Raw genomic sequence first — 115,343 nt, 5'->3', positions numbered from 1 at the left:
GACGGTTCCTTACGGGACGGAAGGCGGATTGTTCGATGAGGCAGGAATTGCGACGATGGTCTGTGGGCCAGGGTGTATGGACCAGGGGCACAAAGCCGATGAGTTCGTGGCGATTGAACAACTGGCACAATGCAGCGCGATGCTGAGTAAATTGTGCCAGTGGATGCGTATCGCCAGTTAAACTGCGCCAGCGCTGGCTCAGGGCTCCTGAGCCAGCATCTCTTTGCAAAAATCAACAAACAGCCGTGCCGGCTTGGTCAGTTGGGTTCGGGTCAGCCAGGCGGCGGATAACCCGGAACCTTCCACATCTTCCCGAATCTGTATTGTCACCAGGGGTTTACCATCGTAGCTAAAGGCACTGTGTGGTTTGGTCACCAACAAAGCAAAACCAAATCCCTGACCGACCATTCCCCGAACCATCTCAATCGAGGGTGAGCTGAACACAATATTGGGTGTAAGGTCGGCCTGGGTAAACAGATCGACAAAATAGTTACGACTCGGTTGCACATCCAGTAGAATCATTGGCTCTGAAACCAGATCTTTTAGCGAGACTGACTGTTGCTGCGAAAAACGGTGATCCGCCGGCAACAAGACATAGGGTCTGGATGGCGGCATGAGCGGCTCGGTAGTGATACTCTTATCCAGCTCATGTTTATACAGCAGTGCCAGATCGAAACTGCCTGCTGTTAGCCCCTGAACCAGCTCATGTTGTTCACCGTCACGCAGAATAAATTCGACACCGGGATAGCGTTGTTTAAAACCGGCAATCAGTTTTGGCAGGATCAGTGGAGCGACGGTTTCAAAGCAACCAATATCAATCTGTCCGGCCACCACATCATTATCCGCCAGCGCATTCTGCTCAAACTCATGGGCCATCCGCAGTAGCTTCTGAGCTTTGCGGTAAAAACGTGCCCCGGAAGGCGTCAGGGAAACCCCCTGAGCATGATGACGAATAAACAGCTGTACACCAAAACTGTCTTCCAGCCCTTTTATTGCCGTCGATATCGATGGCTGGGCGATATAGAGCTTCCGCGACGCTTCTGCCACACTGCCGCATTCAACTGTGGTAATGAAATACTTAAGTTGCCGCAGAGTATAGTTTGCCATACGTCCTCTTTTATCATCGCAATTTCCTATGATAAAGCAATTAGCATGCCACCAAGCCATTACAAAAATTGTGGTTATTATTTTCCTGAAGGTAACCGAAAAATAACACTGTGGTTTGCAGGGGCATTATGATTAAGAAATGCTCAGTTAGTTTTTTTAGTGTCATGCTCAATATATTTAATAATTTTCATATATCCCAAAAGCCATGAGGATGAATATCAAGGAGACCGTCTCCATTCATCAGTGTCAGCCACGGTAAATCCTGTCCGGCATTCTGCCCTTGTAGTCACGTATGTAGTCAAAAGACTACGGACTGATACTGGCGTCAAAGAAGATTAAAAGGTGTGTATATGACGTTTGACTGGAACTATTTATTCAGCCTGTTCAAAGACAAAGATTTTTGGTGGGCTACATGGACCGTTATCAGACTGAGTGTGATGTCCTGGGTAATCAGTATGGTGCTGGGTTTTGCGCTGGCACTGGCAAAACAGTCTTCTAAGCCGGTTTTGCGTTTTCTGGCTAACCTGTATATCTGGTTTTTTCGCAGCTTACCCTTGCTGGTATTACTGATTTTTGTCTACAACATGCCACAGGCCGTTCCCTCGACCTCCGTGGTGCTGAGTAATCCGTTCTATGCCGGGCTGATTGCCATGGTGTTGAGTGAAACCGCCTATATGGCGGAAATCCACCGCAGTGGCCTGTTATCAATTAACAAAGGTCAGTATGAAGCAGGCAGGGCATTAGGGCTGGCTTATGGCGGTATTCAGTGGAAAATCATTATTCCACAGGCGGTCAGGGTCGCTCTGCCGGGCCTGGCGAATGAATATATTTCAATCGTTAAACTGACCTCGCTGGTCTCGGTGGTTTCTCTGACCGAAATTCTGCTGGTCGGACAGCGCCTCTATTCAGAAAACTTCCTCGTTATGGAAACTATGACTGCGGTGGCGTTCTACTACATCCTGGTGGTCACGGTGTTCGATTTCCTGCTTAAGCAGCTGGAAAAATACCTGGATGTCACCCGTAAAAAGGGGCAGGCCGTTCCTCAGGAGTGGCTGGATCTGGCAGAGAAACCGGTGTCTGTCATGGCGCCGCCGGTGAATACCCCGGGGGTTCCGGCCCTGAATGCCCATCGGTTGCATAAAGCCTATAACAATGTGGAAGTGCTGGGAGCAGTCGACCTGCAGGTGAAACCGGGCGAAGTAGTGTCGGTGATCGGTCCCTCCGGTTCCGGCAAGACCACCCTGATTCGTCTGCTGAATGGTCTGGAACAGATTGACCATGGCGAAATTGAAATGAATGGCCAGCCATTTATTCAGCTGAAACAGCAGGGGGCGAACCCACCGGTGTTCAGTGAAAATAATGCGCTGCGGCTAAATATTGGTATGGTGTTCCAAAGCTTCAACCTGTTCCCGCACCGTACGGTGATGGAAAACCTGTTGCTTGCACCGAAATATCACAAAACCGGCGATACTTCGTCGCTAATGCACCAGGCTTGTGCACTGTTGCACAAAGTTGGGATGCTGGAACATGCCTGTAAATATCCGCATCAGTTATCCGGGGGGCAGCAGCAGCGCGTGGCGATTGCCAGAGCTTTAATGATGCGCCCACAAATTATGTTGTTTGATGAACCCACTTCCGCACTGGATCCTGAAAAAGTGAACGAAGTGCTGGGAGTGATCGAAAGTCTGGCACAGGAAGGCATTACTATGGTGATTGTGACCCATGAAATGAACTTTGCTTTTGGCGTATCAGACAGGATTGTGTTTATGGAGAAAGGCCGGGTGGTGGTCGATGAGGCACCGGCTTTACTTCGAAATGGCAGCAATGCAAGGGTTACCGATTTTCTTAAAGACGTCACACTGGCGGGTTAATTCAGGGGTTGATATGCGTAATAAAATGACAGCAGTTAAACTGGCAGTACTTTCTCTGGGCATGGCAGCGGCAGGAGCACATGCTGACTTCCTACAGGCGGGAAAAATTGTCGCCGGTTCAGATGTGACATTTGCTCCTTATGAGTATATGAAGAATGATAAGCCGGCAGGTTTTGATATTGAGATGCTGAACGGAGTGGCCAAAGCCATGGGCCGTCAGTTGGTCACCCTGGACACCCGGTTCCCGAATCTGATCCCAGGCCTGAAAGGCAAGAAGTTTGATGTGACTAACTCAGCCATGTACATCACCCCGGAGCGTCTGAAGGTGGTGGATATGATCCCTTACCTGAAAACCGGGCAGAGCATTGTGGTATTGGCGGGCAGCCAGTTTAAGCCAAAGTCTGCAGAAGACTTATGTGGTCATAAAGTATCCGTGATGGCCGGGACTTCTTTTCTGCAAAATCTGCATAAATTCTCGACCGATTATTGCGTTAAAAATAATCTGAAACCGATGACTATCAGTGAATTCGGGACTGACCCTCAGGCGACCCAGGCGCTTCTGTCACACGCGGCAGACGCTCAGATTACCGATGTTGCCGTTGCACTGTCGGCGGTGGATAAGTTGAAAGGCCGTCTGGTGATAAGCTCCGACAAACTGCTGTATCCGCAACTGCTGGGTCTGGGGGTGCGTAAAGATGATCCGCAGGTCAAACAGGCAGTCACCGAAGGATTACAGAAGTTCAGCCAGACTGCGGAATACCGTCAGTTGCTGGCAAAATATAAATTTTCTGCCCCTACCGCGGAAGATATTAAAACGCTGATGCCGGCAGCCGAATAAACGGCCTTACCATCATCCCTGCCGGCGGCCCGGAGCTGTCGGCCCCCCTGACACGCGGAGAATGAGATGTCGTTAAGTCACGAACAACAGTTACGTATTGATTTGGCAGCAGTATTTCGCATTTGCGCTCAGCTAAATATGCATGAAGCTGTGGCTAACCATTTTAGTGCGGCAGTCTCAGAAGACGGCAAAAAATTTCTGATAAACCCGAAGTGGGTACATTTCTCCCGAATTAAACCGGGGGATTTGCTGCTGCTGGACGCAGACAATCCGGAAGATGGTAAGCGCAGCGATGTTGACCCGACGGCCTGGGCCATTCACGGACAGATCCATCAGCGGCTTCCTCATGTCAAAGTCGTACTGCACCTGCATCCGATCTACACCACCGCTATTTCCTGTCTGGAAGATCCGGTGATCCCACCAATCGACCAGAACACCGCCCGATATTTTCGCCGGGTCGCTGTCGATACTATGTATGGTGGTATGGCTGATACGGAAGCGGAGGGTGAACGCCTGACCAGCCTGTTGCAGGGACACAGTCGTTTACTGATGGGTAACCACGGAGTGATGGTCACGGCGGCGAATGTTGGCGAAGCCTTTGATGATATCTACACCCTGGAGCGTGCCTGTCAGATCCTGATTACCGCACTGTCCACCGGCAAGCCGCTACGGGTACTGGCGGATGATGTGGCAGAAAAAACGGCTCAGGACTGGGAAAAGATTACTGACTTCTCCCGTGAACATTTTGAAGAAATGAAGCGGATGCTGATCAAAAACGATCCGTCGTTTCTGGAGTAGTTCAATGAGTGCAGCCTCAGAGGGTCGTGCGGTAAACAAGGCCGTATTTTTAGATTATGCGTCGCTGGATTTTGGCGATCTTGATCCGGCGTGTCTTTACAACGTACTGCCTGAACTGGAACTGTACCCGCATACCGCCTCCACGGAAATCGTTGCGCGGTTGCAGGATGCAGAGATAGCGATTATCAGCGACCTGCAGCTACCGGCAGAGATTTTTAGTCAGTTACCGCGGTTAAAACTGGTATTGCTATCGGCAACCGGAACCAATGCGGTGGATTTAGAGGCCGCCCGCCGGCATGGTGTCACCGTGTGCAATTGCCAGGGCTACGGTACCCATTCGGTGGCTCAGCACACCCTGGCACTGATCCTGTCACTGACCAATCATGTTGCCCGTTATGATGCACTGGTCAGGCAAGGCGCCTGGGCGGCATCTGACCGATTTTGTCTGACGGATTTCCCGCTGACAGAACTTAACGGTAAGTTGCTGGGAATTATCGGTCAGGGTGAACTGGGCAGTAAAGTAGCGCAGATGGCCGCAGCGTTTGGTATGCAGGTCCGTTTTGCGCAGTTACCCGACCGTGACAGCAGCCCGGATAAACTGCCACTCGATTCCCTGCTGGCCGTCGCCGACGTGGTGTCATTACATTGTCCGCTGACCCCGGAAACCACCGGGCTAATTAACCCTCACCGTCTGAGTTTAATGAAGCGTTCGGCCTTATTGATTAACAGCGCCCGGGGAGCGTTAATTAATGAACAGGCACTGGCGGAGGCATTGCGTCGTGGGATTATCGGAGGGGCGGCAGTTGATGTACTGAGTCAGGAACCGCCGTCACCGGATAATCCGTTACTGGCCAGTGATATTCCGAATCTGCTGATTACCCCACATATCGCCTGGGGCAGTACCGAAGCCCGACAGGGGGCGCTTTTTCAGTTAGCTGAAAATGTCAGTGGCTGGCTGTCAGGTGCTGCGGTGCGGGTAGTCAGTTAGTGCGGTATTTTTATCTGCAAAACAGGGTTCTGTCATGACAGAGCCCCTTTTTTTGGGGTTTATCCCCGCGAGAATACTGCTTATTCTTAAATGGAATTAGAATAGCTTTTTTTGGAATTTGCGATTAATTTGTGATTAAAAGACAATGATCTTGATCACAACCTTGTGAGTTTTTATCATCCGCACGAGGTTTATAACTCGTATTTATAACGCGGGGCCCACAGCCCGGCGTTTTTTCTTTATTCCCGTTCGGGAAATACTTTGCAGCCCAACCAGGAGAATGATTCCGGTGAACAGATTTTTAAAAGGAATAGCTGTCGTCGTGTCAGCACTCAGTGCGACTACTGCTCTGGCAGCCGATCTCTCAGTACCGACTCACAGTTCTATTCAGGTTAAGGAAGATCCTGCACTGAATAAGCTATTACCGGCCGATATTGCTCAACGTGGTTATATTGTGGCAGCAACCAATCCCAATACACCACCCACCACGTTCTTTGAGACTGACAATAAAACCCTGGCAGGGCGTGAAATTGATGTGATGAATGCTGTAGGCCAGCGCCTGGGGGTCCAGGTGCAGTGGCGCAACAGTGGTGGTTTTGACAATATCATCCCGGGCCTGAAAACCGGTCGTTATGATGTCGCGCTTTCCAATATTAATGCCACCAAAACCCGTCTGAAACTGATTGATTTCGTCAGTTATTACGATGCCAGTAAGCTGGGGGTTATTTCACTGAAGTCCTCTGATATCAAGCCGTTCACTTCATTTGATGCACTGTGTGGCAGTCAGGTCGGTGCCGGTTCCGGGACCACCCAGGTGACCCGTCTGGAAGATGCCAGCAAACAGTGTCAGGCCGAAGGTAAAAAACCTATCCAGGTGGCAGTGTTCCCGGATCGTCCGGCAGGCGTCCAGGCCGTGGTCAGCGGGCGGGTACCTATGTTCCTGGGGCCCTATGAAGGTCTGATCTGGCAGGTGAAACAGATTAAACCTGCCACCATCAGTGGTGTGTTAACGGTGAATGATGCACCGGTGTCGGTGGCTTTCCCGAAAGATTCTCCGTTAGAACCTGCAGTCCAGGCGGCGCTGAATTCTCTGATTAAAGATGGCTCCTACCAGAAGATTCTCGACCACTGGGGAATCGGCTTTGGTGCCGTGAAGCAGTCGCTTCGTAATGAAGAGATCTTTAAATGAAATCAGTAACTGAACCGGCAGAAGAACTGAAAATTGTCGGTAAACGTTATTACGGCCGTTGGATTAGTGCACTGATCGTTCTGCTATGTATCGCGGGAATGCTCCAGTCAATGGTGAATAACCCGCGATTTGAATGGCAGGTGATAGCTGATAACTTTACCGAAGCGTCGATCCTGCAGGGGGTATTAATGACCCTGCAACTGACCGTGATCTCGGTGGTGCTTGGTTTCCTGTTTGGTACCCTGTTAGCGTTAATGCGCCTGTCATCAAACCCGGTGCTTTCTACTGTCAGCTGGGCCTATACCTGGTTCTTCCGTGGTGTACCGATGCTGGTTCAGTTGTTCCTGTGGTACAACGTTGCTGCGTTGTACCCGACCCTGTCCGTTTCTTTGCCGGGGCTGGGTGAGTTATGGAGCGTAAAGTCTAATACGCTGATTAGTCCCTTCACCGCGGCAGTGATTGCCCTGGTGATGCACCAGTCTGCCTATGCCGCAGAAATTATTCGTGCCGGAATCCAGAGTGTGAGTAACGGCCAGATTGAAGCGGCCCGTGCTCTGGGCTACCGTCCGGCGCAGATCTTTCGCTATACCATTTTGCCCCAGGCGATGCGGGCTATCCTGCCTCCGGCGGGTAACGAAGTGATTGGTCAGTTGAAAACCACAGCGATAGTCTCGGTCATCTCCCTGCAGGATGTGCTGTACTCAGCTCAGATCATCTATCAGCGAACTTACGAGGTTATTCCGTTGCTGCTGGTAGCGACGCTCTGGTATCTGCTGATGACGTCCGTGCTTTCCGTGGGCCAGTATTATATTGAACGTTATTTTTCCCGTGGGGTGACACGCCGTGAACCTTCGGGGATTGCTAAACTGCTGAGCCGGATGGCCCGCAAGGAGGTATCCCGTGGCTGAGGCAATTTACTTACGTAAAGTGACTAAGCGCTTTTCCGGTAACACCATTCTTAAACAGGTCGATCTGGATATCCCTGCCGGGTCAGTCACGGTTATCCTGGGACCTTCCGGCTCAGGAAAATCAACACTGTTGCGTTGTATCAACCATCTTGAAAAACTGGATGGCGGTACAATCCGTGTCGGCGAAGAGCTGGTGGGGTATCACCAGAAAGGCCATACCCTGCATGAACGCAGCAACCGTGATATTGCCCGGCAACGCCGTGAAATCGGTATGGTGTTTCAGCAGTTCAATCTGTTTCCACACCGCACAGTGTTGCAGAACATCATTGATGCACCGATGCGGGTTAAAAAGCAGGGGCGTCAGCAGAGTATTGCTCAGGCACTGGAGTTGCTGAAGCAGGTAGGGTTGGCTGGCCGTGAAAACGAATGGCCACAAAACCTTTCCGGTGGACAGCAACAGCGGGTGGCGATAGCCAGGGCACTGGCGATGAATCCGGGGGTGATGTTGTTTGATGAACCGACCTCAGCGCTGGACCCGGAACTGGTGGGAGAAGTGTTGCAGGTGATTAAGCAACTGGCACATTCCGGAATCACCATGGTGATTGTGACCCACGAAATCGGTTTTGCTAAGGAAGTGGCTGACAATATCGTGTTTATGGAATCAGGCAGCATTATTGCCGCCGGCCCGACCCAACAGGTACTTGATGATCCGCAAAACGGACGAGTACGAGAATTTATTGCAACGGTGCTTTAGGGCACCGTTTTTTTTACTGGCAGACTCATGAACTCATCAAAGAAAATGCACAGCGCCCATTGGGGGGCGTTTCAGGCCGAAATGCAGGAGGGAGAAGTTAAGGTCACCCCTTTCCCGGGCGATCCGGACCCCAGTCCGTTACTGAATAACTTTTCCAATGCACTGAATCACCCTGCTCGCGTGACCCAACCGATGGTGCGCCGGGGCTGGCTTGAACAGGGACCCGGGCCGGACTCACGGCGGGGCAGTGATGAATATCTGCCACTCAGTTGGCCGGAAGCTATCGAACTGGTGAGTCACGAGCTGAAACGGGTGAGTTCAGCTTACGGTCCTGAAGGCATCTTTGGCGGGTCTTACGGCTGGTCAAGTGCCGGACGTTTCCATCATGCCCAGAGCCAGGTACACCGCTTCCTGAATACGGCGATCGGCGGTTATGTGCGGTCAGTGAACAGCTACAGTTCCGGTTCTGCAGCCGTACTGTTGCCACATATTGTCGGTTCGATGGATGAGATTGCCCGTAAGGGCGTGAGCTGGCAGGAAATTGCCACGGATACCGACATCGTGATGGCGTTTGGCGGTCTGGCACTCAAAAATTCCCAGGTAGCCAGTGGTGGGATCAGTGAGCATACCGAACGTGGCTTTATGCGTCAGGCCGCGGCACGCGGCGCCCGGTTTATTTCGGTCAGCCCACTGGCCAGTGATTTGCCTGGTGAAGCAGAAGGCGAATGGCTGTCGATTATTCCCGGGACCGATGCGGCACTGATTATTGGTATCCTTTCTGTTCTTATTGAACGGCAACTGACCGACGAAGCTTTTCTGGCGGAGTATTGTGTCGGCTGGCCAGCGATGGTGGCCTATATTCGTGGTGAAGAAGACGGCCAGCTACGGGACGCGCATTGGGCGGCGGAAATTTGTGGAATCAGCGCCACAGAGATCACCACCCTGGCGCAACGTTTACATGGGAAGCGGGTACTGATTACCGTCGCACATGCACTGCAGCGTTCTCAGCACGGAGAACAACCGGTATGGCTGGGACTGGTGCTGGCCGCCGCTCTTGGCCAGCCGGGTTTACCCGGCGGTGGTTTTACCTATGCACTGGGTGCGTTGGGGCACTATGGTAAGCTGTTTAATCTGGTGAGCTTTCCTTCGCTTCCTCAGGGACGTAATGGTATTGACCGTTTTATCCCGGTGGCAAAAATTTCGGATATGTTGCTGCGCCCGGGTGAGCATTTTCACTATAACGGTCGTCGCCTGACCTATCCGGATATCCGGCTGGTGTACTGGGCCGGCGGAAATCCTTTCCATCACCATCAGGATCTCGCCAGGTTGCGTCAGGCATTCTGCCGGCCAGATACCCTGATAGTGCATGAAACCGCCTGGACCGCCACTGCCAGACATGCTGATATTGTATTGCCGGCGACCATGACACTGGAACGTGAAGATATTGGTGGTGCACCGACCGACCGGCATCTGTTTGCCATGCATCCGGTGGCAGAACCGCGTGGCCTGGCCCGCGATGATTTTGATATCTTTACTGATCTGGCGCGTGCGCTGGGCCGCGAGCAGGAATTTACCGAAGGGCGAACTTCTCAGCAGTGGCTGGAAATGATGTATGGTCAACTCAGAGATAAACTGGCTGCGTTACAGTACAGTTTGCCGGATTACCAGACGTTTCAACAGTTGGGTATGGTCGAATTACCTCAGCACACCGAAAGTGGTCTGATGATGAAAGCTTTTCGTCGGGATCCACAGGGGGCGCCACTGACCACTCCCAGCGGGAAGATAGAGATCTATTCTGCGACGATTGCCGGATTTGGTTATGCTGACTGTCCGGGGCATCCGGTGTGGTTACCGCCACAAGAGCAGGCGGTGGCCGGAGAATCCTGCTGGCTGATAGCTAACCAGCCAGCCACCCGGTTACACAGCCAGCTGGATTTTGGCAATTACAGTCAAAGCAGCAAACGTCAGAATCGCGAAGTCTGTCGTCTGCATCCTGAAGATGCCAGGGCGGCAGGAATCAGTGACGGAGATATTGTTGAGTTATATAATTCGCGGGGGACGGCACTGGCCTCTGCCAGCCTGAGTGCTGAGATTCGTCGCGGGGTTATTCAGCTTCCAACCGGAGCCTGGTATGACCCGGTGGAACCCGGTGCAGTTAAACCGGTATGCCGGCACGGTAATCCCAATGTGTTAACCCGGGATGTGGGTACATCGTCTCTGGCGCAGGGCTGTACCGGGCAGATCACTGTCGTTAAGGTGCGGAAGTTCAACGGAGAATTACCGCCAATGCAGGCGTTTATTCCGCCTGCCGGGGCTGTCGGCCAGTTCGCCTGAGGCTGGCTCAGGCGGTAAGGTCGATTATGCCAGTAAGGCGTCAATCAAACGGCTAAGTTGCCGGCTGTCATTCAGCCGGCAATCGTCAACCACCTGCTGTCGGCGGTCTGCCGTTTCCTGCTGCAATGCCAGAGCGAGTTTTTCCCGCACTTTCACCGGTTCTGCCAGCGACTCCTGACGGGTTCGCCGGCAACTGAGCTGTCGTCCGTCGGTCAGAAACAGACTGACTTCATGAAAACGCAGTGCCGGATTAATGGCATCCGGTGGCGCGGTTTCGTCGGGTGTGCGACGCACTTTGCTGGCCAGGGCCATCACCCGCGGGTTGACCGGGCCTTCAGCAAAATCCGCCATGCGTAAATCATCGTACAGCAGCATCGCTGCGATAACATATTCCAGGCTGAACCGGGCTTCGATACCGTTATCAGGATGGCGGACCGATGCCGCGATATCACCGCCTGGCGGGAAGCTGACCGTGATGTCAGCGGTTAATGCCAGTAACTGGTCGATATTTCCCTGCTCACTCACCCACTGGCGGCGAAGAATCCGTGCAGCTTCTGCGGCACTGTGGGTACCACTGCAGGTGGCAAAAGGTTTAAATTCCAGCCCTGGCCTGGTGATACGCCAGGGCATTCCCCAGTCTGCCGTCAGTTTTTTGGGGAGTGCCTGATCATTGCTGGTGGCAGAAAGAAAAGACTCAATCACTCCCCGGGGTTGCCCGTCAAATCCGGCCAGTGCCAGTTGAGTCGCTCTGACTGCCCGTTCAGCAGCGAGTCCGGCATGCAGTGGTTTTACCGCTGAACCAAACTCAGCTCTTAATCCACTGGCTTGCGTGGCGGCTATCCCCAATAACACACGGGTCTGAGCCAGAGTCGCCCGGCTCAGACGGGCAAGTGCTGCCGCTGCGGCCAGGGTGCCGAGTGTCGCGGTATTATGATAGCCACGGGTATAATGTTGCTGGGTAGCGGCCAGCCCCAGTCTGCCTGCCATTTCCACACCGACGATATAGGCATCAAGAAACTCCTCAACGCTGTATGACGGCTGAAGACTGCACCAGGCAATCAGGGCCGGCAGAATCACCGTGGTGGGGTGGCCCCGAAAATCGGCATGAAAATCATCATAATCCAGGGCATGGCCCGCATAGCCGAGCAACAGAGCACGCTGTGCAATGGACTGCTCCGGATACACTTGTCTGAGTATCGGCAGACCGGAATCCGGAACCTGCTGATGCATCAGGGGCCAGCAGACGGCAATGAAATCACAGACCCCGTCCCGTGCATCCTGCCGTGCCTGTTCGTCAGGCTGGCTGCCGATAATTTTCTCTGCCAGCCGTTCAGTGATGTTCACTGTGCGGACTCCTGCGGCAGGTTCAGTGCGCGTTCTGCCAACTGTGCCAGATAGTGTGAGGTCGGCAACAGCACCTGATCATTGATACGAAATGCCGGATGGTGCAGGGCATATTGCTCCCCGGTGCCGACCATCACGAATGCTCCGGGAAGTTGCAACTGGTAGAAAGCGAAGTCTTCACCAATCGGGCTGGCTTCAACGACCCGGGCTTCAAAGCCACATTCAGCCGCCTGTTCCAGGGCAAAGTCAGCCCAACGGGCATCGTTAATCACCGAAGGAGGACCAGCCTGCCAGTCGAGACTGATATCGGCATCAAACGCGGCGGCGAAGCCATCCAGAATCGCGCGAAAGCGTTTTTCAATCAGTTGCCGGGTGTCCGGGGAGAAGGTCCGGACAGTGCCTTCCATCCAGGCACTGTCCGGAATCACATTCCAGGTGCTGCCACTGTGAATCTGGGTGATGGAAACCACCGCATTATCCGATGACGGTGCATTACGGCTAATTACCGTTTGCAGAGCACCGGTCAGTTGCCCGGCAATAATAATCGGATCATTACCTTCATGCGGACGGGCAGCATGGCTGCCGATGCCTTTTATTGTGATACTGAAACGGTCAACCGAAGCCGTCAGTGCACCTGCTTTACTGCCGATCACCCCGGCCGGAAGTGTCGGGTCATTGTGCAGCCCAAAGATGGCGAAGGCTTCTGACAGTGCTCCGGTGTTAATAATGTCGGGTGCACCCTGTCCGGTTTCTTCTGCGGCCTGAAACAGGATCCTGACGCGGCCTTGCAACGCAGATTCATTTTTTTTCAGCAGAATAGCGGCACCCAGCGCAGCTGTGCTGTGAAAATCATGGCCACAGGCATGCATTACACCAGGGTTTTCTGAACGATAGTCTACGCCCGATTGCTCTTCGATGGGCAGCGCATCGATGTCTGAACGCAGCACCACCAGAGGCCCGCTGACGGGACCCACTTCGGCAACCAGTCCCGTTTTCAGGGGGAGGTCCAGCACCCGGATATCATGTTGCTCCAGTTGCCGGCGGATTCGTGCCGTGGTCTCAAATTCCTGATTTGAGAGCTCAGGAAAACGGTGCAGTTCATGGCGAAAAGCAATCAGGCTTTCGGCGAACAGGTCTTCAGTGATATCAGTCATTATGTTCTCCGGTTATTTTATTCCGTCAACAGGCACCTGACGTGTCAGCCAGCGCTGATGGGCGGCTTCATCCAGGACTTTTTTCATATACAACGTAATGTGGCCTTTGCCCAGGTTAGCCTGGTGCATGGGCACGAAGCCTCGCTTCTGATACATCTCAATCAGCCACGGATGGTTGGTCGCAGTTCCCAGAGAAACCGCCGGAGCACGCAGCTGGCCTGTCAAAATTTCCTGCTCCAGCAGTTGCAGTATTTTACTGCCATAGTGCTTGCCGGGATGCTCCGGATGGGCAGCAAACCAGCCGATATGCGGCAAACCAAAGGGGCCGGGCAGCGGGCCCCATGGATAACGGATAGTGACGGAAGCGACCATCTGGTCATGCTGGTAAAGTCCGTAAACCCCATGATTTTGCAGGTGTAGCAGGGCTTTTTCACGATTCGTGGTGGCGGCATCGAAGTGGATTCCCATCGATATTGTTGGCGCATAGGCGGCCAGCACCAGTGCAAGATAGCTGTCTACCTCGTCGTCTTTGACCTGGCGGAAAGTAAGGCTCATGGGTTATTTCCGGGATTATGAAAAAGAAAGAGTATAACAAAGCGTGGGGGAGAGAGATTAACAGTAAAGTGAACCGCAGCTATATATAAAAAAGGTATAAGCTAATTCCATTTTGGAAAGTCAGTCAGGCCGCTTTTCATTGCGTAAATAGCCAGTTACCGTAGACTATACTGCATCTCCGGTGTACCCCTGCCAGGGGTACTTCAGCTCAGTTACCATCGTACGTCGGTGGTCTGCAATAGTGTGTTCAGGGTGACCCCGTGTTAGCAATCAAATCTCCAAGTGGTTATTTTCAGGAGCCCGGTCTGCGTACTCAAACCGGAAGCTATCTGAAGGCTTTTTCCTCCGAAGTTCGCATTATTAGTTCCCCGGCGGCCTGGAAGGCGGTCAATCCTGAACTGAGTCATAGCCTGGAAGAGCAGGGTATTCGCTGGCAACTGGAATATCTGAACGGAGAATGTACTCAGCAGGCGATTGATACTCTTCAACAAAATTTACTGGCGCAGGGCGCCGGAGTGTTGCTGGGTATTGGTGGTGGCCGTGTGATGGATGCGGCAAAAGCCGCGGGGGCTGCGGTTCCGGAAGTCAAAGTGGTAAACATGCCTACTCTGGCGGCGACCTGTGCCGCCTGGTCCCCGGTCAGTATCATTTATAATGATCAGGGCGGTCATTTGCGCAGTCAGTTATTGCCCGCCATGCCGGAACTGGTGCTGGTCGACAGCGAGGTCATTGCCCGCTCTGATGTTCGTTACCTGAAGGCGGGTATGGTGGATGCGTTGGCGAAATTGTTCGAGTTCCGTCCTTACCAACTCAATAATCCGGACAACCTGTCGCTGCAACTGAAAATACTGCCGGCACAGCAGGCGCTGGAAATATTTAAACAGTATGGTGATCAGGCCATTGTTGATAACCAGGCCGGGGTGGTCACTCCGGCACTGATTAAAGTGATTGAGGCCAACATCGTCTATGCCGGACTGTCAAACAGCGTACGCGATACTCTGGCGACTCCCGGATTTGCCCATGCTATCCATAACCGGCTGACTCATCAGCCGGAACTGCATCACTGGTTGCATGGTGAAAAAGTCGGTTTCTGCCTGCTGATTCAGTCACTGATTGAAAATAATGGTCAGGCTGATGCAGAGCTGGTGGAATTACTGCAACGTTACTCTGCACCATTGAAACTTCCGGCATTCACGGAGGACCGGAAAGCGGTCATCCGTACCCTGGCGGGCGCAGTACGCTTCCCGGAACGCAGCGCCGCTATGCTGCCGTTTGAGATTTCACCAGCCTCGCTGGAAAAGGCTTTTTTACTGGCCGATACCCTTTTTTAACCACCGCTGTGCGGTGATGAATGTGACAAACAGGAATGATAAATGGACAGTTCAACAACTCAGCGTCGTCTTCGTCTTGGCCTCTTTGTTCAGCCCGTGGGACATCATGTCAGTGGCTGGCGGTTAACCGAAAACCTTGGTTCACCGACCGATATCGACTGGCTGATTACTCTGGCGAAAAAGGCCGAAGCAGGGACCTTTGATCTGTTTTTTGTCGGTGACGCACTGGCAACCAGTATGTATCGTCTGCCTTCTACCATGGCACGCCTGGAACCGCTCACGCTGCTGTCTGCGCTGGCGGTAAATACCCGGCGGATTGGTCTGGCGGCAACCGCATCGACCACTTTCAGCGATCCCTTTACTCTGGCCCGCAGTTTTTCCTCGCTGGATCATATCAGCCGGGGACGTGCCGCCTGGAATGTCGTGACCTCGTTCTCTACCGATGTGGCGCGTAATTTCAGCCGTGAAGATATGCCTGACCACGCGCAGCGTTACGGACGTGCCCGCGAATTTCTTGAGGTGGCTGACAAGTTATGGGCTGGTTGGGAAGAGGGCGCGGTACAGCCGGATCCTGCCAGTGGCCGCTATTTTATAGATGAAAAAATTAAGCCGATCGATCATCAGGGAGAACACTTCCAGGTGCAGGGGCCGCTAAATATTACCCGTTCGCCTCAGGGACGTCCGGTGATTATTGAAGCGGGCTCCTCTGCAGACGGCCAGAAACTGGCCGCGGAAACGGCCGAAGTGGTGTTTACTGCCGCGGCCAGCCTGGAAGAAGCTCAGACATTCTATCGTTCACAAAAAGATCAGGTGATTGCTGCCGGCCGTAATCCTGATCATGTAGTCATTATGCCAGGGGTGATGCCGATTGTTGGCCGGACCCGTGAAGAAGCTAAAGCATTGTGGAAAGAGCTGAATACGCTGGTGGATATTGATAACGGATTGCGCCAGCTTTCATTACGGTTTGGTATGGATCTGTCGACTTATCCGCTGGACGGTCCGGTGCCAGAAGTTCCTCTGGGCGAAGGTAATCAGAGCCGGGTGAAACTGATGACCGATATGGCAAAACGCGAAAACCTGACCTTACGTGAACTGGCCGCCATTGCTGCCGGGTCCCGTGGCCACCGCGTGATTGTCGGGACGGCGGAAGATATTGCCGATGATTTCCAGTTGTGGCTGGAGCAGGGCGGAGCCGATGGCTTCAATGTGATGCCGGCGATTATGCCTGAGCAACTGGATCTGTTTATCGAACTGGTGATCCCGGAATTGCGTCGTCGTGGCCTGTTCCACGAAGATTATGAGTTTGCCACTCTGCGTGAAAACCTCGGATTGCCGGTGGTAGGTTAATTTTGTCTGACGGAGTCAGGCAGCCGGTGTGGACGTCAACCACACCGGCGTACTCTCAGGCCCCCAGATACATCTTTTTCACTTCCGGATTTTTCAGAATATCCTGCGCATCGCCGGACAACACAATTTTGCCGTTTTCCAGCACATAGGCTCGGTCAGCGATCCTTAGTGCTGCGGTGGCATTCTGTTCAACCAGCAAAATAGTGATATTGTCTTCCCGCAACTGGCGAATAGTGGCAAATAACTCGCCGACTATCTTAGGTGCCAGTCCGAGGCTGGGCTCATCCAGCATCAGTAACACTGGCTCGCTCATCAGTGCCCGGGCAATGGCCAGCATTTGCTGTTCGCCACCGCTCATGGTGCCCGCCATCTGAGTGCGGCGTTCCTTCAAACGCGGAAACAGTTCAAACATCCGGTCTCGTAGTACGGTAAAACTGGCCAGATTATTGTAGGCACCCATCTTCAGGTTTTCTTCAATCGTCAGATTGGTAAATACCTTTCGGCCTTCCGGTACCAGCGCCAGCCCTTTACGCACAATATTGTGGGTCTGGCTGCGGGAGATATCCTCATTAAGAAAACTGACCGAACCGGTCGATTTCACCATATTGATAATCCCGTTCAGGGCCGAGGTTTTACCTGCGCCATTACTGCCAATCAGGGTAACAATTTCCCGATCATTGACCTGTAAATCGATGCCTTTTAGTCCCTGAATCATGCCATAAAATACTTTTAGCTCGCGGGCATTAAGCATAACTGAGGTCTCCCAGATAAGCGGCAATCACTTCCGGATGGTTAATGGCCTCTGACATCAGCCCGCTGAATAAGGGTTTGCCATATTCAAGGACCATCACGCGTTCGCAGAGCGCATTAACAAAAGGCATATCATGTTCGATTAATAACACACTGAGCTGATAGTCTTTGCGCATCCGGAAAATTAATTGTGCCAGGTCTTCGGTTTCTTTGGGGTTCATCCCGGCGGCAGGTTCGTCAAGTAACAGCAGTTTTGGCGACGTTGCCAGGGCGCGGGCAATTTCCACTTTACGTTGGTTACCATAACTGAGGTTTGTCGCCTGCATATTGGCAAAATCAGCAATGCCGATATAGTCGAGCAGTGCCAGGGCTTTTTCCCGACTATGACGTTCCGCGGAGAAAAAGCGCCCGATACGTAATGCGGCTTCTGCCAGTGAATAACGGCTGGTGCGGTCCAGTCCAATCATCACGTTTTCCAGTACGGTCATCGAATTAAACAGGCGAATATTCTGGAAGGTCCGGGCAATTCCCCGTGCCACTACCTGGTTCGGTTTTAGCCCGGTCAGGGGTTTTCCGGCCAGTACCACTTCGCCGGAGGTCGCCCGGTAATTGGTCGTGATAATGTTAAACATGGTGGTTTTACCCGCCCCGTTGGGTCCGATCAGACCGAAAATCTCAGCTTCTCTGACCTGAAAGCTGACATTGTCGATGGCCTTCAACCCCCCAAACTGAATACTGACATTTTTTACGTCAAGGATGACTTCAGGACTTTCCATGGCGCTTTCTCCCCGGACGAATTTGCCAGATCTCTTTCTTGCCCAGTAAACCTTCCCGGGCAAACAACATGATAATTAACAGGATCAGTGAAAATACCACCATCCTTAAGCCAGGATAGGAGCCGAGGTCATAACCAAACAGGTTCAGTGGCTGATCCAGGAAACGTAGCCATTCACCACTGCCAATCACAATAATCGTTCCGAGGATAGCGCCGGTAGTACTGCCGAGGCCGCCGAGAACGATGATAATTAACAGCTGGAAGGTCAGCATAAAATCAAACAGCCCCGGAGAGATGGTGGTCAGCAACGAAGCCAGCAAACCGCCGCCGATACCTTCGAAAAAGGCACTGGTAGCAAATGCACAGGTCTTAATCCGGAAGGTATTCACTCCCATGGCAATCGCCGCATCTTCGTCATCACGAATCGCTTTCATCATCCGGCCATATTTGGAACTGACCAGTTGCAGAATGATCCCTGTTGAAATGAGCGCCGCCAGTCCGCACCAGAACAGCAGGTGGGGTTGCTGAGGAATATCACTCAGGCCAATGGCTCCATTGGTGATCTGTGGGTTATTAATTGCCAAAATTTTAATGATAAAGCCGAAACCCAGAGTGACGATGGCCAGGTAGTCTCCCCGCACCCGGAACACCGGAAACGCCAGACAGACTGCCAGTACCGCGGAACATACTCCGCTAATCAGTAAGGCTGGCAAAAAACTGGTATGCAGTGCGAGAATGAACTGGCTGGGAGAAGCCATCTCATACATGTCCAGTTTACTGTCACTGGTCAGCAACAGTATCGAGGTGACATAGGCCCCTACCGCCACAAAACCGTTCGGTTCCAGCGACAGTTGTCCTGTTACCCCATTGATCAGGTTATAACTGACGGCCAGAATCATAAAAATAAAAATCGTGCTGATAACCCTGATAATGTAGTCATTAAACAGGGCGTTAATGGCAAATAACAACCCAATACCGACGGCAATGATTAGCAGGTTGCGGGCCACAGAGGCCGGAGCAGAAGTCGCTATTTTCATCAGAAACGGCTCCTTTCTAAACGTTCATCACCCATAATCCCGACAGGGCGGAATAGCAGAACCAGAATCAGGAACATAAAGGCAAAGGCATCTTTATAACCCCCCAGTTCCGGGAACAGTGCCACAGCGACAACTTCAGTAAAGCCGAGAATAAAGCCACCCAGTACCGCGCCGGTGACACTGCCAATTCCACCCAGCACTGCGGCTGCAAAGGCTTTCAGGCCGATTAATACCCCCATTAACGGATCGATAGTCGGATAGCTGATGGCATAAAATACCCCACCCAGGGCCGCCAGGCTGCTGCCAAGCGCAAATACCAGCGAAATGATCCGGTTGGCGTCAATGCCCATCAGGCGGACAGTGTTCACATCGAAAGCCACCGCGCGAATAGCCATGCCGTATCGGGTGCGATACAGTAACCAGAGAATGGCACACAGCAATAACACAGTAATCACCGGAACCAGCCAGGCGACATTGGTAATGGTGATGCCACCCGGATTGATGGTCCGGTTAAAGAAATCCGGGGCCGAAAAGAAGCGGGTACTGCCACCGAACAGGACATTAAACAGATTTTCGAGGAAAAAACTGACACCGATAGCGGTGATTAGCATTGAGATTTTCGATGCATTGCGCAGGGGGCGATATGCCACCCTGTCAATCAGCATTCCGAACAGACCACACAACATCAGCGTGAGGAATATGGCTACCCAAAAGGGTAGCCCGAGTGAAGAGAACAGAAATAACGTCAGGAAGGCACCTACCATCATGACATCAGCATGAGCAAAGTTAATTAAGCGCAATACGCCGTAGACCATGGTATAGCCGATGGCGATTAGAGCGTACATACCTCCCAGGCTCATCCCATTGACGACCTGCTGCAGAAAAATGGCACCATCCATTGCTGTCTCCTTATTAAAAACTATGGATTAACCACAGTTTTAAATACCAGTTTTCCGTCCTTCACTTCATTGATGACTGCACTGCGGATAGCATCGCCATTTTTCAGAGTCAGAGTTCCGGTAATACCTTCATAGTCTTTGGTGGCGCGAATTTTATCGTTCACACAACTACGGTCGTGGGCATCGCTACACTGGTTCATCGCATTGACGATGACGTTATAAGCATCTGCGGTCATCGCGCCCCAGGTATGGGTAGGTTGTTTGTATTTATCTTCCCAGGCTTTAATAAATTTTTCGCCTTCAGGAGTTTGTTGTTTCGCGGTAGGTGAGTAGTAGTCGGTAGTCATATAGCCATTCACTGCATCTTTACCCACCTCGAAGAATACCGGGTCAGCGGCCAGACCATCGCCACCCACGACAGGTTTCTTCAATCCAAGTTGCTGAGACTGAACGGCGATCAACGCTCCTTCGGTATAATAGATAGGCATGTAGATCATATCCGGATCTTTGGCTTTCACGCTGGATAGCTGGGCTTTAAAGTCTTTACTGCCGGTAGGTGCCTGTACCTCGATAACGATTTTTCCGCCATTTTTAACAAACTGATTGCGGAAGGCTTTTGCCAACCCAACGGAATAGTCATTGCTGCTGTCAAATACGATAGCCGCGGTTTTGGCGTGAAGGTCCCGTGATGCCAGGTTTGCGCCCACTACCCCCTGAAAACTGTCGGAAAAGCATACTCGGCTGACATAGGGGTGGTTGCGGGTAACACGATCATTGGTCGCGGTAGGGGAGACAATCGGGGTTTTACTGTCATCGGCAATTTTTACCATGGCCAGAGTGTTGGTAGAGGTGACTTCACCGATCACCGCATCGACTTTATCGCTGGAAACCAGACGCTGCATAGCATTTGCCGCTTCGACTTTGTCGCTCTTATCATCAATCACAATCAGCTTAATCGTATCGCCATTTTTCAGTTTGGGCGTTAGCGACTGAATTACTTCTAATCCTTTCTGCGAAGGCTGACCGTAACCACTTAATGCTCCGCTCAGTGGCAGGACAACACCAATTTTAATTTCATCAGCATGGACTGCAAAGCTGCCTGCCAGTGCAGAGACCATTAATGCAGCGACAGATAATTTCCCACCAAAGCTTTTCATAGTTACCTCATCATCCGTTTATATAAGTTGTTTAAGACGTTTACAGGTACAACAGTTGAAACAGGGAAATCGACAGCTGACAAAATATCCCACAGGTCATTCATATCAGTATGCGGATCCTACAGACCGGAACAGCACTGATTTCTGCGGTTCTTCAAGGCAGTAGCCGAATGTTGCAAAATGCTTCACACTAGCCAAAGCAAGTTACATGCCATTTTTTAATGAAACAAAATGCAGTAAATATGTCTGCGGGTTAATGTGTGTTGCACTAATGTGAAGATTATAGTCATCGCTATGGTGCAATAGGTTTTTTTGCTGAACTCTTTTAGTGCAATGTGACGGCGGTAAATATTTTGGGTTGGGGGGATGACCGTAAACAGTGCAGGGCATCAAAAAAGAGCCGGCAAACAGAGTGAACGGAGAAAATAAAAGGAAAAGCAGAGAACAAAAAGTGGGAGGGAGCTTTAACCCGGCCGGGGATATTTGTAATAAATATTAAATGGCATAGGACAGCGGCAGAAAGAGAGTAACCAGGTTACTCTCTTAAACTGAATGATTAATTACATTTTACGGTAGGTTTCAATATAGGCCTGAGCTTTTTCGTAGCCAAGTATCCCCCCATATAAATAGCCACCAATTCCTGCGCCAACTGCAGAAGCGGTTAAACCGACTAACTGGGCGATACCGCCGACGATCCAGCCACCCGCTCCGCCATATTTACCTCCCACCGCCGCCCCGGTACCGAAACCGTCAATGGCACCAAGAATCGATCCCCAGAAGGCTCCCGCCATATCACCATCAATAAGGCCACCGGCACCGGAAACGGAGGCTGATTCTGTAAAGGTTAATTCCTTCATATTAATACTCCCTGTTTATTTTAAGCTGAGTTATTCCCTGATGAGATGAGCATACACTTTTGACAGAACAAAATAATGCCATTGAGTGGTCACTCCGGAGTTAAATTCTGCCGGGAGAGACAGCGAAAATATACATGCAACCAGTAGAACATCTAATAAGAATTAACATAATTGTGAGGTGCTTCACGTAAATATTAAGTGCAGTGATATGTTGTTGGGAATAATGCATTATTATGTTCAACTCATTGTAATTAATAATAAGTTCTGGAGTTTATTCGTGATTATTTGGGAGTTTTTTCCGGTTTCATTTAATGGGGGTAAATGCAGGATTTATTGCCTGGTTGTGTTTTTTTACTTTGTAATGACTGATTTTTGAAGCGTTATTAAGAATATTTAGGCAGAATCATTGTCTGTAAAGTCCGGGGTGAGTAATTTAAAATGTTGCCATGTATATGGAGGATGCAGGTGTTCAGGTGTTCAGGTGTTCAGGTGCAAGGATAGCTGTGTTCGGATGTCGGTACCTCTTCATTATCGGGAGATCTCATCTCCTTTGAAACTGAGACAAGCTGTGGACAATGGGCAATCCGTTCAGTCTATACGCCTGCCTGAGGCAAGGTGGTGCTGAGGCAGGTTGCCGTAAGCAGATAGTCTTTTCAACGATTATCGGGATTTTTGGGCTGATGATTTAATCTAAAAATCTATAAAACGGGTGAAACAACTTAAAGTAGGTGATAAGTCGCTAATGGGAGGTTGCCATGGGTTTTATCACTGAATTTTTTAAAAAAAATGAGTTCAGGATGTGCTGATAAATCCGGGTTTTCTGCGCCCGGATCTGTAATTATTGTGTCGTATGGTGTATTTTTCACCGCTCAGAAACGATTTTTGATAGTTTGAGATATTATGTCACAGATGAGTAGGGGAAAAAGTACCTTAATACTGTTCTACTTATCGGCTGATAAATCAGTGTGCAATTGCAGCACAATTGTTGTCTCCTGTACTGTGGGTTACGGGAAACGTTTGCCAGGGAGTAATTATGCGTAAGCCGTTAGTTTTAGTCTCATCTGTCCTCCTGATGTCAGTGAGTTTATTAAGCGGGTGTTCTTCGTCCACGAAGCAAGCCTCAGAGGCTCCGGTGACCACTGAAGCGCCAGTTGTAGATGCAAACCAGCCTGCACCAGAGGTCGCGGCTCCGGCTCCGGCTCCGGCAGCAGAACCAGAGACTAAATTTGCAGACCCGCTGGAAAAAAGTTCAGTATTTGGTGATTTCCGCCATTACAAAATAGGCGACATTATTCCTCCGCTCTACCGGACGAAGACTTACAACATCTCTAAATGGCAGCTGAGAAAAATCCCTGCGCCAACAGCCGGCAGTCACTGGACTTACTTCGGTGGTGATTATGTGCTGATTAGCGATGAAGATGGAAAAATTCTGCGTATTTTCTCTGGCGAAATTATCTATCGTTAACATTGCCGTGACAGAGGAAGATGGCCGCAGACCAATGCGGCCATCTTCTGTTATTCTGGGAGTGGTTTATCCTCTGGCTCTGCACGGGTCTCCCCGCTGATAATCTGTAACGACTTCATACCTACACCCAGTTTTCTTGGGTCCTGCCCGATAATATTATTCAGCATACTTTCAACAGGTGCCGGTGGAGTAATGACCAGCGTTGGGCTGTTGCTGTGGCGGGTAAATTGCAGTGAATAGTCAGCCAGCTCCCCGGTAGGAGTAAAGCTGTGTTGTTCACCCCCCACACTGACGGTGACCGGTTTACCGATATTCGGCCCATAGCCTTTTGCCACGATGTGTAACGTAAATTCATCCGGTAATGGGCGGGTGTAGTTAATGGTAACCACCGGAGCCAGATTGGCATTTGACCAACGTCCCCAACTTTCCGCGCGTGATAAACCACTGTAGCTGGCGACGGACTGTGGAGCACCAGGCAGATAGAACAGGTAACTGTCAGACGGATAGCGGATATCATTATCAGGCACCTGTAACTGCTGCAGCGTCTGACGATAGGTATCCTCTGAGATGACTGCCGGGGTAAAGGCCACATTGCCCTGGTAATTTCCGCGGCCGATTTCTGTGACCCGGGGTTTACCTCCCAGTTCACCTGTGGTGTAACATAACGCATCTGACAAGGCGAGGTTCGGAGCCCATAACCGGCCAGCCTTATAGCATCTGTCAAACCAGACAAATTTATCTCCGGCTGCAAATTTACTCAGACGTGAAGTTAATGTTTCGGCATATACCCCTTCCGGGATCGGTTCGACTTTGTCGTTGCCCACTTTTATCAGTACCGGCAGACGGAAGGTGGATCCGGAAAAGCTCAGGGTGTTTTTTTGCTGATCGACAGTAAACCGGTCAATGCGCCGCGGGAAATTCCATAACTGGATGATGTCCGGTTTCCACGCGTTGATCTTGCGGGGCAGGTCAGTAAATATTTCGGATAATGAGGTTCCTGACAGGCTGCTTCGCCCCAGACCAATAAAATTATCACCACCCAGAATATCAAGTACGGTCGCACCGTTATCCATCGTGCTGCGTTTACGGTTGATCTCTGTGGTTTCAGGCTTATCACCACGAATAATAAAAAAGCTATCGTGGCGTGGATGCTTGATCAGGTAACGATAAGCGGTGTTATTCATCGCCAGATGGTCTGATCCCACCACGATAATAGTATTTTTAAACCACGGTGAGCTTTTTATCCGCGCAATAAGACGGGCAATGTGTTCCTGAGAACAGGAAACTGCACTAAACGACAGGTTATTTTTTCCGTCATAAGGGTAGGTTTTGCGCTGGCAGGTCGCCGAGATAAAGCCGTCCGGGTGGTGGGTATCTACGGTCAGCGCGAATAATGCAAATCGTTGTTTTTCCCGGGATAACTGTTGGTACTTCTCGAAAACTTTATCCAGAACCGTATCATCATAAAATCCCCAGTTATTCCGGTAGTCTGGATTTGTCACCTGAGATTTCAGTTCTTCAGAACCTTCAAGATGTTGCGCGTCAAACCCGTGGGATTTGAGAAACACATCTTTACCGCCGAACCGGAGGTCAGCACCCTGCAGGAACCAGTTCTGGTAGCCTGAGTTTTTCAGTATATCCCCGAGGCAAATATTTTGCGGATAGAAGCTGGATAATGATGACGATGCGTTACCTTCAAAGGGGGCAAACAGTGGAATACCACACTGAGAGGCGACCATACCCGCGATGGTATAATCGGTGCCCGGTAACTGAGCGGTTCGGGTGAAATCGATGCCGGAGTTCATCTGTTGTGACAATTCCGGAGCCAGGTCAGGAAAGGCTTGCTGATCGAAATAGGTACGTTCCAGACTTTCTGCGTAGATATACACCAGGTTCAGCGAGGGGTTTTCAATCTTTGCCGCAGGGACTTTAAAATAATCATCAAAATCTGAGCCATCTTTGCCTGTATGTGACGTAATAATCTCTTTAACCTGATAGTACGCCGGGCTGGTATTGATCGACAACAGGGCCAGTACACAGGCCAGCAGGCTCCAGCCTAAATGGTGTTGTTGGTCTTTTTTGTACAGCAGCCAGCCCAAAGCGCAAAACAAGGCGATGAAGAGCAGGATCAGTCCTGCTGCCGGCAGAATGTATTTAGCGGTGCCGGCACCGGTCAGGCTGCTGGTCAGGGTATAGATGACTGCATCGGTGATGCCATTACCGGTAAAGTAGTCACTGGCAAATAAAACCGCGTTAAGCAGCAGGAAAATCATCAGCAACAACAGCATCAGGATAAACCACAGGCGATGCCGTCCGGCTTTACGCGAATAAAGGAACACTGACGCAATAAAAAGTCCGAATGAAACAATGACTGACACTACCTGGCTCTCCTGATAAAGAAATAACGACAGATGGACGGATTCCGTCGCCAGACATTCTGCCGCAGAGGATGAATCTGCTTACTGGCTGAGATGCCTGTTGTTACGCCTTAACTCTGTTGGTGACCTGCTGCAAAATGGTCATCAGTATTATTCCGGGATAATTCACAAAAAACTGTCATACCAATGTCATGCTGGCAGGATAGAGTAATAACATTGCTGACCCAATCACTTGCTGGCCATACCCGCGACACTAAAAATCAGTGTCGTTGCTAACTATTTGATATTTTTCTGAATGTATTTTTTTGTGCCGAAGAATAAGTATAAAACACAATCCGTCACTTGTGATGATATTTCCGGACGAATTGAGATCTGCCTGCAGATTGCAGGGAGATATCTGTGATGCTGGTCAGTGTATTCTGAGGCGTTCAATAGCATTCCGGCAGTTATTGTTACGCGTGCCCACTTCCTTCACGACATAATTATTTACATCTCATTGACATTTCTGACAAATACTCACCTTCAGCTTCTGTTGTGAAATGCTATAAAAATAGTATTAACAAAAAAATAACCTCACCTCTTCCCTCTTGTTATCCGCGTTACTCTGGCTTTCCTGCCGACAGGTACAGTCTTGGCTAACGTGCTGAAAAGGATAAATAATATGTTTCACTGGACGCCAACTCAGCGTAATGTCGCCTTTGCCAGCTTTATTAGCTGGACTCTGGATGCGTTTGATTTTTTTATTCTGGTATTTGTACTGAGCGATCTGGCTCAGTATTTTCATAACACTATCACTGATGTATCACTCTCTATTATGCTTACTTTGGCGGTCAGACCTGTCGGTGCGCTGATATTCGGTCGTCTGGCTGAAAAATTTGGCCGCCGTCCGATTCTGATGGTCAACATCGTTATGTTTTCGGTGTTTGAACTGTTGTCAGCCTGGTCACCCACCTTCGGTGCGTTCCTGACTTTCCGCGTGATCTACGGGATTGCGATGGGGGGAATCTGGGGTGTAGCCTCGTCGCTGGCGATGGAAACCATTCCGGATCGTTCCCGGGGTTTGATGTCAGGGATTTTTCAGGCGGGATATCCGTGTGGTTATCTGCTGGCTTCTGTCATCTTCGGTCTGCTGTATAATCTCATTGGCTGGCGTGGAATGTTTATGGTGGGGGCATTGCCTATCCTGCTATTGCCATTCATCTATTTTAAAGTGCCTGAATCTCCGGTGTGGCTGGCCTCCAAAGCCCGTGCAGAAAGCCACGCTCTGTTGCCGGTCATTAAGCAGAATGCCAAACTATGCTGTTATCTGGTCCTGCTGATGGCCTGTTTTAACTTCTTTAGCCACGGTACTCAGGATCTTTATCCAACCTTCCTCAAGGTCCAGCATCAGTTTGATGCGCATACCGTCAGTATCATTGCTATCTGCTATAACATCGCGGCGATGTTGGGCGGTGTTTGCTTTGGTCTGTTGTCTGAGAAAATTGGTCGCAAGAAAGCCATAATGCTCGCCTCGGCGCTGGCATTACCGGTACTGCCGTTATGGGCCTTCTCTTCCGGTTCCTGGATGATTGGTCTGGGCGCATTTTTAATGCAGTTTATGGTGCAGGGCGCCTGGGGCGTTATCCCGACCTGGCTGACCGAATTGGTCCCCTCGACTGCCCGTGCCGTCCTGCCTGGCTTCGTCTATCAACTGGGAAATCTGATTGCTTCCGTGAATGCGACACTGCAGTCTAAAATTGCGGCGACTCATGGCGGAAATTATGGTCTGAGTATGGCTATCGTGGCGGGGACAGTGGCGGTGCTTATCTGCTTACTGACTGCGTTTGGCCGTGAAACCCGGGGGATCAGGATCTCAGGTGAGGATTGATGCCGGCGGCGGTCATCACCGCCAGCTTTTTTACTGGCAAACGTCAACCCAACTGGCGTTTGTCAGTTCTGCCATCCGTTGCGGAGAGATTCTGACCGCACTATGGGTGGCTCCCGCCGCAGGCAGCACTTCATCAAACGCCTGTAAAGAGACATCACAGTAGACTGTTAACGGATTTTCCAGCCCGAAAGGGCAGACACCACCCACCGGATGTCCGGTGGCATTGATCACCTCATCGACACTCAGCATCCGCGCTTTGGCGCCCAGAGTATCTTTCAGTTTTTTATTATCCAGTCGCGCGTCGCCACGCATCACAATCAGCACTATCGCCTGTTTTACTTTCAGAGACAGGGTCTTGGCTATCTGGCCTGGAGTGACACCATGAACCCGTGCTGCCATATCGACCGTCGCGGTACTTTCCGTGGTTTCAATCACTTCAATATCAGGGGCATGCTCAGCAAAAAACTGCTGTACCGACTGCAGACTCATGTTTATCTCCGGGAATTATTCAGCATTAAAAATTGCCATAAGCCAGCAGTGCTGTAAACGCCTGCCCCGTGAATTCCGCCGCGTAGCGGTCAAAAAAGCAGTTTTTTGTGTCACAAACGTAAAAAAGCTGGAAAATGACAATTGTTATCATATGATAGTGAAAATCATTATCATTTTCGGAGCGTAATCGATGGAAGTTGCAATGCTGGCTTCAGGTTCGTTATGGATGTTTAGTTGGGTAATGGGGAAACGACTGGACAGTGGCTGGGGAGTTTTGCTGCCCTGTATCGCGTTACCACTGTTTGCATTGTGGCATCCCGGCTTTGAGCAGTGGCGGATTATTATGCTGACTGCGTTACTCATGACGCTGGTAATGCTGTTTCATCATCGCTTACGCCATTATCTGTTATTGCCTTCGTGCCTGGTCGTGTCTGGCGGGCTCGCGGCAATCATGGTTAATTTTCAGCTAAGCTAAACGGCTGGCAGGAAGAGTTCAGGGAATGGGCTGCAATATATTTACGGAAAGAAGTTCGGGAAAAACTGCCAGGGATGATGTTCTTCAGGGCAGTGTGAGATAGTCAGAGAGGGATGACAACGTGGTGCGAAGAGAGGGACTTGAACCCTCACGTCCGTTAAGACACTAACACCTGAAGCTAGCGCGTCTACCAATTCCGCCACCTTCGCATTGGTTGTCATTTTATATCAGTATCCTGGTGCGAAGAGAGGGACTTGAACCCTCACGTCCGTTAAGACACTAACACCTGAAGCTAGCGCGTCTACCAATTCCGCCACCTTCGCAGTATTCAGGATGATATAAAACTCGTGGTTTTGGTGCGAAGAGAGGGACTTGAACCCTCACGTCCGTTAAGACACTAACACCTGAAGCTAGCGCGTCTACCAATTCCGCCACCTTCGCATACCGTCAATACAGCGTAACTGTATTGTCACCACGGAGGCGCATTTTAGAGGTTTTCCACCCCGCGTCAACTGATATTTGATTGTCGGGGGTGTATTTGCTGTAAAATTCAGCAGCACTGCCAGTTGCTTAGTTAATGCGACTTATTTCGGGCGGTTGCCACGGCCATAGATGCTCCGGTAGACACGGAACCGACCGGTCTGCGCCAGCACTTCATGGTTACCGAAGGTCTCGTCCAGTACCTGCGGGTAGGGTAAGAAGGCATTAGCGACAATCCGTAGTTCACCGCCAGTGTTCAGATGCTTCACTGCACCGCGGATGAGTGCGGTTGCAGCATCCAGGCTGGTTTGCAACCCTTCATGAAACGGCGGATTGGAGATTATCATATCAAACCGGCCGGTCACGTCGGAAAAGACATTGCTGGCAATCACTTCGCCTTCGACATCATTGGCGGCCAGTGTTGCCTGGCTGGCAGCCAGCGCTGCAGCATTGACATCGGTCAGCCACAGCCGAACTTTCGGCGAATGTTTGGCCAGTGTCACAGACAGCACTCCGGCACCACAGCCCACATCCAACACTTTACCTTTAGTGTGCGGAGTAAGGGTTGAAAGCAGTAATGCACTGCCAGCGTCCAGCCCGTCACGGCTGAAGACACCTGGCAGGGTATGAATGGTCAGCCCGTCATACTGATAGTGGTTTGCAAAACTTTCAGCATTGAATGCGGGTTGTTGCTCAAGACGGCCGTGGTACAGACCACAGCGTCTGGCACTATCAATTTTCTCTATCGCAGCCCAGGGAGCCAGCAACGTTTCTGCACTGCGAACACCGCTGCGGTTTTCCCCCACCACGAAAATATCGCTGCCCACCGGCATCAGGGACAGCAGGTTCTGCAACTGGAACTGAGCTTCTGGTTTATTTTTGGGCCAATAATATACCAGGGTGTCACAGCCGTTGACCATTCCGGCTTCAGCCACCAGACTGAAACTGGCATCGTCACCCATCCGCTGACTAAGATTCTGCCAGTGGTGATATTGCTGGGTATGAACTTTGCGGGAAGCGGTCGCCAACTGCGCCGGCAATTCATCCTGCAGGTCCCCGGCAAATAAAACATGACGGGTTTCGAACTCTTCACTGTGGCGCAGTATCACTTCACTGGCCGGTGTATACGCGGACATATTGGCTCCTTATTCTTAAGCCCGACGATTATAGTGGTTTGTTGGCGCATGTACGATGGGTTTGCTAGCATATGCACGCAATCTTCTTACTGACGGACTTAATTCATGACAAGCAGGCGCGACTGGTTGTTACAGCAGATGGGTATCACACAATACCGGCTTCATCATCCCCGGGTGTTACAGGGAGAGGTGGCGGTAAGGTTGCATCCTGATACCCGGCTGGTGATAGTTGCGGCCGAAAATTTGCCCTCTCCACCGAACTTTCTGCGGGATGTTCTGCAAAGCTTAGGGCTTCAGCAACATCAGTCGAGGCTTCTGACCGCCCGTCAGCTTAGTATGCTGCCGGAACCGCTGACCTGCCCGGTCTGGCTGTTGGGTGTCCCGGCCGATAAGCAATATTCGACAGTACAGCTGGTTTCTCCTCCGCTTGCGGAGCTTATTAACAGCAGCGCGGCAAAGCGCAATTTATGGCAACAAATCACTACTTATGACAGTCATTTCTTTTCTCGCGCCTGAAGATCAGGCACAAGCGTTGGCCATCGAGCAGCGTTGCCATGCATTCCCCTGGTCAGCTGAAACTTTCGCCGGAAATCAGGGCGAACGTTATCTGAACTACCGGATTGATGCCGACGGAAAAATGGCCGGTTTTGCGATTACCCAGATAGTGCTGGATGAAGCCTCATTATTTAATATTGCGATCGACCCGGATTTTCAACGCCGGGGGTTCGCGCGCCGTTTACTGGAAACGCTGGCTGAAGAGCTGGTAGCCCGTGGAGTGCAGACGTTATGGTTGGAAGTCAGAGAGTCTAATCTGCCGGCGATCGCGCTTTATGAACAACTTGGTTTTAATCAGGTCTCTCGCAGACCCCGTTATTACCCGACCCCTTCAGGCCGTGAGGATGCTCTCATCATGGCCCTGGTGCTGTAATCTGATTTTTTGCTGGCGGAGACCCCCATGCTGGATACACTGGACTGCATTATTTTTGATGCAGACGAAACGCTGTTTACCTTTGATTCATTCCGTGGCCTGCAACAAATGTTGCAGGGCTATCAGGTGACATTTACCGAACAGGATTATGCCGATTATCAGGCGGTGAATAAACCATTGTGGGTGGAATATCAGGACGGAAAAATCAATGCCACCCAGTTGCAGGTCAGACGTTTTATGCACTGGTCTGCGCGGCTGGATGTGGCCGCGGAACAGTTGAATGACCAGTATTTAGCGACAATGGCCGACATCTGCCAGCCATTGCCAGGTGCTGAAGCATTGCTCAATAGCCTGCGGGGTAAAGTCCGGCTGGCAATTATTACCAATGGTTTTACCCGTTTACAGCAGACCCGCCTGCAGCGCACCGGTTTTAGTGATTACTTCGATGCTCTGGTGATCTCCGAACAACTTGGCATAGCCAAACCGGATCGGGCGATATTTGACTATACCTTGCAACAACTAGGCAATCCTCAGCCTGGCCGGGTGTTGATGGTAGGGGATACCCCGGAGTCAGATATTCTGGGGGGGATCAATGCCGGAATGAAAACCTGTTGGCTGGATCATGGTACCCGCGCTCTGCCAGAGGCGTTGAGGCCTGACTGGCAGGTTAAAAACCTGGCGGAATTACAGGTGCTATTGTCAGCATAGTTTTTACTCTATGGCGTTACAGCCAGACGTTAGTTAACGGCTGGCTTTGCTACTTGCTGACGACGGGTGAGGTGTCGGTAAAATGCTTCTGCGAGTGCTGACTGGTCCAGGGTCTGACTCACCAGATAAATATCGCAGGACGGAATATTATCCAGTGGAAACAGGTGTAGCCCCGCCAGAAGCGGATTATTGTCGATAAAAGTCTGCGGCATCACCGTGAATCCCAGTCGCCGGTGAACGGCACTCAGGATAAGCTCATAAGACTCGATATCCGACTGGCGCGCGTAACGCAGATTCTGCTGACTCAGCCACTGGCGAACCAGCATATGGTAGAAACATTTTTCCCCGAAGCTGAACAGCGTCAACCCGGATGCCTTGTCACGAAACTGCCCGGGATCGGCCAGGTGAGTGACCAGCGACAGCTTTTCCGGAGCATAAAATTCCGCTTTCAGGGCCGGATGCTCTATCGGACCGTCAACCAGAATCATATCCAACTCTCCCTGTAGCAGCTTTTCCATGAGTGTCAGGGATGAGTGACAGCAGATATTGATTTGTACCTGCGGATGCTGATGCATAAACTCAACCACCGCCTGTTGTAATGGTCCGTTCAGGGCTACATCAAGTACTCCGAGCTGCAGCTGTCCCTGTAACAAAGAATGCTGAAAAAAAGTCAGGCATTGTTTACTCTGTTCGAGTAACTGCTGAGCTTTGGGATAAAAAGCCCGCCCTTCCGGGGTCAGAGTCAGGCGCTGTTTCTCGCGGTTCACCAGTGCTACGCCAAGACTACTCTCCAGCTCTTTAATACGGGTACTGATGTTCGACGGCACGCAACACATTTTGTCTGCGGCCGCAGCCACACTACCTTCTTCCACCAGAGCACAAAAGAAACCTAACTGATGTAATTTTAACAACATAGCGACTCCTTAACCGCGTTAAACGGTCATAACACTCCATGCCATCCGACAATGGTGACGAAGGAAAATAAAATACCGTAACTTTGTAATGCTGTGGCCAGTTCCGGCTTTAGCCCCGCCCGTTGCGCCATAATCGCCGCCGCTATCATCGGGGCCATACCCGCCTGTAGTACTGATATATTTCTGACTTCAGTACTGACAGGGAAAAGCAACGAGGCGAACAGCACCAATACCGGGGCTGCTAACAGCTTCCATATTGTCCCAGCCAGCAACGGGATAAACAGCCGGCGAGGCGGGCGCAGCTGGATCTGTAATCCAACGGTAAACAGTGCCAACGGAGTCATGGTCGCTCCGATACTGGCCACCGGTGATTGCAACACGTCCGGCAGTCCATTGGTCAGTTTTAGCAACAGGCTCGCGACCAGGGCAACAAAGGGTGGAAAGGTGATTATCCGCTTTGTGACCTGTTTTACGCTCACCTGGTGACCAGAGCAAAGTGCCATCACAATAACTCCGGCCGTGGACAGGATAATAAAGCTGCCCAGCTGATCGGCAATTACCGCAGTTTTCAGTCCGTCGGCTCCGTAATATCCGGAAATAATGGGATATCCCATAAACGACGTGTTACCGATACCCGCGACCAGAATTAATACCCCGCAGACTTCCCGCGACCAGCCGGCAAACCGGCAGGCGACTACCGCCAGTATCAGCGCCCCGAGGAATACCAGCCACATGCTCAGCACGGGGAACAGGCTTGAGCTATCGAACCGGGTATGCGGGATCAGGGTCAGGATAACGCAGGGTAGGGCAATACTTATCAGCCACCAGTTAAAACAAGGCACCAGTTGTTCAGGAAACGTGATAAACCGTCGGACAAAAATCCCCAGCAACAGGCAGAGGATCAGTAACACATTCATAATAAGTCCTGTTATTCAGGGCATGCTGTCTACGCCGCTCAGTCAGACGTAAAACGGGGCACAGGACGCGCCCCGGGGTATAGCAGATTACTGATAATCGATATAGACGGTCTTACGTTTGATGTACAGCTGATAGCCATATTCGCCGTCATCCCCGCCCAGTCCGGAGAGTTTCCATCCGGCATGGAAGCCATTAATCTCTTCCGGTCCGAATCGGTTGATATAAACCTCACCATATTCCAGTTGATCGGAAATCTGGAACGCTGTCGACAGGCTGCTGGTATACAGGTAAGAACTCAGGCCATATTCAGCAGCATTAGCTTTTTCGATGACCTCTTCCTGAGTATCAAATACCACCACTGGCAGCACCGGACCGAACACCTCTTCACTGAGGATGGTTGCATCTTCCGGTAAATCAGTAACTATCACCGGAGCAACCCAGTTACCTTTTGACAGTTCCGGATCCTGTGGCAATTTTGCCTGCCAGAGGATTTTTCCGCCCTCTTTAAGGGTGGTTTCCAGTAGCTCATCGACATGCTGTTTTTCTGCCGGTGAGACTTTCGGGCCGACAATAGTGCCTTCCTGCAACGGGTCACCGACCACGATTTCCTGAGCAGCTTTCTCTAAAGCCCGGATAAACTTATCGTATACTGCCCGCTGAACATAGGTTCTTTCGTTACAGATACAGACCTGTCCGCAGTTTGCCATGCGCGAATTCACTGCATCGCGCGCAGCTTTATCAATATCCGCATCCGCCATGACAATAAACGGTGCTTTACCGCCTAGTTCCAGCGATACCGGAATCACTTTTTCTGCGGCATTCTTCATGATTTCTTTACCGGCGCGGGTTGATCCGGTCATGGTAATCAGTGCGGTGCCAGGATGTTTGACTATCGCGTCTCCGACCACGCGTCCTTCTCCACACACCACATTGACAATACCTTCAGGAATCCCCGCCTTCTGGCTCAGTGTTGCCAGCGCCAGTGAGCTGAGTGGAGTAACCTCGCTGGGCTTAATCACAATCGAGTTGCCGGCAATCAGAGCAGGGGCAGCCTTACGCAGGAACAGTGCCAGCGGAAAATTCCAGGGAATAATCGCGCCAATGACACCCAGCGGCACTTCCCGGGTTACCGAATGCTGGTGAGGTGCTGAGGGGGCCAGTACATCCCCCTGTCGTTTCCAGGCGAAATTAGCTGCGTAACGCAGCATTGTGATGGCCATATCGACTTCACCACGGGATTCACTGAGCGGTTTACCTTGCTCGGTGGTCAGCAGTGTTGCCAGGGCCTCGTGATTTTGTTTAATCTGTTCAATCCAGGCTTCCAGAAAAGTCGCACGCTCTGGCTGGGGCTTGTTGGCCCAGGCTTTCTGCGCTTTTACGGCTGCCTCTACCGCTTTATCGACCATCTCTTTATCGCCCTTCGCCACCTGACAAATAACTTTGCCAGTGGCTGGATTCAGAACATCATCGTGTTGTGATGATTTTACCCATTTTCCGTTAATGAAATGGGCGGGCGAATCAGGCAGCAGGTGATTATATTGGGTCATAAATACTCCGGTACAGTTGAAGGCTAGCGATAGCCACGGTAAACGGATAGTTAGTCATCCAGCGGGGTGGGTTGAAGAATCTCAATCCAGTAGCCGTCAGGATCCTTAATAAAGGCCACATAGTTCATACGGCCCTCAGAGAGTTTTTTCTGAAAAGGCACCGAAAGCTGTTCAAAACGCTCACAGGCCTGGCGTACATCGGGTACGCTGACACACAAATGGCCAAAGCCCTGAGGCTCTGAATTTCCATTGTGATAGTGAAAACCGGCCTGTTTTTCTGTGCCATGGTTCCAGGTCAGTTCCAGAACGCCGGGCTGGCTTAGAGCCCATTGTTTCCGTTGCTGGTCATCCTGTGGGATATCGGATAACGGACGACGCACCAGATAAACGATGGTAAAAGCTGCCTCTTCGAAACGTTCTTCATATACCGGAATGAATCCAAGAATCCGGCTGTAGAAATCGATGGCTTTCGGCAGGTCTTTGACACGAATCATGGTGTGATTAAACACATAATCCTTTGCCTTGTGGGTCTCTTCGATATCAATGTGGTACTTATTAGTCAGGTCAGATAATGGCATTGTCTGGTTCCTCATCATTGGTGATGAATCTGTTTAAGACTGCGGTGTGTGCCGCAAAGAGTTGCGGCTGATGGGCTAAGTATAGAAATGCATTGCCACTTTGCTTACCGATTTTTCCTGATTTGGTGACAACAATGCAGTTCAGGCGCCTAACCTGCAGCGAATTGTCGATAAGCATGGCAGAGATTGTCGTTACACGAAATTAACATTTAAAGCAGAGGCCTGTTCACTATTTGTGAACAGGCTTGCAGGCTGTGGCGGGTCTGGCGTTAAGTGCGGCGTTTTTTACGGTTGCGGGGAGGACGGGCATTTTTGGCCGGCGCTTTTCTGGCCGGGGGAGGGTGCTGGTCGCTCTCAGGTTCCGCCGGTACTGGCTGGCTGGCCGTCAGCAGGAACGGTGACTGCTGCCAGTGACTGCGCCGGTTTTTCAGCAGAGTCCGGCTCAGCACCAGGCCAATAGCCAGTGCCAACAACATCATCAGCCGCAAAATATTGGTCGTGTTATCTACCTGCCGGGATTCGGTGGCCAGCACATGGGTATCCAGCGTCAGTCGTAAAAAACCTAGCGGTCCGTTTTTTCCCTGTACCGGCTGGACAATCTGATGATTGAAATAGCTGCCGGCACGTTGCCCGTCCAGACCGAGACGGTCCCTGACCGGGATGCTTTCTCCGCTGTGAGCAACCAGTGCACCGTTGGTGTCATAGACCGAGGCATCCAGTATCCGGCTGTTGGTCGTCAGTTGTTGTAAAATTGCTTCAATCCTGCCCTGCTGATTGTTGCTGTCAGCCAGCAGCGGAACCAGACTGAATGCGACCTGGCGGGAAAGGGTCCCGGCCAGTTGCCGGACCTGAGTCGACTGGACTTTCTGGCTGTTCAGGCTGAACCAGGAGGCTCCCTGCATCAGTAGCACCAGTAACGCCAGACAGGCCAGTGTGATCACTGTGCGGTGCAGTGTAAACCTGATTTTCTGTTGTGCCATGGGCGGCGTGTCTCATTCCTGGGCGAATAATCGTAATGACTTATGGTTTATGTTGCCAGAATAGCTGCACTCGGGGTAGCCTCTTGCGTGGTTTTGTTGTCCCCCTACAGGAGCTCTGATGCCAAACCGTCTTACCTGGTGTGATCTGCCTGCGGATGTCGCGCAATGGCCAGGTCTGCCTTTATCTTTAAGTGGTGACGAAGTTATGCCACTGGATTATCGTGCCGGCAGTACTGGCTGGTTACTTTACGGACAGGGGCTGGATAAACAGCGCCTGACCGATTATCAACACCTTCTGGGTGCTGCCATGGTGATCGTCAGTGGCTGGTCTGTCGAGGATGTACAGGTGATCCGGCTGGCCGGTTCCCTGACCCCGCGAGCCAGTAAACTGGCCCATGAGAGTGGCCTGGATGTGGTGCCACTGGGTGCATTACCACACCTGAAAACCCCGGGGTTACTGGTGATGGATATGGACTCCACTGCGATAGAGATCGAATGTATCGATGAAATCGCCAAACTGGCCGGGTGTGGTGAGCAGGTTGCGGAAGTGACCGAACGGGCTATGCGGGGTGAGCTGGATTTTGAAGCCAGCCTGCGCCAGCGTGTCGCAGCGCTGAAAGATGCCGATGCATCAATCCTGAAACAGGTGCGTGATGAGCTGCCGTTAATGCCGGGTCTGCGGAAAATGGTCGCTGAACTGCAGTCGTATGGCTGGAAAGTGGCTATTGCTTCCGGCGGCTTTACTTTTTTTGCTGACTATCTGCGTGATGAGCTGGATTTGGTGGCTGCTGTCGCCAATGAGCTGGAAATCTATGATGGCCGCTTGACGGGTAACGTACTGGGCACCATTGTGGATGCAAAACATAAAGCGGTGACTCTGGAAAAACTGGCTGCCCGGTTTGATATTCCTAAAAACCAGACCATTGCAATCGGTGATGGTGCCAATGATCTGTTGATGATGAAAGCTGCCGGATTAGGGATTGCCTATCATGCCAAACCTAAGGTCAATGAAAAGGCCGCGGTGACTATCCGCAATGCCTCTCTGACGGGGGTACTCTGTATTCTGAGTGGTGGTCGGATCCACGAACAACGATAAGCTGAGGAGTCGTTTTGGCCAAAGCGGTAAAACGTGCATACGTTTGTAATGAGTGCGGTGCGGATTATCCGCGCTGGCAGGGACAATGCAGTGCCTGCCAGGCATGGAACAGTATCACTGAGGTGCGGATTGCTGCGACCCCCACCGCGGCCAGAAATGAGCGATTGTCGGGCTATGCTGGCAGTGCGGGTGTTTCTAAAGTACAGAAGCTTTCAGAGATAAGCCTGGAAGCTTTACCTCGTTTCAGTACCGGGTTTAAGGAGTTCGACCGGGTGCTGGGAGGCGGTGTCGTGCCGGGCAGTGCTATTTTAATTGGCGGAAATCCGGGGGCAGGGAAGTCGACATTACTGTTACAGACCTTATGCAAACTCGGCGAGCAGATGAAAACGCTGTACGTGACCGGGGAAGAGTCTCTGCAACAGGTGGCGATGCGTGCCCATCGTTTGGGTCTGCCGACAGATAACCTTAATATGCTCTCAGAGACCAGCATTGAGCAAATCTGCCAGATTGCCTCGGAAGAAAAACCACGTCTGATGGTCATTGACTCCATTCAGGTAATGCATATGGCCGATATTCAGTCCTCACCTGGCAGTGTGGCACAGGTTCGTGAAACCGCCGCTTATCTGACGCGATTTGCCAAAATGCACGACGTGGCAATCGTTATGGTCGGTCATGTCACCAAAGATGGATCTCTGGCCGGGCCTAAAGTACTGGAACACTGTATTGACTGTTCGGTATTGCTGGATGGCGATGCAGATTCCCGGTTCCGTACCCTGCGCAGCCATAAAAATCGTTTCGGTGCGGTGAATGAGCTGGGGGTATTTGCCATGACAGAGCAGGGAATGCGGGAAGTCAGCAATCCCTCAGCCATTTTCCTGTCGCGGGGCGATGAGATCACCTCGGGCAGTTCCGTGGTGGTGATTTGGGAAGGGACGAGGCCGTTGCTGGTGGAAATTCAGGCACTGGTCGATCATTCGATGATGGGTAATCCCCGTCGGGTGGCGGTCGGCCTGGAGCAGAATCGTTTAGCCATTTTACTGGCAGTGCTGCACCGGCATGGCGGATTGCAAATGGCTGATCAGGATGTCTTCGTCAACGTGGTGGGTGGGGTCAAAGTGACCGAAACCAGTGCCGATCTGGCATTGCTGCTGGCGATGGTTTCCAGCCTGCGGGATCGGCCATTGCCACAGGATTTGGTTATTTTTGGAGAAGTGGGGCTTGCCGGAGAAATTCGTCCGGTACCCAGCGGTCAGGAACGAATTTCAGAGGCAGCAAAACACGGTTTTCGTCGCGCAATAGTCCCTGCTGCCAATGCCCCGAAAAAGCCTCCGGAAGGGATGAGGGTTTATCCGGTCAAAAAACTGTCAGATGCTCTGGATGTGTTAGAAGAACTTGCATGAGAATAAAGAGCTGGTCAGCTTTCGGTGGCCGGTTCCGTTACCCCTGAAATACCCGATATCCGGCAGCGCAGCAAAGTGGATGCCAGACAGCTGTCCGGCAGATGACAAGAGGCAATGAATGTCGACTTATGACTATCTGAAAAAGGCAATTCGTCAGCAAGGATACACCTTGCAACAGGTGGCGGATGCCTGCGATATGACCAAGGGTTATCTGAGTCAGTTGATTAACGCCAAAATTAACAGCCCCAGCGCCCGAAAACTGGAGGCGTTACATCGTTTTCTTGGGCTGGAGTTTCCCCGACGGCAAAAACAGTCGGGGTCGTATTTGGTAAATTCTACCCGCTGCATACCGGTCATATCTACCTGATACAGCGAGCCTGTAGTCAGGTTGATGAACTGCATATCATTATGGGGCACGACGATCCGCGGGATCGTCTGCTATTTGAAAACAGCTCGATGTCTGAACAGCCCACCACCAGCGACCGTTTACGCTGGTTGTTACAGACCTTCAAGTACCAGAAAAATATCCGTATCCACTCTTTCAATGAGGAAGGGATGGAACCTTATCCGCACGGTTGGGATGTCTGGAGCCACGGCATGAAACAGTTCCTGGCCGCGAAGGGGATTGTGCCTGATAAAGTGTACACCAGCGAGGCTGCCGATGCGCCGATGTTCGAAAAACATCTGTCGATACAGGCAGTACTGGTTGATCCTGATCGTTCATTTATGAACATCAGTGGCAAGCAGATCCGTCAGGATCCCTTCCGTTACTGGGATTATATCCCGACCGAGGTAAAACCGTTTTTTGTCCGTAAAGTCGCGTTACTGGGCGGCGAATCCAGTGGGAAATCCACCCTGGTGAATAAGCTGGCAAATATTTTTAATACCACCAGTGCATGGGAATATGGCCGTGATTATGTGTTTTCTCACCTGGGTGGAGATGAAATTGCACTGCAATACTCTGATTACGACAAAATCGCGCTTGGTCAGGCCCAGTATATTGATTTCGCAGTAAAATATGCCAATAAAGTGGCCTTTATTGATACCGATTTCGTCACGACCCAGGCTTTTTGCCTGAAATATGAAGGGCGTCAGCACCCGTTTGTCCAGGCGATGATCGATGAATACCGTTTCGATCTGGTGATCGTGCTGGAAAATAATGTGCCCTGGGTGGCAGATGGCTTACGCAGCCTGGGTAGTTCGGTTGACCGGCGGGAATTTCAGACCATGTTGCTGGGGATGCTGGAGCAGAACAATATTCGTTATGTGCGGGTAGAGGAAGATGACTATGATTCGCGCTTTCTGCGTTGCATTGAACTGGTGAAATATATGCTGGAACATCCGGCCGCTCAGCTACCCCCGACCCGTGAGCGTTAAGCGCAGGTAAATAAAGCTGCCGGGCGGCCAGCAATGGCCGGCCCGGCAGGCTCAATATTACTTGGTCATTCGCTTGTACTTAATACGTTTAGGTTCCAGTGCGTCGGCCCCCAGAGTCCGTTTCTTGTACTCTTCATATTCAGTGAAGTTACCTTCGAAGAAGGCGACATTTCCTTCATCCTGGTAGTCAAGGATATGAGTCGCGATACGGTCAAGGAACCAGCGGTCATGCGAGATCACCATGGCACAGCCCGGGAATTCCAGCAGGGCGTTTTCCAGGGCCCGCAGGGTTTCCACGTCCAGGTCGTTGGTGGGTTCATCGAGCAGTAACAGGTTACCGCCCACCTGCAACAGTTTGGCCAGATGCAGGCGTCCGCGTTCACCTCCGGAAAGCTCACCGACACGCTTGCCCTGGTCAGTCCCTTTGAAGTTGAAACGACCCACATAGGCGCGGCTCGGCATTTCAAAGTTCCCAATTTTCATGATGTCCTGACCACCGGACACTTCTTCCCAGACCGTTTTGCTGTTGTCCATCGCATCACGGAACTGGTCCACTGATGCCAGTTTTACGGTTTCACCCAGCTCAATGCTGCCTGAATCTGGTTGTTCCTGTCCGGATAACATACGGAACAGGGTCGATTTACCGGCGCCGTTGGCCCCGATAATCCCAACGATTGCCCCTTTCGGCACTGAGAAACTTAAGTTATCGATAAGCAACCGGTCGCCGTAGCTCTTGCTCAGGTTGTTCACTTCAACGACTTTGTCACCCAAACGTGCACCAGGCGGGATAAACAGCTCACTGGTTTCGTTACGTTTCTGGTACTCAACGCTGTTCAGCTCTTCAAAGCGGGCCAGACGGGCCTTACCTTTAGACTGACGGCCTTTAGCCCCCTGACGCACCCATTCCAGTTCTTTTTCGATAGATTTACGACGGGCCGCTTCAGACGAGGCTTCCTGCGCCAGACGCTGATCTTTCTGCTCCAGCCAGGAGGAGTAGTTACCTTCCCATGGAATACCTTCACCACGGTCCAGTTCAAGGATCCAACCGGCAACATTATCCAGGAAGTAACGGTCGTGGGTAATCGCCACAACCGTACCTTCGAAGTCGTGCAGGAAGCGTTCCAGCCAGGCGACAGACTCAGCATCCAGGTGGTTGGTCGGTTCGTCGAGCAGCAGCATGTCAGGTTTTTCTAACAGCAGACGGCATAGGGCGACACGACGCCGTTCCCCCCCGGAGAGATTGGCGATTTTTGCATCCCAGTCGGGCAGACGCAGCGCATCGGCTGCACGTTCAAACTGAGTGTTAAGGTTGTGGCCGTCATGTGCCTGGATGATTTCTTCCAGACGTCCCTGTTCTGCAGCCAGCTTATCAAAGTCTGCATCAGGGTCGGCGTACAGTGCATAAACTTCATCCAGACGCTTCAGGGCGCCGACCACTTCGGCCATGGCTTCCTCGACGGATTCACGCACCGTGTGTTCAGGATTAAGTTTTGGCTCCTGTGGCAGGTAGCCAATTTTCAGGCCAGGCTGGGGACGTGCTTCACCCTCAATGTCGGTATCAATACCGGCCATAATGCGCAACAGGGTGGATTTACCGGCACCGTTAAGTCCCAGAACCCCGATTTTGGCCCCCGGGAAAAAACTCAGGGAGATGTTCTTCAGGATATGCCGCTTTGGCGGGACAACTTTGCCCACGCGATGCATGCTGTAAACGAATTGAGCCACGAGAATGAGCCTCTTTTAATACATATTGATCATGATAATTCAGCTGTGGAGTGTAGCCTGTTTCCGGGCATAATCACAGAGAGCGACAGCCGATGTCAGCCCGGAAAGTACAGCGACTTTCCGGGGCGCGGCCAGGATCATGCATTGACACGGCGGCTCAGGCGAAACCATCGCACCGGCAGAGTAATCATGGCCAGACACAGCATAATAAACCCAATACCCATCCAACCGGCGGCGGGCAGATGTTCTCCCACCAGAGTGACCGCCAGCAAGGCCGCGACCACCGGTTCGGTCAGTGTCAGCGTGGTTGCGGTGCTGGCTTTGATACGTGCCAGCCCAAAGCCGTAGCACAGGTAACCGATAAACATCGGCACCAATGCCATATAGAGTGCTACCGCGGTATTGGTGGCAGAGGCAAGCAGTGGAGCGCCGGTCAGCAGCAATACCGGAATCAGCAGTAATCCACCGGCACCAAATGTGGAACCCATGGCAGCGACAGCATTGACACCATTGTGCATCATGCGTCGTGCTGACCAGGAGTAGAGGGCATAGGTAAAGCCTGCGACCAGTCCCAACAGCATACCGAACAGCGTTTGCAGGCTGTCTCCGGAAACGGCCGCCTGGTCTTCAGCAATACACAGTAGCACCATCCCGACCACTCCGGTAAGCGCGCCAGCCAGCCACTGGCGACTGAGCGGCTGACCCTCAAAATAGTATTCAATCAGCGCGGAAAGCAGCGGAGCCGAACCTATGGAAATTACGGTGCCTGCCGCGACTCCGGCATAATGCATCGAGGCATAAAAGGCCAGTGGGTAGACTGCGACCGCCACGGCACCCATAAGCAAATTCAGCCAGTTAGCCGCAATCTGTCGGCGACCGGAGAGTATTTTTGGCAGCGCCAGCAGGGCCTGTAGAATCCCGCCACTCCCCATAGCCACGGATCCAATTGCCAGCGGGCCGACATCTGTAGCAAAAGTCGCGGCGGTACCGGTAGTTCCCCAGAGGATGGCTGCTGCCAGTACGGCGACAATCCCGGCCTGCGGGCGAGAAGTCCGTGAGGTCACAGGGCCTCCAGCAGGTTTTGGGCCATGACAGCCGCCTGATTTATACAGAGGCTGTTTCCTTCCAGACCGGCCCTTGTCATGCTCCCTTCCAGCAGAAACGATAAATGTCGGGCCAGTAAATCACACCGTGCCCGGTCATGCGTCAGTTGGCTCAGGTGCTGTTTCAGGATATCTTCAACCTGTTGTTTGTGCTGACAGATAGCTTTACGACCTGCGGCACCGGTGGGCAGTTCTGCAGCGGCATTCAGCAGTCCGCAGCCACGAAAGGCATATTCGTACTCAAATTCGGCATGATCGGCATAGGCGCTAAATACAGCCATGATACCTTGCTGCGGAGTGGAAGCTATTGCCGAACGACGCCGGTAGAGATCCAGCCATTCCTGATGGCGGGCTGTCAGGTAGGCATCAATTAGTGCATCTTTGGAACTGAAATTGTTATACAAACTTTTTTTAGCCACTCCGGCCCGTTTCACCACCGCGTCGATCCCGGTGGCAGCAATACCATTGTTGTAAAACAGCACCCTGGCGGCGCTCAGTAGCTTGTCGTAAGCGGTGGATTTTGGGGACTGATTGACAGTCATGGCGAGATCCTGAAAATAAGTAGGTAGACCAGTATACCTATTTTTAGGGTAAAGTCAGGGGGGATTTAGTTTTGGTCACTGATAACACGAACCGGCGGCCAGTGGAGGGCCGCCGGAAGTGAGATTAAATAGCAACCAGTTTTCTGACGCCGTCCTTTTCCATATCAGCGCCAGAGCCTTGCTGAATAATCTCTCCTCTGGACATCACCAGATACTGATCGGCCAGTTCAGCCGCGAAGTCGTAGAACTGCTCAACCAGCAGAATTCCCATATCTCCCCGCTGAGCCAGCATTTTAATTACCTGGCCAATTTCCTTAATCACTGAAGGCTGAATACCTTCTGTTGGTTCATCCAGGATAAGCAATTGCGGGCGGCTGGCGAGTGCGCGGCCAATGGCTAATTGTTGCTGCTGGCCTCCGGAGAGATCCCCGCCACGGCGGTGTTTCATTTCTTTCAGTACCGGGAACAACTGGTAAATATCTTCCGGGACGTGGCGTGCCTCACGGGCGCTAAAACGCGACATGCCCAGCAGCAGATTTTCTTCCACTGTCAGGCGCGGGAAAATTTCTCGTCCCTGCGGTACCCAGGCAATACCGGCATTGACCCGCTGGTGGGGTTTACGCGGGTTAAGCAGTTGTTGCTGCCAGTGGATGGTGCCGGACTTTACCGGCAACAGCCCCATCAGGCATCGCAACAGGGTGGTTTTACCCACTCCGTTACGGCCCAGCAGACAAGTCACCTGACCCACAGGCACTTCAAATGACAGGCCGCGCAAAATGTGGCTGCCGCCATAATACTGATGTAATTCGGCTATCTGTAACATGTTAGCGCCCCAGGTATACGTCAATCACGTGTTCATTGGCCTGTACTTCACGCAGAGAACCTTCTGCCAGTACCTGCCCCTGATGCAGTACGGTGACATGGTCAGCGATGGTTTCGACGAACCCCATGTCGTGTTCCACCACCATCAGCGAGTGTTTTCCTGCCAACTGGCGAAACAGCTCTGCGGTGTATTCTGTTTCTGCATCGGTCATCCCGGCGGCCGGTTCATCCAGTAACAGCAGGTGGGGTTCCTGGACCAACAACATACCGATTTCCAGAAACTGCTTTTGTCCATGCGATAACAGCCCCGCCAGCCGCTGTTGCTGGTCTGACAGCCGCAGCAATTGCAGTATCGAGGCGATTCTGTCCTGTTGCTCACCGTTCAGCCGGGCGCGTAATGAAGCCGCCACGGTTTTGGGGGCCTTCAGCGCAATTTCGAGATTTTCGAATACGGTTAATGCTTCAAATACCGTGGGTTTCTGAAACTTACGGCCAATACCCGCACGGGCGATTTCGGAGGGCGATAACTGCGTCAGGTCAGTACGTTGGTCGTATACCACTTTCCCCTCGTCCGGCCGGGTCTTACCGGTAATGACATCCATCAGGGTGGTTTTACCGGCACCGTTCGGTCCGATAACACAACGGAGTTCTCCGACGCCGATATTCAGCGACAGGTTATTCAGGGCGCGAAAACCATCGAACGTCACAGAAATATTTTCCAGCTGCAACACCGGGTCGGTTTGCTGACGGTGCCGGTCGGCCGGTGAACTATGGGTATAGAGTTGATCAGTCATTTTTCCTCCGGCGCAGCAGTCCGACAACACCCTGCGGCAGTGCCAGGGTCACCACAATAAACATCAGGCCAAGGAAAAACAGCCAGTAATCCGGGAAGCTGACGGTAAACCAGCTTTTTGCCCCATTAACAATCGCCGCGCCCAGTACCGGGCCAATCAGTGTGCCACGGCCACCGAGTGCGACCCAGATGGCCGCTTCAATCGAGTTAGTCGGTGACATTTCTCCCGGGTTGATGATGCCGACTTGCGGCACATAGAGCGCGCCGGCCAGGCCACACATCACAGCCGACAAGGTCCAGATAAATAATTTGAAGCCGCGCGGGTCATAGCCGCAGAACATCAGACGGTTTTCAGCATCGCGTACGGCGGTCAGAATGCGGCCAAATTTACTGCGTGCCAGCAGAAAACCGGTGAGCAGTGATAATGCCAGCAGGATCACGGTGGCCATAAACAGGGCTATACGGGTTCCTGTGGCATCAATCTTCCAGTCGAGCAGTGTGGTGAAGCCGGTGAATCCGTTGTTGCCACCAAACCCGGTTTCGTTGCGGAAGAACAGCAGCATCCCGGCGTAGGTCAGAGCCTGGGTCATGATCGAAAAATAGACCCCTTTGATTTTTGAGCGAAAAGCAAAGAAACCAAATAACGCCGCCAGCCCGCCAGGTAACAACACAATCAGGCATAACGTCCAGATAAATGACTGAGTTCCGGTCCAGAACCAGGGCAGATGGTCCCAGGAGAGAAACGACATAAAGGCCGGCAGGGCGTCACCAGAGGCCTGACGCATCAGGTACATACCCATGGCATAGCCACCCAGGGCAAAAAACAGCCCGTGGCCCAGCGACAACATTCCGGCATAGCCCCACACCAGATCCAGCGCGACGGCGACAATGGCATAGCAGAGGATCTTACCACACAGTGTCAGGGTGTAAGTTGACACTGACAACGGATTGCTGGCCGGCAGCAGACTCAGAAACGGCATAATCAGCAATGCCAGCAGTACCACGCTGACCAGAGTCAGCGTCAGTACCGGCATTTTTTTGCCTATGGTGACAGTAATTGGCTGGCTCATTAGTCAATGACCCTCCCTTTAGCGGCGAACAGCCCCTGAGGACGTTTCTGGATAAACAGGATAATCGCCAGCAGGATAATAATTTTACCCAGCACAGCCCCGACCTGGGGTTCCAGCACTTTATTAAGAATACCCAGGCTCAGTGCCGCCGCCACGGTTCCGGCCAGCTGACCGACACCGCCGACCACTACCACCAGGAAGGAGTCAATAATGTAGCTTTGCCCCAGTTCCGGGCCGACATTGCCCAATTGGGATAAGGCGACGCCCCCCAGACCGGCCAGACCTGATCCCAGGCCAAACGCCAGCATATCCACTCTGCCGGTAGCCACACCACAACAGTCAGCCATCGCGCGGTTTTGGGTCACGGCACGAATATTCAGTCCGAGTCGTGTTTTGTTCAGCAGCAGCCAGGTCAGCAGCAGTACGCCGACGACAAAAATAATGACGGCAATACGGTTATAAGGCAGTACCAGATTTGGCAGTACCTGCCAGCCTCCGGACAACCAGCCCGGGTTGGCAACTTCAAGGTTTTGCGCGCCAAACAGTATCCGGACGCCCTGGATCAGAATCAGGCTGATCCCCCAGGTGGCCAGTAGTGTCTCCAGAGGGCGGCCGTACAGGTGACGGATAATGGTTCGTTCAAGGATCATGCCGATAGCCGCGGTCAGCAGGAAGGCGGCCGGCAGAGCCAGCACCGGATACCACGCCAGCCATTGCGGTGCCCATTGCTGAAACAGGCTCTGGATCATCCAGGTGGTGTAAGCACCAATCATCAGCATTTCACCGTGGGCCATATTAATCACGCCCAGCAGGCCGTAGGTAATGGCGAGGCCCAGTGCGGCCAACAGCAGGATGGAACCGAGGGACAGCCCACTAAAGGCCTGGCCGAGCCAATCGCCCCACATCAGACGGTGGTGAATCTGCTGCAGGCTGTCAGCCGCGGCTTGTCGTACAGCCGCATCCGGTTCGGTCGATGCCTGAGTCAGAGGTTGCAGGCTGGCCTGCACATCGGGGTTGCTGGCCTGACCTAACAGTTTAACCGCCTGCAGACGGACTTCCGCCTGAGGATTTGTCAGTTGCAACAAAGCTACCGCCTGTGAAAGGGCGTCATGGACCTGTGGGTTAGTCTCTTTCTGCAGTTGCTGCTGCATCAGTGGCAGCTGATCGCTGGCGACATCATTCTGTAATTGTCGGGCCGCCAGCAGACGGAGTGCCGGATCATGGCTGGTTAGTTCGATAGCTGACAAGGCGCGGGAGGTCAGAATTCGCAGCCGGTTGTTCATCAGCAATTTACGGGTATTGCCGGTAGGCTGTTGCGCACTGTCCAGTGGCACCAGTTTGTCGCCGGTTTTACTGAAAGGCTGCTTGTTCTCATCTGTTACCACATTCTCATTATGTAATGCATTCAGTAGTGGCAGTAAATGTTCATCAGGTGCGGCAGCCCACTGCTGTAACAATGTGGCCTGCTGTGTGCGGCTGGCTGCGGCAAAATCTGCCGCAGGACCGGCACTGGCAAGTAATGGCTGGCACAGTGTTAACCACAGTAATGACCAGAAAACGCGGCGTAGTGTGATCATAATCTTTGCTCAACTGAGGACAGGAACGGACCTGACCAGGGTGACTAACGGACCCGCCGTCTGACAGCGGGTCTGCGGATGGTCAGAACGTACCTTTGACCGGAGTATCAGGCTTCTTGTCGTTACCGGCGATGTACGGGCTCCACGGCTGGGCACGTACTGTACCGTCGGTCTGCCAGACCACGTTAAACTGGCCGTTGGCTTCCACTTCGCCAATCATCACTGGCTTATGCAGGTGATGGTTGGTTTTGTCCATGGTCAGCGTGTATCCATCCGGTGCTTTAAACGTCTGTCCGGCCATCGCTGCACGGACTTTATCTACATCGGTAGTACCGGCTTTTTCGACCGCCTGTGCCCACATATGAATACCGACATAGGTGGCTTCCATCGGGTCGTTAGTCACTACGGAGTCAGCGTTTGGCAGATGGTGAGCTTTGGCGTAGGCACGATAATCGGCAACGAATTTAGCGTTTACCGGGTTATCAAGAGACTCAAAGTAGTTCCAGGCAGCCAGTTCCCCAACCAGAGGTTTAGTATCGATACCACGCAGTTCCTCTTCACCCACCGAGAAAGCCATGACCGGGATATCGGTGGCTTTTATGCCCTGGTTAGCCAGTTCTTTGTAGAACGGAACGTTGGAATCGCCGTTAATGGTAGAGATAACCGCCGTCTTACCTCCGGCTGAGAATTTCTTGATATTAGAGACAATAGTCTGGTAATCGCTGTAACCAAACGGGGTATAGACTTCCTGAATATCCTTATCCTGAACGCCTTTGGAATGCAGATAGGCACGCAGGATTTTGTTGGTGGTCCGTGGGTAGACATAGTCGGTACCCAGCAGGAAGAAGCGTTTAACATTGCCGCCATCTTCGCTCATCAGGTACTGTACTGCCGGGATGGCCTGTTGGTTAGGTGCCGCACCGGTATAAAAGACGTTCGGTGACATCTCTTCGCCTTCATACTGTACCGGATAGAACAGCAGACCGTTAAGCTCTTCAAATACCGGCAAAACGGACTTACGGGAGACCGAGGTCCAGCAGCCAAACACGACGGCAACTTTATCCTGGCTGAGTAACTGACGGGCTTTTTCGGCAAATAATGGCCAGTTGGAGGCAGGGTCAACGACCACTGGCTCCAGTTTCTTGCCCAGTACACCACCGTGCGCATTAATTTCGTCAATGGTCATCAGAGCGACATCTTTTAACGGCGTCTCGGAAATTGCCATGGTGCCGGAGAGTGAATGCATAATCCCGACTTTGATAGTGTCGGCAGCATAAGCACCGAGACTGATCCCCATACTGACGACAGTAGCGGAGAGAGCAAAAGCTTTAAGTAATGAACGTCTTTTCATTGTAATACCCCTGATAAGCGAATTATGACTCGGGTGTTGTTCTTGCCTGCTGTAACATGTGTAGTGTTATTTTGCGGACTTCCGCTTTACTCTCTGCGATATGCCTGGTGAGTAGTAGCTGTGCCTCCTCGCTGTTTTGTTGAAAAATCTGGTTTAAAATCAGGGCGTGCTCACGATAAGTGGCACTGATCCTGTCTTCCCGGGTAAAGTCCAGACGACGGATAATGCGAATTTTCTCGGTAACAATCGCATGGACTTTGGCCATTTCCCGGTTACCTGCCGCATCCAGTAACCCGCGATGAAACTCTTCATCGCAGGCCGAGATCTCCTTGCCATCACTGAGTGGTAGTGGTGGCGTATCGATCCAAAAGGTTTGAAGGCTAGTTAATGCCTGGCGGCACTGTTCAACCGGTAAACGGCATAACCGGCGCACGGCTTCACATTCCAGTACGGTACGGAAGTCGTACAGCTCTTCGAAATACTCAAAATCGAACGGTTTAACCTGCCAGCCGCTGCGGAAATAGACCTCCAGATAGCCTTCGTGGGCCAGCCAGTAGAGTGCCTGCCGGACCGGCGTCCGGCTGACCTGCATTTTTTCGGCAATATCGTTTTCACTGAAGCGATCACCCGGCAGTAAACGAAAGTCGAAAATATCGTCCTTCACTGCCTGATAAACCCTTGATGCCAGTGCTTCTGGTCGTGATTTATTGCTGTTACTCACAGAACTCATTGCTCCTCCCCGGCTAACCACAGCAGCACATCCCCCGGAGAAACCTGACGCCCTGGCTGACAGGCAATCTGGCTGACCACACCTGCGGCAGGTGAACTGATGGTCAGTTCCATTTTCATCGCTTCAACAATCACGACCGGTTGACCGGCAACGATGGTGTCGCCTGGTGACACCAGGACTTTCCAGACACTGCCATTCAGGTCGGCATTGACCGGCAATAATCCTGCGGTATCTTCTTCGGCGACCAGAAGCTGATCGTCCTCTGATGGAGAGTTCAGCGCTTCACGGCTCCACAACTCGACTTCTTCAGCAAAGGCAGTGGCCTGGCGCTCTTTAAACTGGTTAATAGAGTCCGCGTTTTCTGCCAGGAAACGGCGATGGGCTGCGTAATCAAATTCACTTTCCTCGATGCGCACGCTGGCACGGCCTTCACGGAAATCATCACGCAGTTGCAGTAATTCATCTTCAGTGACCGGATAGAAACGTACCTGATCGAAGAAATGTAATAACCAGGGTTCGTCGGCGGCGAACTGATCGTTTTTCAGATATTTGTTCCAGATAGGCAGCGTACGGCCCACCAACTGGTATCCACCCGGCGAATCCATCCCATAAATACACATATACATGCCGCCGATACCGACAGTACCTTCGGCAGTAAAGGTGCGGGCAGGGTTATATTTTGAACTGAGCAGCCGGTGGCGCGGATCCACGGGAACTGCGCAAGGAGCTCCCAGATAGACGTCGCCCAGGCCAAGAATCAGATAGCTGGCATCAAACAGAATACGTTTAACTTCCTCACGGTTTTCCAACCCGTTGGTCCGTTGCAGGAAATCTACGTTATTCGGCAACCACGGCGCCTGCTGACGGACGGTCTGCTGATAACGACTGACCGCGTCTAAGGTTGCGCTGTCCTCAAAAGCCATCGGCAGCCAGACGATACGCGAAGGGACTTTCAGCTCGCTGACATCCCCGAGCGAAGTTTCCAGATCCAGCAGCAGGTCGATCAGGGCTTTCTGTGATAACTGCAGGCTGTCATAGCGGATCTGTAATGAACGGACACCCGGCGACAGTTCACGGATCGCCGGGATCGCCTGTTGACGGATTGCTTCAATCAGCAGATGAACCCGTAAGCGTAACGCCAGATCCAACACATTATCGCCGTACTCTATCAGGATGTAGTGATCACCTGCCTGGCGGTAAACCACGGAAGGACGGTCACCTTGTGCCGGTAATGCGGCCAGCGCGGTCGCTGGTACCCCATCGATGGGTTGCAGGTTAACCGGAGCAAACTCTGGTATCGCTGCCGGTGCGAGTTGTTCAATTTGCTGGTTACAGGCGATTTCCAGTGTCTGCGCTTCATCAAAACTGATCGGATAAAAACGGATTTTGTCGCCGGGTTTTACCTGACCCACCTTCCATAACTCGGCACTGGCAATCGTCACCGGGCAGACAAAGCCGCCGAGACTCGGTCCGTCACGGGTCAGGATGACCGGGAAGTCACCGGTGAAGTTGATTGCCCCAATCGCGTATTCGCAGTCATGCACATTGGAAGGGTGCAAACCGGCTTCGCCGCCATTTTCCCTGGCCCATTCCGGTTTAGGGCCGCTGAGCCGGACACCTAAACGGTTCGAGTTGTAATGTACTTCCCAGTCAGTGGCAAAGAAGGTATCTATGGCTTGAGGGGTAAAAAAGTCCGGGGCACCGTGCGGACCATATAACACCCCGATATCCCAGTGATTACTGTATTCAGGAATCATCTCTGTCGGCAGGGCTCGTGGTTCACTGATGGCTGGTGGTGTGGTGCAGGCCGGTAACTCCGGCTGTGATACCGGCAGCATATCTGCCTGGCGTAAAATTCGCCCGGCATGACCACCAAACTGGCCCAGCGCAAAGGTCGAGCGGCTGCCCAGATAGACAGGGACATCGAAACCGTGACGGATGGCCAGGCAGGTACGGCAACCGGACGTGGCACGGCCAAGCGTCAGTGTCTGACCCGCTTTTACATTCACCGGTTGCCAGAAAGCGACCGGCGTATCATCCAGGGTTGCTTCCGAAGGGGCGCCGGTCAGTGCAATAATGCTGTCGCAGTGAAACTTCAACACGGGTCCCTGCAGGGTAAATTCCAGCCCCGCAGCTTCCGGGGCATTGCCTACTATACGGTTAGCCAGCCGGAAGGCGTAATCATCCATCGGGCCAGAAGGTGGAACACCGATGTCCCAGTAGCCTGGACGCCCCGGATAGTCCTGCACCGAGCTCCAGGTGCCAGGTTGGATCACTTCAACCACATGGGCGTTGGCAGTAAACTTATCGAGGAAACGAGTGTAGCTGCGTCCTTCACGGAACTCAGGGGTATTGATAACCTGGCGGAGATAGTCAAGATTCGAGGCAATTCCCTGAATCCGGGTTTCTGACAGGGCCTGACGTAATTTTTCCCAGGCGGCTTCACGGGTATCGGCATGCACAATCAGTTTTGCCAGCAGCGGATCATACCAGGCCGAGACTTCGGTACCGGTACTGACCCAACCATCGACCCTCACATTATCAGGGAAACTGACATCCGTCAGGGTTCCGGGAGAAGGCTGAAAGTTTTTCAGTGGATCTTCTGCATACAGACGTACTTCGATGGCCGCTCCCTGAGGCGCTTTGGCCATGGCCTGCCAGTCTGGTGTTTCGCCGGCCGCGACCTGTAACATACAGGCGACCAGATCGAGCCCTGTGACCGATTCGGTCACAGGGTGTTCCACCTGGAGTCGGGTGTTCACTTCCAGGAAATAGAATTTATCCTGAGCACCGTCATAGATGTATTCGACAGTACCTGCGCTGCGGTAATTCACGCTTTCCCCGAGCCGGACAGCACTTTCCAGTAACGTGCGGCGGGTTTCTGGTGGCAGGTGAGGTGCAGGGGTTTCCTCAACGACTTTCTGATTACGGCGTTGCAGGGAGCAATCACGTTCACCGAGGGCAACGACCTTCCCCTGACCATCCCCGAAAATCTGTACTTCAATATGCCGTGCCTGATCGATACAACGTTCAAGAAATACACCTGCATCATTAAAGAATTGTGCACCCAGCCGGCGAACACCTTCCCAGGCGTCGGATAACGCTGACTCATCAGCACAGCGGGTCATTCCGATACCGCCGCCGCCCGCGGTACTTTTCAGCATCACCGGATAACCGATAGTCGCGGCGGCCTGCAATGCTTCTGGTAGTGAACTCAGTAACGGAGTGCCCGGGGTCATGGGGACACCGGCTGCGGCTGCCAGCTCCCGCGCCCGGTGTTTTAAACCAAACTCACCAATCTGATGAGCGGTTGGACCAATAAACACGATCCCGGCTTCTTCACAGGCAGCAGCAAAAGGCAGACTTTCTGATAAAAATCCGTACCCTGGCCAGATAGCCTGGGCGCCGCTCTGCCGGGCGGCCTGCAAAATTTTCTCTATCGACAGATAGCTGTCGGTCGGTTTATCCCCGCCCAGGGAAATCGCCTCGTCGGCTTCTTTCACATGCGGGGCGTTTTTATCCGCATCGGAATAGACTGTGACGCTGCGAATTCCCAGCTTTTTAAGGGTTTTCAATGCACGGCAGGCGATTTCACCACGGTTAGCAATCAGTACGGTATCAAACATGATTAACGGGTCTCCTGTGAGCTTAACCAGCGGCGCCAGCCACCTGTTTCGGTGATATCAAGGGCATTACTCAATGCGTAAGGTTCGCAGACAAACCCCTGGACAGTGCGTCCATCGGCCAGCGTGAGAGTGCCAATCCCTAAAGGAGCAGGGATCTCCGCAACAAACTCACCATAACGAGCCAGTGGTATATCCCAGAGTTCGACGATTATGGCGGCACCACTGTCATCACGAACCAGGCCTGGTTTTTTAATCGCTCCGCCACTCAGGGCATACAGTCGGTAATGCGCGGCAGTCGTGGTTTCTTCCACCAGCACCGCCTGACGGGTGGTGAGCTGGTAATTAAGCGGCATACCTGTCAGATGAGCGCCGACCACCGCAATACGGACGTGATCAGCCGATGCCGGCAAAGAGGTTGCTGTTTCCGGGGCCGGTAGTCCGGTGGCCCCCGGGGACAGTTGTTGCTGCTGTTGCCAGCGTAAGCCAAAGCCAGCCAGTGCCCGGTCGTACCAGGCGGGGGCAATCAGTGTGATCCCGGCAGGCAGTCCGTCGGCCCGAAAACCGGCAGGCAAGGCCAGTGCGCAGAGATCGGCCAGATTGGTGAAGTTGGTGTAGGTACCAAACTGCGCGTTGTATTTCACCGGTTCCTGTTGCATTTGCTGGCGTGTACGGATAGTTGGGGAAGTCGGTACCACCAGTCCGTCGAACTGTGCCAGTGTTTGCTGAATCTGGCGGCTCAGTTCGGAGCGCAGGTATTCAGCCTTCCAGGCATCGGTAGCGGTAAATTTTTCCCCCTGTCTGACAATGCCGTAGACCACCGGATCGAGTTTGTCCGGCTGCTGTAACATTTCACCGACAGCCGCCGTTCTTTCTGCAACCCAGGGGCCGTTATATAACTGCTCTGCCAGCCGGTGGAATAGTGTGAAATCAATAGCCGACAAGGTGGCACCGCAAGCCTGAAGGTCAGTTAATGCGGTGTCCCAGGCGGCACGGGCTTGCTCATCACCAAAAAACTCCGGACTGGCAGGGATGGCAAATTTCGGGGCTGCCGGCAGCCCCGCCGGTGCGGTATGTGGGGAAGAGCGGGAATAGCTGTCTCCACTGTCGTAACCTCCGGCAAGGCTGGCGACCTGCCAGGCATCTTCGGTGGTGAGTGCAAACACGGAAATGGTATCAATCAGGCGACAGGCCGGGACAACCCCTGAGGCAGAGAGCCAGCCTTTAGTCGGTTTCAGACCGACAATGTTATTGAATCCGGCGGGTACACGCCCGGAACCGGCAGTATCGGTGCCCAGAGAGAAAGGCACCAGGCCACGGGCCACCACCGATGCAGAACCGGAACTGGAACCGCCGCTGACATATTCAGGATTGAAACTGTTAGGGACTTCGCCATAAGGGGAACGGGTCCCGACCAGCCCTGTTGCGAACTGGTCCAGATTCGTTTTCCCGGCGACGATGGCGCCGGCAGACTTCAGACGGGCTACGACTTCGGCATCATTGCCGGCCACATAACTGAAAGCGGGGCAGGCAGCGGTGGTGTCAAAACCGGCAACATCAATATTATCTTTAACTGCAAACAACACGCCGAACAGCGGCAGGGAGGTTGGATCCTGCAAAAAACGCGGCAGAATTTCGCTGACCTGAGCGGTGATCTGTGCCGGAGTCGCGACACTTATCCATGCCGGGTCCTGTGGGTCAAAGGTGGCCAGCCACTGATTCAGAATATCAGCCAACTGCTGAGGGTGCTGCCGACAATGGTCAGTCCACTGTCCAAGGGTAAGTCCTGCACGTAGAGAGGTCATATGAATTCCATCATGTATACCAGATGGTATTCATCTGAGCAAAGAGCGTGCCATGTTTATAACTACATGAATTATAATGTTTAAGTGGGTTTTTCTGATCAGCCGGATGCCCGGGGTTGAGCATTTTTGGCGCACGTCCGCCTACGGATGGTGCAAATTTGTGCAATGCTTTTGCACAAAAACGTGCCAACGAACGTCAGACTGAGTAAATTTTTGGCAGATGATAGTAAGTCATCATTTAACCCGCTAGCATGGGAACCTGTCAGCGGGTCTGCTGATATGTGGCGGGTAAACGAGGAGAAGCGTGTGATTAATTGGAAGCATTGGGTATTGGGTCTCTGTCTGACAGGGGTTGCCGGTCTCAGTCAGGCAGATTCATTAGATCAACAACGTCAGCGATACCAGCAAATTAAGCAGGCCTGGGATAACAACCAAATGGATGTGGTGGCGCAGATGATGCCATCACTGAAAGATTATCCACTCTATCCTTATCTTGAGTATCGACTGCTGTCCCAGGATTTGAATCAGGAAACCTCTCTGGCAATCAGCAATTTTGCCAACCAGTATCCGACATTGCCATCCGCCCGTAGCCTGAAAAACCGCTTTGTGAACGAACTGGCAAGACGCCAGGACTGGCAGGGATTATTAAGCTTCAGTCCGACCCGTCCGGCGCCGGTGCAGGCCCAGTGCAACTGGTATTACGCAAACTGGGCTACCGGGAATCAGCAACTGGCCTGGGAAGGGGCAAAAAAATTGTGGCTGACCGGGGCGAATTTACCTGACAGCTGTGATGCATTATTTACCGCCTGGCAATCATCGGCACAATTCAGCCCACAGGCAATATTACAACGTATGATTCTGGCCTTTAAAGCCGGCAATGATTCTCTGGTGCGTCACCTGATTACGATGTTGCCGGTGAATTATGCGACCGTGGCTGCGGCTCTGTCGACGCTGGGACAGAACCCTCAGGCGGTGAGCAGTTTTGCTACCGCGGTTTCACCCAGTGATTTTAGCCGGCAGATAACTCTGATTGCTTTCAGCCGGCTGGCACGACAGGATGCCGAAAATGCCCGTTCGTTGATCCCGGCACTGGTCTCTGCTCAGAAAATGTCAGCTTCAGAAGCTCAGGCGATGAAGGAGGCGGTGGCCTGGCAATTTATGGGCAGTGATGTGACGACAGAACAGATGCGCTGGCGGGATGCTGTTGTCATGGACAGCGATTCTACCTCCCTGATCGAACGACGCATCCGTCAGGCTATTTCCGATAATGATCACCGTGGGCTGAATACCTGGATTGCCCGGTTACCCGTCGAAGCTAAGCAGAAGGACGAATGGCAATACTGGCAGGCCTGTTTGTTACTGGAGCAGGGACGTAAACAGGAAGGCGATGAACTGCTCAGTGAGCTGACACAGAAACGTGGCTTTTATCCCATGGTCGCGGCCCAAAAACTGGGCGTACCTTACAGGCTGACGATTGATCCGGCGCCTGCGCCAACAGCCTCGGTTGCCAGCGGCGCTGAGATAGCCCGTGTCAGAGAACTGATGTACTGGGGCATGGATAATCTGGCCCGAAGCGAATGGGCTAACCTCATCAGTAGTAAACCCCTGGAGCAACAGAAAATGCTGGCTCGTTATGCCAGTGAACAGAACTGGTGGGATTTGAGTGTCCAGGCCACTATCACCGCGAAAATGTGGGACAGCCTGAAAGAACGTTTTCCGTTGGCCTGGCAACAATACTACCAACAATATTCGGCCGGAAAAGCCATCCCGGTGAGTTATGCAATGGCGATTTCGCGTCAGGAAAGTGCATGGAACCCTAAAATTCGTTCGCCGGTGGGCGCCAGCGGACTAATGCAGGTTATGCCCGCGACGGCGGCACATACCGTTAAAATGTTCCCGGTCAGTAACTATGTGAACAGCAGCCAGTTGCTGGATCCGCAAATGAATATCCAGATTGGAATGCAATATCTGGATTATGTGTACCGGCAGTTTGATGATAACCGCATTTTTGCTTCTGCGGCCTATAATGCCGGGCCAGGCAGAGTCAGAAGGTGGCTGGCAGTGAGTGGTGGTAAGCTGGATGCAGTCGGATTTATCGAAACCATCCCTTTTGCCGAAACACGAAACTATGTGAAGAATGTGCTGGCTTATGATGCCTACTATCGTTACTTCATGGGCCAGCCTGGCAAACTGTTACAGGATACGGAGTGGAATCGCCGCTATTGAGTATGCTATGCTTCTGTACTCATTAATGAGTACGGAAGCCGTCTATGTTGCCCACTGCCAATGCAGAAGAAAATTTTGAGTTCAACTGGCCGCGTGTTGTCAGCTTACTGAAGCAGGCAGTGGACGATCAGCAGACAGAGGCATTACTGCAGCTGATGATGACTCCGGATGAACGGGAAGCACTGGCGACCCGGCTAAGAATTATTGAAGAGTTAATGCGTGGTGAAATGAGCCAACGGCAGCTAAAAGATCAGTTAGGTGTTGGCATTGCCACCATTACCCGGGGGTCTAACAGTCTGAAAGAGTCGCCGGCCGGATTCCGGCAATGGCTTGAGAATCAGTTATCAATAAAGGGTGGTTCACTGTAATAAGGATGCAGCAGCGGACATAATGCCAGCAGCAGAGCCTGATGATAGACGGATGTCCGGGTGAGCCGGCCTTCAGTCAGCGCGCCAATCGCCCCGCCTTTTTGTTTGATATTAGCAATGCCGGTCAGTTGTGCCATCACGTCGCCCAGTTCACGGCCCTGATGAAGTTGTTCAGACACTGCGGCAGGCAATAAAAAACTGGCAGAACGAGATTCACCCCGCCGTGAGGCATTTTCTACCACCATCCAGGCGAATGCCTGCTGACCATCAATACCCGCCTCAATAGCGACCCAGAAATCAGCCTCTGGCTGCCGATGGCGGGCATTAGCCACGCGTTGACGGGCGCCTTTACGGGTTTCTTCATCACTCATAGGTTGTGCTGAAACACCGCTGTCGGTTTCTGAACCTGAAACCTGGCATTGACCGGTACCAAAGACATCCTCAAAAGCTTGTAGGATAGCGCTGATTTTTGCCGGGTTGCTGGTAGCGGCGACAACATGGTACATAATAGTTAAACTCTCAGGGCAGATGGTTGCACTGACTCAGTATAATGGATAGGTAACATGCTACAAGTCTTTCTGGTTCGTCATGGTGAAACCCTGTGGAATACCGAACGTCGTCTGCAGGGACAAAGCGATAGCCCGTTAACCCCACAAGGAGAGCAGCAGGCAAAACAGGTGGGAGAGCGACTTCAGTCTTATGGTATTACGCATATTATTAGCAGTGACTTAGGCCGGACCCGCCAGACTGCGGAGATTATTGCGCAGTATTGTCAGTGTCCGGTGGTCACCGACAGCCGGTTACGGGAACTGAATATGGGAATACTGGAAACCCGTCGACTAAGCGAGTTGTCCGCCGAAGAAGAAGGCTGGCGTAAGTCGCTGGTGGATGGCACCGAACAGGGGCGTATTCCCGGCGGAGAAAGTATGACTGAACTGGCTGGTCGTATGCAACAGGCGCTGGATGCCTGCCGTGAACTACCGTCTGGCAGCCGCCCGGTACTGGTGAGCCATGGTATGGCTTTAGGGTCGTTAATTAGTACGCTGCTGGGACTACCGGCTTATGCCGAACGGCGCTTACGGCTACGTAACTGTTCGCTGTCAAGAGTGGATTATCAGCACAGTGAATGGCTGGCTAATGGCTGGGTCGTTGAAACTGCCGGAGATGTCGCGCATTTAACGGCAGATGCGCTGGATGAACTACAGCGTTAAATACCCCCCGTGGATTCAGTGAATCCGCGGGCGGGTTATTTGTCAGGCAACGCGTCGGGCTTCGTTGCGGATAGGGATCAAATATTCGCAGTGAAGTTCCGCGGTATTTTCCTTAGTTAGTTTTCCGCCCGGGGTATAGAAGCGTTCAATATCCTGGCCGGCACGACGGGTCAGTCCCAACGTCGGCATACAGGTGCTGTACAATACCAGGATAAAGTCCTGGAGTTGTTCTTTCGGGCCTTTATAGCTGAACTGAACGTATTCACCACCTTCCAGAATGATCTTCTGTGCCGATTGAAGGCTTTGCCCTGAGTCGCTTTCGGTGACCGCCGTAGTATAAAGAATTTCCTGTTCATCTTCTTTATCCGCACTGCTACGCACCTGATGCAGACCATATAAAATATGCGGTGCATCGGTGTCATGCAGGAACTGGCGCCAAAAATGGCCACGCATTTCCGCCCGATAAACAGAAATCTGTTCAAGAGTACAGCTGTAACTTTGAGTCTGCCCCATCAGTGTCGTTTCCGGCAACGTAACATACGTTGGTTGAGGCATTGAAAACTCACCCATGCGAATCGGTGGGCGTAACCCAAAGGAGTTCCAGTCAGAGGCGCGGCGGTAACCGGCAGGCGTCTGATTAAACTGTTTTTTAAAGGCTCGGGTGAACGTTTGCTGAGAATCAAACCGGTATTGCAAAGCAATGTCCAGAATAGGGCGACTGGTGAGTCTCAGCGCAACAGCAGCTTTAGACAGCCGTCTGGCCCGAATATAAGCGCCGATAGCATGACCTGTTACGTTTTTAAACATCCGCTGTAAATGCCATTTGGAGTATCCGGCCTTAAAGGCAACATTATCCAGAGATAAGGGTTGATCCAGATGGCTCTCCAGCCAGACAAGCAAATCGCGAATGATACCAGCTTGGTCCATATTACATCCTCACAGTCCTGGTTGGCATAATTGATCAGGCAACCTTCATAAAGCTAAGAGTAGCATTAAATGCAAAAAAACAGGAAAGGGCGTAATTATACCGTTTCCTGTTGTTACAATAATTCAGTGCGACAAAGGAACATTTGAAGGTATCAATAGTAACCTTATATTGATTATTCAGTAATCACCTAATAAGCGGTAACTTAATGAAAATCAAAAAACTACAGTTTTTTATCAACAAATTTGCGGCAGCCGGCTGTGTACTTTTTGCTCTTAACGGCGTTGTACATGCTGAGGAAATTGGCTCTGTAGATACCGTTTTTAAACTACTTGGTCCGGATCACAAGATTGTAATCGAAGCCTTTGATGATCCAGATGTTAAAAATGTTACATGTTATATCAGTCGGGCGAAAACCGGTGGTATAAAAGGCGGTCTGGGGCTGGCCGAAGATACGGCGGATGCCGCCATTTCCTGTCAGCAGGTTGGGCCGGTCACTATCCCTGACAACCTGAAACCTGGTGAGTCAGACGTGGTGTTTAAAAAACGCACCTCATTGATTTTTAAGAAACTTCAGGTTGTTCGTTTTTATGACAAAACCCGGAATACGCTGGTGTATCTGAGCTATTCTGACAAGCTGGTAGATGGTTCACCAAAAAATGCGATCAGCGCCGTTCCCATCATGCCATGGCATTAAGTTGTTCGCACGAAATGTAAAAAAAGCCCGCCGGTCATCAGACCGACGGGCAGCATATAACAGTCCGCGTCCGGGAGATTAGTGGTCTTCTAACTCACCGCAAAAACGATAACCTTCGCCGTGGATGGTCGCGATGATTTCCGGCGTATCACTGTTTGACTCGAAATGCTTACGGATACGACGGATGGTCACATCCACCGTACGATCATGAGGTTTCAGATCTCTGCCGGTCATTTTCTTCAGTAAGTCAGCGCGGGTCTGAATTTTGCCCGGATTCTCACAGAAGTGCAGCATGGCACGGAATTCACTACGTGGCAGCTTGTACTGCTCACCTTGCGGGCTAACCAGAGAACGGCTGTTAATATCCAGCGTCCAGCCGTTAAACTGATAATTTTCCACATGCTTACGTTCTTCACTGCTGACCGCCAGGTTCATAGTACGGGACAGCAGGTTACGGGCACGGATTGTCAGTTCACGCGGATTAAACGGTTTGGTGATGTAATCATCCGCACCGATCTCCAGTCCGAGAATCTTGTCGACTTCATTGTCACGTCCTGTCAGGAACATCAACGCTACACTTGCCTGTTCGCGAAGTTCGCGAGCCAGCAGCAGACCGTTTTTACCTGGCAGGTTGATATCCATTATCACCAGATTGACATCATTGTCAGTCAATAACTGATGCATTTCAGCACCATCCGAGGCTTCGAATACAATGTATCCTTCAGCTTCGAAAATACTCTTTAAAGTATTTCGGGTTACTAGCTCGTCTTCGACGATAAGAATTTGCGGGATCTGCATGGTTTGCTACCTAAAATTTGCCATCAAAATTGATACAAGGCATACAGTGCTGATGTCTGAGATATCGGTCGACGTATAATGAGTCTGCATTGCCAATTTACGACGTTTTGTTCTTGATGCATCACAGATTAATGTCACTGACGGATTTCAACGTAATTACAGTTGGTCTGTATGCGCCTAAACTGGTCTTTATGCGCTTCATCCTAACCTCTTTAACAGCGGGCTAACAGCACCAACAACATTCAGGAAGCAAATAAAAACGCTTCGTTGACTTATATCAAAACTGAGTGTAGCACGTTAACACTTGTGTGAAAAATATCTCTTTTTTATTCCCCTTATAGGAGAAATCGCTAAATTATGCCGCAGCGCGTGTTTGATACCCACAGTGAATTCATTGATGTTATCAATTAACGTATTGTAATTTAATGATAAAAAAATAATTCATTGATTTACTATGCTGTTTTTTAGCCCAGCGATTTCTTTAACTGGTTAAAATTTCTGATAAAACCGGACAAAATAGCCGACACTGAGTTATTTCGTGCATTGTAAGGTGATGATATGTCATTCCCGATTATTTTAGTTTCTCCGGCGCGTGCCGAAAATGTAGGGGCGGCGGCCCGGGCGATGAAAACCATGGGGTTTAGTGAGCTACGTATTGTCAACAGTAGTGTCTGGCAGGAGCCTGCCGCTTATCGGGTGGCTCATGGGGCCACAGAAATACTGGATAATGTGCGTCAGTTCCCTGATTTGGCCGCTGCTCTGGCTGATGTTGATTTTTCGGTGGCTACCACTGCCCGCAGCCGTGCCCGATACCATTATTATGCCACACCGCAGCAGGCCGAAGCGCTACTAAAAGAAAAGCAGCAGTGGCTGAACCGGCTGGCATTGATTTTTGGTTGTGAGGAGAGCGGCCTGACCAACGAGGAACTGGCTCTGGCCGATGTGTTGACTGGGATTCCTATGGCAGTTGACTACCCGTCATTAAATCTGGGTCAGGCGGTTATGGTGCTGTGTTATCAGTTTTCTTCGCTGATGCAGGTAACAGTAAACCCAAAACCGGAAGCTGATCCGCAACAACTTCGGGCGCTGCGTCAGCGAACTCATCAGTTACTGGAGCGTCTGGCGGTCAGTGATGACCAGAAAATGGCCGACTGGCTGGATCAAAGGCTCGGGTTACTGGAGCAGCGGGATAGCGCAATGCTGCACCGTTTATTGCATGATATCGAAAAAAAGATCGCAGAGTGATCTGCTGATATATTGAAGATTTCTAGTGATCTGGTCGGAATATTCCGGCAGGGATGTTGTGGATTTAGGGTGTTTAGTCGATATTAAAGAATCAATGCGCGGTCGCATTCTGACGGGTGAAATGACAAATTTATTGACTTATCGGGCGGTTTGTTTTACTTCTGGATGCAGACAGTTTAGATAAAAGACAGACAGACAGACATTAGATGCGTAATCACAGCCTGAACATTACTATTATTACCACCATCACCATTACCACAGGTAACGGTGCGGGCTGACGCATAACAGGAAAAAACGAAAAAGCCCGCTCCCTAATCAGGTGCGGGCTTTTTTTTCGGCATAAATTCAGGAGTTACAAACCCATGCGAGTGTTGAAATTTGGCGGAACCTCGGTCGCAAACGCAGAGCGTTTTTTGCGTGTTGTCGACATACTGGAAAATTATGCAAAGCAGGAACAGGTTGCGACAGTCCTCTCCGCTCCCGCAAAAATTACCAATCACTTAGTTGCTCTTATCGAAAAGACTATCTCAGGTCAGGATGCCTCAGCCAACCTGAATGATGCCCGCCAGATTTTCGACCAGTTATTGCAGGGACTGTCTGATGCTCAGCCAGGCTTCGACTTACAGGCAATGACCCGGTTTGTCGATACCGAATTCGCTCGCTTACAGCAGGTTATTCTCGGGATTAATCTGCTGGGTCAGTGCCCTGACAGCGTCAATGCTACAGTCATCTGTACCGGTGAAAAACTCTCCATTGCGATTATGCAGGCATTGTTACAGGCCCGGGGCCATCAGGTCACCGTTATTGATCCGGTAGAGAAATTGCTTGCTGTCGGTGGTTATCTGGAATCCACCGTGGATATTACCGAATCGACCCGGCGGATTGCCGCCAGCCAGATTCCACCAAAAAATTATGTACTGATGGCCGGCTTTACTGCCGGAAACGAGCGGGGCGAACTGGTCGCCCTGGGACGTAATGGTTCAGATTATTCCGCCGCCGTCCTGGCAGCATGTTTACGGGCCAGCTGTTGCGAGATCTGGACAGATGTTGACGGTGTTTATACCTGTGACCCGCGTCAGGTGCCAGATGCCCGGTTGCTGAAGTCGATGTCCTACCAGGAGGCGATGGAGCTCTCCTATTTTGGCGCCAAAGTGCTTCATCCGCGCACCATAACCCCGATTGCCCAGTTCCAGATCCCTTGCCTGATTAAAAACACAGCTAATCCGTCTGCACCAGGAACTCTGATTGCTGCAGGGCAGGGTGAAGATTCGACGCCGGTAAAAGGCATTACCAATCTGAATAACATGGCCATGTTTAATGTCTCAGGGCCGGGAATGAAGGGCATGGTTGGTATGGCGGCCAGGGTGTTTGCCGTGATGTCGCGTAAAGGAATTTCGGTCGTTCTGATTACACAGTCTTCTTCTGAGTACAGTATCAGTTTTTGTGTTCCGCAAAATGAAGCATTGTCTACCCGTCGGGCCCTGGAAGACGAGTTCTATCTGGAGCTGAAAGATGGTCTGCTTGACCCGCTGGAAGTCACAGAAAAGCTGGCGATTATTTCGGTGGTAGGTGATGGAATGCGTACCCTGCGTGGCATTTCTGCAAAATTCTTCTCAGCACTGGCCAGGGCAAACATTAATATTGTTGCCATCGCTCAGGGCTCATCAGAACGCTCTATCTCGGTAGTGGTCAGTAATGACGACGCGACCACCGGGGTGAGGGTGGTCCATCAGATGCTATTCGCGACTGACCAGGTGATCGAAGTGTTTGTGGTCGGTACCGGCGGAGTCGGTGCAGCTTTACTCAACCAGTTACACCGCCAGCAATCCTGGCTGAAAAAGAAACATATTGATTTACGGGTGTGCGGCATTGCCAACTCGCGGGCATTACTGACCAACGTACATGGTATCCATCTTGACCACTGGCAGGATCAGCTTTCCCGGGCGACCGATGAGTTTTCCCTTGACCACCTGACACGTCTGGTCAAAGAGTACCACCTGCTGAATCCGGTTATTGTTGACTGTACTTCCAGCCAGCAGTTGGCTGATCAGTACGTCGATTTCCTGCGTGAAGGCTTCCATGTGGTAACGCCGAACAAAAAAGCAAACACCTCCTCCCGGGAGTACTATCAGCAGATTCGGGCGGCTGCAGAGAAAGCACGGCGTAAATTCCTGTATGACACGAATGTGGGAGCAGGCCTGCCGGTGATTGAAAATTTGCAGAATCTGTTAAATGCCGGCGATGAACTGATTAAGTTCAATGGCATTCTTTCCGGTTCTCTGTCGTATATTTTTGGCATGCTGGATGACGGTGTATCGCTGTCAGAGGCGACCAGCAAAGCCCGCGAGCTCGGCTTTACCGAACCCGACCCTCGGGATGACTTATCGGGGATGGATGTGGCACGAAAACTGCTAATTCTGGCCCGGGAAGCCGGAATGTCGCTGGAGCTGGAAGATATCGTGATTGAGCCCGTGCTGCCGGAAAGACTGCTGTCGCTGGCAGATGCGGATGAGTTTATGCAGCAACTGCCATCGCTGGATGCAGAGTTCTCGGCCCGTGCAGCTAAGGCCCGTGATGAAGGTAAAGTATTACGCTTCGTTGGCGCTATCGATGAACAGGGACATTGCAGTGTGAAAATTGCGGCGGTGGATGGAAACGATCCGCTGTTTAAAGTGAAGAATGGTGAGAATGCGCTGGCATTTTACAGTCGCTACTATCAGCCTCTGCCTCTGGTGCTGCGGGGATACGGTGCCGGTAATGATGTCACCGCGGCCGGGGTGTTTGCAGATTTATTGAGAACTCTGACGTGGAAGCTGGGAGTCTGATCATGGTAAAAGTTTATGCACCCGCCTCTATCGGGAATGTCAGTGTCGGGTTTGATGTGCTGGGCGCGGCGGTTTCGCCGGTCGATGGCACATTACTGGGCGATTGCGTCACTGTTGAAGCGGCGGAATCTTTTCGTCTCGAAAATCGTGGCCGCTTTGTATCAAAACTGCCAGCGGATCCGAAAGAGAATATTGTTTATCAGTGCTGGGAACGTTTTTGCCAGGAGATCGGCCGTGAAGTCCCGGTAAGCATGGTACTGGAAAAGAATATGCCGATTGGTTCCGGACTGGGTTCCAGTGCCTGTTCGGTGGTAGCCGGACTGATGGCGATGAATGAGTTCTGTGACCGGCCTTTGAATGATGACCGGTTGCTGGCCCTGATGGGCGAACTGGAAGGGCGGGTCTCCGGCAGCGTACATTTTGATAATGTCGCTCCCTGCTTTTTGGGTGGGATCCAACTGATGCTGGAAGCTCATGGCATCACCTGTCAGCCCGTGCCGGGCTTCGATGAATGGTACTGGGTAATGGCTTACCCGGGGATTAAAGTGTCCACCGCTGAAGCCAGAGCCATTTTACCGGCGAGTTACAGTAAAGCCGACTGCATTACCCATGGGCGGATGCTCTCAGGATTTATTCATGCCTGCCATACCCGTCAGCCACTGCTGGCTGCCAGCCTGATGAAGGATGTCATTGCTGAACCCTACCGTACCGGATTACTGCCAGGCTTTGCGCAGGCGCGGCAGGCAGTGATCGAACTGGGGGCGCTGGCCTGTGGTATTTCCGGTTCAGGGCCGACACTGTTTGCGGTCTGTGACACACCGGAGGTGGCTGAGCAGGCTAAAGCATGGCTGCAGCAACACTATCTGCAGAATGATGAAGGCTTCGTACATATTTGCCGTCTTGATACGACGGGCGCACGTAAACTGGGATAAGCGATGAAATTATATAATCTGAAAGATCATAACGAGCAGGTCAGTTTCACTCAGGCCGTAAAACAGGGCCTGGGTTCACAACAGGGGCTGTTCTTTCCGAATGAGCTGCCAGAGTTTGAACTGACCGAAATTGATCAGTTGCTGGAGCTGGACTTTGTCAGCCGCAGCAGCAAAATTTTGTCAGCATTTATCGGTGATGAGATCCCTGAAGCAGAACTGGCTGAACGGGTAAAGGCTGCGTTTGCTTTCCCGGCTCCGGTGCAGCCTGTCTCAGACGATATCGCCTGCCTGGAGTTGTTCCACGGCCCTACACTGGCATTCAAAGACTTTGGCGGCCGGTTTATGGCGCAAATGCTGGCTTTGAGCAGTGATAAAGATGAGAAAATCACTATTCTGACGGCAACCTCCGGGGATACCGGCGCGGCGGTGGCTCATGCTTTTTATGGCATGGAAAATATCCGGGTAGTTATTCTCTATCCTCAGGGCAAAATCAGCCCGCTACAGGAAAAACTGTTCTGTACCCTCGGTGGGAATATCCAGACTATTGCGGTAGATGGCGATTTTGATGCCTGCCAGGCACTGGTGAAACAGGCTTTTGATGATCAGTCACTGAAGCAGACGATCGGCCTTAACTCCGCGAACTCCATCAATATCAGCCGCTTACTGGCTCAGGTCTGCTATTACTTCGAAGCGGTAGCTCAGTTACCACAGGAAAAACGTAACCAACTGGTGATTTCAGTACCCAGTGGAAACTTCGGTGATCTCACCGCCGGATTACTGGCGAAAAGCCTTGGGCTGCCGGTAAAACGTTTTATTGCCGCGACTAATGCCAATGACACTGTTCCCCGTTTCCTGAGCAGCGGTGAGTGGGCGCCGAATAAGACTGTCGCGACGCTTTCTAATGCTATGGATGTCAGCCAGCCGAACAACTGGCCACGCGTCGAGGAGTTATTCCGCCGTAAAACCTGGCAACTGGACGAGCTGGCCTACGGCGCACTGAGCGACGAGCAGACCCGTGCGGCGATGCGTGAGCTGGCCGCAGAAGGTTATATTTCTGAACCTCATGCCGCGATTGCGTGGCGTATGCTGCGTGATCAGTTACGTGACGGTGAATATGGGTTATTCCTGGGCACCGCGCATCCGGCAAAATTCAAAGAGAGCGTGGACGAGATTCTGCAGAAAGATCTGCCGTTACCGGCCGAATTAGCTGAACGTGCCAATCTGCCTCTGCTGTCCGACAACTTACCGGCCGATTTTGCCGTGTTAAAAGAGTATCTGCTGACCAAACGCGTCTGATCTTTTCGGTAATGACTCTCCTGCAGGCGTTGTTTGCCTGCAGGTTTTCCCATATCCCTCCAGCCAGCCGGAGCTATGATGACCTCCCACCCTGTTCGGCAGATTATCGAAGATTGTGACCGGGCGATTTCTGCCGGAGACTTTGATGCAGTGATGGAGCATTACACTGAAGATGCCGCACTGGTGATTAAGCCCGGTATGATTGCCCGCGGAAAATCGGATATTCGTCAAGCCTTTGGGCTGATTTCTGACTATTTTCAGGGACAGTTACAGGTCACCCAGGGGGATATGCAGGTGATTGAAGGGGGTGGAGATGCCCTGGTGATCATGGAAACTCAATTAACTTTCCCGGGCCCGCACGGCGAACCCGTGGAAATCAGTCGTCGGGCGACCTATGTTTTTCGGAAGGAACCGGACGGACGCTGGTTATGCAGTATTGATAATTCATACGGTACGGATCTATTGGATACAGAAACAGCCTGAGTTTCTTTGGGATTACCGTCGTTGCTGAATGATTTTCCTCCATCAGCCTCGACGGTTTTCTTCGGTCAGGCTGATTGTTCGTGGCGTTTAAACACCAGTTCTTGTCCGTCGCTGGCAGCACCGTCAAAAAAGTAGCCTTCACTGTCGAAAGCGGTCAGTTGCTCCGGGCTGGTCAGGCGATTGCGAATAATGTAACGGCACATCAGTCCGCGCGCTTTCTTGGCGTAGAAACTGATGACTTTAAATTTACCGTTCTTCTCATCCAGGAATACCGGCTTAATAATTTTACCGGCCAGCTGTTTTGGTTTTACGGCTTTGAAATACTCATCAGAAGCCAGGTTAATCAGTACATCATCGCCCTGGTCTGCCAGAGCTTCAATAAGCACTTTGGTCAACCGGTCTCCCCAGAAACTATAGAGATCTTTGCCTTGCGGATTCGCCAGTTTAATTCCCATTTCCAGCCGGTAGGGTTGCATTAAATCCAGTGGACGAAGCACACCATATAATCCCGAAAGCATACGCAGGTGTTGTTGGGCGAAAGTAAAATCATCGTCACTCAGGCTGTCAGCCGCAAGCCCGGTATAGACGTCACCTTTAAAGGCCAGAATAGCCTGACGGGCGTTGTCAGGGGTGAAGTCTGCCTGCCAGTCATTGAATCGCTCAGCATTCAGATGGGCCAGTTTATCACTGATACTCATCAATGAAGCCACCTGCGCCGGGGACAACTGACGGGCTATATCAATTAATTGCTGAGAATATTTTAACAGTGCTGGTTGAGTATATTTTTGGGTCGCCAGCGGGCTTTCATAATCCAGCGTTTTGGCCGGAGAGATAACCATCAACATCGTTTAATCCTTATATCTGGCCCGCGTGGGCTCACTGTTTTACCGGCAGTGTAACAAAAAAGTTGCACGGATAGATCAATCGTTGTCATTCATCCGGGCTATGGTATAGGGCAGATGGCCGGGAAAACCGGGGGCGAATGCCTGTGTTGTACAATGCGATTTCGTGATTGTTTCGCCGGGCTGGTCTTGCACCTCAGGAAGTGCGTGATATTATCCGGAGAGGCTTTTTTACCCTGACAGTTCAACAGAAGAGAAGCAAACATGACGGACAAACTTACCTCACTGCGCAAGTTAACCACAGTCGTTGCCGATACGGGTGACATTGCAGCAATGAAACTGTACCAACCACAGGATGCAACCACTAACCCTTCACTGATTCTCAATGCTGCTCAGATTCCTGAATACCGTAAGCTGATTGATGAAGCTATCGAATGGGCACGTAAGCAGAGCGACGATAAAGATAAGCAGATTGCTTTCGCCTCTGACAAGCTGGCCGTAAATATCGGTCTGGAAATTCTGAAATTAATCCCTGGCCGCATCTCGACCGAAGTTGATGCTCGTCTGTCTTATGACACCGAAGCGAGTATCGCTAAAGCCCACAGCCTGATTAAACTGTATAACGATGCCGGTATCAGCAATGATCGTATTCTGATCAAACTGGCTTCCACCTGGCAGGGGATTCGTGCGGCAGAGCGCCTGGAAAAAGAAGGCATCAACTGTAACCTGACACTGCTGTTCTCTTTTGCTCAGGCACGGGCTTGTGCGGAAGCGGGTGTTTTCCTGATTTCTCCGTTCGTCGGTCGTATCCTTGACTGGTACAAAGCTAACACCGACAAAAAAGAGTACGCACCTCACGAAGATCCGGGCGTAGTTTCTGTCGCTGAAATCTACAACTACTACAAACAGCATGGTTATGAAACTGTCGTTATGGGCGCTAGTTTCCGTAACACTGGCGAAATTCTTGAGCTGGCCGGTTGTGACCGTCTGACCATTTCTCCGGGACTGCTGAAAGAGCTGTCAGAAACTGACGGTGAAGTTGAGCGCAAGCTGAGCTACAGCGGTGAAGTGAAAGCCCGTCCGGAAAAAATGTCAGAAGCTGAATTCCTGTGGGAACATAACCAGGATCCAATGGCTATCGATAAACTGGCTCAGGGTATCCGTAACTTTGCTCTGGACCAGGGCAAACTGGAAAAAATGATTGCAGATTTGCTGTAATTAACCTGCCCGCAGCAGCGCTGTTGCTGCGGGATATCAGCATTCCCTTTTATTCCCCGCATTTGCTGCCATCGGCGGCCCTCAGACAAAGTGATTTATCATGACTATTTTACGTATCGGACTGGTTTCCGTTTCCGACCGCGCCTCTCAGGGGGTATATCAGGATCAGGGGATACCGGCCCTCAGTGAATGGCTGTCCCGGGCGCTGATCACGCCGTTTCAGCTGGAAAGCCGGGTAATTCCGGACGAGCAGGGGTTGATAGAACAGACTCTGAAAGATCTGGTCGATGAGCAACATTGTCACCTGGTGTTGACCACGGGTGGTACCGGGCCTGCTTTGCGTGATGTGACCCCGGATGCAACTCTGGCAGTGGCTGACCGTGTGATGCCTGGTTTTGGCGAGCAGATGCGCCAGATCAGCCTTAATTTTGTTCCGACAGCGATTCTGTCAAGACAGACAGGGGTTATCCGTAAACAGGCACTTATCCTGAACCTGCCGGGTCAGCCAAAATCGATTAAAGAAACCCTGGAAGGGCTAAAAGATGAGTCCGGCCAGGTCAAAGTTGCCGGAATCTTTGCGAGTGTACCTTATTGTTTACAGTTGCTGGAAGGGCCTTACATCGAAACCGATCCACAGGTGGTAGCAGCATTTCGTCCTAAAAGTGCAAGGCGTGAGATAAACGACTAAAAATAAATTTTTTTAAGGATAAAATTCATTGGTGCTGGTGTGGTGATTGATTGCCGATATAGTAAGAAAATATTTACAATCATCCCTTTGGTCTGACCTCTGAAAAGTATATTTTATTATGGATAATCGCCCTTCAAGCCGCCTGAGCGCGCAGGACTACAAAACACTCATTCTTGCCGCGCTGGGCGGTGCTTTGGAATTTTACGATTTTATTATTTTCGTGTTTTTCGCTGCGGTTATCGGCGACCTGTTCTTTCCGGCGGATATTCCTGAATGGTTACGTCAGGTTCAGACCTTTGGTATTTTTGCTGCCGGATATCTGGCCAGACCCCTGGGCGGGATTGTGATGGCGCATTTTGGCGATATTCTTGGGCGTAAGAAGATGTTTAGCCTGAGTATTCTGTTAATGGCACTGCCGACTCTGGCGATGGGATTATTACCTTCCTACCAGTCAATCGGTCTGGCTGCTCCCCTGTTGATGTTACTTATGCGTTTATTACAGGGTGCGGCCATTGGTGGTGAGGTACCTGGTGCCTGGGTGTTCGTTGCCGAACATGTCCCGGGCAACCGGACTGGCATTGCCTGTGGCACTCTCACCGCCGGGCTAACGGTGGGCATTCTGCTGGGGTCAATGGTGGCCGGCGCGGTTAACCGCAGTATGTCTCCGGAGCAGGTAGCCTCCACCGGTTGGCGGCTGGCATTTCTGCTCGGTGGTGTTTTCGGCTTTGTGGCCTTGTATCTGCGTCGTTGGTTGCAGGAAACGCCGGTGTTTCGCCAGATGCAGCAGCAGAAATCATTATCTGAAGCTATGCCACTGAATACGGTTATTCGTTTCCACCGTAAAAGTCTGTTGATCTCGGTACTGCTGACATGGCTACTGTCTGCTGCTATCGTGGTGATTATTCTGATGGCTCCGGCATTGATGCAAAAAAATGCATCATATTCCGGCGGCACTCAGTCTGCAGGCTAACAGTATCGCCACTGTCATGCTGTTATTGGGATGCATTATTGCCGGCTGGCTGGTTGACCGTTTTGGTGCCGGAGTTTGTTTATCCGTAGGCTGCCTGTTACTGGCCATCAGCAGTGGGCTATTTTTCCATGTTATCGCCACTCATCCACAGTATCTTATTGCTGCTTATGCACTGACCGGACTCTGCGTCGGGACTGTCGGAATAGTGCCGTATATTATGGTACGGGCTTTCCCGCCGGCGGTTCGTTTCAGTGGTATTTCTTTGGCCTACAACCTCTCTTATGCATTGTTCGGTGGCCTGACTCCTGTTTTTGTGACACTGGCATTAAGGATGACTCCACTGGCTCCCTGCGGGTACATTGTCGGGTTATGTGTGATGGGGGCGGTGACCGGTTTATATCTGCATTCTCAGACCCGCTCTCCCCGCCAGGCCAGAGCCTGAACACCCAGGGGGCGCTGCCCCCTGGGTATTTACACCTTCTTTCTCATTTATCCCCCTTTTACGCTGGCGGGTCGAACCAATGAGGCATGTGCACCATGAGTGACAAGCCTGCTGTCATCACGCTGCTTTTTTTACTTTTTTTACTCCGACCCTTGATGGTCGTCAAACTGACCCCATCTAGTTCACATAGCGAGTTATGAGCCGAAAAAAAATATGCAATCCGGGGCTTGAATTAATCACCAGTGACCGCATTTAAGGTTCATATCCGAACGAAAACAGAATTTAAGTGGGAGATGTGTAGAGATGGGTAAAATTATTGGTATTGACCTTGGTACAACCAATTCATGTGTAGCAATTATGGATGGTGGTAAAGCACGCGTACTGGAAAATGCTGAGGGTGATCGTACAACACCTTCAATCATCGCTTACACCCAGGATGGCGAAACTCTGGTAGGCCAGCCTGCTAAACGTCAGGCCGTGACTAACCCGCAAAACACTCTGTTTGCTATCAAACGTCTGATTGGTCGTCGTTTCCAGGACGAAGAAGTTCAGCGTGACCTGAAAATTATGCCTTATAAAATCATCGGTTCTGATAACGGTGATGCATGGCTGGATGTGAAAGGCCAGAAAATGGCACCACCGCAGATCTCTGCGGAAGTGCTGAAAAAAATGAAGAAAACGGCTGAAGATTATCTGGGTGAGCCAGTGACTGAAGCGGTTATCACTGTACCTGCATACTTCAACGATGCTCAGCGTCAGGCGACTAAAGATGCCGGTCGTATCGCAGGTCTGGAAGTCAAACGTATCATCAACGAACCAACCGCTGCAGCACTGGCATACGGTATGGATAAAGGCCAGGGCAACCGTACTATTGCGGTGTATGACCTGGGGGGTGGTACTTTCGATATTTCAATCATCGAAATTGATGATGTTGATGGCGAAAAAACCTTCGAAGTTCTGGCAACCAATGGTGATACTCACCTGGGTGGTGAAGACTTCGACAGCCGTCTGATCAACTACCTGGTGGACGAGTTTAAGAAAGAGCAGGGCATTGACCTGCGCAACGATCCACTGGCAATGCAACGTCTGAAAGAAGCGGCAGAGAAAGCGAAAATCGAACTCTCTTCTGCACAGCAGACTGACGTTAACCTGCCTTACGTGACTGCGGATGCGACAGGCCCTAAACACCTGAACATCAAAGTGACGCGTGCAAAACTGGAAGCACTGGTCGAAGACCTGGTGAGCCGTTCTATCGAGCCACTGAAAGTTGCTCTGAAAGATGCCGGTCTGTCAGTCTCTGATATTAATGACGTGATTCTGGTGGGCGGACAGACCCGTATGCCACTGGTTCAGACCAAAGTAAAAGAGTTCTTTGGTAAAGAACCACGTAAAGACGTTAACCCGGATGAAGCGGTAGCTGTAGGTGCTGCGGTTCAGGGCGGTGTACTGGCTGGTGATGTTAAAGATGTTCTGTTGCTGGACGTTACTCCGCTGTCCCTGGGTATTGAAACCATGGGTGGTGTGATGACCAGTCTGATCAGCAAAAACACCACTATCCCGACCAAGCACAGCCAGGTGTTCTCTACAGCTGAAGACAATCAGTCTGCGGTAACTATCCATGTGTTGCAGGGTGAGCGTAAACGTTCATCTGATAACAAGTCACTGGGTCAGTTCAACCTGGACGGTATTCAGGCAGCGCCACGCGGTATGCCACAGATCGAAGTGACTTTTGATATCGATGCGGATGGTATCCTGCATGTGTCTGCTAAAGACAAAAACAGCGGTAAAGAGCAGAAGATTACTATTAAGGCTTCTTCCGGTCTGAACGATGAAGAAATCGAAAAAATGGTCCGTGATGCAGAACTGAATGCTGAATCTGACCGTAAATTCGAAGAACTGGTTCAGGCGCGTAACCAGGGTGACCAGGTGGTACACAGCACCCGTAAACAGTTAGAAGAAGCCGGTGATAAATTATCTGCTGAAGATAAAGCACCGATTGAGTCTGCACTGACTGCGCTGGAAACTGCGCTGAAAGCAGAAGATAAAGCCGATATCGACGCTAAAATTCAGGCGCTGGTTGAGGTGTCCGGTAAGCTGATGGAGCTGGCACAGCAGCAGGCTCAGGCGAACGGTGAAACTCAGGGTGCAGACGCTTCTGCTCAGAAAGATGACGATGTCGTCGACGCTGAATTTGAAGAAGTAAAAGACAAAAAATAATTGCCCATGACCGGGCTCAGCGGCAGGCAACTCTGTCGCTGCTAACCAGCACGGGCGTCGGAGAATATCCACGCCCGTGCGATCATGTTAAAGGCAATGAAAAATGGCGAAGAGTGATTACTACGAGGTTTTAGGCGTATCCAAATCAGCGGATGAGCGTGAAATCAAAAAAGCCTATAAACGGCTGGCAATGAAATATCACCCTGACCGTAACCCGGGCGATACCCAGGCTGAAGAGAAGTTTAAAGAAGTTAAAGAAGCCTATGAAATTCTGACAGATGATCAGAAGCGTGCAGCTTATGACCAGTACGGTCATGCGGCGTTTGAACAGGGTGGCATGGGCGGCGGCGGATTCGGCGGTGGCTTCGGTGGTGGCGGCGCAGATTTCGGCGATATCTTCGGTGATGTATTCGGTGATATTTTTGGCGGCGGTCGTCGCCAGCGTGCTGCCCGGGGTTCCGATCTGCGTTACAACATGGAACTGACTCTTGAAGAAGCGGTTCGTGGCGTGACTAAAGAGATCCGTATTCCGACACTCCAGGAATGCGATACCTGTCATGGTAGCGGGGCGAAAGCAGGTTCCAAACCGCAAACCTGTACTACCTGCCAGGGTGCGGGTCAGGTACAAATGCGTCAGGGCTTCTTTACGGTGCAGCAACCCTGTCCGACCTGTCAGGGGCGGGGGACCATCATTAAAGATCCGTGCAACTCCTGTCACGGTCATGGCCGTGTAGAGAAAACCAAAACGCTGTCAGTGAAAATTCCGCCAGGCGTGGATACCGGTGATCGCATTCGTCTGAGTGGCGAAGGTGAAGCGGGTGAGCAGGGCGCACCGGCCGGTGATCTCTATGTACAGGTCTCGGTGAAAAAGCACCCGATCTTCGAGCGTGAAGATAATAATCTCTACTGTGAAGTGCCGATTAACTTTGCTATGGCGGCTCTGGGGGGGGAGATTGAAGTTCCTACCCTGGACGGAAGGGTGAAGCTGAAAATCCCTGCCGGCACGCAAACCGATAAATTATTCCGGATGCGTGGCAAAGGTGTGAAATCGGTACGTGGCGGTTCTATCGGCGATTTGTTGTGCCGTGTGGTCGTCGAAACACCGGTGAATCTGAGTGAGAAGCAGAAAGAGTTACTCAGTGAACTGGGTGAGACTCTGGGCGGTCCGTCAGGTGATAATAACAGTCCCCGTTCGAAAAGCTTCTTCGATGGTGTGAAGAAATTCTTTGACGATTTGACCCGGTAAACTTCCGGTTCAACGAAACAAGCCAGTACTCTGTCGTGCTGGCTTTTTTTTTGTATATAAATCCTGGAATGTTTGGCAATCAGTCACATAACTGAGATCATTATCCAAACCGTAACAATAAACCGGAAGGATGCAGACTGATGTCAGTTTTGAAAAAAATATTCCTGAGCGAGGCGGCCGGCGGTGTGGTCTTAATCGTTGCTGCAATACTTGCTATGGTGCTGGCAAATGCCAGCTGGAGTGCGGAGGGATATCAGCATTTTCTGCATTTTACCCTGTCGGGAGATAGCAGTGCCGATGCACATCCTCACAATACCTTGTTCTGGATTAATGATGCCCTGATGGCGCTTTTTTTTCTGCTGGTCGGGCTGGAGGTTAAACAGGAGCTGGTGAGTGGTGCTCTGGCAACCCGTCAGCAGGCTATTTTTCCGCTGTTGGCCGCGCTGGGAGGAATGATTGCTCCGGCCGTAATCTTTCTGATGGTTAACGGGCACCAGCCTGAATTTCGCAATGGCTGGGCCATTCCGACCGCCACGGATATCGCTTTTGCATTGGGTATATTGGCATTACTGGGGCACAGAGTTCCGGCGGTTCTGCGGGTGTTTCTGATGGCCCTGGCGGTGATCGATGATCTGGGGGCTATTATTATCATTGCCCTGTTTTACAGTAGCGATATCTCTCTGTTGGCGCTGGCTGCCATGGCAGTGATGGTATTGATTCTGGCACTGATGAATCGTGCCGGTGTGCAAAAACGCAGCATCTGGCTGCTGGCCGGTGTTGTATTGTGGTATGCGGTACTCTCTTCAGGAATACATGCCACCATTGCAGGTGTCATCCTGGGACTCATGATGCCGGTGAAGGGGCAGGGTGAACATTCTGCTGCGATAAAACTGGCGCATAGTCTCGCACCCTGGAGTCGCTGGCTGATCCTGCCTTTGTTTGCCTTTGCCAATGCCGGAGTCGTGCTGGATAACCTGAGTCTGTCAGATGTGATATCGCCTTTACCCTTAGGTATTATTGCAGGTTTGCTGATTGGTAAACCGCTGGGAATTTCCCTGGTCTGCTGGCTGAGTACAAAACTGGGGATTGCCAGATTTCCGGGCAAAACCGGGTTTGCAGATATCGCGACCATCGGTGTGTTGTGCGGTATTGGTTTTACCATGTCGATATTTATTGCCTCACTGGCATTTGGCCAGCAGTATGCGCAACTGGTGAATGAGGCTAAGCTGGGGATTCTTGGTGGTTCAATTCTGTCTGCGGTCGTTGGGTACGTACTCCTTCGACTACGTTATGCGGCACCCTCGAACTAACAGACCCACCGGTCAGTGACCTCTGGCCGGTGGATTTCAGGCATAAAAAAACCGGCCAGAGCCGGTTCTTTTCAAAGCGACAACAATCAGACGATTAAGCCAGTTTGTTGATCTGTGCAGTCAGATTAGCTTTATGACGTGCAGCTTTGTTTTTGTGGATCAGACCTTTAGCAGCCTGACGGTCCACGATTGGTTGCATTTCGTTAAATGCGTTCTGCGCAGCTGTTTTATCGCCAGCAGCGATTGCAGCGTATACTTTTTTGATGAAAGTACGCAGCATTGAGCGACGGCTTGCGTTGTGCTTGCGACGTTTCTCAGATGTTACAGCGCGTTTCTTAGCTGATTTGATATTAGCCAAGGTCCAACTCCCAAATATGTTCTATATGGACAAATCAAAGGCCGAGGACTATGCCTTTTGCGCCTTCTTTTGTCAATGGATTTGTGCAAATAAGCGTCGTTTAAATAACAACACCCGGTTACGTAATTGATGGCGCAAGATTCTACCAGCTTCCTGGCCCTGAATACAGCTTTTCGCAACAAAATTGTCGGGAATTTACCCGGCCGCAAATAAACATGAGGAAAAGCAGTAAAGAAGCACCGAAAGGGTAGGTTGACGGGTTAAATTTGTACGCCGTAAAGGGTATAATCCGGCGATTTCCAGCGATTTGAGTCGACCATGAAGTTTATCCGCGGTTTACATAATCTTTCAAAGCAGCGCCAAGGCTGCGTTTTGACTATTGGTAATTTTGACGGAGTGCATCGCGGGCATCAGGCGCTACTGACGCAGCTTTGCGAAGAGGGGCGAAAACGTCATCTGCCGGTGGTGGTGATGTTGTTTGAACCACAGCCGCTGGAGTTTTTTGCTCGCGGACAGGTCCCTGCGCGGCTGACAAGATTACGGGAAAAAATTCACTTTCTGGAACAGGCTGGGGTTGATACCGTACTGTGCGTCCGTTTTGACAGTGCTTTTTCGGCACTGACGGCAGATGATTTCATCCGTGATATCCTGGTGGATAAACTGGATGTCCGCTTTCTGACCGTCGGTGATGATTTCCGTTTTGGCGCCGGCCGGGAAGGTGATTTCCTGTTATTACAGGAAGCCGGACGACGGTATCACTTTGAAATTGCGAATACCCTGACATTTTGTCATGAAGGGCAGCGAGTCAGCAGTACCAAAGTCCGCGAGGCGCTGGCGGCTGATGATTTTGCTGCGGCAGAGCGATTGCTGGGGCGCCCTTATGCCATTTCCGGCAAGGTGGTGCATGGCGATGCTCTGGGCCGAACACTGGGCTTCCCTACCGCCAATATCCCGTTGAGACGGCCTGTGGCGCCGGTGAAGGGTGTATTTGCGGTCGAAGTGCAGGGTCTTCACGGTGGTCCTTTTTATGGCGTGGCGAATATTGGTACACGACCCACCGTAAAAGGGATTCGACAGCAACTGGAAGTGAATTTACTGGACGTAAATATTGATTTATATGGCCGCCATATCTCTGTGGTATTGCGGCATAAAATACGCAATGAGCAACGATTTGCCTCGCTTGATGAACTGAAAGCGCAAATTGCCAAAGATGTGGTGACGGCCCGGGAATTTTTTGGGCTTAAAGCAACGGTGTAATAACCGAAATATGGAACCGAGAATCTGATGAGTGACTATAAATCTACCCTGAATTTACCAGAAACAGGGTTCCCGATGCGTGGCGATCTGGCCAAACGGGAACCAGCAATGCTGCAACGCTGGACCGACGATAATTTGTATGAAGCTATTCGTGCAGCCAAAAAAGGTAAAAAAACATTTATTCTGCACGATGGCCCTCCGTACGCTAATGGCAGCATTCATATTGGTCACTCAGTTAATAAGATTCTGAAAGATATTATTATTAAATCCAAAGGACTGTCGGGTTTTGATGCTCCCTATGTTCCGGGCTGGGACTGTCATGGATTACCCATCGAACATAAAGTTGAACAGATGATCGGCAAACCTGGTGAAAAGGTGAGTGCTGCTGAATTCCGTGCGGCTTGTCGTGAGTATGCGGCAGAACAGATCGAAGGGCAGAAAAAAGATTTTATCCGGCTGGGTGTATTGGGTGACTGGAATCATCCTTACCTGACGATGGATTTCAAAACCGAAGCCAACATTATCCGTGCGTTAGGACGCATTATCGGTAATGGCCACTTACTGAAAGGGGCAAAACCGGTTCACTGGTGTACCGAGTGCCGCTCTGCTCTGGCCGAGGCAGAAGTTGAATATTACGATAAAACATCACCCTCTATTGATGTGATGTTTAAGGCGACAGACCCAGCCGCGGTGGCAGCGAAGTTCTCTGCAGTATTGCCGGAAGCTCCAATATCGCTGGTGATCTGGACCACGACTCCGTGGACCATGCCTTCTAACCGGGCGATTTCTGTTAACCCTGAGTTTGAATACCAGTTAGTTCAGGCCGGTAGCAATGTGCTGATTCTGGCAAAAGAGCTGACCGAAAGTGTGCTGGAGCGTGCCGGGATCACCGAATGGACTGTTCTGGGAGAATGCCGCGGCGATGCGCTTGAGCTGTTGCGTTTCCATCATCCGTTCCTCGACTTTGATGTTCCGGTATTGCTGGGTGATCATGTCACTCTGGATGCGGGGACAGGTGCGGTTCATACGGCACCGGGGCATGGTCCTGAAGACTATGTCATTGGTCAGAAATATGGCATTGAAGTCGCCAACCCTGTCGGCCCGGATGGCTGCTACCTGCCAGGAACTTACCCGGGCCTGGATGGCGTTAATGTATTTAAAGCGAATGATCTGATTGTGGAACTGCTGCGTGAGAAAGGCGCACTTCTGCATGTGGAAAAATTACACCACAGCTATCCACACTGCTGGCGTCACAAAACCCCGATTATCTTCCGTGCAACACCACAATGGTTTATCAGCATGGATCAGAAAGGCCTGCGTACTCAGTCCCTGAAAGAGATCAAAGATGTCCAGTGGATTCCGGACTGGGGCCAGGCTCGTATTGAATCTATGGTCGCAAATCGCCCTGACTGGTGTATTTCCCGTCAGCGTACCTGGGGTGTGCCGATGGCACTGTTTGTCCACAACCAGACTGAGGAGCTTCATCCAAATACCCTGCAACTGATGGAACAGGTTGCACTGCGTGTCGAGCAGGACGGTATTCAGGCATGGTGGGATTTGGATGCTAAAGAGTTACTGGGTGATGATGCTGAAAACTACAGCAAGGTGCCAGATACTCTGGATGTCTGGTTTGATTCCGGGTCGACCAGCTGCTCTGTTGTGGATGTGCGCCCGGAGTTTAACGGTCACAGTGCAGATATTTATCTGGAAGGCTCTGACCAGCACCGTGGCTGGTTCATGTCATCGCTGATGATCTCCACCGCTATCAAAAGTAAAGCACCTTACCGCCAGGTACTGACTCATGGTTTCACCGTGGATGGTCAGGGCCGTAAGATGTCTAAATCGATTGGCAACACTGTCAGCCCTCAGGATGTGATGGACAAACTGGGTGCGGATATTTTACGTCTGTGGGTCGCTTCTACCGACTACTCAGGTGAAATGGCGGTATCAGACGAAATTCTGAAACGTTCTGCGGATGCGTATCGCCGTATCCGTAACACCGCCCGCTTCCTGCTGGCAAACCTGAACGGATTTAATCCGGAAACTGATCTGGTGGCTGCAGAAGATATGGTGGTGCTGGACCGCTGGGCTGTCAGCTGTGCACTGGCGGCACAGCAGGATATCGTAGCCTCTTATGAGCGTTATGACTTCCACGAAGTGGTACAACGTCTGATGCAGTTCTGTTCAGTTGAGATGGGATCTTTCTATCTGGATATCATCAAAGATCGCCAGTACACCGCGAAAGCCGATAGCGTGGCACGCCGGAGTTGCCAGACGGCACTGTGGCATATTGCCGAAGCACTGGTCCGCTGGATGGCACCTGTCATGTCATTCACCGCGGATGAAATCTGGGGACACTTGTCCGGACAGCGTGAACAGTATGTGTTTACCGGTGAATGGTATCAGGGACTGTTTGGCCTTGCGGAAGACGAGGCGCTGAATAGTTCTTACTGGGAACAATTGCTGAAAGTTCGTAGTGAAGTGAATAAGGTGATAGAACAAGCCCGTGCCGATAAGCGGATTGGCGGTGCTCTGGAAGCCTCAGTGGTTCTGTATGCGGATGAGTCGTTAGCTGAAAAACTAAAAGCTCTGGGGGATGAACTGCGTTTTGTCCTGCTGACTTCGGCGGTTCAGGTTGCTGACTACCCGTCTGCGCCTGCGGATGCTGTTCAAAGTGAACATCTGAAAGGTCTGAAGGTGTTGCTGACTAAAGCTGAAGGCGAAAAATGTCCACGTTGCTGGCATTACACGACCGATGTCGGTCAGAATCCTGAACATGCTGAAATCTGTGGCCGTTGTTATACCAACGTGGCAGGTGCCGGCGAAGAGCGTAAGTTTGCCTGATGAGTAAATCATTGTGTTCAACCGGCTTACGCTGGCTTTGGGTGATGGTGCTGGTGATCGTGGTCGATTTTGCCAGCAAACAGTGGATTATGGCGAATATGCAGTTGCACGAGAGCCGTTCACTGATGCCATTTCTGAACCTGTTTTATGCGCATAACTATGGTGCGGCATTCAGTTTTCTGGCGGATAAAGGCGGGTGGCAGCGTTGGTTCTTTGCCGGAATTGCGGTGGCTATCGTTATCGCATTACTGGTGATGATGTATCGTAGTCGCGCCAGCCAGAGGCTAACTAATATTGCTTACGCTATGATTATTGGCGGGGCATTAGGTAATTTACTTGATCGGGCATGGCATGGTTTTGTCGTCGATTTTATTGACTTCTATGTTGGTGACTGGCATTTCGCGACCTTCAATATTGCGGACTGTGGAATTTGTATTGGTGCGGCACTGGTGGTTCTGGAAGGGTTTATCCCTTCCTCAGCTAAACAGGCTGACAAAGGGTAAGGCATGAGTAACAGGCTACAGCACAACCATTCGTTTCTGGTGCATTTTACACTGACTCTGGAAGATGGATCGGTTGCCGAATCGACACGTGCAAACGGAAAACCGGCATTATTCCGACTGGGAGATGACAGTCTGTCTCCGGCCTTTGAGGCCGCTCTGGAAGGGCTGACTGCCGGGGATTCCCGTCAGTTTACCCTGGCAGCGGAAGATGCTTTTGGCGCAGCTAATCCTGATTTGATTCAGTATTTTTCGCGCAGGGACTTTGCCAACGCCGGTGAGCCTCAACAGGGGGCAATAATGTTATTTACGGCGATGGATGGCAGTGAAATGCCGGGAGTTATTCGTGATGTTTCCGGAGATTCCATTACCGTGGATTTTAACCATCCACTGGCCGGACAAGTGATCACTTTTAATGTTGAGGTGCTGGAAGTTAATCCACAACCGGAGGCCGAAAATGCAGATTCTGCTCGCTAATCCGCGGGGATTTTGCGCCGGTGTTGACCGGGCGATCAGTATTGTGGAGCGGGCGCTGGAGATGTACGGCGCACCGATTTATGTCCGCCATGAAGTAGTACATAACCGCTATGTTGTGGAAAGCTTACGTGAGCGTGGGGCGATTTTTATCGAAGAGATCAGTGAAGTGCCGGATGGTGCGATTCTGATATTTTCTGCCCATGGAGTTTCTCAGGCGGTCAGGGCGGAAGCCCGCTCCCGTTCACTGACGATGCTGTTCGATGCAACCTGTCCGTTAGTCACCAAAGTGCATATGGAGGTTGCCAGGGCCAGCCGCAAAGGTGTGGAAGCGATTCTGATTGGTCATGCCGGACATCCTGAAGTTGAAGGCACCATGGGGCAATACAATAACCCGGAAGGGGGGATGTATCTGGTGGAGTCACCTGAAGATGTGTTCAGGCTCAAAATTAAAGATGAATCAAATCTGAGCTTTATGACTCAGACCACCTTATCTGTGGATGATACCTCTGAGATTATCGATGCATTACGTGAACGTTTTCCGGCCATTATCGGCCCGCGCAAAGATGATATCTGCTACGCCACGACTAACCGCCAGGAAGCTGTACGACATCTCTCTGATCGTGCGGAAGTGATTCTGGTCGTTGGATCGAAGAACTCTTCTAACTCTAACCGGTTGGCGGAACTGGCTCAGCGCGCCGGTAAACTGGCTAAGCTGATTGATTCTGCAGAAGATATCCGTGAAAGCTGGCTGGAAGGGGTCAGCTGTGTCGGGGTAACTGCGGGCGCTTCAGCTCCGGATATTTTGGTGCAACAGGTGATTGCCAGATTACGCGAATTTGGTGGTGAAGCCGCGATAGAACTGATTGGTCGCGAAGAAAATATTGTCTTTGAAGTGCCAAAAGAACTTCGGGTTGATATTAAAGAAGTTGAATAATCCTGCGTTCCTGCGTTCCTGCGTTCCTGCAGCCGGTTCCGGTGCTGCAGGAGTTCAGCTATTGCTGACCTGCCCTACCGTTAGCATTTATTTCCGGGTGCTGACGGATTCACGTCTCATTGTTTTTGCTGATAATATCTCCTCATCTCGCTGAAATTCTAATGATACTTTATTTTACTGGTGTCCGCTCACGAGGCTGGTTACTCTGAGCCGGCATTTTATGCACATCCACAGGAATGAATAGTTATGAAAAACATCCGAATAGGTATTGTCGGAGCCTCCGGAAGAATGGGCCGTCAGTTGATTGAAGCCACCTTGCTGGCCAGTAATGCCAGTCTTGGCGCGGTGGTGGTTCGTCAGGGATCATCTTTAGTAGGCTGTGATGCTGGTGAACTGGCGGGTGTCACCAAAACCGGAGTAGTGATTACTGATGATCTGCTGGCGGTGAAAGATGAATTTGATGTTCTGATCGATTTTACACGTCCGGAAGCCACACTTGAGTACCTCGAATTCTGTAAAAACCATAAAAAAGCGATGGTGATTGGTACTACCGGGTTTAATGATGCTGGTAAGCAGGCGATCCGTACTACCAGCCAGCAGGTGCCCATTGTTTTTGCAGCTAATTTCAGCGTAGGTGTCAATCTTGTGCTTAAATTGCTGGAAAAAGCAGCAAAAGTAATGGGTGAATATAGCGATATCGAAATTACTGAAGCGCATCACCGACATAAAGTTGATGCGCCTTCAGGCACCGCGCTGGCGATGGGTGAATCAATCGCGGAGGCAATGAACTGGAAACTTGCCGAACATGCAGTGTACTGCCGTGAAGGTCATACGGGTGAGCGCAAGCCACAGACCATCGGCTTTGCCACCGTGCGGGCCGGAGATATTGTGGGTGAGCATACGGCAATGTTTGCCGATATCGGGGAGCGGGTTGAAATCACTCATAAAGCTTCCAGTCGAATGACTTTCGCAAAAGGTGCGGTTAAAGCTTCTGAGTGGGTTGTTACTCTCGAAAATGGACTTTATGACATGCGGGATGTCCTTTCGCTGAATGATTTGTAATGTGTTGTGATGTGAATGGCAATCAGTAACTAATTGATTGTAATGGAGGGTTATTTATTTTCCCTCCTTATTTTTTAAATATATTTATCTCAGATCATTTTTATCTTTTTTTGGTTGTTTTTATCATTTAACCTGTTTTTGTGCCCTTCTTTAGAGTTAATTTCGGACCATTTGGTCTGAAAATTCGCTTTTTTCACTTCAATGTTATGCTTCTCGTCAGGCAATCGTTTTAGTACGCTATTAATCCACCATTTATGCCGCTGTCAGTAGCTTTTTTGCTTCAGTGCGTTAAAAAAAACAATATTATTGGCTTTCAGACTGGACATAGTGCATGACGCTCATTAGAATGCGCCCAATTTGCCAAAAATCGACCTGAAAGGTGTTTTTTGGATTGATTCAGGTGCTATTCATGAATTAATATGCAGGTATAGTGACTATTTATTCCCTGGAGGAAGTTTTGACAAAGTCAGCAATCCTGGTTCTGGAAGACGGAACCGAGTTCCACGGTCGGGCCATTGGGGCATGTGGGTCGGCAGTGGGAGAGGTCGTTTTCAACACGTCAATGACCGGTTATCAAGAAATCCTTACTGATCCTTCCTATTCCCGCCAGATCGTCACTCTTACTTATCCCCATATCGGTAATGTTGGTACCAATCCCGCAGACGAAGAGTCCTCCCGGGTTCATGCTCAGGGATTAGTCATCCGCGACCTGCCACTAATTGCCAGTAACTACCGCAGTACCGAAGACCTCTCAGCCTATCTTTCCCGCCATAACATTGTTGCAATCGCCGATATCGATACCCGTAAATTGACCCGCTTATTACGCGAAAAAGGTGCTCAGAATGGCTGCATTATTGCCGGTGATAATCCGGATGTGGCTGTAGCACTACAACAGGCGAAAAGTTTCCCGGGTCTGAAGGGGATGGATCTGGCCAGGGAAGTTACCACTGAGAAGACCTATGCCTGGCTGCAAGGTAGCTGGACGCTGGCGAATGAACTGCCAGCGGCAAAAGATGAAAGCGAATTGCCTTACCATGTCGTGGCTTATGATTTTGGTGCCAAACGCAATATCCTGCGTATGTTGGTTGACCGTGGGGTACGGTTAACCGTAGTTCCGGCCAAAACGTCGGCGGAAGAAGTTTTGAAACTGAATCCGGACGGTATTTTCTTATCGAACGGTCCCGGTGACCCGGAGCCTTGTGATTACGCGATCAACGCAATTCAACAATTTCTGACAACTGACATTCCGGTATTTGGTATCTGCCTCGGGCATCAGCTATTAGCCCTGGCCAGTGGCGCTAAAACGGTAAAAATGAAGCTGGGACATCACGGCGGAAACCACCCGGTGAAAGATCTGGACCGGAATGTCGTGATGATCACCGCGCAAAACCACGGTTTTGCCGTTGATGAACAGAATCTGCCTGAGTGTCTGCGGGTGACCCACAAATCCCTGTTTGACCATACCGTGCAAGGGATTCACCGGACAGATAAGCCTGCATTCAGTTTCCAGGGCCATCCGGAAGCCAGTCCCGGACCGCATGACGCTGCGCCGTTGTTCGACCACTTTATCGATTTAATTAACACTTTCCGTTCCGGTAAAAGGTAATCAGGAGCCAATAAATGCCAAAACGTACAGACATAAAATCCATCCTGATCCTTGGTGCCGGCCCGATAGTGATTGGCCAGGCGTGTGAATTCGATTACTCCGGAGCTCAGGCTTGTAAAGCCTTACGCGAAGAAGGCTATCGTGTGGTGCTGGTGAACTCAAACCCGGCGACTATCATGACTGACCCGGATATGGCGGACGCGACCTATATTGAACCTATCCACTGGGAAGTGGTGCGCAAAATTATCGAAAAAGAGCGTCCGGATGCGGTATTGCCTACCATGGGCGGTCAGACAGCCCTGAACTGTGCGCTGCAACTGGAAAAGCACGGTGTGCTGGAAGAGTTTGGTGTCACCATGATTGGTGCAACGGCAGATGCTATCGATAAAGCAGAAGATCGCCGCCGTTTTGATAAAGCCATGAAGAGCATCGGGCTCGATACCGCACGTTCCGGCATTGCTCATACTATGGAAGAGGCCTTAAAGGTTGCAGAAGATGTCGGTTTCCCGTGCATCATTCGTCCTTCCTTTACTATGGGTGGCACCGGTGGCGGCATCGCCTATAACCGCGAAGAATTTGAAGAGATTTGTGAACGCGGACTGGATCTCTCTCCGACCAATGAGCTGCTGATTGATGAATCGCTGATTGGCTGGAAAGAGTATGAGATGGAAGTGGTTCGTGACAAAAATGACAACTGTATCATTGTTTGTTCTATCGAAAACTTCGATGCCATGGGTATTCATACCGGTGACTCCATCACGGTAGCGCCCGCTCAGACTCTGACCGACAAAGAGTACCAAATCATGCGTAACGCTTCGATGGCGGTGCTGCGTGAAATTGGTGTGGAAACTGGTGGGTCCAATGTGCAGTTCTCGGTAAACCCCGAAAATGGTCGTCTGATTGTCATCGAAATGAACCCAAGGGTTTCCCGCTCTTCGGCACTGGCTTCTAAAGCGACCGGATTCCCGATTGCGAAAATCGCGGCCAAACTGGCTGTGGGTTACACACTTGATGAGCTGATGAACGATATTACCGGTGGCCTGACTCCGGCATCATTTGAACCTTCAATTGACTATGTCGTCACTAAGATTCCTCGTTTTAACTTCGAAAAATTTGCCGGCAGTAACGATCGTCTGACAACCCAGATGAAGTCCGTCGGTGAGGTGATGGCTATTGGCCGCACATTCCAGGAATCTATGCAGAAAGCATTACGTGGCCTGGAAGTGGGCGCCTGTGGTTTTGACCCGAAAGTTGATCCGGATGATGCTGAAGCATTAACCCGCATACGCCGTGAACTGAAAGACGCTGGCAGTGATCGTATCTGGTACATTGCCGATGCTTTCCGCCTGGGGATGTCCGTGGATGGCGTCTTTAATCTGACCAATGTGGATCGCTGGTTCCTGGTTCAGATTGAAGAGCTGGTTCGTCTGGAAGAGCAGGTAGCACGTCAGGGACTCAATGGCCTTAACTATGATTTCCTGCGTCAGCTGAAACGTAAGGGTTTTGCCGACCAGCGTCTGGCTAAACTGGCCGGAGTGGCGGAAAGTGAAGTCCGCAAACTGCGTCAGCAATATAATCTGTATCCGGTGTATAAACGCGTAGATACCTGTGCTGCAGAATTCGCGACCGATACTGCTTATATGTACTCCACGTATGAAGAAGAGTGTGAATCGAACCCAAACAGTGATCGTGAAAAAATCATGATTCTTGGCGGTGGCCCTAACCGTATTGGTCAGGGGATTGAGTTTGACTACTGCTGTGTACATGCTGCTCTGGCTTTGCGTGAAGATGGTTACGAAACCATTATGGTTAACTGTAACCCTGAAACCGTGTCTACCGATTACGATACTTCAGACCGCCTCTACTTCGAACCGGTGACTCTGGAAGATGTGCTGGAAATTGTCCGGATTGAACAGCCTAAAGGTGTCATTGTGCAGTATGGTGGTCAGACACCACTGAAACTGGCTCGCGCCCTGGAAGCGGCGGGGGTTCCGGTCATCGGGACCAGCCCTGATGCCATTGACCGTGCAGAAGACCGTGAGCGTTTCCAGCAAGCGGTAGAACGTCTGTCACTGAAACAGCCGGCGAACTCAACTGTGACTGCGTTGGAGCAGGCGGTGGAAAAAGCAGCAACCATCGGTTATCCATTAGTGGTACGTCCTTCTTATGTATTGGGTGGACGCGCGATGGAAATTGTTTACGATGAAATCGATCTGAAGCGCTACTTTATGACGGCAGTTTCTGTGTCTAACGATGCTCCGGTACTGTTAGACCGTTTCCTGGATGACGCCGTAGAAGTTGATGTCGATGCAATTTGCGACGGTGAGCAGGTCCTGATTGGCGGGATTATGGAACATATCGAGCAGGCGGGTGTTCACTCCGGTGACTCTGCGTGTTCTCTGCCAGCTTATACACTGAGTCAGGAGATTCAGGATGTGATGCGTGAGCAGGTGAAAAGCCTGGCCTTTGAGCTGAATGTCCGTGGGTTGATGAACGTGCAGTTTGCGGTGAAAGATAACGAAGTGTATCTGATTGAGGTTAACCCGCGTGCAGCCCGTACCGTACCTTTTGTCTCTAAAGCAACAGGAGTCGCACTGGCTAAAGTGGCGGCCCGTGTAATGGCCGGGAAGACCCTGGCACAACAAGGTGTCACTAAAGAAGTCATCCCTCCTTATTATTCGGTCAAAGAAGTGGTATTGCCGTTTAATAAATTTCCGGGGGTTGACCCTATCCTTGGACCGGAAATGCGTTCAACAGGTGAAGTGATGGGCGTCGGACGTACTTTTGCCGAGGCATTTTCTAAAGCAATGCTGGGTGCACAGTCCACCATGAAAAAATCCGGACGCGCACTGTTATCGGTACGCGAAGGCGACAAACAACGGGTGGTTGATCTGGCGGCGAAGCTGCTGAAATTTGGTTATGAGCTGGATGCGACACATGGGACTGCTGTGGTGCTGGGGGAGGCCGGAATTAATCCTCGCCTGGTAAATAAGGTACACGAAGGTCGGCCACATATTCAGGACCGTCTGAAGAACGGAGAATACAGCTATATTGTTAATACCACTGCCGGTCGTCAGGCGATTGAAGATTCCCGCCTGATTAGACGCAGTGCCCTACAATATAAAGTTCATTATGACACAACACTGAATGGTGGTTTTGCAACTGCAATGGCTTTAAACGCTGATCCAACAGATCGGGTTATCTCTGTCCAGGAAATGCATTCTGAAATAAAAGCGTAATACTCCTCGCGTAATATAGGCGATCCTTATATCAAGGATCGCTTATCTCATAAATATTCTTGATAAAAATCGCACTTTCTACCCTATAAATATATTTGTTTTTCTGACAGGATATGTTCCGATATGTATGTTCAGACATATCCAAAAATTAGAAAGTGTTAGTTATTTTTTTGCTTTGCCTCAATACCCCGGACAAAAAAAACTTTAAATTTTATTATTCATGTGGATAATCTTAATGAAGAAAAGCTGGCGTAATAAATCTGTAACCGGTGGCCTGGTGCTAATGTCGATGCTCCCTCTTGCCTCTCAGGCGGAGATCCATTTAGTTCCTCAGGTACCTGAAGATAGCGTACTGAGTCGTCTGGATTTAACTGTTGGTGGAAGTATTCGTCCTCAGTTTAACCATTCTACAGGGGTGAACGACAAATCTTATAAACGTAACGGATTCGATGGTGGCACACGTTTTCGTTTCGGGGCTAACTATCACTTCAATGATGATCTGACCTGGATCAACTACTATGAACTGGGTGTAAACGTTCCGGCGGTATTGAAGTGGGATAACCACTATCAGAAAGGTTCTCACCATACGACTCGTCGTATGCTTTACACCGGTCTTGACAGTAAAGAGTGGGGTCGCCTGACCATTGGTCAACAAAATAGTGTTTACTATGATGTCGTCGGTGCGAAAACCGACATCTGGGATGACGATATGTTAGCCCAGGGGCCAGGTAATGGTATTAACGGTGACTACGATGGTTCGTATCGTTCACGTAAGATGCTGAAATATAAGAAATCGGTAGACCAGGTTGATGTCTATGCGAGCTTCCTGTTTGCGGATTCAAGCTACTACCCGGGCAATGGCCTGGCGTACAAACGCCAGGGTGGCGGTTCTTTAGGTGCGGATTACCATATCACCAAGGATCTGACCTGGGGTACCGCATGGAACTACACCAAAGCTTCAATGCGTGATCCTTCTACCGGTGAAGGCCGTGATTACAACCAGAACCTGTTTGGTACTGCTCTGAGCTGGAATCCGGATAACTGGGTATTGTCTGCTGGTGGCGGTTTCTATGAGAACTTCCTGCTGACTAAAAGATCCAATCTCAACGATTACTTCGCAGGTAACGCATGGGGTATTGAGTATTTCGCCGGATATAATTTCCATATTGATCAGTACGGCGTTAAGGTTATCCAACCTTACTTCATGGGTGACCGTCTGCAGTACGTTAGCGGCCGTAATTACCAGCGTATTGATAATGGCCTGGGCGTATCGTTCCAGCTGCAGCACGGCTTCCGTGTTGACGTTGAGCATATGTTTACGTCCAGCACTGACAAGATTGGCGACCTGAACCTGGTTCGTCTGCGCTACGACTTCTAATCCGTAGTGAATATATAAAAAGGGTAGCTTAACAGCTGCCCTTTTTTCATTAAGATGAATACCTCTCTGCCGGGAATAAAATACCTCATACTATCTATGAGCGCTGTATTTATTCTGTGATCTTTTAATATTATTGTGTATTGATTGCCTGCTTTAACCGACAAAGTATCCCGTTATCCTCATTATTAATTACATTCTGCCATGATAATTTGTTACTGGTGATTTACCAGGGAACACGATTACTCATGTGAGATTAATTAATATTAGACAGGGTTAACTATGAATAAAAGTCGCTGCGTAATATTCTCAGGGTCGTTTGCAATATTATCGTTATTATTGCCATTAACTGGTCGTGCAGAAATAACATTAATTAAAACTGATCCGCAAAAAAATGATGTTCTTAGCCGGTTAAATTTTAAAGTCGGGGGTAGTATTCGTCCGCAAATAAACCACATGACCGGAGGGCAGGGGAAAAACTATAAGCGTAATGTCTTCGATGGAGGAAGCCGTTTTCGTTTCACTGCTGATTTCCGTATTACCGATGATCTGATTTGGACAAACTATTATGAACTTGGAGTGAATATCCCGGCGTTGTTGAACTGGGATAATCATCATGCTGATGGGGATAGGAATACATTACGCAGGATGATGTATACCGCATTACGCAGCTCACAATGGGGTGAACTGAGTTTCGGTCAGCGCAATAGTATTTATTATGATGTGGTGGGAGCTAAAACCGATATCTGGGATTACGATATGCTTGGACAGGGACCCGGTAACGGAATTAACGGCGATTATGATGGTTCTTACCGGCCCCGGAAGCAGTTGAGGTACCAGAATCAGTTCGGCGATGTCAGTTTATACGTTGCCTACCTGTTTTCTGATGTTGATTACCTGCCGGGTAATGGCCTTCATTACAAGCGGCGGAGTGGTGGTTCACTGGGCTTTAATTACAGTATCACACCGGATCTGAACTGGGGGATGGCATGGAACTACACTAAGGCCCGGATGAGGAACCCACAACTTCATGAAAATAAAAACGAAAATCAGAACTTGCTGGGAACTGCGTTCAGCTGGCGTCCCGGGCAGTGGCGGCTGGCCGCCGGTGGGGGCTGGTATCAGAATTTCGCACCCAGCCATCGTATTGATGTTAATAATTATTTTGCGGGAGATGCCTGGGGGCTGGAATATTATGCCGGATATAACCTGCCAGTTCAGCGTTATATTCTGCAGTCAGTACAACCCTATTTTATGGGTGATCGCATGCAATTTGTGACAGGGCGTAACTATCAGCGTAAAGACAATGGGTTAGGGATATCTTTTGCCCTGGATTATGGCTTCCAGGTGGATTATGAGTACGTCATTACCTCCGATACTGACCACCAGGGTAATATGAATCTGGTCAGGGTTTATTATAATTTTTAGACGATGCAAAGCGGTCAGCTATGGTTGAATACCTGAGGGTGGGGCTGCGAGCCAATTTCCTGTTTAAGCGGATATTTTCCGTGACGGAGGAAACAGGTTAGCGGTGAGTTCACCCGGGATCCGGCCCGTAAGGCGGTGAAATAGTCTCAATGCCTATCGACGAAGGCAAAGCCTTTCCGTATGATGTCGCCAATTTTTCGAGCGGGTTAACGTAATGATTAGTCTGATTGCTGCTATGGCAGCAGATCGTATTATTGGAATGGATAATGCCATGCCATGGAGCTTACCGGCCGATCTGGCCTGGTTTAAAAAACATACCCTGAACAAACCCGTAATTATGGGGCGCCGTACGTTTGAGTCGATAGGCAGACCACTTCCTGGTCGTCTGAACATTGTTATCAGCCGTACCCCGGGAGAGACTGCAGGGGTCACCCGGGCGACATCCCTGGAAGACGCTTTACGGCTGGCAGGGGATGCTTCTGAGATTATGGTTATTGGTGGTGGAAAAATCTATGCTCAGATGCTGGAGAAAGCTGATCGGTTGTATCTGACACACATCGATGCGGAAGTGGAAGGTGATACCCAGTTTCCTGACTACGATCCGGACCAATGGCATTCGGTTTTCAGTGAGTTCCATGATGCTGACAGTAATAATACCCACAGTTTTTGCTTCGAAATTCTTGAGCGCCGCCGTTAGTTTGTACTTAATTATGTTGGGGGATTCGGTATATCGCCGGATCCCTGACGATTATTATCTCCTGCAGGCATACATTATCGGCCGGAATTGCCTGTTGATGCTTACCCCTCCTTAATTATCTTTTTATAAAACGATCCTGTTCACAATTTTAATCTTCCCGGTAAATAATAGTGGATTAACCAGCCTGTAATGCTATTTTGGGGAAAGTTGACGACAGTAAAGCAATAGGAATTTTCCATAATTATAGAGATTAATCATTATCTTTTAACTATTACGGAGAAGGTGTTTGAAATCTGTAGTCGGTCTTTGACATTTAATTGTTAAGCATCGTATCTGAATATGACCTACTGTTTGCTGGTCGCACATCATAAATATTCTACGAATAAAAATATCTAGCAAAACTGGTGCCAGACAGGACGATGAGTAATTATCTGTGTCAGGGCAGGGGGGAATGGGTTGGGCAGTCTGTAGGTGAGAATATTCACAGTAAATAAGGAAATTACACAGTAAATCAGGGAGATTAGGATGACAGGATATGTGCAACTGGCGACGCAGATTGTCGAAGCTGTGGGTGGAAAAAATAATATTCAGACGGTAGTTCATTGTGCAACAAGGTTACGTTTCAAACTAGCATCAACGCCTTTAGATGCCGCCAGCAAAGTTAAGGCCCTGGAAGGGGTTATGGCCGTTGTTGAAAGTGGTGGGCAATTCCAGGTGGTGATTGGTAATCATGTGGGGGAAGTGTTCCGGGCGATAGAATTGTTTCTTGCCGGTGACGGAGAAGTGCGACAGGATACCGATCGTACTGCACCCTCAAAACCTGCTGCTGGTTTACTGGCGCGTTTTATTGATCTGGTTTCAGGAATATTTACCCCTGTACTGGGTGTGATGGCGGCCTCAGGGATGTTGAAGGGGTTTCTGGCATTAGCGCTGGCACTTAATCTGTTGTCACAGGAGAGTGGCACTTACCAGATATGGTTTGCCGCCAGTGATGCACTCTTTTACTTTTTCCCACTGGTACTGGGTTACACGGCGGGTAAGAAATTTGGCGGTTCTCCGTTCCTGACGATGGCAATTGGTGGGGCACTGGTTCATCCGGTTATCATGTCACTGAGTAATGGCAGTGATCCCTCGGCAGTTGATACTTTTTTTGGCCTGCCACTCACCTTTATCAATTACAGCTCCTCGGTGATCCCGATTATTTTTGCATCCTGGGCATGCTGCTGGCTTGAAAAGCAGCTTTATCCACGCCTGCCATCCTCTATCCGTAATTTTGCCACTCCACTTTTTTGCCTGATGGTGATAGTTCCACTGACATTTCTGGTGATAGGTCCATTATCTACCTTCCTCAGTCAGTGCCTGGCTTCGGGCTATCAGTGGATCTATGACATCGCGCCATGGATTGCCGGTATTTTCCTGGGGTCTGTATGGCAGATCTGTGTGATCTTTGGTTTGCATTGGGGACTTATCCCGGTGGCCATTAATAACCTGAGTATGCTCGGCTTTGACACTATTGTTCCATTGTTGCTGCCTGCTGTGCTTGGTCAGACAGGTGCTGCTTTGGGTGTTTTCCTGGCTTGCAAAGAGCAGAAGCTGAAGATGCTGGCAGGAACTTCAGTGACTGCAGGTTTGTTTGGTATTACTGAGCCTGCAATCTATGGCGTGACGTTACCGCTCAGAAAACCCTTTATGATGGGTTGTATTGCAGGAGGAATCGGTGGCGGGATCGTTGGGTTGTTCCAGGCAAAAGTCTGGTCTTTCGGACTCGTCAGTGTATTTTCGTTCACTCAGATGATTCCTGCTGAAGGTGTTGACCTCTCTGTCTGGGGGGCCGTGGTAGGAGCGATAACAGCGCTGTTACTTTCCTGCCTGTTAACGTTTTTCTTTGGGGTACCACGTACATCACCGGTAGCAACGACGCAAAGATAATAATCCACTGGCAGGCAGCAAACCAAAGAAGTTTTAGTATGGATACTGCCTGACGGTTAACAGAACAACGGCCACCGTGCCGGAAGATGACAGCCACTATCTAAGGAGAGATAAATGAATTTGTTTCCGGAATCATTTCTATGGGGAGGAGCCATTGCCGCTAACCAGACAGAGGGAGCATGGCGGGAAGACGGTAAGGGACTTTCAACTTCAGATGTACAACCGAAGGGCATCTTCGGAGAAATTGATCTACGGACATCCACACAAAGTCAGCTAAAAGACATCGCTATCGATTTTTATCATCGCTATCCGCAGGATATTGCGTTGTTTGCTGAAATGGGCTTTACCTGCCTGCGTTTATCTATTGCCTGGACGCGTATTTTTCCGCGAGGTGATGAGAGTGAACCTAATGAAGCCGGACTGGCATATTACGATAATCTGTTCACTGAACTGGAGAAGTATAACATTCAGCCTATGGTCACCCTGTCGCATTATGAAATGCCATGGGCATTAGTCTCTGAGTACGGTGGCTGGGGTAACCGCCAGGTGATTGAGTTTTTTATACGCTATGCCAGAGTGGTCTTTACGCGCTACCGGCAGCGTGTCAGTTTGTGGCTGACATTTAACGAAATCAATATGTCACTGCATGCGCCGTTAACCGGGGTAGGTATTGCTGCAGACAGCAGCCTTAATGATATCTATCAGGCGATCCATCATCAGTTGGTGGCCAGTGGACTGGCAGTTCAGGCATGTCATGAAATTATCCCGCAGGCCAAAATCGGTAACATGTTGCTGGGCGGATTGCTCTATCCGTTAACCCCAAAACCGGAGGATGTCTGGGCGACACTGAGTGAAAATCGCCACTGGCTGTTTTTTGGTGATGTGCAGGTCAGAGGAGAGTATCCGGGCTACATGCAACGCTATTTTCGCGAGAATAATATCTGTCTGGAGATAACGGATCAGGACAAAGCGGCCCTGAAGCACAGTATTGATTTTATTTCCTTCAGTTATTACATGTCTGGCTGTGCCTGTGCAGATGCCTCGGCTCATGACTCTTGCCAGGGCAACATACTGAATATGATCCCTAACCCGCATCTTGCGGCTTCAGAATGGGGGTGGCAGATTGATCCGGTGGGGTTACGGGTACTGCTGAATTTGCTGTGGGATCGATATAATAAACCCTTGTTTATTGTAGAGAATGGTCTCGGTGCACGCGACCAACTGACAGAAGATCATCAGGTGATTGATGATTACCGGATAAGCTATCTGAACTCTCATTTACTTCAGGTCAGAGAGGCACTGGAGGACGGGGTGGAGATTATGGGATACACCAGTTGGGGTCCTATTGATCTGGTCAGTGCATCGAAGGCTGAATTCTTGAAACGCTATGGCTTTATTTATGTTGACCGAAATGATGACGGAGAGGGCAGTTTAGAACGTTATCGTAAGAAGAGTTTTGGCTGGTATCAGTCAGTAATTGCCAGCAGAGGGGCCGTACTTAAGTAGAGATGTTTACTTTAGCCCTACAGCTTGCTGTAGGGCTGACACGTTATTGAATCAGTTCTTTTTGCGTTGCAGTGACGGCTGGTGAAAATATTTGTTATCTTCCCAGCGTAACATTGTCAGGCTGCCACCCCAGCAGCAGCCAGTATCCAGCCCGATGATTCCGTCTGGAGTTCCCTTGCCTTCCAGTGATGCCCAGTGACCGAAAACAATAGTATAGTTATCGCGCACCGGACCGTTTAGCATAAACCAGGGTTTTAGCGGAGGTGTGGCTTTTTCCGGAGTGTCCTTACAAATCATATCCAACTGACCGTTAGGGAAGCAGTAGCGCATTCGGGTGAGTGCGTTAGCACTGAATCTCAGCCGGGACAAACCGCTGAGTTCAGGAGACCAGTTATTAGGCATATCGCCGTACATCGCATCAAGGAACAACGGATAACTTCCACTGGAGAGAATAGCTTCCAGTTCTCTGGCGCAGACCGTTGCTGTTTCAATGTCCCACTGCGGTGTGATACCGGCATGGGCCATAACCAGTTTCTTCTCCTCGTCGACCTGTAGCAAAGGCTGCCGACGCAACCAGTTGATCAGGCTGTCGCAGTCTTCAGCTGCCAGTAAGGCAGCGAGATTATCTTTAGGTTTATTGCGGCTGATTCCGGCGTAGACTGCGAGGATATGCAAATCGTGGTTACCAAGCACCAGACGAACCGAATCGCCCAGCGATTTCACTTTACGTAATACCGCCAGAGAATCGGGCCCACGCGCCACCAGATCACCGGTCAGCCAGAGTTCATCGGTTGATGGGTCAAAATTGACCTTTTTCAGCAACGCAGTAAATTCAGCGTAGCAACCGTGAATATCACCAATCAGATAGGTACTCATGAAAATCCTGTCAACGTAAAACAGCCGTCCTGAAGGCAGACCGGCGATGTGATTCTTAATGGAGCTGGGCAGAGACTGCCAGACGAAATACAGGAATAGGAGTATGGAACTGCTCGCCGTGTTCATCCTGCATAATATAATGTCCCTGCATGGTGCCGATAGGGGTTTCCAGAACAGTACCACTGGTGTATTGATATTCACCACCAGGGGCTATCACGGGTTGCTCCCCGACCACACCTTCTCCACGAACTTCGGTTTCATTGCCATTACCATTAGTAATCAGCCAGTAGCGTTCAAGCAAGCGGACAGTGTCATGCCCCAGATTACGTATAGTAATAGTATAGGCAAACACATAACGTTCGGCTTCCGGTTGAGACTGTGAAGCTACATAAAACGTCTGTACGTGGACGTAAACGCGTCTGGATCCACTCATGGTTTAGCTCTCCTGAGGTTGCTCCGGATGTTCAGTCAGCCAGTGTGCCAACTGGCAGTATTGGTCAATAGTCACATTCTCTGCACGCAGATTATTATCAATACCTAAATCGGCCAGCACAGCTTCAGGAAACAGATGTCCAAGGCTGTTTCGCAGAGTTTTACGGCGTTTACCAAATGCCTCAGTAGTAATGCGGCTCAGCACTTTGACGTTGACTGCCGGATAAGGTGACTGAGTATGCGGAATCAGTCGGACTACCGCAGAATCGACTTTAGGCGGGGGCGTAAAAGAATGTGGCGGAACTTCCAGGACAGGAATAACCTGACAGTAATATTGCGCCATCACGGTTAAACGCCCATAAGCTTTACTTCCCGGGCCGGCGACCAGACGATTAACCACCTCTTTCTGCAGCATAAAGTGCATATCTTTAATAGCACCATGGTAGCTGAACAGGTGGAACATCAGCGGGGTAGAGATATTGTAAGGTAAATTCCCAAACACCCGCAGTGGCTGGCCACGTTCTGCTGATAACTCAGCAAAATTGAAGGTCATAGCATCCTGCTGGAAAATCGTCAGTTTTGGACCGAGGAACGAGTGCGTCTGTAAACGAGCTGCCAGGTCGCGGTCGAGTTCGATCACCGTTAATGCATCCAGATGCTCTCCAACGGGTTCAGTCAGAGCGCCGAGCCCGGGGCCGATTTCAACCATCGCATCACTTTTTTGCGGGTGAATAGCTGAGACAATACTGTCTATAATATATTGATCGTTAAGGAAGTTTTGCCCGAAACGTTTACGGGCGTAGTGCCCCTGATGGACGCGATTATTCATTACTGCTCTTAATCATATTTAGGGCGAGGTTAATCGCCGTAATAAAGCTTCCCGGATCTGCCAGGCCTTGGCCGGCTAACTCAAGTGCTGTTCCATGGTCAACAGAAGTCCGGATAAATGGCAGGCCGAGGGTAATATTCACCGCCCGGCCAAAACCCTGATATTTTAACACGGGTAAGCCCTGATCGTGATACATCGCCAGCACTGCGTCGGCGTTTTGCAGATACTTAGGCTGGAACAGGGTATCGGCAGGTAAAGGTCCGATAAGGGTGATTCCCTGCTGTCGGAGCTCTTCCAGTGCCGGTTCAATCACATCGATTTCTTCGCGGCCCATATGGCCACCTTCACCAGCGTGTGGATTCAGCCCGCAAACCAGAATGGTTGGGCTGGCAATATGAAATTTATGCTGCAAATCGTGATGAAGGATAGAGATAACCTCATGCAGATTCTCCCGGGTAATCGCCGCAGAGACCTCTTTCAGAGGCAGGTGAGTCGTGGCAAGCGCTACACGTAATTCTGTGGTTGCCAGCATCATTACCACTTTTTCACAGCCTGCCCGGTCTGCGAAAAACTCAGTATGCCCTGTGAACGGGATACCTGCATCGTTAATGATACCTTTATGTACCGGACCGGTGACCAGTGCGGAAAATTCGTCTCTCAGACAGCCATCACAGGCTGTTGCCAGTGTTCTTAGTACATAATTACTATTATCGACAGAAAGCTGCCCGGCGATGGTTCGGGTATTCAGAGGTACCGGTAACAAAGTTAAACTCCCGGCTTGCTGGGGCTGTGCCGGGGAACCTGGCTGATAATCTCTCAGCGTCAGTGGCAGACCCAGTTGTGCAGCCCTGTCAAGCAAAAGCTGTCTGTCGGCACATACAACTAATTCGGCCGGCCATTGCTGGCCGGCCAGGAGTACAGTCAAATCAGGACCAATCCCGGCAGGCTCGCCGGGAGTGATCACTATTCTTGGTATGTCAGCCATTGTTATCCAGAATCTTCACATAAGCTTCAGCACGTTGTTCCTGCATCCAGGTCTGTGCTTCTTCTGCAAACTTACGGTTAAACAACATCCGGTAGGCCCGGTCTTTACCCGCATCTTCGGTCCTGTCTACCTGACGGGTATCCATCAGTTGAATTAAATGCCAGCCGAAAGATGAACGAACAGGTTGGCTGATTTGGCCCTTGTTCAGATGCATAACCGCGTCACGGAAGGCAGGATCATAAATATTTGGTGAGGCCCAGCCCAGATCACCGCCCTGATTGGCTGAACCGGGATCTTCAGAGTACTGTCTTGCCGCCTGGGCAAAAGTTATTTTACCGCTACGGATGTCAGCAGCAATCTGTTCGATTTTCGCACGCGCCTGCTGGTCAGACATAATTGGCGATACTTTGATCAGTATATGGCGGGCATGGACTTCGGTGACCGAAACATTTTGAGATTCGCCACGCACATCATTTACTTTCAGAATGTGGAAACCCACACCAGAGCGGATTGGGCCAACGATATCCCCTTTATGAGCAGTGCTCAGTGCCTGGCTAAACAGACTCGGCAGTTCTTCAATTTTCCCCCAACCCATATTGCCGCCTTTCAGCGCCTGTGGGTCAGCAGAGTAAGTGACGGCCATTTTACCAAAATCTGCACCGTTCTTCAGTTCACCCACCAGCTTTTTAGCCAGGGCTTCTTCATCATCCACTTGCTGCTGAGTAGGATTTTCTGGCAGAGGTAGCAGGATCATACTCAGGTTCAGTTCGGTGCCTGGTACGTTCTGGTTTGCTATCTGTTTTGCCAGGTTATCGACTTCCTGAGGAAGAATAGTCACACGGCTTCTTACTTCATTGTTACGAACCGTAGAGATCAGCATTTCCTTACGGATCTGATTACGATAGGTTGCATAGTTAACCCCATCATAGCTCAGTCGGCTGCGCAACTGATCCATGCTCATATGGTTCTGTGCAGCAATATTCTGAATAGCCTGATCCAGTTCCTGGTCACTTATCTGAATTCCGGCACGCTGACCGATCTGAGTGATAATACTGTCCATGATTTCACGCTCAAGGATCTGATGGCGTAATGTCTGATCGTCAGGCAATTGCTGGCCGGCCTCTTTAGCCTGAGTCTTCACCGTGCTCATCATGTCATCGACGTCACTTTCTAACACCACACTGTTGTTCACAATCGCAGCGACTTTATCAACCATCTGTGGTGCTGCAATAGCAGTAGTAGCGTTCATCGCTACACACAGAATCAGCATTCTCCAGTTCTTCATACTTTATCCATCGTTGTTACCGCTTTGCGGAATTTACCGGCTAAACATTTATACATTACAACATCAAAAAGCAGGCTGATAAGGGATAATTCCCTGATTCAGCATTTGAGCTGTTCCCAGAGTGTAGTTTGAACTCAGGCCCCGGAACTCTATGTTGAATGAAATTGAGTTGTCATATTTACTTGTATCATTTTCCCAGCCGTTGATTTTACGCTCATATCCGAAACGAATAGCGTAACAACAAGAGCTGTACTGAACGCCTAACATTTGGTCTGCCGGCTTACTATTACGGGTATCATAATAGTAAGCACCCACGATGGACCATGCATCCGCAATCGGCCAGCTTGCCGTTGCCCCGACCTGTGAAATCCCGTTTTTATAAATCGGGTTTTCCAGCAGTGATGCATCATTCAGCGCCTGCGCCACATATTGCGGGCTGCTGTAACGATAGCTCAGCTGTACCATACGATCGGCATCACGACGATATTCCAGAATCGCATTGCCCTGGGCAATGTTATCCAGTTTTGTATCATATTGCAGGCCGCCACGGACACCCCAGTAATCACTGATTTTCCAGTAAGTATCACCGGCCCAGGTCAGGCTTCCACGGTCGTTACTATCGTCAAGTTCATCACTCCCGGTGCGGGCAGGTGTAAACGAATAGATTTGACCTACAGAAACATTAAAACGTTCAACCAGATTGTTATCATAAATTCGGGTTGTCACCCCGGAGGCGACCTGGTTTGCGGAAGATATACGATCCAGGCCGCTGTAAGTACGATCACGGAACAGCCCGGTATAGTCGGTCTGTAGCAATGTTGAATCGTAAGGATAGATATTACTCTGGTTACGGTATGGTACATAAAGGTACTGAACGCGGGGTTCCAGCGTCTGGGTATAGCCAGGCGACCAGTCCATATCGCGATCAAACACCATTTTTCCATCCACTTTAAACTGTGGCATGGTGCGGTTAACCGAGTGTTTCAGCTGATACCGGTCTGCAGAGCTGTCAATGGACCCATTGTTATAGTTGTCAATGTTATCCTGCTGATAATGTGTCGCCAGTAATTTTGCTTCAGTATCCAGGCTGGCCCAGCCATTTGACAGCGGCAAATCCAGGGTGGGTTCAATATGTAACCGGTCTGCCCGCGGATAATTCGGGTTAGTGTTGGTAAACCGGGCAAACTGTCCATAAACATGCGCATCAAAAGGGCCGATATCATTCTGGTAAACATTCACATCCAGCTGAGGCAGCACTCGATAAATACTGGTAGTGGTATGTGAGAATGTCTGGAAGTCTTTACTCGACAGTGTTGCATCCCAGTTAGTATCGGCATAACCGATACTGAATTTCTGGTTCGCATAACCGTCGGTCGAACTGTAGTATCTTGAGGCCAGATCGTTGAAATAGTAACTGTCACTGACTTTGCTGTAGTCTGCGTTGAAGCGCCAGTGTTGGTCATAGACCCCGCTATGGCGCCAGTAGAACAGCCAACGGTCTGAACTGTCATCTGCAGCGATGTCGCGGGCAGCTTTGTCTTTATTGTACTGGCTGTCAGAAGGAAGATAATCCAGTTCCATCAAACCACTACCAAACTCAGACAGATAACGAAATTCGTTTTGCAGTTGCAGGCCGCGTTTACTCATGTAGTGCGGAGTAATGGTCGCATCCATCTGCGGCGCAATATTCCAGTAATAAGGCAACATGAATTCGAAGCCATTATCATTACCGTATTTTGCATTGGGGATCAGGAAACCGGAACGACGACGATCACCGATCGGAAGCTGCAGGTATGGGCTGTAGAAAATCGGCACCGAACCTACTTTAAAACGGGCATTCCAGATTTCGGCGACCTGCTCCTGGCGGTCTTCAATAATCTCAGAACCGGCGACACTCCAGCTGTTGTCTCCGGGTAAACAGGAAGTAAAGCTACCGTTTTCCAGGATGGTATAACGGTTATTACCCCGTAGCTTCATCTGGTCAGCAGAGCCTCGACCCTGGCGGCCAACCATCTGATAATCGCCATTCCAGACATTCGTATCCTTGGTATTCAGATTGGACCATGCTTTCGGCCCCTTAAGAATTACCTGATTATCATCATAATGCACGTTTCCCAATGCATCGACGGTACGTGTCGGTGTACTCTGCCCGGATTGCTGGCGCTGATGAAGCTGGATTTCATCGGCCTGGAGCTGGCCATTACCCTGGTTTACACTGACTTTGCCGGTAAATACCGAATCGTCAGGATAAGTCCCTTTAGCGGAATCAGAATGAATAGTGACCGGTTGCTCATTCGGCGTACCGCTGGTTAAAGGACGGTTATAAGAGGGTACGCCCAGCATACATTGCGACATCAGATCATCGGCAAGGCTGTGCTGGCTGTAGAGCGCTGCACCAATCATCGTGGCCAGCAAGGTTGGTAATCTTTTATTCATACGTAGTATTAGGGATTCCGTAAAAACTGGCATCATGCCGACAATCAGACGGAGACTAACTTACCGCATAATGGCGCTGGTGTTAATCCTGATCTCTTCGGTTTGCGGATAGGCGGTTAACCAAATGACAGGTATGATAATGCAAATTTCGGCCGTAAGCATGGCGAATTGAGGAGTTTATGCGCTATTGGGGTAAAGTAATTGGATTAGCAGTGGGTATTTTCTCCGGAGCAGGCTTCTGGGGCATTGTTCTGGGACTAATGATAGGCCACGCTATCGACAAAATTCGTATCGGAAGTGGACAAGGATATTTTTCTGATAACCAGTCACGGCAGAATCTGTTCTTCCGTACCACTTTTCAGGTCATGGGGCATCTGACCAAGTCTAAAGGGCGGGTGACCGAGGCAGATATTCAGATTGCGTCAGCATTTATGGAACGGATGCAACTGCATGGAGAGTCGCGCCGTTCAGCCCAGCAGTCCTTCCGCGAAGGTAAAGATAGCCATTATCCGTTGCGTGAAAAACTGCGGGAATTTCGTAGTGCCTGCTTTGGACGCTTTGACCTTATCCGGATGTTTCTGGAAATTCAGGTACAGGCCGCGTTTGCCGATGGCGTGCTGCACCCGAATGAGCGCCAGGTTCTGTATGTGATTGCAGAAGAGCTTGGGATCTCCAGGATACAATTCGATCAGTTTCTGCGGATGATGGCCGGGGGAGAGCAATTTTCGGGGGCTGGTGGACAGTATCAGGGCAACTATCAGCAACCACAGCGCGGCCCGACCCTGGAGGATGCCTGCAGTGTGCTGGGGGTCAATCCCGGGGATGACAGCACCACCATTAAACGAGCTTACCGGAAACTGATGTCGGAGCATCATCCAGACAAACTGGTGGCGAAAGGCCTGCCTCCGGAGATGATGGAAATGGCGAAACAGAAAACCCAAAAAATACAGTCTGCTTACGATCTGATTCGTAAGGAAAAAGGGTTTAAATAATCCGGCACCCGGACATTACCACGACAGGTAATGTCCGCCGGTTTGAGGGGGATTTTCAGAAATCTGCCGGCTGGCGAAATGTCATGGGTGTGCCGTAGTGCGGGTGGGTAATGGTCAGTGATTCTGCATGTAATAACAAACGATCTGCCAGTGCTTTAGCTTCCGGATGCGCGTAGAAACCATCCCCGAGAATCGGATGGCCTAGTGCCAGCATATGTACCCGCAACTGGTGAGAACGGCCAGTTACCGGCTTTAACTCAACTCTGCAACTTAAGTCATCGCAATATTCGAGTACCCGCCATTCGGTCTGAGCTGCTTTACCGGTTTCAAAGCATACCTTTTGCTTAGGCCGGTTCGGCCAGTCGCAAATTAACGGCAGGTCGACCAGACCTTCGTCTTTTTCCGGGTGCCCCCAGATCCTTGCGATATAGGTCTTCTTCGGTTCACGTTCCCGAAACTGTCGTTTCAGTTCGCGTTCAGCAGCTTTGGTTAATGCCACCACAATAATACCGCTGGTTGCCATATCCAGTCGATGCACTGACTGTGCGCCGGGATAATCTCGCAGAATCCGCAGCATCACACTATCCTGATGTTCAGGCAGGCGACCTGGCACGGATAACAGTCCGCTGGGTTTATTAACCACCATGATATGGCTGTCCTGATACAGGATATGCAGCCAGGGTTCGGTAGGGGGATTATAAGCTTCCATTGTATATCCATCGGGGGGTATCCCCCCCGTTTGCGGTTACTGATGTGTGACAACAATCAGCCGTAAAGCATCCAGTCGCCAGTTAGCCTGCGCAAGGCTTTCGGTGACTTCACTGCGATTAGTTTCCAGTGCTTCAACTTCATCATCACGGATATTCGGGTTAACTGCCTGTAACGCCCGCAGGCGGTCCAGTTCAGCGCTCAGCGTTTCATCCGCCTGGCGTCGGGCCTGTTCAATCACGGCCTGTGCCTCACTGACCACCAGTTCTTCACCACGAGTCAGAATCTGGTAAACATCCTGTTGGACCGCATTGACCAGTTTACTGCCGGTATGACGATTTACTGCGGTCAACTGGCGGTTAAAGCTTTCGAATTCCACTTTGGCTGCCAGATTGTTGCCTGCTTTATCCAGCAACAGCCGTAATGGTGTCGGTGGCAGAAAGCGGGTGAGTTGCAGATGTTTCGGCGCCTGTGCTTCAACAACATACATCAGTTCCACCAACAGAGTACCTACCGGTAAGGCTTTATTTTTCAGTAACGAAATAGCGCTGCTACCGGTGTCACCTGAAAGTATGAGATCCAGTCCGTTACGGATTAACGGGTGTTCCCAGGTAATAAACTGGGTATCCTCACGGGATAATGCCTGCTCACGGTTAAAAGTGATGGTGCAGCCATCTTCCGGTAATCCCGGGAAGTCAGGTACCAGCATATGGTCTGAGGGCGTAAGAACAATCAGGTTGTCACTGCGGTCATCCTGATTGATACCAACAATATCAAACAGATTCAGTGCGAAGTTGACCAGTTCAGTATCATTATCCTGGGCGGCTATCTCATCTGCCAACTGTACTGCCTGTTCACCACCGTTAGAGTTCAGCTCCAGCAAGCGGTCACGACCTTGTTCCAGTTGCGATTTCAACGTGTCGTGCTGCTGCCGGCTATCGGCGATAAAATCATCCAGCCCCGTGGTATCTTCCGGCGAGGCAAGATATTTCAGTAACTGTGGGTGTACTGCGTCATAGACCGTTCGACCGGTAGGGCAGGTATGCTCAAAGGCATCCAGACCTTCATGGAACCAACGTAGCAATACGGCCTGAGCAGTATTTTCCAGCCAGGGGACCAGAATCTGAATATCATTTTGCTGACCGATACGATCCAGACGACCAATTCGTTGTTCCAGAAGGTCCGGGTTGAACGGCAGGTCAAACATGACCAGCCGGCTGGCAAACTGGAAGTTACGACCTTCAGAGCCAATCTCCGAACACAGCAGGACCTGCGCACCCTCTTCGCGCGAGGCAAAAAACGCCGAGGCTTTATCCCGTTCTATTATCGATAAACCTTCATGGAACACCGCTGCGCGGATACCTTCACGTTCACGCAAATATTGTTCCAGTTGGAGTGCCGTTGCGGCTTTCGCACAGATAACCAGCACTTTCTCTTTACGGTTTTCCAGTAAGTAATTGCTCAGCCACTCAACTCGCGGATCAAATGCCCACCAGGTCCCGCTGTCACCTTCAAATTCCTGATAAATTTGCTCCGGATAGAGCATATCCCGCGCGCGTTCTTCGGCACTCTTACGGCTACCCATAATGCCGGATACCTTAATAGCCGTCTGGTATTGTGAGGGTAATGGCAGGCGGAATTGCTGTAACTGTCGTTCCGGAAAGCCTTTGACTCCCTGACGAGTATTACGGAACAGAACGCGGCTGGTGCCGTGGCGGTCCATCAGCAGTGATACCAGTTTCCTGCGAGCTTCGAGCCGGTTCTCATCGCGGCTGTTAGCTTTCTCAATCAGCGGACCGATGTCCTGATCGCTGATCAAATTATTAATCATCGCGACTTCGTCGGCAGAAACCGGATGATCGGCGAGCAAAGAGGTGACGGCATCAGCGACCGGTTGATATTGCTGCTGTTCTGCAACAAATTGCTGGTAATCATGAAAACGGTTGGGATCGAGCAACCGCAGGCGGGCAAAGTGGCTTTCCATACCTAACTGCTCAGGGGTTGCTGTCAGCAGCAGAACCCCCGGGATGTTTTCAGCCAGTTTTTCAACCACCAGATATTCACGACCCGCCTTGCCTTCGTTCCAGGACAGGTGATGGGCTTCATCCACCACCAACAAATCCCATTCTGCTTCAGCCATTGCTTCCAGGCGCTGTTTATTTTTACAGGCGAAATCGAGCGAGCAAATGACCAGTTGTTCGGTGTAAAACGGATTGCTGGTGTCAAACTGGGCTTCGGTATAGCGTTCATCATCAAACAGCGCAAAACGCAGATTAAAGCGGCGTAACATCTCGACCAGCCACTGATGTTGCAGTGTTTCCGGAACAATAATCAGGACACGTTCAGCACGGCCGGCCAGCAATTGTTGCTGGATTATCATCCCGGCTTCAATGGTTTTTCCCAGTCCAACTTCATCCGCCAGTAGTACCCGGGGAGCGTGTCGGCGACCGACATCATGGGCGATATGCAACTGATGTGGGATCAGATTAGTACGCATACCACGCAAGCCGCTCACGGGCAGGCGATACTGAGCGCTCTGATATTTACGGGCACGAAAACGCAGAGCAAAACGGTCCATACGGTCGAGCTGACCGGCAAACAATCTATCCTGAGGTTTACTGAATACCAGTTTACTATCGAGCATGACTTCCCGCAGGCTGACACCGGTTTCCTGCGTATCAGTCCGCACTCCGGTGTAAGTCATTACTCCGTCATTATCCGTGACGTTTTCTACGGTAAGCTGCCAGCCTTCGTGGCTGGTAATAGTATCGCCCGGGTTAAAAATGACACGGGTAATCGGAGAATCATTGCGGGCATAAAGTCTGTTTTCGCCAGTTGCCGGAAAAAGTAAAGTGACCATACGTGCATCGATAGCGACGACCGTCCCCAGTCCAAGTTCACTTTCTGTATCACTAATCCAGCGCTGACCAAGTGTAAAAGGCATAAATAATGAGCTCGATTCTCTTAACATGTAAAAAGATATTCATGCTCCGCAGACAATAGCATGTTGACCAGACAAGAGGTCTGGTAAATAAATGCAGAGCAATGAAATTCAGGGAGGGCGCTATGTTACTGGAAGGCGAGCCATTCGTCACCTATCAAAACAGCCCCAGTTGCCCGGTTATCAGTGTGGCAAAATTTCCGTCGACAAATCCAAGAATGCCATCGGCAATAGGTTCCAGCTGCCGGCTGAGGTAGTGGTCATAATCCAGCGGTGCAGTCCGGGCGTTCAGGGGTTCAGGGCCGCGGGTGGTGATGACATAATGAATCGTCCCGCCTTTCTGGTAACGCAATGGCTGGCCGTCCTTACGGTGCTGCTCATCTGCCAAAAGGGCCGCACGGGCATGTGGCGGGATATTACGCTGATAGTCGCCCAGCGGCCTGCGCAGACGTTTGCTGTAAATCAGCTGATCATCCAGTTCTCCCGCCATCAACTGCGCGACAGTATCCCGCACATATTGTTGCCAGGGCTGGCGGCGAAAGATTAAATCGTACAGTGTCTGCTGAAACTGCCGGGCCAGCGGGGTCCAGTCGGTCCGTACCGTTTCCAGCCCTTTGAAAATGATCTGCGATTTGCCCTGCTGGCAGACCAGTCCGGCATAGCGTTTTTTGCTGCCTTGTTCTGCGCCACGAATCGTCGGCATCAGGAAACGGCTGTAGTGATTCTCATATTCCAGCTCCAGGGCACTGACCAGGTTGAACTGCTGAGCCAGTTGCTGTTGCCACCAGGCGTTCACATCGTCTGCCAACCTCCTGCCAATCTCTGCGGCCTGTTGTTCGCTGTGAGCAGTCTTCAGCCAGACAAACGTTGAGTCAGTATCACCATAGATAACCTCGTAACCCTGCTGTTCGATAAAATCACGGGTTTTCTGCATGATTTCATGTCCACGCAGAGTAATTGATGAAGCCAGCCGCGGATCAAAGAAACGGCAAGCCGGGGTCCCCAGTACGCCGTAAAAGGAGTTCATAATGATTTTTAACGCCTGGGACAGGGGCTGATTTTTCTGTTTTTTGGCCAGTTCGCGGTTTTGCCAGATCTGGCTGATGATTCCGGGCAGGCAATGCACATTGCGGGAAAAACGGGCTCCGAGAAAACCGGGTACCGGGTCAGGATCGGCAGGGTTACCCATACCTTCCGCCAGTCCTACAGGATCTATCATAAAGGTGCGGATGATCGAGGGATAAAGGCTTTTAAAATCGAGTACCAGCACCGAATCATATAATCCGGGCCGTGAGTCCATGACATATCCCCCCGGGCTGGCGGCAGGGGCAACTTCGCCCAAATTGGGAGCGACAAAGCCGGAACGATGCATTCGCGGGATATACAAATGACCAAAAGAGGCCACCGAACCGCCATGCCGATCGGCCTGAAGTCCGTTGACACTGCTTCTTTCCAGCAGGAAGGGCATCAGACTGGTTTTATGAAATATTCGGGTCACCAGTTCACAGTCGCGCAGATTGTAACGGGCCAGTGCACTCTTATTAGTGGCAAAGTTACGGTTAATTTCACCCATTCGCTGGTCCGGATCTTCGGTAAGTTTGCCTTCCCCGAGCAACTCACGTGATACATTTTCCAGGCTGAATGAGCTAAATTCCCGGAATGACGATTTAAGTGCTTCAATACCATCGATAATCAACCGGCCAGCGGCCTGTGCCATAAAAACGCCGGGTTTGAATCCGTGTTCACGCCATTCCAGAGGACTGCCTCCACGACCGGCGCGCAGAGGAATGTGATAACGATCGGCATGTTTTTGCAGAACCCGTAAATCAAACTGGATCAGGTTCCAGCCCATGATGACATCCGGGTCGTGGTCAATAAACCACTGATTAAGCATCTCCAGTAACTGCTGAGGGGTGCTCGCGTAATCGAGTTGAAAGTCGACCTGCTGATTTTCCTCTGTCGGCTCTCCCAACATCATCACCTGCCGCTGACCGCAGCCTTCAATACCGATACAGTACAGTTCCCCGTATTCGCTGGTTTCGATATCGAGCGACATCCACTTCAGTGTTGGCCGGTAATCGGGATGTGGCTTCAGTCGGGCATTATCGATGAGTATGCCTTCCTGTTGACCACTGAACCATACCGGCGCAGTGATAAACCGTTCCATCAAAAAACGTTCTGCCGGGCGGATATCGGCTTCATACACCGGAATTCCTTGTTCACGGAGCACTTTTTCCAGCCGTTGCAGTTGTCGGTACTGACGACAGTAAAGACCGGACTGAGGCTGCTGATGAAAATCCCGCAACTGCAATGGCAGCAAACGAATATTTCGTTCACCGGCTAACAGCTTTGCCGCCTGATTTGCCGCAGATTGCGGGATGAAAGCTACCGCTTCCTGCGGGGGCACACGGACCTGCACCGGCCCCTGATCGGTTGCCAGCCAGAACGTGAGTTCGATGCCGCGAGGGGTATCCCGCCAGTGACGGGTGAGCAGGAAGCCTGGTTGGGGATTATTCACGGGATCTCCGGAGTTTCAGTCATTGGAGTATAACATACCTGTCGAAGGGCACCGGTATTCCCTGCCGGCCACCGTCGGGTATCTGGTTTGGTATTAGTTTGTATTAAACCTCACACATTGCTTGACGTCTGTGCACTTGCTCTGGACAATCCAGGCTCAGTTTACGTGAGGAATGCTTATGGAAGTCTGGATCCAACACCTTCTGACTCAGTCACTGGATTGGGCTTTGTTTGCGGTCGCCGTGGTGACTTTTTTTGAGTCGCTGGCGCTGGTGGGGTTGATCCTCCCGGGGACGGTGCTGATGGCGAGTCTGGGCGCACTGATTGGCAGTGGAAAAATTGGTTTATATCCGGCATGGGGGGCAGGGCTGGCTGGGTGTTTGCTGGGTGACTGGCTTTCATTTTATATCGGCTGGCGTTTCCAGGGGCCTTTACACCGTTGGAAATATTTGCAAAAACATCGCAGTTTACTGGACAAAACTGAACATGCGCTGAATGAACACAGTGTGGCAACGATTCTGATTGGCCGCTTTGTAGGACCGACCCGCCCATTGATTCCTCTGTTGGCGGGGATGCTGGAATTACCGGTGAAGAAATTTCTGCCGCCGAACATTATTGGCTGTATTTTGTGGCCACCCGTCTACCTGTTACCCGGTATTCTGGCAGGGGTAGTGATTGACGCGCCACATAACGCGCAATCCAGCTTATTCAAGTGGCTGTTACTGGCAGAGGCAGTCGCTCTGTGGCTGGCTGTCTGGACCGGATGGCGTTGGTTACGCGGCACCAAAAAGCAGGACTGGGCCAGCAAGCTGTTGCCGGCTGCCCGTCTGCGTTGGCTCGCGCCGTTACTGATTATTCTGGCCATTGCCGGGCTGGTGGGTTTACAGTTTGATCCGATGATGCCGCACTTTCGTCAACTGTTATGGCGGGTATTTATCGCCTGACGACTACGGATGAGATGCCAGGCAGCTCTGCATCCGCTACATCTCCGTTGAGTAGTGTCTGGCTCTCTCCCTGCCAGACAATGTGACCGTCGTTAACCAGCAGTGTTTGTCCGGCAATTTGCCGGACGTCTTCCAGATTATGTGTCACCATCAACAAGGTAATGTTGTGCGCGGTACAGAGTTGATCAGTCAGTATCAGCATTTCCTGGCGCAGTACCGGATCCAGTGCCGAAAAGGGCTCATCCAGCAATAACACCGGTTGCTGGCGTAACAGGCAGCGAGCCAGCGCGACTCTTTGACGCTGACCTCCTGATAATTGTCCGGGCAACCTGTCGAGTAGTCCCTGCAATCCCACACTGGCAGCAATATCTGTTACCTGTTGCTGCTGCTGTCCATTGAGTCTGAGTCCCGGATGCAAACCAAGCCCGAGGTTCTGCCTGGCGGTCAGATGAGCAAACAGGTTATTTTCCTGAAACAGCATGGAGACCGGTCGTCCGGACGGTGGCAACCGGGTGCAGTTTTTTCCATCGATCCACAACTCACCGCCACTCAGAGGCAGGAATCCGGCTATCATACTGAGCAGGGTACTTTTACCTGCCCCGCTGGGGCCAAGAATTGCGACCCGTTGCCCCCGCGCGACTTGCAATGAGAAGCACATTGTCTGTGACTGATAGTGGTAGGTCAGATCATTCAGTGTCAGCATGATTTCCTGCAACTTTTTCAATCAGAGTGAACAGTATAAAACACACCACCAGCAGCAGCAGGGCACTGACTGCCGCCTGTTGCCCACGATAGGCACCCATCTGTTGGTACAGGTAAAACGGGAGTGTCCGAAAATCATCACTCCCAAACAAAGAGATTACCCCAAAATCACCCACCGATAAGACACAGGCAAAGGCCAATGCCTGGGCCAGAGGTCGTTTCAGCGCCCGTTCTTCAACCAGCCGCAATCTTTGCCAGCCATGAATTCCCAGTGAAAGACAAAGCCGGTTGTAGTGCCCGGCAATGTCACGCATTGGTGTATCCAGAACTTTGAGGGCATAGGGCATGGCGATCAGTGCATTGACCAGTACTATAATATTTTCCGGCGAATCTGGGACACCGCTGGTGTTGTTGTAAAACATGAAAATTCCGCTGGCCAGTACAATCCCGGGCATTGCCAGGATCAGCATACCGCTGGTATTCAGCAATTGGGCTGGCAGCAGCGTTCCGCGCAGCCGAAACTCACGGCTGCTCCACAGTAACATCATGGTCAGAATCACCGACAGGATTCCGGCGCGTAACGCAATACTGACCGAGTTCCAGGTCGCTGACCAGAGTTCAGGCTGACGCAATGTGGTGAACAGATCAGAATTCAGGCCGTTAATGATCACCGCCAGTACGGGGGGGATAAGTAATAGCAGGGTCAGAAGGATTACCAGACTATCGATAATTCTGGGGCGCCAGCGATAATCAGGGGAGCGCCAGTGGCTTACCAGTGGGCTGTTACCGGTCAGTGTGGTATTCAGCCGAAGGCTGAGCAAGACCAGTAACAGACAAAAAACCAGCTGAACCAGGGCCAGTACAGCGGCTTTTGCCGGGTCAAAATCGTAACTGAGCGCCTGAAAGATAGCGAGTTCCAGAGTCGTGGCCCGTGGTCCGCCCCCCAGGGCTAATACGACGGCAAAACTGGCGAAGCAGAGCATAAAAATCAGAGCCGCTACCGGCAGCAACTGACGTTTCAGCCACGGCCACTCCAGCCAACGGAACAGATAAAATCCCTGCATATTGAGTTGTGCCGCCAATTGCCGTTGTTCGGCAGGAATTTGCTCTAAAGACTGTAGTAACAAGCGGGCTGCCAGCGGCAGGTTAAAAAAGACATGTGCCAGCAAAATCCCCGGCAGACCGTAGACCGAAAAGCGGTAGTGAATCCCGACAAGAGCGGACAGGCTGGCCAGCCAGCCATCTCTGCCATAGATACTCAGCAGACCAAACACCGCCACCAGCACCGGCAACACCAGTGTCATCGCGCACAAGCGGAGTAACAGGTTACGACCTGAAAAGCGGCGTCGGTACAGTGCCCGGGCGACGAAGATCGCAGGAAACACGGAGAGCAAGGTGGACAATGCTGCCTGCTCAAAGGAAAAGGCGATGACATGCCACAGATAATGATCGCTCAGCCAGCGATATCCGTGAGTTAGCGGAGCATTCCATAGCAGGCTGACGAAAGCCAGCAATGCAATACCGCAGGTCACCAGAGCCGCCAGTAACCCCGGGATTAACCAGCGTGGCATTATTGGCTGACTGCGTTCTGCCATGCACTTATCCATGCATCACGGTGTGCCGCGACTTCTTCAGGGGTAAACTGTAGGGCTGTTTTGGGGATAGTGAGTTGCTGATAGCCTGCAGGCAGCGTGGTTTTAATCACCGGGTACATCCAGTTGCCGGTAGGCAACGTTTGCTGGAACGCCGGGCTGGTGACAAATTGCATAAACTGTTTTGCCAGTGCAGGGTGTGGGCTGTTTGCCAGCCGGGCCGCGACTTCCACCTGCATATAGTTACCTTCCGGGAAGCTGGTGGCAGCATAATCAGAATTATGTTCCTCAATAATATGATAGGCCGGTGAGGTGGTATAACTGAGTACCAGGTCGCTTTCTCCTTTCAGGAACAGGTTATAAGCTTCGCTCCAGCCGCGGGTCACCGTGACCGTTTTAGATGCCAGCTTCTGCCAGGCAGCCGGAGCCTGATCTCCATAAACTTTTTGCATCCATAGCAGTAAGCCTAACCCCGGGGTGCTGGTCCGTGGATCTTCATAGATGACCCGCCATTTCTCAGGGCTTTCGACCAGTGATTTCAGGCTGGTGGGCGGGTTTTTCAGCAGCTTCTTGTTATATACAAACGCAAAATAGCCATAGTCATAAGGAACAAAGGTCGTGTTATTCCAGCCACCGGGGACGGTGATATGACTGTAATCGACGGGTGTGGGGGCGAACAACCCGGTTTTTTGTGCGGCGTCCAGCAGGTTATTGTCCAGCCCGACCACAACATCTGCTTTACTGTGTTTTCCTTCCATTCTTAGACGGTTTAGCAAAGCGACACCATCGCCGAGAGATACATACTTCAGGGTACAGTCACAGTTCGCTTCGAAGGCTTTTTTAATCGCCGGTCCGGGGCCCCAGTCAGACGAAAAAGAGTCGTAAGTGTAAACGGTCAATTCCGGTTTAGCAGCCAGAACCGGCGCGGAGACAAGCAATAATACTGGCAGAACTTTTTTTAACACTTTGCGCTCCTTGAGGCGGGAATTTTTTTGCGCAAAGGATCTGAGTGAGTCAGTCTCAAATCCCTACGCCGGTGTTAACCGGATCAGGTTCTACGGGTATATCTCAGCACCAGTGGGC

The 115,343-nt window shown here is 51.1% G+C and carries 95 protein-coding genes, 3 tRNA genes, 2 pseudogenes, 1 riboswitch and 1 other annotated feature (2 of these 102 cut by a window edge); of the genes and pseudogenes, 51 read left to right on the top strand and 49 right to left on the bottom strand.

The window, feature by feature from the left end; translation table 11 throughout:
- Window positions 1–181, top strand: partial view of an acetylornithine deacetylase gene (argE, locus tag HA49_RS11005; RefSeq protein WP_038023299.1) — the end only. 974 nt of this gene lie to the left of the window's left edge; the window shows 181 of its 1,155 coding nt (coding positions 975–1,155); its start codon lies beyond the left edge, outside the window; the stop codon is at window positions 179–181.
- Between the two features lie 17 nt (window positions 182–198).
- Here argE and HA49_RS11000 read toward each other — a convergent pair whose 3' ends face one another.
- A complete protein-coding gene (locus tag HA49_RS11000; protein WP_038023297.1) occupies window positions 199–1,107 on the bottom strand; it encodes a LysR family transcriptional regulator in 909 nt (302 codons plus the stop codon).
- Window positions 1,108–1,457: 350 nt separating this feature from the next.
- Between HA49_RS11000 and HA49_RS10995 the strand changes: the two genes are divergently transcribed.
- From HA49_RS10995 to HA49_RS10960, 8 genes are all read left to right on the top strand, one after another.
- Window positions 1,458–2,978: an amino acid ABC transporter permease/ATP-binding protein gene (locus tag HA49_RS10995; protein WP_038023294.1), complete on the top strand. Its 1,521-nt coding sequence runs from the start codon at window positions 1,458–1,460 to the stop codon at window positions 2,976–2,978.
- Window positions 2,979–3,039: 61 nt separating this feature from the next.
- On the top strand, window positions 3,040–3,816 hold the full coding sequence (locus HA49_RS10990; protein WP_245610192.1) for an ABC transporter substrate-binding protein: 777 nt from the start codon (window positions 3,040–3,042) through the stop codon (window positions 3,814–3,816).
- A 66-nt stretch (window positions 3,817–3,882) separates the two neighbouring features.
- A complete protein-coding gene (locus tag HA49_RS10985) occupies window positions 3,883–4,614 on the top strand; it encodes a class II aldolase and adducin N-terminal domain-containing protein (RefSeq protein WP_038023292.1) in 732 nt (243 codons plus the stop codon).
- A gap of 4 nt (window positions 4,615–4,618) precedes the next feature.
- Window positions 4,619–5,602, top strand: a complete 984-nt coding sequence (locus HA49_RS10980; protein WP_038023290.1) for a 2-hydroxyacid dehydrogenase — start codon at window positions 4,619–4,621, stop codon at window positions 5,600–5,602.
- Window positions 5,603–5,891: 289 nt separating this feature from the next.
- Window positions 5,892–6,791 (top strand): ABC transporter substrate-binding protein, encoded by a 900-nt coding sequence (locus HA49_RS10975; RefSeq protein WP_245610178.1) that lies wholly within the window; start codon window positions 5,892–5,894, stop codon window positions 6,789–6,791.
- Window positions 6,788–7,699 (top strand): amino acid ABC transporter permease, encoded by a 912-nt coding sequence (locus tag HA49_RS10970; RefSeq protein WP_038023283.1) that lies wholly within the window; start codon window positions 6,788–6,790, stop codon window positions 7,697–7,699. The genes HA49_RS10975 and HA49_RS10970 overlap by 4 nt, the downstream gene beginning before the upstream one ends.
- Complete coding sequence (locus HA49_RS10965) at window positions 7,692–8,453, top strand: amino acid ABC transporter ATP-binding protein (protein ID WP_038023279.1); 762 nt, start codon at window positions 7,692–7,694, stop codon at window positions 8,451–8,453. The genes HA49_RS10970 and HA49_RS10965 overlap by 8 nt, the downstream gene beginning before the upstream one ends.
- A gap of 27 nt (window positions 8,454–8,480) precedes the next feature.
- Complete coding sequence (locus tag HA49_RS10960) at window positions 8,481–10,787, top strand: molybdopterin-dependent oxidoreductase (RefSeq protein WP_038023276.1); 2,307 nt, start codon at window positions 8,481–8,483, stop codon at window positions 10,785–10,787.
- Window positions 10,788–10,811: 24 nt separating this feature from the next.
- On the opposite strand, the gene HA49_RS10955 is transcribed toward HA49_RS10960, so the two are convergent.
- The 3 genes from HA49_RS10955 to HA49_RS10945 are packed head-to-tail and all read right to left on the bottom strand — an operon-like array spanning window position 10,812 to window position 13,840.
- Window positions 10,812–12,131: an MmgE/PrpD family protein gene (locus tag HA49_RS10955; protein WP_038023275.1), complete on the bottom strand. Its 1,320-nt coding sequence runs from the start codon at window positions 12,129–12,131 to the stop codon at window positions 10,812–10,814.
- Window positions 12,128–13,285 (bottom strand): amidohydrolase, encoded by a 1,158-nt coding sequence (locus HA49_RS10950; protein ID WP_038023272.1) that lies wholly within the window; start codon window positions 13,283–13,285, stop codon window positions 12,128–12,130. The genes HA49_RS10955 and HA49_RS10950 overlap by 4 nt, the downstream gene beginning before the upstream one ends.
- A 12-nt stretch (window positions 13,286–13,297) precedes the next feature.
- Entirely contained in the window at window positions 13,298–13,840 is a 543-nt protein-coding gene (locus HA49_RS10945) for a GNAT family N-acetyltransferase (RefSeq protein ID WP_038023270.1), read from the bottom strand.
- A 260-nt stretch (window positions 13,841–14,100) separates the two neighbouring features.
- Between HA49_RS10945 and HA49_RS10940 the strand changes: the two genes are divergently transcribed.
- Window positions 14,101–15,171, top strand: a complete 1,071-nt coding sequence (locus tag HA49_RS10940; RefSeq protein WP_038023268.1) for an iron-containing alcohol dehydrogenase family protein — start codon at window positions 14,101–14,103, stop codon at window positions 15,169–15,171.
- 42 nt (window positions 15,172–15,213) lie between these two features.
- Entirely contained in the window at window positions 15,214–16,518 is a 1,305-nt protein-coding gene (locus HA49_RS10935) for an LLM class flavin-dependent oxidoreductase (RefSeq protein WP_038023264.1), read from the top strand.
- A 55-nt stretch (window positions 16,519–16,573) separates the two neighbouring features.
- Here HA49_RS10935 and HA49_RS10930 read toward each other — a convergent pair whose 3' ends face one another.
- From HA49_RS10930 to HA49_RS10905, 6 genes are all read right to left on the bottom strand, one after another.
- Window positions 16,574–17,269, bottom strand: coding sequence for an ABC transporter ATP-binding protein (locus HA49_RS10930; RefSeq protein ID WP_038023262.1), 696 nt, complete (start codon window positions 17,267–17,269; stop codon window positions 16,574–16,576).
- On the bottom strand, window positions 17,262–18,044 hold the full coding sequence (locus tag HA49_RS10925) for an ABC transporter ATP-binding protein (protein ID WP_046791745.1): 783 nt from the start codon (window positions 18,042–18,044) through the stop codon (window positions 17,262–17,264). The genes HA49_RS10930 and HA49_RS10925 overlap by 8 nt, the downstream gene beginning before the upstream one ends.
- Window positions 18,031–19,080, bottom strand: coding sequence for a branched-chain amino acid ABC transporter permease (locus HA49_RS10920; protein WP_038023259.1), 1,050 nt, complete (start codon window positions 19,078–19,080; stop codon window positions 18,031–18,033). The genes HA49_RS10925 and HA49_RS10920 overlap by 14 nt, the downstream gene beginning before the upstream one ends.
- The gene (locus HA49_RS10915) at window positions 19,080–19,979 is read right to left on the bottom strand and encodes a branched-chain amino acid ABC transporter permease (protein ID WP_038023257.1); all 900 of its coding nucleotides are present in this window, start codon (window positions 19,977–19,979) and stop codon (window positions 19,080–19,082) included. Before HA49_RS10915 ends, HA49_RS10920 begins: the two co-directional genes overlap by 1 nt.
- A gap of 20 nt (window positions 19,980–19,999) precedes the next feature.
- Window positions 20,000–21,136 (bottom strand): ABC transporter substrate-binding protein, encoded by a 1,137-nt coding sequence (locus tag HA49_RS10910; RefSeq protein ID WP_038023255.1) that lies wholly within the window; start codon window positions 21,134–21,136, stop codon window positions 20,000–20,002.
- Window positions 21,137–21,696: 560 nt separating this feature from the next.
- The gene (locus HA49_RS10905) at window positions 21,697–21,993 is read right to left on the bottom strand and encodes a DUF5862 family protein (protein WP_038023252.1); all 297 of its coding nucleotides are present in this window, start codon (window positions 21,991–21,993) and stop codon (window positions 21,697–21,699) included.
- A gap of 1,033 nt (window positions 21,994–23,026) precedes the next feature.
- Between HA49_RS10905 and HA49_RS21980 the strand changes: the two genes are divergently transcribed.
- Entirely contained in the window at window positions 23,027–23,458 is a 432-nt protein-coding gene (locus tag HA49_RS21980) for an RcnB family protein (RefSeq protein WP_425427720.1), read from the top strand.
- Between the two features lie 50 nt (window positions 23,459–23,508).
- Here the strand turns inward: HA49_RS21980 and opgB are convergent, their stop codons facing one another.
- The gene (gene opgB / locus HA49_RS10895; protein WP_046791744.1) at window positions 23,509–25,836 is read right to left on the bottom strand and encodes a phosphatidylglycerol--membrane-oligosaccharide glycerophosphotransferase; all 2,328 of its coding nucleotides are present in this window, start codon (window positions 25,834–25,836) and stop codon (window positions 23,509–23,511) included.
- A gap of 661 nt (window positions 25,837–26,497) precedes the next feature.
- Here opgB and HA49_RS10890 point away from each other — a divergent pair.
- Window positions 26,498–27,703 carry an MFS transporter gene (locus HA49_RS10890; protein ID WP_038023250.1) on the top strand — a complete coding sequence of 402 codons (1,206 nt, stop codon included), beginning with the start codon at window positions 26,498–26,500 and terminating at the stop codon, window positions 27,701–27,703.
- A 30-nt stretch (window positions 27,704–27,733) separates the two neighbouring features.
- Here HA49_RS10890 and HA49_RS10885 read toward each other — a convergent pair whose 3' ends face one another.
- Complete coding sequence (locus tag HA49_RS10885; RefSeq protein WP_038023247.1) at window positions 27,734–28,192, bottom strand: YbaK/EbsC family protein; 459 nt, start codon at window positions 28,190–28,192, stop codon at window positions 27,734–27,736.
- 190 nt (window positions 28,193–28,382) lie between these two features.
- On the opposite strand from HA49_RS10885, the gene HA49_RS10875 reads away from it, so the two are divergent.
- Entirely contained in the window at window positions 28,383–28,667 is a 285-nt protein-coding gene (locus HA49_RS10875) for a DUF1435 domain-containing protein (protein ID WP_038023244.1), read from the top strand.
- Window positions 28,668–28,789: 122 nt separating this feature from the next.
- Here HA49_RS10875 and HA49_RS10870 read toward each other — a convergent pair.
- The 4 genes from HA49_RS10870 to rsmC form a co-directional block, all read right to left on the bottom strand.
- Window positions 28,790–28,876: transfer RNA gene (locus HA49_RS10870), tRNA-Leu, on the bottom strand.
- A gap of 27 nt (window positions 28,877–28,903) precedes the next feature.
- A tRNA-Leu gene (locus HA49_RS10865) sits at window positions 28,904–28,990 on the bottom strand.
- A gap of 31 nt (window positions 28,991–29,021) precedes the next feature.
- Window positions 29,022–29,108 (bottom strand) — tRNA-Leu (locus HA49_RS10860).
- 143 nt (window positions 29,109–29,251) lie between these two features.
- Window positions 29,252–30,283, bottom strand: coding sequence for a 16S rRNA (guanine(1207)-N(2))-methyltransferase RsmC (gene rsmC / locus HA49_RS10855; RefSeq protein WP_038023241.1), 1,032 nt, complete (start codon window positions 30,281–30,283; stop codon window positions 29,252–29,254).
- A 105-nt stretch (window positions 30,284–30,388) separates the two neighbouring features.
- Here rsmC and HA49_RS10850 point away from each other — a divergent pair, with 105 nt between their 5' ends.
- From HA49_RS10850 to yjjG, 3 genes are read left to right on the top strand one after another with little or no spacing between them, the layout of a single operon-like run.
- Window positions 30,389–30,799 (top strand): DNA polymerase III subunit psi, encoded by a 411-nt coding sequence (locus HA49_RS10850; RefSeq protein ID WP_038023239.1) that lies wholly within the window; start codon window positions 30,389–30,391, stop codon window positions 30,797–30,799.
- Entirely contained in the window at window positions 30,771–31,211 is a 441-nt protein-coding gene (gene rimI, locus HA49_RS10845) for a ribosomal protein S18-alanine N-acetyltransferase (RefSeq protein WP_038023238.1), read from the top strand. The genes HA49_RS10850 and rimI overlap by 29 nt, the downstream gene beginning before the upstream one ends.
- A gap of 27 nt (window positions 31,212–31,238) precedes the next feature.
- Window positions 31,239–31,919, top strand: coding sequence for a pyrimidine 5'-nucleotidase (gene yjjG / locus HA49_RS10840; protein ID WP_038023235.1), 681 nt, complete (start codon window positions 31,239–31,241; stop codon window positions 31,917–31,919).
- Window positions 31,920–31,948: 29 nt separating this feature from the next.
- Here yjjG and HA49_RS20590 read toward each other — a convergent pair whose 3' ends face one another.
- The 5 genes from HA49_RS20590 to HA49_RS10815 all read right to left on the bottom strand — a co-directional run bounded on the left by HA49_RS20590 (window position 31,949) and on the right by HA49_RS10815 (window position 36,856).
- The gene (locus HA49_RS20590) at window positions 31,949–32,833 is read right to left on the bottom strand and encodes a LysR family transcriptional regulator (protein ID WP_052752469.1); all 885 of its coding nucleotides are present in this window, start codon (window positions 32,831–32,833) and stop codon (window positions 31,949–31,951) included.
- Window positions 32,834–32,859: 26 nt separating this feature from the next.
- Window positions 32,860–33,750 carry an AEC family transporter gene (locus tag HA49_RS10830; protein WP_038023234.1) on the bottom strand — a complete coding sequence of 297 codons (891 nt, stop codon included), beginning with the start codon at window positions 33,748–33,750 and terminating at the stop codon, window positions 32,860–32,862.
- Between the two features lie 87 nt (window positions 33,751–33,837).
- The gene (locus tag HA49_RS10825; RefSeq protein ID WP_046791743.1) at window positions 33,838–35,298 is read right to left on the bottom strand and encodes an aldehyde dehydrogenase family protein; all 1,461 of its coding nucleotides are present in this window, start codon (window positions 35,296–35,298) and stop codon (window positions 33,838–33,840) included.
- Between the two features lie 50 nt (window positions 35,299–35,348).
- Entirely contained in the window at window positions 35,349–35,876 is a 528-nt protein-coding gene (gene gloA / locus HA49_RS10820) for a lactoylglutathione lyase (protein ID WP_038023231.1), read from the bottom strand.
- A gap of 269 nt (window positions 35,877–36,145) precedes the next feature.
- Window positions 36,146–36,856: a YtjB family periplasmic protein gene (locus HA49_RS10815; protein ID WP_038023229.1), complete on the bottom strand. Its 711-nt coding sequence runs from the start codon at window positions 36,854–36,856 to the stop codon at window positions 36,146–36,148.
- Between the two features lie 118 nt (window positions 36,857–36,974).
- Here HA49_RS10815 and serB point away from each other — a divergent pair, with 118 nt between their 5' ends.
- The 3 genes and pseudogenes from serB (at window position 36,975) to nadR (ending at window position 40,729) form a co-directional block, all read left to right on the top strand.
- Window positions 36,975–37,952 (top strand): phosphoserine phosphatase, encoded by a 978-nt coding sequence (serB, locus tag HA49_RS10810; RefSeq protein ID WP_038023227.1) that lies wholly within the window; start codon window positions 36,975–36,977, stop codon window positions 37,950–37,952.
- Window positions 37,953–37,966: 14 nt separating this feature from the next.
- Entirely contained in the window at window positions 37,967–39,352 is a 1,386-nt protein-coding gene (gene radA, locus HA49_RS10805) for a DNA repair protein RadA (protein ID WP_038023225.1), read from the top strand.
- A gap of 118 nt (window positions 39,353–39,470) precedes the next feature.
- Window positions 39,471–40,729: pseudogene (gene nadR / locus HA49_RS10800) on the top strand (multifunctional transcriptional regulator/nicotinamide-nucleotide adenylyltransferase/ribosylnicotinamide kinase NadR).
- A 57-nt stretch (window positions 40,730–40,786) separates the two neighbouring features.
- On the opposite strand, the gene ettA reads toward nadR, so the two are convergent.
- The 11 genes from ettA to atzF all read right to left on the bottom strand — a co-directional run bounded on the left by ettA (window position 40,787) and on the right by atzF (window position 55,870).
- Window positions 40,787–42,454 (bottom strand): energy-dependent translational throttle protein EttA, encoded by a 1,668-nt coding sequence (ettA, locus tag HA49_RS10795; RefSeq protein WP_072055927.1) that lies wholly within the window; start codon window positions 42,452–42,454, stop codon window positions 40,787–40,789.
- Between the two features lie 137 nt (window positions 42,455–42,591).
- Window positions 42,592–43,518 carry a DMT family transporter gene (locus tag HA49_RS10790; RefSeq protein ID WP_038023222.1) on the bottom strand — a complete coding sequence of 309 codons (927 nt, stop codon included), beginning with the start codon at window positions 43,516–43,518 and terminating at the stop codon, window positions 42,592–42,594.
- Entirely contained in the window at window positions 43,515–44,099 is a 585-nt protein-coding gene (locus HA49_RS10785) for a TetR/AcrR family transcriptional regulator (RefSeq protein ID WP_038023219.1), read from the bottom strand. Before HA49_RS10785 ends, HA49_RS10790 begins: the two co-directional genes overlap by 4 nt.
- Window positions 44,100–44,223: 124 nt before the next feature.
- Window positions 44,224–44,922 carry an urea ABC transporter ATP-binding subunit UrtE gene (gene urtE, locus HA49_RS10780; protein ID WP_038023218.1) on the bottom strand — a complete coding sequence of 233 codons (699 nt, stop codon included), beginning with the start codon at window positions 44,920–44,922 and terminating at the stop codon, window positions 44,224–44,226.
- A gap of 1 nt (window position 44,923) precedes the next feature.
- Window positions 44,924–45,715, bottom strand: coding sequence for an urea ABC transporter ATP-binding protein UrtD (urtD, locus tag HA49_RS10775; protein ID WP_038023215.1), 792 nt, complete (start codon window positions 45,713–45,715; stop codon window positions 44,924–44,926).
- On the bottom strand, window positions 45,708–46,784 hold the full coding sequence (gene urtC / locus HA49_RS10770) for an urea ABC transporter permease subunit UrtC (RefSeq protein WP_038023212.1): 1,077 nt from the start codon (window positions 46,782–46,784) through the stop codon (window positions 45,708–45,710). The genes urtD and urtC overlap by 8 nt, the downstream gene beginning before the upstream one ends.
- A complete protein-coding gene (gene urtB, locus HA49_RS10765) occupies window positions 46,784–48,358 on the bottom strand; it encodes an urea ABC transporter permease subunit UrtB (protein WP_038023456.1) in 1,575 nt (524 codons plus the stop codon). Before urtB ends, urtC begins: the two co-directional genes overlap by 1 nt.
- An 85-nt stretch (window positions 48,359–48,443) precedes the next feature.
- Window positions 48,444–49,712 (bottom strand): urea ABC transporter substrate-binding protein, encoded by a 1,269-nt coding sequence (urtA, locus tag HA49_RS10760; RefSeq protein ID WP_038023210.1) that lies wholly within the window; start codon window positions 49,710–49,712, stop codon window positions 48,444–48,446.
- Window positions 49,713–49,734: 22 nt separating this feature from the next.
- Entirely contained in the window at window positions 49,735–50,442 is a 708-nt protein-coding gene (locus HA49_RS10755; protein ID WP_038023208.1) for a GntR family transcriptional regulator, read from the bottom strand.
- The gene (uca, locus tag HA49_RS10750; protein ID WP_046791742.1) at window positions 50,439–54,068 is read right to left on the bottom strand and encodes an urea carboxylase; all 3,630 of its coding nucleotides are present in this window, start codon (window positions 54,066–54,068) and stop codon (window positions 50,439–50,441) included. Before uca ends, HA49_RS10755 begins: the two co-directional genes overlap by 4 nt.
- A gap of 2 nt (window positions 54,069–54,070) precedes the next feature.
- A complete protein-coding gene (atzF, locus tag HA49_RS10745; protein ID WP_038023207.1) occupies window positions 54,071–55,870 on the bottom strand; it encodes an allophanate hydrolase in 1,800 nt (599 codons plus the stop codon).
- A gap of 279 nt (window positions 55,871–56,149) precedes the next feature.
- Here atzF and sltY point away from each other — a divergent pair, with 279 nt between their 5' ends.
- Both sltY and trpR read left to right on the top strand, forming a co-directional pair.
- Window positions 56,150–58,096, top strand: a complete 1,947-nt coding sequence (sltY, locus tag HA49_RS10740) for a murein transglycosylase (RefSeq protein WP_046791791.1) — start codon at window positions 56,150–56,152, stop codon at window positions 58,094–58,096.
- A 44-nt stretch (window positions 58,097–58,140) separates the two neighbouring features.
- On the top strand, window positions 58,141–58,464 hold the full coding sequence (gene trpR / locus HA49_RS10735; RefSeq protein WP_038023205.1) for a trp operon repressor: 324 nt from the start codon (window positions 58,141–58,143) through the stop codon (window positions 58,462–58,464).
- On the opposite strand, the gene yjjX is transcribed toward trpR, so the two are convergent.
- Window positions 58,434–58,970, bottom strand: a complete 537-nt coding sequence (gene yjjX / locus HA49_RS10730) for an inosine/xanthosine triphosphatase (protein WP_038023202.1) — start codon at window positions 58,968–58,970, stop codon at window positions 58,434–58,436. The two genes, trpR and yjjX, sit on opposite strands and share 31 nt — an antisense overlap.
- 57 nt (window positions 58,971–59,027) lie before the next feature.
- Here yjjX and gpmB point away from each other — a divergent pair, with 57 nt between their 5' ends.
- On the top strand, window positions 59,028–59,675 hold the full coding sequence (gpmB, locus tag HA49_RS10725; protein ID WP_038023199.1) for a 2,3-diphosphoglycerate-dependent phosphoglycerate mutase GpmB: 648 nt from the start codon (window positions 59,028–59,030) through the stop codon (window positions 59,673–59,675).
- A 42-nt stretch (window positions 59,676–59,717) separates the two neighbouring features.
- On the opposite strand, the gene robA is transcribed toward gpmB, so the two are convergent.
- A complete protein-coding gene (gene robA / locus HA49_RS10720; protein ID WP_038023197.1) occupies window positions 59,718–60,602 on the bottom strand; it encodes an MDR efflux pump AcrAB transcriptional activator RobA in 885 nt (294 codons plus the stop codon).
- A gap of 206 nt (window positions 60,603–60,808) precedes the next feature.
- On the opposite strand from robA, the gene creA reads away from it, so the two are divergent.
- Window positions 60,809–61,297: a protein CreA gene (gene creA, locus HA49_RS10715; RefSeq protein WP_038023195.1), complete on the top strand. Its 489-nt coding sequence runs from the start codon at window positions 60,809–60,811 to the stop codon at window positions 61,295–61,297.
- A gap of 78 nt (window positions 61,298–61,375) precedes the next feature.
- On the opposite strand, the gene arcA is transcribed toward creA, so the two are convergent.
- Window positions 61,376–62,095, bottom strand: a complete 720-nt coding sequence (gene arcA / locus HA49_RS10710; protein ID WP_038023193.1) for a two-component system response regulator ArcA — start codon at window positions 62,093–62,095, stop codon at window positions 61,376–61,378.
- A 558-nt stretch (window positions 62,096–62,653) separates the two neighbouring features.
- Here arcA and HA49_RS10705 point away from each other — a divergent pair.
- The 6 genes from HA49_RS10705 (at window position 62,654) to HA49_RS10685 (ending at window position 68,876) form a co-directional block, all read left to right on the top strand.
- Window positions 62,654–63,340 (top strand): tRNA/rRNA methyltransferase, encoded by a 687-nt coding sequence (locus HA49_RS10705; RefSeq protein ID WP_038023190.1) that lies wholly within the window; start codon window positions 62,654–62,656, stop codon window positions 63,338–63,340.
- 206 nt (window positions 63,341–63,546) lie between these two features.
- Window positions 63,547–63,618 (top strand): thr operon leader peptide, encoded by a 72-nt coding sequence (thrL, locus tag HA49_RS20900; RefSeq protein WP_072055937.1) that lies wholly within the window; start codon window positions 63,547–63,549, stop codon window positions 63,616–63,618.
- Window positions 63,554–63,676, top strand: a sequence feature (Thr leader region). It overlaps the preceding gene by 65 nt.
- A 26-nt stretch (window positions 63,677–63,702) precedes the next feature.
- Window positions 63,703–66,165 carry a bifunctional aspartate kinase/homoserine dehydrogenase I gene (thrA, locus tag HA49_RS10700; protein WP_038023187.1) on the top strand — a complete coding sequence of 821 codons (2,463 nt, stop codon included), beginning with the start codon at window positions 63,703–63,705 and terminating at the stop codon, window positions 66,163–66,165.
- 2 nt (window positions 66,166–66,167) lie between these two features.
- Window positions 66,168–67,097, top strand: coding sequence for a homoserine kinase (thrB, locus tag HA49_RS10695; protein ID WP_038023185.1), 930 nt, complete (start codon window positions 66,168–66,170; stop codon window positions 67,095–67,097).
- A 3-nt stretch (window positions 67,098–67,100) separates the two neighbouring features.
- On the top strand, window positions 67,101–68,393 hold the full coding sequence (gene thrC, locus HA49_RS10690; protein WP_038023182.1) for a threonine synthase: 1,293 nt from the start codon (window positions 67,101–67,103) through the stop codon (window positions 68,391–68,393).
- Between the two features lie 78 nt (window positions 68,394–68,471).
- A complete protein-coding gene (locus tag HA49_RS10685) occupies window positions 68,472–68,876 on the top strand; it encodes a YybH family protein (protein ID WP_038023179.1) in 405 nt (134 codons plus the stop codon).
- Between the two features lie 65 nt (window positions 68,877–68,941).
- On the opposite strand, the gene yaaA is transcribed toward HA49_RS10685, so the two are convergent.
- Window positions 68,942–69,721: a peroxide stress protein YaaA gene (gene yaaA / locus HA49_RS10680; RefSeq protein ID WP_038023178.1), complete on the bottom strand. Its 780-nt coding sequence runs from the start codon at window positions 69,719–69,721 to the stop codon at window positions 68,942–68,944.
- Between the two features lie 261 nt (window positions 69,722–69,982).
- Here yaaA and tal point away from each other — a divergent pair, with 261 nt between their 5' ends.
- From tal to nhaA, 6 genes and pseudogenes are all read left to right on the top strand, one after another.
- Window positions 69,983–70,936, top strand: coding sequence for a transaldolase (gene tal, locus HA49_RS10675; RefSeq protein WP_038023177.1), 954 nt, complete (start codon window positions 69,983–69,985; stop codon window positions 70,934–70,936).
- A gap of 100 nt (window positions 70,937–71,036) precedes the next feature.
- Window positions 71,037–71,624 (top strand): molybdopterin adenylyltransferase, encoded by a 588-nt coding sequence (gene mog, locus HA49_RS10670; RefSeq protein ID WP_038023175.1) that lies wholly within the window; start codon window positions 71,037–71,039, stop codon window positions 71,622–71,624.
- A gap of 118 nt (window positions 71,625–71,742) precedes the next feature.
- A pseudogene (locus HA49_RS10665) lies at window positions 71,743–73,036 on the top strand (MFS transporter).
- A 303-nt stretch (window positions 73,037–73,339) separates the two neighbouring features.
- Complete coding sequence (gene dnaK, locus HA49_RS10660; RefSeq protein ID WP_038023172.1) at window positions 73,340–75,253, top strand: molecular chaperone DnaK; 1,914 nt, start codon at window positions 73,340–73,342, stop codon at window positions 75,251–75,253.
- A 103-nt stretch (window positions 75,254–75,356) separates the two neighbouring features.
- Entirely contained in the window at window positions 75,357–76,499 is a 1,143-nt protein-coding gene (dnaJ, locus tag HA49_RS10655) for a molecular chaperone DnaJ (RefSeq protein WP_038023170.1), read from the top strand.
- 140 nt (window positions 76,500–76,639) lie between these two features.
- Window positions 76,640–77,809 carry a Na+/H+ antiporter NhaA gene (gene nhaA / locus HA49_RS10650; RefSeq protein ID WP_038023168.1) on the top strand — a complete coding sequence of 390 codons (1,170 nt, stop codon included), beginning with the start codon at window positions 76,640–76,642 and terminating at the stop codon, window positions 77,807–77,809.
- Between the two features lie 94 nt (window positions 77,810–77,903).
- On the opposite strand, the gene rpsT is transcribed toward nhaA, so the two are convergent.
- Entirely contained in the window at window positions 77,904–78,167 is a 264-nt protein-coding gene (rpsT, locus tag HA49_RS10645) for a 30S ribosomal protein S20 (protein WP_038023165.1), read from the bottom strand.
- Window positions 78,168–78,485: 318 nt separating this feature from the next.
- On the opposite strand from rpsT, the gene ribF reads away from it, so the two are divergent.
- The 13 genes from ribF to ascB all read left to right on the top strand — a co-directional run bounded on the left by ribF (window position 78,486) and on the right by ascB (window position 97,021).
- Window positions 78,486–79,424: a bifunctional riboflavin kinase/FAD synthetase gene (gene ribF, locus HA49_RS10640; protein ID WP_038023162.1), complete on the top strand. Its 939-nt coding sequence runs from the start codon at window positions 78,486–78,488 to the stop codon at window positions 79,422–79,424.
- A gap of 27 nt (window positions 79,425–79,451) precedes the next feature.
- Window positions 79,452–82,268 carry an isoleucine--tRNA ligase gene (gene ileS, locus HA49_RS10635; protein WP_038023160.1) on the top strand — a complete coding sequence of 939 codons (2,817 nt, stop codon included), beginning with the start codon at window positions 79,452–79,454 and terminating at the stop codon, window positions 82,266–82,268.
- Window positions 82,268–82,771, top strand: a complete 504-nt coding sequence (gene lspA / locus HA49_RS10630; RefSeq protein WP_038023157.1) for a signal peptidase II — start codon at window positions 82,268–82,270, stop codon at window positions 82,769–82,771. Before ileS ends, lspA begins: the two co-directional genes overlap by 1 nt.
- A 3-nt stretch (window positions 82,772–82,774) precedes the next feature.
- A complete protein-coding gene (gene fkpB, locus HA49_RS10625) occupies window positions 82,775–83,245 on the top strand; it encodes an FKBP-type peptidyl-prolyl cis-trans isomerase (protein ID WP_038023153.1) in 471 nt (156 codons plus the stop codon).
- Window positions 83,226–84,179: a 4-hydroxy-3-methylbut-2-enyl diphosphate reductase gene (ispH, locus tag HA49_RS10620; protein WP_038023152.1), complete on the top strand. Its 954-nt coding sequence runs from the start codon at window positions 83,226–83,228 to the stop codon at window positions 84,177–84,179. Before fkpB ends, ispH begins: the two co-directional genes overlap by 20 nt.
- Window positions 84,180–84,425: 246 nt before the next feature.
- The gene (gene dapB / locus HA49_RS10615; protein WP_038023150.1) at window positions 84,426–85,241 is read left to right on the top strand and encodes a 4-hydroxy-tetrahydrodipicolinate reductase; all 816 of its coding nucleotides are present in this window, start codon (window positions 84,426–84,428) and stop codon (window positions 85,239–85,241) included.
- A 457-nt stretch (window positions 85,242–85,698) separates the two neighbouring features.
- Entirely contained in the window at window positions 85,699–86,847 is a 1,149-nt protein-coding gene (gene carA, locus HA49_RS10610; protein WP_038023451.1) for a glutamine-hydrolyzing carbamoyl-phosphate synthase small subunit, read from the top strand.
- Window positions 86,848–86,861: 14 nt separating this feature from the next.
- Entirely contained in the window at window positions 86,862–90,086 is a 3,225-nt protein-coding gene (gene carB, locus HA49_RS10605; RefSeq protein WP_038023148.1) for a carbamoyl-phosphate synthase large subunit, read from the top strand.
- 283 nt (window positions 90,087–90,369) lie between these two features.
- Window positions 90,370–91,464, top strand: coding sequence for a porin (locus HA49_RS10600; protein WP_245610191.1), 1,095 nt, complete (start codon window positions 90,370–90,372; stop codon window positions 91,462–91,464).
- A gap of 279 nt (window positions 91,465–91,743) precedes the next feature.
- Entirely contained in the window at window positions 91,744–92,889 is a 1,146-nt protein-coding gene (locus HA49_RS10595; protein ID WP_052752468.1) for a porin, read from the top strand.
- Between the two features lie 214 nt (window positions 92,890–93,103).
- Complete coding sequence (gene folA / locus HA49_RS10590; RefSeq protein ID WP_038023143.1) at window positions 93,104–93,586, top strand: type 3 dihydrofolate reductase; 483 nt, start codon at window positions 93,104–93,106, stop codon at window positions 93,584–93,586.
- A gap of 525 nt (window positions 93,587–94,111) precedes the next feature.
- Entirely contained in the window at window positions 94,112–95,515 is a 1,404-nt protein-coding gene (locus HA49_RS10585) for a PTS transporter subunit EIIC (protein ID WP_052752467.1), read from the top strand.
- A gap of 114 nt (window positions 95,516–95,629) precedes the next feature.
- Entirely contained in the window at window positions 95,630–97,021 is a 1,392-nt protein-coding gene (ascB, locus tag HA49_RS10580) for a 6-phospho-beta-glucosidase (RefSeq protein WP_038023141.1), read from the top strand.
- 51 nt (window positions 97,022–97,072) lie between these two features.
- Here ascB and apaH read toward each other — a convergent pair whose 3' ends face one another.
- From apaH to lptD, 6 genes are all read right to left on the bottom strand, one after another.
- A complete protein-coding gene (apaH, locus tag HA49_RS10575) occupies window positions 97,073–97,897 on the bottom strand; it encodes a bis(5'-nucleosyl)-tetraphosphatase (symmetrical) ApaH (protein ID WP_038023138.1) in 825 nt (274 codons plus the stop codon).
- A gap of 55 nt (window positions 97,898–97,952) precedes the next feature.
- On the bottom strand, window positions 97,953–98,330 hold the full coding sequence (gene apaG / locus HA49_RS10570) for a Co2+/Mg2+ efflux protein ApaG (protein ID WP_038023136.1): 378 nt from the start codon (window positions 98,328–98,330) through the stop codon (window positions 97,953–97,955).
- Window positions 98,331–98,333: 3 nt separating this feature from the next.
- Window positions 98,334–99,158, bottom strand: a complete 825-nt coding sequence (gene rsmA, locus HA49_RS10565; protein WP_038023133.1) for a 16S rRNA (adenine(1518)-N(6)/adenine(1519)-N(6))-dimethyltransferase RsmA — start codon at window positions 99,156–99,158, stop codon at window positions 98,334–98,336.
- On the bottom strand, window positions 99,151–100,143 hold the full coding sequence (gene pdxA, locus HA49_RS10560; protein ID WP_038023131.1) for a 4-hydroxythreonine-4-phosphate dehydrogenase PdxA: 993 nt from the start codon (window positions 100,141–100,143) through the stop codon (window positions 99,151–99,153). The genes rsmA and pdxA overlap by 8 nt, the downstream gene beginning before the upstream one ends.
- Complete coding sequence (gene surA / locus HA49_RS10555) at window positions 100,136–101,428, bottom strand: peptidylprolyl isomerase SurA (protein WP_038023128.1); 1,293 nt, start codon at window positions 101,426–101,428, stop codon at window positions 100,136–100,138. Before surA ends, pdxA begins: the two co-directional genes overlap by 8 nt.
- A 63-nt stretch (window positions 101,429–101,491) precedes the next feature.
- Complete coding sequence (lptD, locus tag HA49_RS10550; RefSeq protein ID WP_038023126.1) at window positions 101,492–103,864, bottom strand: LPS assembly protein LptD; 2,373 nt, start codon at window positions 103,862–103,864, stop codon at window positions 101,492–101,494.
- Between the two features lie 179 nt (window positions 103,865–104,043).
- On the opposite strand from lptD, the gene djlA reads away from it, so the two are divergent.
- Window positions 104,044–104,856 (top strand): co-chaperone DjlA, encoded by an 813-nt coding sequence (djlA, locus tag HA49_RS10545; RefSeq protein ID WP_038023123.1) that lies wholly within the window; start codon window positions 104,044–104,046, stop codon window positions 104,854–104,856.
- A 55-nt stretch (window positions 104,857–104,911) separates the two neighbouring features.
- Here djlA and rluA read toward each other — a convergent pair whose 3' ends face one another.
- From rluA to HA49_RS10530, 3 genes are all read right to left on the bottom strand, one after another.
- Window positions 104,912–105,565: a bifunctional tRNA pseudouridine(32) synthase/23S rRNA pseudouridine(746) synthase RluA gene (gene rluA, locus HA49_RS10540; protein WP_038023120.1), complete on the bottom strand. Its 654-nt coding sequence runs from the start codon at window positions 105,563–105,565 to the stop codon at window positions 104,912–104,914.
- Between the two features lie 36 nt (window positions 105,566–105,601).
- Entirely contained in the window at window positions 105,602–108,508 is a 2,907-nt protein-coding gene (gene rapA / locus HA49_RS10535) for an RNA polymerase-associated protein RapA (RefSeq protein WP_038023444.1), read from the bottom strand.
- Window positions 108,509–108,662: 154 nt separating this feature from the next.
- Window positions 108,663–111,023: a DNA polymerase II gene (locus HA49_RS10530; protein ID WP_038023118.1), complete on the bottom strand. Its 2,361-nt coding sequence runs from the start codon at window positions 111,021–111,023 to the stop codon at window positions 108,663–108,665.
- A gap of 178 nt (window positions 111,024–111,201) precedes the next feature.
- Between HA49_RS10530 and HA49_RS10525 the strand changes: the two genes are divergently transcribed.
- On the top strand, window positions 111,202–111,966 hold the full coding sequence (locus HA49_RS10525; RefSeq protein ID WP_038023115.1) for a DedA family protein: 765 nt from the start codon (window positions 111,202–111,204) through the stop codon (window positions 111,964–111,966).
- Here HA49_RS10525 and thiQ read toward each other — a convergent pair.
- From thiQ to thiB, 3 genes are read right to left on the bottom strand one after another with little or no spacing between them, the layout of a single operon-like run.
- On the bottom strand, window positions 111,956–112,669 hold the full coding sequence (thiQ, locus tag HA49_RS10520) for a thiamine ABC transporter ATP-binding protein ThiQ (protein WP_038023114.1): 714 nt from the start codon (window positions 112,667–112,669) through the stop codon (window positions 111,956–111,958). The two genes, HA49_RS10525 and thiQ, sit on opposite strands and share 11 nt — an antisense overlap.
- Window positions 112,653–114,263, bottom strand: coding sequence for a thiamine/thiamine pyrophosphate ABC transporter permease ThiP (gene thiP, locus HA49_RS10515; RefSeq protein WP_038023111.1), 1,611 nt, complete (start codon window positions 114,261–114,263; stop codon window positions 112,653–112,655). The genes thiQ and thiP overlap by 17 nt, the downstream gene beginning before the upstream one ends.
- Complete coding sequence (gene thiB / locus HA49_RS10510; protein WP_038023108.1) at window positions 114,239–115,225, bottom strand: thiamine ABC transporter substrate binding subunit; 987 nt, start codon at window positions 115,223–115,225, stop codon at window positions 114,239–114,241. Before thiB ends, thiP begins: the two co-directional genes overlap by 25 nt.
- Window positions 115,226–115,267: 42 nt before the next feature.
- Window positions 115,268–115,343, bottom strand: a riboswitch (TPP riboswitch); it runs 16 nt beyond the window's last position.

The organism is Tatumella morbirosei (assembly GCF_000757425.2).
GTDB classification, from domain to species: Bacteria; Pseudomonadota; Gammaproteobacteria; order Enterobacterales; family Enterobacteriaceae; genus Tatumella; species Tatumella morbirosei.
Note: the sequence above shows the minus strand (reverse complement) of the source record. Positions and strands in the feature narration are given on the sequence as shown.

Bases quoted from the DNA above. Each gene is read 5' to 3' on its own strand.
- HA49_RS10705 (WP_038023190.1), top strand. From the start codon at position 62,654: ATGTCATTCCCGATTATTTTAGTTTCTCCGGCGCGTGCCGAAAATGTA.
- thrB (WP_038023185.1), top strand. From the start codon at position 66,168: ATGGTAAAAGTTTATGCACCCGCCTCTATCGGGAATGTCAGTGTCGGG.
- HA49_RS21980 (WP_425427720.1), top strand. From the start codon at position 23,027: ATGCGTAAGCCGTTAGTTTTAGTCTCATCTGTCCTCCTGATGTCAGTG.
- HA49_RS10685 (WP_038023179.1), top strand. From the start codon at position 68,472: ATGACCTCCCACCCTGTTCGGCAGATTATCGAAGATTGTGACCGGGCG.
- carB (WP_038023148.1), top strand. From the start codon at position 86,862: ATGCCAAAACGTACAGACATAAAATCCATCCTGATCCTTGGTGCCGGC.
- yaaA (WP_038023178.1), bottom strand. From the start codon at position 69,721: ATGTTGATGGTTATCTCTCCGGCCAAAACGCTGGATTATGAAAGCCCG.
- HA49_RS10980 (WP_038023290.1), top strand. From the start codon at position 4,619: ATGAGTGCAGCCTCAGAGGGTCGTGCGGTAAACAAGGCCGTATTTTTA.
- pdxA (WP_038023131.1), bottom strand. From the start codon at position 100,143: ATGGCTGACATACCAAGAATAGTGATCACTCCCGGCGAGCCTGCCGGG.
- tal (WP_038023177.1), top strand. From the start codon at position 69,983: ATGACGGACAAACTTACCTCACTGCGCAAGTTAACCACAGTCGTTGCC.
- thiP (WP_038023111.1), bottom strand. From the start codon at position 114,263: ATGGCAGAACGCAGTCAGCCAATAATGCCACGCTGGTTAATCCCGGGG.
- ileS (WP_038023160.1), top strand. From the start codon at position 79,452: ATGAGTGACTATAAATCTACCCTGAATTTACCAGAAACAGGGTTCCCG.
- folA (WP_038023143.1), top strand. From the start codon at position 93,104: ATGATTAGTCTGATTGCTGCTATGGCAGCAGATCGTATTATTGGAATG.
- dnaJ (WP_038023170.1), top strand. From the start codon at position 75,357: ATGGCGAAGAGTGATTACTACGAGGTTTTAGGCGTATCCAAATCAGCG.
- gpmB (WP_038023199.1), top strand. From the start codon at position 59,028: ATGCTACAAGTCTTTCTGGTTCGTCATGGTGAAACCCTGTGGAATACC.
- HA49_RS10830 (WP_038023234.1), bottom strand. From the start codon at position 33,750: ATGAATGTGTTACTGATCCTCTGCCTGTTGCTGGGGATTTTTGTCCGA.
- yjjX (WP_038023202.1), bottom strand. From the start codon at position 58,970: ATGTACCATGTTGTCGCCGCTACCAGCAACCCGGCAAAAATCAGCGCT.
- HA49_RS10600 (WP_245610191.1), top strand. From the start codon at position 90,370: ATGTCGATGCTCCCTCTTGCCTCTCAGGCGGAGATCCATTTAGTTCCT.
- HA49_RS10525 (WP_038023115.1), top strand. From the start codon at position 111,202: ATGGAAGTCTGGATCCAACACCTTCTGACTCAGTCACTGGATTGGGCT.
- urtC (WP_038023212.1), bottom strand. From the start codon at position 46,784: ATGAGCCAGCCAATTACTGTCACCATAGGCAAAAAAATGCCGGTACTG.
- HA49_RS10585 (WP_052752467.1), top strand. From the start codon at position 94,112: ATGACAGGATATGTGCAACTGGCGACGCAGATTGTCGAAGCTGTGGGT.
- HA49_RS10785 (WP_038023219.1), bottom strand. From the start codon at position 44,099: ATGACTGTCAATCAGTCCCCAAAATCCACCGCTTACGACAAGCTACTG.
- yjjG (WP_038023235.1), top strand. From the start codon at position 31,239: ATGCTGGATACACTGGACTGCATTATTTTTGATGCAGACGAAACGCTG.
- thrA (WP_038023187.1), top strand. From the start codon at position 63,703: ATGCGAGTGTTGAAATTTGGCGGAACCTCGGTCGCAAACGCAGAGCGT.
- HA49_RS10905 (WP_038023252.1), bottom strand. From the start codon at position 21,993: ATGAAGGAATTAACCTTTACAGAATCAGCCTCCGTTTCCGGTGCCGGT.
- rluA (WP_038023120.1), bottom strand. From the start codon at position 105,565: ATGGAAGCTTATAATCCCCCTACCGAACCCTGGCTGCATATCCTGTAT.
- urtE (WP_038023218.1), bottom strand. From the start codon at position 44,922: ATGTTACAGATAGCCGAATTACATCAGTATTATGGCGGCAGCCACATT.
- HA49_RS10970 (WP_038023283.1), top strand. From the start codon at position 6,788: ATGAAATCAGTAACTGAACCGGCAGAAGAACTGAAAATTGTCGGTAAA.
- HA49_RS10950 (WP_038023272.1), bottom strand. From the start codon at position 13,285: ATGACTGATATCACTGAAGACCTGTTCGCCGAAAGCCTGATTGCTTTT.
- sltY (WP_046791791.1), top strand. From the start codon at position 56,150: ATGTGGCGGGTAAACGAGGAGAAGCGTGTGATTAATTGGAAGCATTGG.
- ispH (WP_038023152.1), top strand. From the start codon at position 83,226: ATGCAGATTCTGCTCGCTAATCCGCGGGGATTTTGCGCCGGTGTTGAC.
- trpR (WP_038023205.1), top strand. From the start codon at position 58,141: ATGTTGCCCACTGCCAATGCAGAAGAAAATTTTGAGTTCAACTGGCCG.
- uca (WP_046791742.1), bottom strand. From the start codon at position 54,068: ATGTTTGATACCGTACTGATTGCTAACCGTGGTGAAATCGCCTGCCGT.
- HA49_RS10755 (WP_038023208.1), bottom strand. From the start codon at position 50,442: ATGAGTTCTGTGAGTAACAGCAATAAATCACGACCAGAAGCACTGGCA.
- arcA (WP_038023193.1), bottom strand. From the start codon at position 62,095: ATGCAGATCCCGCAAATTCTTATCGTCGAAGACGAGCTAGTAACCCGA.
- HA49_RS10815 (WP_038023229.1), bottom strand. From the start codon at position 36,856: ATGGCACAACAGAAAATCAGGTTTACACTGCACCGCACAGTGATCACA.
- HA49_RS10925 (WP_046791745.1), bottom strand. From the start codon at position 18,044: ATGGAAAGTCCTGAAGTCATCCTTGACGTAAAAAATGTCAGTATTCAG.
- dapB (WP_038023150.1), top strand. From the start codon at position 84,426: ATGAAAAACATCCGAATAGGTATTGTCGGAGCCTCCGGAAGAATGGGC.
- thiQ (WP_038023114.1), bottom strand. From the start codon at position 112,669: ATGCTGACACTGAATGATCTGACCTACCACTATCAGTCACAGACAATG.
- HA49_RS10595 (WP_052752468.1), top strand. From the start codon at position 91,744: ATGAATAAAAGTCGCTGCGTAATATTCTCAGGGTCGTTTGCAATATTA.
- HA49_RS10890 (WP_038023250.1), top strand. From the start codon at position 26,498: ATGTTTCACTGGACGCCAACTCAGCGTAATGTCGCCTTTGCCAGCTTT.
- rapA (WP_038023444.1), bottom strand. From the start codon at position 108,508: ATGCCTTTTACACTTGGTCAGCGCTGGATTAGTGATACAGAAAGTGAA.
- atzF (WP_038023207.1), bottom strand. From the start codon at position 55,870: ATGACCTCTCTACGTGCAGGACTTACCCTTGGACAGTGGACTGACCAT.
- HA49_RS10995 (WP_038023294.1), top strand. From the start codon at position 1,458: ATGACGTTTGACTGGAACTATTTATTCAGCCTGTTCAAAGACAAAGAT.
- HA49_RS10945 (WP_038023270.1), bottom strand. From the start codon at position 13,840: ATGAGCCTTACTTTCCGCCAGGTCAAAGACGACGAGGTAGACAGCTAT.
- lspA (WP_038023157.1), top strand. From the start codon at position 82,268: ATGAGTAAATCATTGTGTTCAACCGGCTTACGCTGGCTTTGGGTGATG.
- HA49_RS10990 (WP_245610192.1), top strand. From the start codon at position 3,040: ATGGCAGCGGCAGGAGCACATGCTGACTTCCTACAGGCGGGAAAAATT.
- urtA (WP_038023210.1), bottom strand. From the start codon at position 49,712: ATGAAAAGACGTTCATTACTTAAAGCTTTTGCTCTCTCCGCTACTGTC.
- rimI (WP_038023238.1), top strand. From the start codon at position 30,771: ATGACAGTCATTTCTTTTCTCGCGCCTGAAGATCAGGCACAAGCGTTG.
- HA49_RS10985 (WP_038023292.1), top strand. From the start codon at position 3,883: ATGTCGTTAAGTCACGAACAACAGTTACGTATTGATTTGGCAGCAGTA.
- djlA (WP_038023123.1), top strand. From the start codon at position 104,044: ATGCGCTATTGGGGTAAAGTAATTGGATTAGCAGTGGGTATTTTCTCC.
- rsmC (WP_038023241.1), bottom strand. From the start codon at position 30,283: ATGTCCGCGTATACACCGGCCAGTGAAGTGATACTGCGCCACAGTGAA.
- HA49_RS10930 (WP_038023262.1), bottom strand. From the start codon at position 17,269: ATGCTTAATGCCCGCGAGCTAAAAGTATTTTATGGCATGATTCAGGGA.
- HA49_RS10920 (WP_038023259.1), bottom strand. From the start codon at position 19,080: ATGAAAATAGCGACTTCTGCTCCGGCCTCTGTGGCCCGCAACCTGCTA.
- HA49_RS10915 (WP_038023257.1), bottom strand. From the start codon at position 19,979: ATGGATGGTGCCATTTTTCTGCAGCAGGTCGTCAATGGGATGAGCCTG.
- HA49_RS10850 (WP_038023239.1), top strand. From the start codon at position 30,389: ATGACAAGCAGGCGCGACTGGTTGTTACAGCAGATGGGTATCACACAA.
- thrC (WP_038023182.1), top strand. From the start codon at position 67,101: ATGAAATTATATAATCTGAAAGATCATAACGAGCAGGTCAGTTTCACT.
- fkpB (WP_038023153.1), top strand. From the start codon at position 82,775: ATGAGTAACAGGCTACAGCACAACCATTCGTTTCTGGTGCATTTTACA.
- nhaA (WP_038023168.1), top strand. From the start codon at position 76,640: ATGTCAGTTTTGAAAAAAATATTCCTGAGCGAGGCGGCCGGCGGTGTG.
- ascB (WP_038023141.1), top strand. From the start codon at position 95,630: ATGAATTTGTTTCCGGAATCATTTCTATGGGGAGGAGCCATTGCCGCT.
- HA49_RS10935 (WP_038023264.1), top strand. From the start codon at position 15,214: ATGGACAGTTCAACAACTCAGCGTCGTCTTCGTCTTGGCCTCTTTGTT.
- apaG (WP_038023136.1), bottom strand. From the start codon at position 98,330: ATGAGTGGATCCAGACGCGTTTACGTCCACGTACAGACGTTTTATGTA.
- HA49_RS20590 (WP_052752469.1), bottom strand. From the start codon at position 32,833: ATGTTGTTAAAATTACATCAGTTAGGTTTCTTTTGTGCTCTGGTGGAA.
- mog (WP_038023175.1), top strand. From the start codon at position 71,037: ATGACTATTTTACGTATCGGACTGGTTTCCGTTTCCGACCGCGCCTCT.
- surA (WP_038023128.1), bottom strand. From the start codon at position 101,428: ATGAAGAACTGGAGAATGCTGATTCTGTGTGTAGCGATGAACGCTACT.
- HA49_RS10825 (WP_046791743.1), bottom strand. From the start codon at position 35,298: ATGACCCAATATAATCACCTGCTGCCTGATTCGCCCGCCCATTTCATT.
- apaH (WP_038023138.1), bottom strand. From the start codon at position 97,897: ATGAGTACCTATCTGATTGGTGATATTCACGGTTGCTACGCTGAATTT.
- HA49_RS10885 (WP_038023247.1), bottom strand. From the start codon at position 28,192: ATGAGTCTGCAGTCGGTACAGCAGTTTTTTGCTGAGCATGCCCCTGAT.
- HA49_RS10875 (WP_038023244.1), top strand. From the start codon at position 28,383: ATGGAAGTTGCAATGCTGGCTTCAGGTTCGTTATGGATGTTTAGTTGG.
- serB (WP_038023227.1), top strand. From the start codon at position 36,975: ATGCCAAACCGTCTTACCTGGTGTGATCTGCCTGCGGATGTCGCGCAA.
- rsmA (WP_038023133.1), bottom strand. From the start codon at position 99,158: ATGAATAATCGCGTCCATCAGGGGCACTACGCCCGTAAACGTTTCGGG.
- HA49_RS10910 (WP_038023255.1), bottom strand. From the start codon at position 21,136: ATGAAAAGCTTTGGTGGGAAATTATCTGTCGCTGCATTAATGGTCTCT.
- lptD (WP_038023126.1), bottom strand. From the start codon at position 103,864: ATGAATAAAAGATTACCAACCTTGCTGGCCACGATGATTGGTGCAGCG.
- dnaK (WP_038023172.1), top strand. From the start codon at position 73,340: ATGGGTAAAATTATTGGTATTGACCTTGGTACAACCAATTCATGTGTA.
- HA49_RS10960 (WP_038023276.1), top strand. From the start codon at position 8,481: ATGAACTCATCAAAGAAAATGCACAGCGCCCATTGGGGGGCGTTTCAG.
- robA (WP_038023197.1), bottom strand. From the start codon at position 60,602: ATGGACCAAGCTGGTATCATTCGCGATTTGCTTGTCTGGCTGGAGAGC.
- urtD (WP_038023215.1), bottom strand. From the start codon at position 45,715: ATGACTGATCAACTCTATACCCATAGTTCACCGGCCGACCGGCACCGT.
- gloA (WP_038023231.1), bottom strand. From the start codon at position 35,876: ATGCCATTATCTGACCTGACTAATAAGTACCACATTGATATCGAAGAG.
- ribF (WP_038023162.1), top strand. From the start codon at position 78,486: ATGAAGTTTATCCGCGGTTTACATAATCTTTCAAAGCAGCGCCAAGGC.
- creA (WP_038023195.1), top strand. From the start codon at position 60,809: ATGAAAATCAAAAAACTACAGTTTTTTATCAACAAATTTGCGGCAGCC.
- HA49_RS11000 (WP_038023297.1), bottom strand. From the start codon at position 1,107: ATGGCAAACTATACTCTGCGGCAACTTAAGTATTTCATTACCACAGTT.